The organism is Prosthecobacter vanneervenii (assembly GCF_014203095.1).
In the GTDB taxonomy this organism is placed as follows: domain Bacteria; phylum Verrucomicrobiota; class Verrucomicrobiia; order Verrucomicrobiales; family Verrucomicrobiaceae; genus Prosthecobacter; species Prosthecobacter vanneervenii.
In genome coordinates this window covers 972,993-1,088,335 of the sequence record NZ_JACHIG010000001.1, presented here as the reverse complement: position 1 = coordinate 1,088,335, position 115,343 = coordinate 972,993, and the positions used below count along the sequence as shown (strand labels likewise).

Genomic DNA, 115,343 nt, shown 5'->3' with positions numbered 1-115,343 from the left:
GAGATCCAGCGCATCAAAAACGAGATCAACATGCCCGACAGCATCGAGACCGCCTTTGCCGGCACCGCGCTCGCCTTCCAGAGCGCGCTAAGCAATCAGCTCCTGCTTATCCTAGCCGCCGTGGTCGTCATGTACCTCGTGCTCGGCATTTTGTATGAGAGCTTCATCCACCCGCTCACCATTCTTTCCACGCTGCCCTCCGCCGCCGTGGGTGCGCTGCTGGCGCTCAAGCTCACAGACAGCGAGCTCGGCGTCATGGCCATCATCGGCATCGTGCTGCTCATCGGCATCGTGAAAAAGAACGCCATCATGATGATCGACTTCGCCATTGAGGCCGAGCGCGAGCACAACATGTCCCCCCGCGAGGCCATCTACCAGGCCTGCCTGCTGCGCTTCCGCCCCATCCTCATGACGACGCTGGCTGCGCTGCTCGGTGCACTGCCGCTCATGATCGGCCATGGGGAGGGCTCCGAGCTGCGCCATCCGCTGGGCCTTACCATGGTGGGCGGCCTGCTCTTCAGCCAGCTCCTCACACTTTTCACCACGCCGGTCATCTATCTCATCTTTGACCGCTTTGCTCCCTCCGCCCATCGCAGACAGGCGGCGGAGCAGACGGCCGTCGCCAGCCCCGCCATCGCATGAGTTTTACAGACACCTTCATCCACCGGCCCGTGGCGACGACGCTCGCCACGCTGGCGGTCGCATTGGCGGGTGCCCTGGCCTACACCAGTCTGCCGGTGTCTCCGCTGCCGCAGGTGGACATGCCCTCCATCTCCGTCTCCGCTTCGCTGCCCGGTGCCAGTCCGGAGACCATGGCCGCCACCGTGGCCACGCCGCTGGAGCGTGCGTTGGGGCGCATCGCCGGTGTCACGGAGATGACCTCTTCGTCCTCCATGGGCGTCACCAGCATCAGCCTGCAGTTTGACATCAGCAGGGATGTGGACAGCGCCGCACGCGATGTGGAGGCCGCCATCAATGCCTCCCGCAGCCTGCTGCCCACCGGCATGCCGGGAAATCCGACGTACCGCAAGATGAACACGGCGGACTCTCCCATCATGATCATGGCGCTGACCTCGGACGTGGCCACGCCCGGGCAGATGTACGACGTGGCCTCCACCGTCATCGCGCAAAAGATCTCGCAGGTGGACGGCGTGGGAAATGTCAGCATCGGCGGCAGCTCGCTGCCCGCCGTGCGCGCCACCATGAACATGCCCGCTCTCACGCGCGCCAATCTGACCATGGAGGATGTGCGTGCTGCCATCACCAGCGCCAATGTGACACGGCCCAAGGGCATCGTGGAAGACCGCAGCCACCGCTGGCAGGTGGTGGCCAGCGACCAGCTCTCCAAGGCCGAGGAGTACAAAAACGTCATTGTCAGCTACAGCAATGGAGCCGCCGTGCGTCTCGCGGATCTTGGAGAGGTCACTGACGCCGTTCAGGACGCCTTCAATTACGGCAGCACCAATGGCAAGACATCCGTCTCCTTTGTCGTCTTCCGTCAGGCCGGGGCCAACATCATCGAGGTGGTGGACAAGATCAAAGCCCTCATGCCGCGGCTCAAGGCCATGATCCCGGCGGCCATGAATCTGGAGATCACCATGGAGCGCACCATCACCATCAAGGCCTCCATTGATGACGTGCAGCATTCGCTTCTCATTGCCATCGCGCTGGTGGTGCTGGTGGTGTTTGCCTTCCTGCGCCGCGCTCGCGCCACCCTTATTCCCGGCGTGGCCGTGCCCGTCTCCCTGCTGGGCACCTTCGGGGTCATGTACCTCTGCGGCTACAGTTTGGACAATCTCTCCCTCATGGCCCTCACCATCAGCACCGGCTTTGTGGTGGACGACGCCGTGGTGGTGCTGGAAAACATCACTCGCCACATCGAAAACGGCATGCCTGTCATGGAGGCCGCGCGGCGCGGCACGCGGGAGGTTACCTTCACCGTCATCTCCATGAGCATCTCCCTGGTGGCGGTGTTCATTCCCATTCTTCTGATGGGCGGGCTCATGGGGCTGCTCTTCCGCGAGTTTGCCGTGGTGCTCTCCGTGGCCATCGCCGTGTCTCTCGTGGTCTCACTCACCACCACGCCCATGATGTGCGCACGCATGGTCAGGGCGGATCCGCATGATCACAAGCCCGGCTTCTTTGCCCGCTTTTCGGAGGGCATCTTCCTCTGGATTCAGTCCTTCTACGCCTACACGCTGCACATCGCGCTGCGCCACCGCTGGCTCACGCTCTGCTCTCTTCTCGGCATCGTGGGTCTCACCGGCTGGCTCTACGTCACCATCCCCAAGGGCTTCTTTCCCCAGCAGGACAACGGCCTCCTCATCGGCAGCATCAGTGCCGACCAGAACATCTCCTTCCAGGCCATGCGCGACAAGATCATCACGATCTCCAACCTCGTGCAAAACGACCCCGCCGTGGCCAAGCTCAATGCCAGCTGCGGCTCAGACTCCCGCATGGGCGGCCCCAAAAACACCGGCCGCGTGTTCGTAGCGCTCAAGCCCCTGGCCGAGCGTGAGCCGATGGACGCCATTCTTGCCCGCTTCCGTGGCAAGCTCTCCAAAATTCCCGGTGCCATGCTGCTGCTCATGCCCTCGCAGGATCTGCGCATCGGCGGCCGCTCCAGCCGTGCGCTGTATCAGTACACCCTCATGGCCAATGACGTGGCCACCCTCCGCAGTGTGGAGCCCAAGGTGCGTCTGGCGCTGCTGGGACTCAAGGAGCTCACTGATGTGAACAGCGACTTTGAAGACAAGGGCACCGTGACCCGCCTCGTGGTGGACCGCGATGCCTGCGCCCGCATTGGCGTGACCATGCAGTCCGTGGATGCCGCGCTCAACAGCTCCTTTGGCCAGCGCATGGTCTCCACCATCTATGCGCCGCTGAACCAATATCGCGTCATTTTGGAGGCCTCACAAAACGACGACGCAGGCGCACTCGAGCATGTGATGGTGCGCACTACCTCCGGCAAGCTGGTGCCGCTGAATCAGCTCGCCCGCTGGGAGGCCGCGCCCGCACCGCTTTCCATCAGTCATCAGGGGCAGTTCACCGCGCTCACCTTCTCCTTCAATGTGGCTCCCGGCACCTCCTTTGCCCAGGCCACTGAAGCGGTGACGGAAACCGTGGACAAGCTGAACCTGCCAGAAGATGTGCAGCGCATCTTTGCCGGCACGGCGGGCGCTTTCCAGGCCTCGCTGAACAACCAGCCCATCCTCATCCTCACCGCGCTCATCGTCATCTACCTCGTGCTGGGCATTCTCTACGAGAGCTTTCTGCACCCGCTCACCATCCTCTCCACGCTGCCCTCTGCCGGGGTGGGCGCGCTGCTGGCGCTCTATGTCTTTGGCATGGACTTCAATGTCATGGCCATGATCGGCATCTTCCTCCTCATCGGCATCGTGAAAAAGAACGCCATCATGATGATCGACTTCGCGCTGCAGACAGAGCGCGAGCGCGGGCTCGATTCCTTCCAGGCTATCTACGAGGCCTGCCAGCTGCGCCTGCGCCCCATTTTGATGACCACCGCCGCCGCGCTGCTGGGCGCACTGCCGCTGGCCTTTGGCACCGGTGTGGGCTCCGAGCTGCGCCGCCCGCTGGGCATCGCCGTGGTGGGCGGGCTCATCGTCAGCCAAGTGCTCACGCTTTACACCACGCCGGTTGTCTATCTCTTTCTCGACAGCCTGCGGCTGCGCTTCCTGAAAAAACACCACATCTCGCCCGTAACGCATCCTGTCTCTGCTCCCGCTCCCGCTGCACTATGATGACCCGTTTCCTTCTCCCGCTGCTCACGCTGGCAGCCGCTGGCTGCAGTTTCTCACCCAAAAAGCAGGCTCCGGCCATGAAGCTGCCTGCTCATTTCAAGGAGAGCAAAGAGTGGAAGGTGGCGGTGCCCGCAGACCATCTGCCGCGTGGCAGCTGGTGGTCCATCTTCCATGACCGGGACCTCGACGCCATCATGCAGAGCCTGGAGGTGTCCAACCAGTCCCTCCAGTCCGCTGTGGCCAAGGCGCAGCAGACCTCCGCATTGCTCACCGCCGCCAAGTTTGCCTTCCTGCCCACGGCCTCCACCAGCGCCGACTACACGGTGAACATGAGTGGTGCCCTCGGTGGTGGCGGCAGTGCAAACTCCATCAATGCGGCCAGGGCAGGATCTGGGGTGAAGAAGATCCAGTCCATCAGCGGCCAGGCCAGCTGGGAGATCGACATCTGGGGCCGTCTGCGCCACAGCGCCAAGGCCACCAAGGCCGACTCCGAAGCCGCCAGGGCCGATGTGGAAACCATGCGCCTCACCCTGCAGGCGCAGGCCGCGCAGAGCTACTTCACGCTGCGTGCCGCAGATGCCCAAAAAAACCTCCTGGAGCGCCAGGTGGCCAGCTATGCCAAGTCTCTGGAGCTGACCCAAAACCGCAAGGCCCAGGGCGTTGCCTCCGAGGCAGACGTGGCCCTCGCCGCCACCCAGCTCGCCACCGCACGCGCTGCACTCATCGATGTGGGCGTCAATCGCGCCACTATGGAGCATGCCATTGCCGTGCTTACGGGGCGCACTCCGGCGGACTTTGGGCTGAAGCCCGCCACGCTGTCCACCCACATCCCCGGCCTGCCCTCCAATGCGCCCTCCACGCTGCTGCAGCGCAGGCCGGACATCGCTGCGGCGGAGCGCCGTGTGGCTGCCGCCAATGAGCGCATCGGTGCTGCCATCGCCGCCTTCTTTCCCACCATCTCCTTCAGTGCCTCCTCCGGCTGGCGCGCTTTGACCAATCTCCTCGCGCAGGGAAACAACTACTGGTCCTTTGGACCCGACGCCACCTTCAACCTGCTCGACAGCGGCCAGCGCATCGCCGCCAAGGCCCAGGCGGACGCCACCTGGCGTCAGACCGTGGCTGACTACCGCCAGGCCGTGCTCACCGCCATGCAGGAGACCGAGGACGCGCTCTCCACCCTGCGCATCCTCGCCGCTGAATCCCAGGCACAGGACGAAGCCGTGCGCGCTGCCCGCGAGAGCGAGCGCATCGCCGTCAACCAGTATCAGGCTGGCACGCTGAGCTACATCAATGTCACCACAGCCCAGGCCTCCGCGCTGAATGCCGAAGTCAGCGCCATCAACATCCGCTCCCGCCGCCTTTTGGCCACCGTGGCCCTCGTGAAGGCACTCGGCGGCGGCTGGTGAGCCACTCCGTATCGTCTCAACTCTCCCCTCGTATGCGGGGGTGGGAGCAAAATTACGGTTTCCAAGCCGGAAAATGGCGTCAACTTTCCGCTCCGGCCTAATTTCCTGCCGTGCCCGCTCGTTCCAACCCTGAACTTACGCATGCCCGACCCCCACGTACAGGATGAAGCCGCCGTGTTGGTCAGACGTGCCCTGGATCAGCATGAAAGCACGCTCATCGCTTACACGGCCAGCATTCTTGGTGGAGACACCGAGCGTGCACGCGATGTCGTGCAGGACGCCATGCTGCGCCTCTACCTCACCGAGCCCGACCGTGTGCGGGAAAACCTCAAATCCTGGCTCTTCACCGTCTGCCGCAACCGTGCCTTTGACATCCTCCGCAAGGAGCAGCGTCTCGACATCGGCAACGATGAACTTATCGAAGCCGCCACCGACCACGAGCCCGACCCCTCGCAGCACGCTGGCACGCATGAGCTCTACGAGCGCATCTGGCAGTGCGTGGACCGCCTACGCCCCAATCAGCGCGAGGTCGTCCGCCTCAAGTTTCTCCACGACTGCTCCTACCAGGAGATCGCTGGCATCACCGGCCTCAGTGTCGGCAATGTCGGCTTCATCATGCACCATGCCATCAAAAAACTTCGCGAGCTGATGAACAACGACGTAAGCGAAGAATACACCCCTACGAGATCATGAACCCTCTTCAGGACAATCCCCACTTCACCGCCTATGCGCTCGGAGAGCTCAGCGGCGAGGAGGCGCGCGCCATGCATGAGATGCTGGCCACCACCCCCGCCGCCGCCCATGAGCTGGAGCAGATCGAGGCCGTGACAGACGCCCTCCGCCATGGCGCTCCGATCCCCCTGGCACGCCTCACCCACGAGCAGCGCCACGCCGTGCTGCACCCCTCCAATCTCCCACGCCGCATTCAGCCCATGATGCCGCGCCCGCTGCGCAAGCCCGCTCCGCAGCTCTTCTGGCCCGTCATGGGCACGCTGGCCAAGATCGCCGCCGTGCTCGCCCTGACCGGAGCCGCCTTCTTTGCAGGCTGGTCCTTTGCCCCCGACATGCGTAGCGCCGCAGAGCAGGGGGACAAAGACGAGCCTGCTCGCAAGCCAGACTCCAGCGCCCCGCAGCTGGCAGCCACCGCTGCCTCTGCTGAAAAGCTCTCCCCCAAGAGTTTGCCCTCACCAGCACCAGCTCCTGTCGTAGCGGTTGCGCCCGCGCCTGTGGTCAATCCACAGCCGGTGGAAAAGAAGGAGGTGCAGGTTGTTGCCGTGCCTCCTGCTCCTGCCCCGGCGGCAGTTCCCGCCCCTGTGGTCGCCGTGGCCAAGGCTGATCCCGCCCCGGTGGCTGTCCCCGCACCTGCGGCCAAGGTTGCAGTTCCTTCAGGTTCCCCTACCCAGGGCTTTGCCATGGCCTCCGGACATGGCAGCTTTGTCAGCACCACCAAGCAGGCGGCCGACCAGTTCAGCCTTCGCCCCGCCCAACTACGCCCGCCGCCTCCAGCCAAACCCAAAGGCGAGATCTTTGCCTCCCCCGCTCCTCAGGCTGCGAACACCAACAAACCTGAGGCCAAAGCCGAGCGCCCCTCCCTCTACATCCACTCTTGGAAAGCCGAGGTGGCCTCCTGCCCGTGGAACCCCGCGCATCGTCTCATGCGCGTCGTCATTCAGCTCCCGGCAGATCAGTCCGCCGTGCTCTCCTCTGACGCCGCCTTCCCCGTGCAGGTCAGCTTTGACCAGGCCAACGTCAAACAGTACCGCATGCTCTGCGAGCGCCACCTCGCCGCCCCCGAGCGCCGCAGCGCCGGCAGCCATGTGCTCTGGTATGAATTCCAGCCCAACGGCACCGGAGACAACGCCCGCCAGGTTGCCACTGTGACTCTGCCAAACTCCCACTTCACCTCCCAGACTGTCGGCCCCTTTGACAGCAGCAAGCTTCAGGTCATCGACCGCGGTTACTCCCTGCTCAATGCGCGCGAGGACTTCGTCTTTGAGACCTCCGTTGTCGGTTTCGGCCTCCTTCTGCGTGGGGCAGACCACCTCGGCAGCCTGAATCATGACCTCGTGCTCAACCTGGCCAAACAGGCCAAGGGCACCGACACCTCCGGAGAGCGCACCCGCTTCATCCACCTCGTCCAGGACGCCCGCCGCGCCGCAGGTCTGTAAGTCTGCGCGCTGGGGCAGGGGGGCTTGTTGTGTCCAGCAAGCCTTGTACTACCTAGAGCGGTTTTCAGCATCATCCGCATGCGAACGAAACGTGTGATGCGTCCATACCACCAAATGCTCGAATGCAGTAGCTGCTGGTGCTTGGCACATTCCGGATGGCGCTCACACACTCTGCATGATCCGTCCGCTGAACCGCGTGTTGTGCGGTGCATACAGCTTGTGCCCCAGTGCCAGATAGCGCTCCCGCAGCTCCTCGCGGTGCTCCTGCATCACCTCCTGCCACGGGCTGCGCCGCACGGCAAAAGCGGGCTCCGTCGCCAGATTGGCCAGGTCCTGGTCACGCCCCAGCAGATGTCCCAGGCGCTGTGTGCGCCGGATGCGCCGGGCCGCCCCGCGCAGGTGGGAGAGCGCCAGCGTTTGGAAATACAGGTCCTTCACCCGGTGCCGCCAGCGGTGCAGCGTGCGGGAGTTCGTCGTTTCGCACGACTCCTTCATCAGCCGCCGCCCCTTGCGGTAGCAGCGCGCATGCTCCTCTAAAATCTGCTCCTCCGTCAGCGTCTCGATGCAGGTGCTGTCGATCAGACGACCCATCGCATAAAGCTGGTGCAGCAGCCCTGCGGCGGCAGGTGCCTTGGCCGTAGCTCCCGTGATCTGCGGGCGGTGGCGCGGTGCCAGGTGAAAGCGGCGCGCCAGTTTGTCCAGCAGCCTGCAGCGTACCACCTGCTCCCGGTTTCCGGCGCAGGCGTTTTTCACCGTACGCAGGTGCTGCCGCATGGCCTGCATCGTCTGCTCTTCCATGCCTGCCTGCGCCAGCCGCAGCAGCGCCAGCATCTTCTTCATGCGCACGCGCAGCTGGTGGGTGGCGCTCTCTTCGTGCGCGGCCATCCTCCGCACATCATCTTGTGCGCGATCGCACAGCTGATGCAGCAGACGCTTCAACCTCCGGCCCGTCAGGCCCGCAGAGTGGCGGCTTGGCTTCATGGACAGCCATTCAGCCGTGAGTCCTCCGAAACGGCAAGAAAGAGTTTTTCACATTCGTCAATTCTTCCTGGTAACAACCCCTCCTAAATGAATCTTTTGCTCGATTGACTCCAATCTTTGGGGCTGCTGGAAATGTCGTCACATTCGGCCGTGGGCGCTTTTTTCAGCCTGTTGGGCCGGGTAGGCGAAAACTTTCGTTGATTCATGTGTCTCCGATGCCAGCGTGCGGCCGTAACCTTTCTCTCCACCCCACCCTATCCACATCATGGCCAGCGAAGCAGTCGTCACCCTCACCGAAGCAAATTTTGAAGCCGAAATCTCCTCCTCCACCGTTCCGGTGATCGTGGACTTCTGGGCTGAATGGTGCGGGCCCTGCCGCATGCTGGGACCCATCCTCGACGACCTCGCCAAAGAGCAGGCCGGCAAGGTCAAGATCGGCAAGGTGAATGTGGATGAAGCGCCCAATCTCTCCGCACAGTTCAGCGTGCGCTCCATCCCAATGCTCGTCTTCTTCAAAGGCGGCAAGGCTGTGGAAAGCGTCGTCGGCGTGCAGTCCAAAGACGCCCTGACCAAGCGCCTCGCCGCACTCGCGTAAGCGAAGCTGGTTCCCATCTTCCCGCTCTGCATCCCAGGGTATTCGTAAAACACCGCAGGCCAGTCCCTGCGGTGTTTTTTTTTCGCAGAGCAGGCACACGCGCTTGTTCTTCCTTTCCCCAATCTTGGGAACCATTTGCCCCACTCAGGCGCGTATCCATACTGCCCCTTCCGGAGCGCGGGCCGCCGAGCCCGCAGCATTCCGCCGCCACCCCTCGTTCTGCCTTTCCACATGCTCACCTTCAACCGTTCGCAGACACACGTGTCCCTCGGCAGTTCCTGCCGCTTTCTGCTGCTGCTCCTACTGGCATTTTTCATCTTTAAGCCTTCAGCTTTCTCCCAGACCGGCCTCAAGATTCAACTCGTCTCCGAGACCACCGCCATCGTTCCTGGTCAGCCCTTCACCGTCGGCCTCTGGCTGCAGCATCAGCACGGCTGGCACACCTACTGGCGCTTTCCTGGCATCGTCGGCGTGGCCACGCAGATGAAGTGGAATCTGCCACGTGGCTGGAAGGCCGGGCCGCTTGTCTATCCCGAGCCCGAGCGCACCCTCATGTTTCAGATCAAGGCGCAGGGATTCGAGCGCGATGTCATGCTGCGCACCCAGATCACCCCTCCCGCCGATCTCAAGCCGGGGCAGACGCTCACCCTCGGCGGCACCGCCTCCTGGATGTGCTGTGGCAATACCTGCCACCCCGCATCCTTGGATCTCAGTCTGAGTCTCCCCGTGGCCGCCGCCGCCGGGCTGGATAAACAATGGCACCCGCTTTTCGAAGCCGAACGCGACCGAGCCGAGCAGCCCAGCGCCGCCTGGACCTCCACCGTCACCGAAAAGGGCGACCAGATCACCCTCATCCTCCGACCCGCCACCTCCGAGGCCCGCATCTGCAAGAACCAGCGCGAAGCCGACAAGATCATCGCCTTTACCGAAGATGGCTGGTTCGACAGCGACAAGCCCCAGACTCTCCTCCTCCACTCCGACGGCACCCTCACCATCACTCTGATCAAAGCGGATACCTACATCAGCGGTTCCACCCCGCCGAAAACCCTCCGCGCCATCCTCCGCAACGACGAAGGGTGGCTGCAGGGTGGAAAACTACGATGCCTGCAGATCGAGCCGAAGATTGTGCGGGAGTGACGGCCCTTAAGGGCTTCCAGTGATCGCGCGGTCGATAAATTTCGGCGGTGCGTCTTCGTGCGCACGCTGAGCGTTGATAGATTCGGCCTGATGCCGAGAGCTTTTCGACATCGCACCGCACCCGAAAAACACATGATTTTCCTGCGAAAACACCTTCCCGAGAGCGGTTCTATTCATTAAACTGTTCTCCACCCCTACCACCTCACGCGCGCACCCATGGTCAAGGATCTTTCCACCCTCACCGCATTCATCGACGGCGATGCTTACAGCTTCAATGAAGGCGATACGCTGCTCGATTTCATTGACCGTCATCGCGGGCGCGGCCATGTGCCCACGCTGTGTGATGCGCCGCAGCTCGATCCCTATGGCGCCTGCCGCGTGTGCTCGGTGGAAGTCGCTTTGCAGGCCGATGGGCCACGCCGCGTGGTGGCGTCCTGCCACACGCCGCTGACGGCGGGCATGCATGTCTTCACCGAATCGCAGAAGGTGCGGAAGCTGCGCAAGAACATCGTCGAGCTCGTGCTCACTGACCATCCGCTGGACTGCCTGACCTGCGAGGTGAGCGGCAACTGCGAACTGCAGACCGTGGCGGCCAAGGTGGGCATCCGCAAGGTGCGCTATCCTGCCGGTGCCAACCATCTGGACCGCAAGAAGGACCTCTCCCACGCCTACATGACGTCAGAGCTCTCCAAGTGCATCAACTGCGCCCGCTGCGTGCGTGCCTGCGATGAGATCCAGGGCCAGCACGTGCTCTCCATGCATGGCCGCGGCTTCAATGCCAAGATCATCAAGGGGCTGGACCAGTCCTTCGCCGACTCCGAGTGCGTCTCCTGCGGCGCCTGCTCCCAGGCCTGTCCCACCTCAGCCATCAGCGATGTGTTTTTCTCCAAGTCCATCGAAGCGACGAAGAAGACCCGCACCATCTGCACCTACTGCGGCGTGGGCTGCAATCTCAACGTGGCGACGAAGGGTGATCAGGTGCTCAGCATCCAGGCCCCGGTGGACGCCGAGGTGAACCACGCGCACACCTGCCTCAAGGGGCGCTTTGCCTTCAAGTTCTACAATCACAAAGACCGCCTGCGCACCCCGCTGATCAAGCAGCCGGACGGCCAGTTCAAGGAAGCCACCTGGCAAGAGGCTTACGACCACATCTTTACCAACCTGACCCGTATCAAGGCGGACCACGGCGGCCAGTCGGTGGCGGGCATCTCCTCCGCACGCTGCACCAATGAGGAAAACTACCTCATGCAGAAGTTCATCCGCAACGTGATGGGCACCAACAACATCGACTGCTGCGCCCGCGTCTGCCACTCGCCCACCGCCTGGGGCATGCAGAAGAGCTTTGGCACCGGTGCCGCCACCAATTCGTATGAGGACATCGAGCACACTCGCTGCATCCTCGTCATCGGGGCGAATCCCACGGAAGGCCATCCTGTGACCGGCGCACGCCTGAAGCAGCACATCATGAAGGGCACGCCGCTCATCGTGATCGATCCGCGCAAGATCGAGCTGGTGCCCTATGCCAAGCACCACCTGCAGCTCCGCCCTGGCACCAACGTGGCGCTGCTCAACATGTTTGCCCGCTGCATCCTTGATGCTGGTCTGGTGAAGACCGACTTCATCAAAAAGCGCTGCGAAAACTGGGAGGAGTTTGAAGCCGGACTGCGTGCGCTGGATCTTGCCGAGCTGGAAAAGATCACTGGCGTCAGCATCGACCTCGTTCGTGCCGCCGCCATCGAGTACGCCTCTGCTGAGGCCGCCATGAGCTTCCACGGCCTGGGCGTCACCGAGCACCAGCAGGGCGCCAAGACCGTCATGCTTATCTCCAATCTGGCGATGATGACCGGCAACATCGGCCGCCCCGGCGTGGGCGTGAACCCGCTGCGCGGCCAGAACAACGTGCAGGGTGCCGCAGACATGGGCTGCCAGCCGCATCAAGGCGCAGGCTATTACGAAATGGCCGATCCCCAGGTGCAGCAGCGCTACGCCGACTTCTACGGCGTGCCCACACCCACCGAGCCCGGCTGGAAGATCCCGCAGATGTTTGATGCCGCTATCGAGGGCAAGCTGAAGGCCCTCTGGCTCATGGGAGAAGACGTGGTGCAGACCGACCCCGACGCCCACCACGTACGCCATGCCATGGAAAGCCTGGAGTTCCTCGTGGTGCAGGAGATCTTCATGACGGAGACCGCCAAGTACGCGGACGTCATTCTTCCCGCCTCCTCCTTCCTGGAAAAGAGCGGCACATTCACCAATGCCGAGCGTCGCGTGCAGCGTGTGAACGCTACGGTGAAGCCGCTGCCCGGCACCAAGCCCGACGGCCAGATCCTCTGCGAGGTGTTGCAGCGTTTTGGCGTGGCCCAGCCAGACTATACGCCAGATGGCGTGCTGGCGGAGGTGGCGCAGATCGTTCCCTTCTTCAAAGGCATCACCTGGGAAAATCTGGGAGAGAACGGCCTGCAATGGCCTGTAAAGGAAGGCGGCGTGGATACGCAGATCATGCACCAGGAGCAGTTCACCCGAGGCAAGGGGCACTTCCATTTCTTCTCCTGGAAGGAATCCACCGAGCTGGAAACCCACCGCGGCGAGTTCCCCTTTATCCTCACCACCGGACGCATCCTGGAACATTACAACTGCGGCACCATGACACGCCGCACCGGCAACAGCGAGATCGTGGGGCAGGACTACCTTTCCCTCAATCCCGCCGACGCCCAGCGAAAAGGCATCCGCAGCGGCGACATCGTGCGCCTCTTCAGCGCCCGTGGCGAGGTGGAACTGGAGGCCCGTGTGACGGATGAGGTCAAGCCCGGCATCCTCTACACCACCTTCCATTTCCCCGACGCCATGGTGAACAACGTCACCGGCCAGGGCTGTGATGGCGATACGATGTGCCCCGAGTACAAAGTCGTGGCCGCCGATGTGGAACTCGTGCGCGCCGGCAAACCGAAGAAGAAGCGCATGATGGAGATGGTGTAATCCATGACATGATCGTATGCGCCGAGGCCTCACAGCATCACTGATCAGTGTGCTCTGCTGCGCCTCGCTGCATGCCGAGTCATTGGTCATTCCCGTAGCTGGGCAGGGCTGGCAGGTCACCTTTGACGGTCCCGTGCCCGCGATGGAGAACCTGATGCCGAATGAGCACGGTCTGGAATACCGTTGCAGCGACGGGCGTTTCAGTCTTGTGGTCGTGGTGGAGCCTCCTGCTGCATCAGGTGGAGACAGCGTGGCCTGCCGCGATGATGTCTGGGCTCAGGCCAGGCAGAATGCACAGATCCAGCAGGCCAGCGTGCAGCAATGGAGCGCACCAGGATGCGAATGTGTCGAATACCTGACCGCCGACGCCGGTAAAGACGACAAGTCTGTACAGGCAAATCTCATCTGCTGCCTCGCCTATCGTGGCAAGTGGATCCATCTGCAGGCATCAGTCACGGCGGCGAAAGACGAAGACCGCTCAATGCTCAAGCATCTGGCTCAGTCGCTGTCCTGCGGCCCATTCACTGAGTGGAAAGGTGGGAGGCGCCAGTTCATCTTCGGTGACCTGGGGCGGCTGCAAATCGAGATTCCTTCGGGCTGGTGGGTGGGCAACATGAGCACCGCCAAAGGACTCGGACTGCCAGAGCAATGGACTGTTTCTCTTTTCTCCGCCAGCGATCCCAACAAAAGCTGGATGATGACGTTTTTTCACAGCACCGCACGTTACACCACGATGGAAGACATCCGGCGTACGGCTGAAAATGCGCAGCAGAAAGCAGTCATCCGGTCGGTGGAGGGAGCAATGAATCTGCAGGAGATCAAGCTGGCCAAAGGCGTCGGCTGTCAGGCGTCCTATACTGACGCCTTCATGGTCGGAAAGCCCGTCGAGGTGGGGCTGCCCAGGGTGTCTGCGTCCGCTTTTGTGGCGCCTCTGCCAGATATTCTGGGAACCATTTCCATCATGGCAGACGATGTGAAAGACCCCTACTTCCAGGCGGCGATCAAGGCTCTGGATACCCTTGAATGGGAGCCTGCAAAAGCGGAGTAATGATGCCTATCCACGTCGTGGAATGCACCTACCACAGTTCCGGCTAAGGACGCTGTCTCACTTGGACTTGCGAAACGCCACGATGCCTTGGGCTATGCCTTCGGCGATCTTGGCGCGAAATTCGCCCGTAAGCATGTGGGAGCGCTCGGTGGAGTTGCTGACAAAACCGCACTCCACCAGCACGGCGGGGTTTTTCGTGGTGGCGCGGATAACATGGAAATTGGCGCTCTTGACACCACGATTGGTCATGGCGGTGCGCTGCACCAGATAGGCTTGGATGTATGCTGCCAGCATGTAGCTGGAGGAAAAATGGTAGTAGGTCTCCACTCCGGAGCCGCTGCCGCCGCGGTTGTAGTTGTAGTGGATGCTCACAAAAATGGCATTCCCACGGCTGTTTCCCAGCGCGGAGCGGTCTTGCAGCGGAATGAAGACATCCCGGCTGCGGGACATGATGACTTTCAGCCCCTCTTTGCGCAGCAGTTGCTCCACCCGGCGTGCGGTGTCCAGTGCCAGGTGCTTTTCATACACGTAGCCGATTGCTGCGCCACGGTCATGGGCCCCGTGTCCTGGGTCCAGGATCACCGTGTCAAAAGCGCTCGCTTTGCCCGCCAGCATCAGAACCATCAGGGCGGCCCAGAGGGAGCCGATGAGCGTGCGGTTCAGTGCATGGCGAGGGGTGGGGAAAGTCGGCATGTGCAGGTGGTTTTCGGGAGAGGGTGGCAAACGGCAGGCGGCCTGCAATTTTCGCCACATGACAGTAATCCAAGATGCCGGGGAAGGGGTCAAGTGGTTTGCCTTCAAACCGGCCTTTGGAAGTGCAAAAAAAGCCGCCGGATGAGATACATCCGGCGGCGTGGAAGGTACAATGATGCCTTAGGCTAGAGCAAAATTACTGGCCAAGAGGGGAGGGGGGAAGACCTCCTGGGGCAGCAGGTGCGCCAGGCAGGCCAGGGGCACCAGGTGCGGGGGGCAGGCCACCAGGCAGGCCGCCAGGAGCACCGCCAGGTGCGCCAAAGGCGGGAGGGGGCATTCCAGGAACGCCGCCCAAGGCTCCGCCAGGGCCGCCGGCAGTGCCGCCGCTCTGCATGCCATTGTTGCTGTAGATGATGCCAAGCACACGCTGAGGGATGTTCTGTGCAGCCTGGGTGAAGGAGTCCATGCCGCCTGGCAGGATCTTCGGACCCACCATGCCGCGCTTGCCGCTGAGCTTTTCAACCGAGACGCTGCCGTCGTTGCGGCCGATGATGATGGCACCACCGGTCCAGGTGCGGCCGGGCTTCACCTGGCCTGCCAGGTCGGCGTTCCACTGCGGAGGCCAGCCCTGGGTTGCGGGATTTTCAAACACGATGGGCATGTTGCCCACGCTGGTGTCAGTCTGGCCTGCGGTCATGGCCCAGTGGTTTTCGCCGGGCATGAGGGCATTGCCGTAGTTTGGCGGCTGGCCGATCACGTTGTCTGGAGTGTAGCCGGCAGGGCAGCCGAAGATGCGCTCGTCGGTGACGATCTGCTCCTGGATCATGTAGCGGAAGGCGTCATTGGCGGTCTGGGCCTGGCTGCCAGTCAGCGGGTTGGGGACTGAATCAGGGTACTGGCTGTTATTGTCCTTGGAGAACTGCTTCAGCGAGAGGATGATCTGCTTGGCGTTGTTCACGCCTTTCATCTGGTTGCCTTGGGTCTGCACCATGGTGAAGGCGGGCACGGCCAAGCTCGCGAGAATCGCGATGATCGTGATCACCACCAACAACTCGATGAGAGTGAAGGCTTGGTTTCTTTTTGTTTTCATTGGAGGCGTATGTTTTGCGGGTTGGTTATGATGTTATGTGGCTCCGGAATAAACCGGTATCCATCTGATTAGACCCAACCAGCCTCTGAAATGCGAGAAAAAAATGACACCTTTCTCGGTAGGGCGGGAGACGACTGAAGTTCGGCGCCGGCGCTGCTGGAGTTCTGAAGATCAAAGCATAAAAAAGCCGCCGGGCGGCATGCACCCGGCGGCTTGGAGTTTAGCTACAGTCTCAAGCCAGGATCACAGTCCCGAAGGAGGCAGCGCTCCGGGTGCGGTCGGGGCCACAGGCACTTGGGATCCGGGCAGCCCTTCAGTCGCGGGTGGTGGCAGGGTGTCCGGCTGGCTGTTGGGCGGCAGGCCTGCGCCGCTGTACACCACCGGCAGGATGCGCTGCGGGATGCCCTCGGAGGCCTGGGTGAAGAGGTTCACCCCGCCTGCCATCATTTTGGGGCCCACCATGCCCTTGGCGTCCGACAGCGTCTCCACAGACACGCTGCCGTCATTGCGACCGATGATGATCTTGCCGCCGGGCCAGGTGCGGCCGGGAGCTATCTGACCTGCCATGTTCGCATTCCACTGGGGAGGCCAGCCGGGGGATGCGGGGTTTTCAAACACGAGGGGCATGCTGCCCACCGCGGTGTCCGTCTGGCCAGCCGTCAAGGCCCAGTGGTTCTCTCCTGGCGTAAGCGCCTGGCGGAAGTCTGGGGCCGCACCCAGGCTGTTGTCCGGGGTGTAGCCGGCGGGGCAGCCAAAGATGCGCTCGTCCGACACGATCCTTTCCTGGATCATGAGGCGGAAGGCGTCGTTGGCGTTTTGCGCCAGGCTGCCTGTCACGGGATTGACCACCGTGTCGGGGTACTGGCTGCTGTGTTCTTTGGAGAACAGCTTCATCGAGGTGATGATCTGTCTGGCGTTGTTGACGCCGCGGGTCTGATTGGCCGTCGTCTGGATCGCTGTGTAGGTGGGCACGGCCAATCCCGCGAGAATCGCGATGATCGTGATCACCACCAACAACTCGATCAGAGTGAAGGCGTGGTTTAGTTTCGTTTTCATTTTATGCTTATCTTATCGTTTGGTTATTATGTTATCTGAACAGCGGAATAATCCGCTATTCAGCCTTATTAGACCCAAACGAGGGCTAAAATACGAGACTAGAATTGAGCCGTCCCCGGTGTGGTGGCAGACGTATGGCAGACCTAGGTGAAACCTAGCCTATCGCCAGCAGCGTCACCTTCAGCTCCAGGCACAGCCTGAAGACTTCCTCCCGCCCCAGCAGCAGGGTCATGCCTGCCTCCACCGCGATCACATCCACCCCGGCACCGGCTGCGGTGCGGATCGTCTCCGGGCCCACCACGGGCACGTCAAAGCGCATATCCTGGTTGGGCTTGGAAACCTTCACCATCGTGGCACCGCCGCGGCCTAGCGCACCGCCGCGTTTGACCGCTTCGTTCGTTCCCTCAAAGGCCTCCACCGCCAGCACCGTGCCGTTCTTGACCACCACCGTCTGGCCGATGTCCAGCCGGCTGCTTTCCTTGGCGATCTTGAATCCAAACTCCGCATCCTCCACCCGGCGCTTTTTGATCTGCGGCCCCGCCACATGCCCGGGCTTGGGCATCAGGTCTTCAAGAAATGTCGTGGCCGGCAGCAGGGTGATGCCATCTTTCGCCAGCTCATTGGCAATGCCGCCAAACAGCGTCTCCGCATTCCGCTCCTTCAGCCGCGCCATCATGATCAGCGTTCGCAGGTCAGGGCGCAGGTCGAAGAGGTTTTTGGGCGCTATCTGGCCCACCATCACCGTCTGCGTCACGCCCTGCTTTTTGAAAAAGGAGATCATCTTGCCCAGCTGGCCCACACGGAACCACTCGATGGCGTCCACCATCCCTGCCAGCTCCGGCTTTGTCTCATTCGTAAACGCCGCCGCCACCAGCTTTCGCACTCCAGCCTTCCGCGCCGCCGCCACAAAGGTTTCCGGGTAAATGCCGTTGCCGGCGATGAGGGCGATGTTGTCGAGATTTGGCGCGGTCATTCGGTCAGAGTTCTGATCTTGCACGCAGCAGCGCCGAAGTGCAATCCCCTGGCTCCTCGAACTGGTGTCCGAAGTTTTGCTATTTATCTCCTCACATGCCGCCGAAATAATCACTGGCACCCTGGGCGGGCGTGCGGCATGCATGCCCGCGCTTCGGGTGTTTGAAATCTTTGCCCGCCGCCTATGCTCGCATGGAGCCTCTTCCAGAAATCTCGAAAAATCAGCTTTCCGGCGGCGCACGGCTCAAGGCGTTGATCCATGGCTTCCTTTTGCATGTTCAGGTGCTGGGCCTTGTTCGTGGACTGGTGGTCTGGCTGCGTGTTCATGTGCTCGGCCAGTCTTTTGAGATCTCCGTCCAGGCACCCGGGGTGCAGACTCCGGTGATGCTGCGTGCTGGAGAAACTGACATGCAAGTCTTCAAGAAAATATTCCTGGACCACGAATACCGTCTGCCCTTCCAGGCGAGTCCCATGGCCATCATGGACCTGGGGGCCAATACTGGACTGGCCTCGCTGTATTTTCGTGCCCAGTTTCCAGAGGCACTGATCGTTGCTGTGGAGCCCGAAGAGGGGAATTTTGCCATGATGCAGCGTCACCTAGGCGGGCTGCCGGGCGTGATGATGGTGCGCGCTGCCGTATGGAGTCATGATGGAGAGATATTCCTCGCAGATCCGGGTATCGGCTCCTGGGGCATGCGAGTGGAGGATCAGCTGCAGAATGTGTCCGGACCATGCAGCGGCTGCCTGGTGCCTGCTGTCTCCATGCCGACGCTGTTGCGCCATTTTCCCGGAGGTCGGGTGGACCTGCTCAAAGTGGATGTGGAAGGCGCCGAAAAAGAAATTTTTGAATCCAGCGCCGCATGGATCCATGACATCGACGCCATCGTCATCGAACTGCATGACCGCTATAAGCCCGGCTGCAGCCGCGCCTTCTTCACCGCTGTTCCCAGCTTGCCGTGCGAGAGATTGATCGGAGAAAACTTCTTTGTCTGGCGGCCAGCGAGCAGTCAGGTCACATCTTAAACTTCCCGCTCTGCCCCATAAAGGCACGCGGGTTGTCCCAGGCCACGCGCTGGATCATCTCGGGGCTCCAGCCACGCTGGCGCATGGCCTGCATGGTCTTGGGCACGGCCAGGGGATCGCTCACGCCCCAGTCACAGGCGCTGTTCATCCAGATGCGTTCCGCCTGCCGATGTTCCAGCATGTCGATGGCGCGGTGCGGGGTGCATTTGCTCTCGGGGTAGAGGGTGATGCCTGCCCAGAACCCATGGTCGAGCACATGGTCGATGGTGTGCTCCTCCACGTGGTCGATGATCACGCGTTCCGGCTTGATCTCGGGGAAGTTTTTCAGCGCATCCACGATGAGGCGCGTGCCTTTCAACTTGTCTTCCAGGTGCGGGGTATGGATGAGGACGAGCTGATCGTAATCCTGCGCCACCTGCACATGCTGCTCAAAAATACGCAGCTCATTGCGGCTGTTTTTGTTCAGCCCGATCTCGCCGATGCCCAGTACGCCGGGCTTGTCGATAAACTGCGGGATCAGCGCGATCACATCCTCCGCCAGCTTCAGGTCCTCGGCCTCCTTGGGATTGATGCACAGCCAGCAGTAGTGCTGGATGCCAAACTTGGCCGCACGCTTGGGCTCATATTCCGTGATCTGGCGGAAGTAATCATAAAAGCCCTCTGCGCTGGCGCGGTCAAAGCCTGCCCAGAAAGCGGGCTCGCAGATGGCCTGGCAGCCGGCCAGCGCCATGCGCTCGTAGTCATCCGTGGTGCGGCTGACCATGTGGCCGTGGGGCTCGATGTACATGAGGGGAAGTTTACGGTGGTTGACGGTTGTTTACGATTGTTGACAGTGGTTGGCGATCAGGTGGTTTCGAGGTCTGGAAGGATTGGAAAAACAACCGTCAACCATCGTCAACCACTGCAAACTACCGTCAACTCTTATACGCTCCGATGGCCCCCTGCATCGCCGCTTTTTCCACGGGCTCGGAGCTGGGGTCGCTGAAGCTCAGGAGCACATCGCGGGCGCGCTGCGGTTTGTCTTGGGAGAGCAGGGAGATTGCGTTTTTCAGCGCCTGCACACGGAAGTCGCCCTCTTGCCCGGCGCGCTGCACGCGGTCGAGAAAGGCGGCGAGGTCGATGAGCTTGGAGCGCGAATCCATGAAGCCCAGATCGACCAGATTGACTTGGGTTGGGGGAGTCCAATCAGGCATGGCAGTGACAGTTTAGGCACGACCGGCTTTCCCGCAACCGCTGGATCATCGGAGTGCCCGCATCACTTGTAACGGCTCACGCCGCGTGCTTAACTGCATGTCCTCCCATGCCCGACCTCTCCCCAGCCGAACTCTCCCGCTACGCCCGTCATCTGGCCATACCGGAGTTTGGCCTGGAGGGGCAGCGGAAAATGCGTGGCGCGCGTGTGCTCTGCATCGGGGCGGGGGGGCTGGGCTCTCCCATCGCTTTGTATCTGGCGGCGGCTGGTATCGGCGGGCTGGGCTTGGTGGACCCGGATGTTGTGGAGATCACCAATCTGCAGCGCCAGGTGCTCTTTGGGCAGAAGGACCTCGGGCGTAAAAAGCTCGACGCCGCGCGGGACCGTCTGGCGGATGTGAATCCCCACGTGGATGTGCAGGTGCATCCCGAGCTCTTCACCGCCGCCAATGCCATGCGGATCGCCGCGGACTACGACGTCATCATTGACGGTACAGACAATTTTCCCACTCGCTATCTCAGCAATGATGTGGCCGTGTGGCTGCGCAAACCGAACGTGTATGGCAGCATCCTGCGCTTTGACGGTCAGGTGGCCGTTTTTGCCCCGCATCTGGGCGGGCCCTGCTACCGCTGCATGTGCCCGCAGCCTCCGCCTCCTGGCCTGGTGCCCTCCTGCGCAGAGGGCGGCGTGCTCGGTGTGCTGCCCGGCATCATCGGCAGCCTGCAGGCGCTGGAGGCCATCAAGCTTATCACTGGCGTTGGCCAGCCGCTTCTCGGCCGCCTGCTGCATGTGGACACCCTGAGCATGCGTTTCCGCACCCTGACCCTGCGGCGCGACCCCGACTGCCCCGTGTGCGGAGAGCGCCCCAGCATCACCCAGCCCATCGACTACCAGGGCTTCTGCGGCATTTCCTCTGCACCCACTTCCGTCCCTTCCGTTCCATCCATGACCGTCCACGAACTCAAACAGCTCCGCGATGCCGGAGACGACCACTTTCTGCTCGATGTGCGCGAGCCCCATGAGCAGAGCATCTCCCGTATCGCCGGTGCGGTGCTCATCCCTTTGGGCCAGCTCGGCGAGCGCAGCGCCGAGCTGCCGCGAGACAAGCGCATCCTCGTACACTGCAAGAGCGGAGGCCGCAGCGCCCGCGCCGTGAGCCAGCTGCGCGAGCAGGGCTTTGAAAACGTCTGGAACATCTCCGGCGGCATCATCGCCTGGGCGCGTGAGATTGATCCTTCCATGGCAGAATACTAAAGTAACCTAAGCGAATGAAGCCCTCCGAAACTGCCTCGGCCTCCACCACCTGGCTCGACGATTTCCTGCCCCTGCTGCGCTGTCCTGACACCCACCAGCCCCTGCGCCGTGCCACGGCCGAAGAGTGCGCCTCCTGCCAGATGAGCGCTGCGCTGGCCACGCAGGATGGCACCCGCCTTTTCATGATTGATAACGGCATTCCCATCCTGCTGCCGCAGCAGTGAGGTGGGCTGTGTTCTGGCTTGTTCCAAAGCGCGGGGCCTAACAAAGATCGTTCAGATCATTGCGCCATCCCATGCTTGCATGGCCAAGGCATGATGCGTGCCGGTGTCGTGACTCTTGTGGGCAAAGGGGCGCGGGGTCAGGTTTGAGATGCTCAGAAGTACCAGCAGGCCCAGCACGGCGGCCAGGCGAAGCAGCCCAGACGCCAGCGCCAGAAATCTCATGGAGGGAGTCACACGCAGATTGGAATCAAAGCACATCAGACTCCATGTCCATCGCCACATGCCCTGACTGTCCACCACGCGGCGCGGGATTCCCTTTTGCTCTGCCCAAGCAGCATTGTGCCGCCACACGGCCGGCAGCAGCAGCAAATCGAGCAGCAGCGACAGTGTGAAGCAGGAGATGAACAGGAAAAAGAGAGTCGTCTCAGGCATCCGGGCGGGCGATCATAAAGCAGGATTTGAGCGCTCGCAGAAAATAAACTAAAAAAATCGCATCCTGAAATGCTCGTCCAGCCGCCACCTTGGTGAGGTGCTAAGCCTAATGCTGTCTGTCATTGGTACCGTGCGTGGGCTGCACTCGTGCCGTAGCATCTGAAGGTCCAAGGCTGCGCTTTTTAGAACGACGCGCACAAAGAACACCCGCCCCACAACGATCCTCAATGGAAGGGGGCAGCCGCCAACAGATGGCAAAACTCATGCGAGAACAGGCGGTTGAAGTACGATTTGCATCCATGCGTCATCTTTCCGTCTTCCTGCTGTTGCTCTTCCTGCACGCCTTTGCGGTCCATGCTCAGCAGATTGATCTGGAAAAGATCTTTGAGGAGCGCAATCTCGGGCCTGTGGGAGAGCTCTACGCGAGGGGCGACTACGAGCTCGTGGCCCGTATTGGCGAGGCGGCGGTGGAAAAGGGGCTGAAATCCCCCGACTGGCGCATCCTGCGCTACAAGGCCCTGCGGGAACTCGGGCAGCACGAACTGGCTCTCGACGAAATCGGCAAGGCGCTCGTCCTCTTTCCTGGCCACTTTGAGATCCTGATGCTCCGCCATGACCTGGCCCGCATGCTGGGCCGCACCGATTTGGCTCAGGCTGCCCTCACTGCCCTCAATGACGCCGCCAAGGCCAAGCCCGCCAAAGACCGCAGCGCCATGGAGACCGTGGTGCTCGGCCGAGCCGCGCTCGTGCTCGGCGCAGACGCCCAAAAAGTCGCCGCCCAGTACTTCAAGGTGGCGCAGGGAAAGGATGCCAAGCTCGAAGCCGCCTACCTCGCCGAGGGCGATCTGGCCCTGGCCAAGGACGACGAAAAACGCGCCGCCGATGTCTTCCGCGCCGGACTCAAGGCGCACGGAGAGACGGCAGACCTCCGCCTCGGGCTGGCCCGTGCGTTCAAATCCAGCGACCGCGAAAAGGCCGCCGACAGCCTCAAAAAAGCCCTGGAGCTCAATCCCCACCACCATGCCTCCCACCTGCTGCGGGCGGAGCTGCTCATCGGCGGGGAGAAATTCATCGAGGCGGAGGCCGCCATTCAGCAGGTGCTTGATCTCGATGAGCACCACCCCATCGCCTGGTCTCTGCGTGCCGTCGTGGCTTATCTCTTCCAGGCAGACGCCCCCAAGATGGAGGCCGCACGCCAGCAGGCCCTGCAACGATGGGCGCAAAATCCTGAGGTGGACACCACCATCGGCCGTTGCCTCTCCCGCGCCTACCGCTTTGCCGAAGGTGCCTCGCACCTGCGCCGCGCTCTGGAGATGGATGCCAAATACCTGCCCGCCAAAGTGCAGCTCTGCCATACACTGCTTCGCCTCGGCGAGGAGGATGAGGCCTGGAAGCTCGCCGAGGCCATTCGCAAAGAAGACGGCTACAACATCCAGGCGCACAATCTAGGCATGCTGGAAAAGGAGATGGGAAAGTACATCACCAAGACCTTCCCCGACTTCGTTTTGAAAATGCCGCAGCGCGACTGGCCCATCTATGGCGAACGCGCGCTCTCGCTCCTGCGCGATGCCAAGAGCGTGCTCAGCGCCAAATACGGACTCGACCTCCAGCGCCCTGTTTTGGTGGAGTTCTTCGGTGCCCAGCAGGATTTTGCCATCCGCACCTTTGGCGCGCTGGGAGGGCAGGGGATGCTGGGTGTGTGCTTTGGCACCGTCGTCACCATGAACAGCCCCGGCAGTCTGGCCCATGGCCGCAGCAATTGGGAGGCCACGCTTTGGCATGAGTTTTGCCATGTCATCACCCTCACCGTAACCAAGAACCGCATGCCCCGCTGGCTGAGCGAGGGCATCAGCGTCTATGAAGAGCGCCAGCGCGATCCCGCCTGGGGCATGACCATGAATGAGCAACACCGCGCCATGGTGCTCAATGAGGGCAAAGACGCGCAAGAAGACGACCCCACGCTTACGCCCATCTCCCGTCTCAGCAGTGCCTTCATGGCCCCAAAGACCCAGGAGCACCTCATGTTTGCCTACTATGAGTCCAGCCAGGTGGTCGAGTACCTCATGGACAAGCATGGGAAGGAAAAGTTTCAGGGCATCCTGCGGGATCTCGCAGGAGGAAAGCGCATCAATGACGCCCTGGCTGCGCATGTGGGAGACATGGAGGCGCTGGAAAAAGACTTCACTGCCTGGATCACCGCCCGCGCCAAGAGTTACGGTGCCAAAGCCGACTGGGCAGAGCCCAAGCCTGAGGAATTGAATCCCTTTGAGCCTGGCTCCCTGGCCGAGTACCTCAAAAAGCACCCCACCAGCCTGCACGCCCTGCACCATGAGGCCGATACCCTCGTGCAGGCGCAAAAATGGGAGCAGGTGCTCCCGCTGGCAGACAGGCTCATTGAGCTGGTGCCCGAGAGCTATGAAGACGACCACAGCGGCTACGCCCTCAAGGTGCAGGCTCTGCGCCAGCTCAAGCGCACCGATGAGGAGGCCGCTGTGCTGCGCCAGATCGCCGCGCACTCCGCCAGTGCACAGAGCGCCTACCTGCGCCTCATCGAGCTGGACATGGCCGCTAAACGCTGGCCGGAGCTGAAGGCCAACGCCCGCCGCGCCAACGCGCTCAACCCCTTTCTCACCACCCCGCAGCGCGCTCTGGCCGAGGCCTGCGCCGCCACAGGGGAGAGCGCCGAGGCCATCGCCGCCAGCGAGCGGCTCCTACTGCTGGACCCTGCCGGAGCCGCGCAGACACACTACCGGCTGGCCTCCCTGCTCAGGCCTACAGACGCCCCACGTGCCCGCCGCCATCTTCTCGACTCTCTCGCCCTGGCTCCACGCAACCGCGAAGGGTTCGCCATGCTTCAGGCTTGGAAAGAAGATTAAGAATTGAGTTCAGGTTGTTATGCGAAGACGTGGTTGCTGCTGTCATTGCAGATGGGGCAGGCTGCTCTTTAGCGCCCTTTTCCCTTGGCGCTGAGCCTCTTGGGCGTTCCAAAATTAGCCATTGCATCCTGCGCAGACATACCACACGCTGCCACACTATGAAAATCAATACCAGCATCACCATCGATCCCCGCATTGCCAAGCTGGCCAAGAAGTACGCCGCCCTCGACGGTCGCAGCTTTGCCAACTACGTGGAGCGCGCCGTGGCCAAGCAAGTCGAAGCCGACCAGGCCCGCGAAGACAAGAAAGCTCCACGCAAGAAGTAACTCGGTCACGTGATGACATGGCCTCCAGGTCATGTCCAGTGGAAGTCAGCAGATGCTGACGCGCGGTGCCACGATGCTCCGTGCCTCGTGCGGTGTTGTTTTGAGACTGAGGAGAAAAAAGCGCAGTCTATGTGAGTGCTAGCAGGGCTGCTCAAGATTGACGACGAAGAATGGCGCTGCAGGCTGTATTGTAGCCGCAGCCGGCAGCCGGCCCAGCTTGCTATTTGGCTGTGTGAATACCTCGCTCAGCTCGCACATCCATCGTGCAGCGGGTGTCACGCGGCATGTCCCCTCAGCCATCGGACTTCTATCCAGCCCCTGATAAGGCTGGTGGAGCTAAGGGGATTCGAACCCCTGACCTTCTCATTGCGAACGAGACGCTCTACCAACTGAGCTATAGCCCCAAAGTGTTATAATTCAATGAATTGTGATAACTTTTGGCAATCGTCAAATTTCCCTTGGATGCTACAGCGTGTGAGAAGATGGGAGAAACGCCCATGCGCAGAAGCAATCGTTTGAGAAAGTTGGTGAGAGCCTTTACCGATATTTATCAGACGACTTAAATTATGCTGTAATGCAGCATTCCAGCAAGCTGATTCGTCGCTGCCGGGAAACCTCCCACACAGTCCATGCCACAGCGCAGAATGGCTGTGCTCAATCGCGCACTGAGCCTGGTGCAAGGGCGAATGGAAGGGGCCATCTTTCAGGATTACCAAGATGAGATGGCATTTTATTTCGTTGTCTTCATTCCCAGGACTTGTTTGGCCCAATTGGCGTGAAAATCAGCCGGGGCGCTTTGCAGGAGTAATTGGCGCAGTTTCAGCACATGCTCTCCAAGCAGGATTCCGCCGGGTTTGCTCTCATCGAGAGTGTTCAGGCACAGGGTTTCCAGCAGGTCCGCAAACCAGGGGGGGGCTTTGCCACGAGGGTGATTGACCTGCCACAAGGCTCCGTCATTGATGGAATACCCCAGGAAGACGTGGGTGCCGTCGGGGGTCATGATGGCTCGCCAGTTTTCGCTGTCCATGCCCAGGCCACCTGAGACAGGCTCCGGGTAGTGAATGCTCACAGGGATGGCGTTTTCGGTGTCCCAGAAGCGGAACCCTTCGTGATCACGAACTAGAAAAGTGGCGCCGTCTGCGGTGAAGCGCACGGTTTCACAGGTGTAGCCTTGCTGAAGCTGCGGACTCAGGGGCTGTCCAGTACGGGCATTCCACAGCCGTGCGGTACCATCGCGGCAGGCCGTCACGACACGCCGTCCGTCCGGGCTGAATTCGAGATGAGAGAGCCAGGCAAAGTGGGGCATGGGCGTGCCTGTCATCTGCCCGGTGCTCACGTCCCAGACACGGGCGGTGCTGTCATAGGAAGCGGTGGTAATAAAACGGCTGTCCGGACTCCAGTCTCCAGCGATGATGGTGTGGGTATGGCCGGTGAAGGTCTGCAGTTTGCGCCCAGTAGCCAGCTCCCACACGTGAGCGATGCCGTCGGTGGATCCTGACATGAAACGCCCGGATTTGTCCGGGGCAAAGCGCAGCACCTTGACCTCTCCGGGATGGGCCAGCGTCAGCACCAAGGCACCTGTGGAGGTGTCATACACGCGGATGTGTCCGTCATTGTGGCCGGCTATCAAGCGCGCGCCATCTGGAGAGATGGCGGAGGGCCTGATCATGCCCGGCTGCTGGTTCGGCTGCCAGAGTGCATGGCCGGTTTCGAGATCCCAGCCATACACGGCACCATTGGCGGTGACTCCATAGCACTTTTTGTGGTCGGGTGAAAAGTGTATTCCATAGACGTCGCCCATGAGGGGCTTGTCCAGAATGACCCGGCCAGTGGCGAGTTCATAGACATAGGCACGGTTTTCTGGATTCAGCCCAAGGCAGCCCAGTCGTCCATCCGGGCTGATCCTGCCACTGTTGAAATCGCGCTGTCCCGGGACGTGATGCCTTTTGGGCGGTAGCTGGGAGTTGCCTTTCCAGACTGTGATCGATTCGTCAAACTGACCTTCGAGACGATGGTGCACGAGTACGCTGCTTCCATCCAGAGATGGCTGAACATGAGTTTGCTTTCTCGGCAAGCCGAAGGAAATCGAGGTCATGAATGAGGCCCCGGTCCGTGCGTCCCACACATGAATGGCGTCATCATTGCCATAGCTCACCGTGCAGGAGCCGTCAGGGCTGGCCTGGAGGCTGCTGATGGCATAATGGTGGCTCATCAAAGGGGAGACTGTCAGGCCTGACTCCACATCATAAACGGTCAGGTGATTGGCGTTTCCGGCCACGGTGAGCCGGCTGCCTGCGCGGTCCAGGCTGAGGAATTTGGACTTGGCGAGCTGGCTCTCGACGGTTTGCACCAGCTTGCCGCTGGCGACATCCCAGATCTTTGCAAGGAAGCCGCCATCGAGAAATGCCACCCTGGCCCCGCCGGCTGCGAGGACGCCGCTGCGGAAGGAGATGCCAGCATGCAGATGCAGCACGGCCTGCCTGCTCGATGTGTCCCACACGGCAGCCTGTCTGGTATTCCATACCAGAAGACGAGATCCGTCTGCAGAGAGGCTGGCGCCTTTGATGCCATCTGGCAGGGCGATGCTCCAGGGGGGCTGCACAATGGCGGCGATGGTCCATGTTTCGATCCCCTCAGCACTCCGGGCGATGAGATGCGACTGATCCGTGGAGACTCCCATTTCGAGGATGGGCGTGGTGTATTTCCGGCGGAGTCTCAGCGGCTGGCCTCGCGAGCTGTGAAGAGCCAGGGCACCGTCCTCCGTGGCGATGAAAATTCCATTCAGGACGGCGGTCATGCCGATGGCTGTGACCGTGCTGTCAAGTGTCCATTCTGCTGTCTGTCTGCCAGTGGCCACATCCCAAAGGCGTACAGCGCGGTCTTCTCCGGCTGTCAGGATTGACAGGCCATCAAGAGACATGCAGGCCGGGGTGATGAGCTTCACGGCAGGGCGGATGACGGGACCCTGCAAGACGGGGAAGTCATGCTGATCGACGATGGACATGGCATACATCACTGCCTGCCAGTGCTCAGGGTTGGCTCGAATCAAGGAGGCCAGATAGGCCAGGGCACGGGCGTGCTCCCCTCGGTCCACCCATTCGTCGATGTCCTGCCAGTGCATGCGTTCGAGGGCGGCGGCCTGCGCCTTGTTGGCGCGGGTGGCTGCGCGCCACTGCCAGAGGATGCCGGTGCTTCCTGCAATGATGGAGACACTGCAGAGTGCCGCCAGCAGGGCGAGTGCAGGCTTGCGCTGGGCCCAGCGCCACACCCGCTCTGCCCGCCGCAGCGGCACGGCCGTCACGGGCTCTCCCTTCACAAAACGCTCCAAGTCTTCCGCCAGTGCCTGCGCTGTGGCATAGCGGTCCGCTGGTTTTTTGGCCAGGCATTTCACACAAACCGTACGCAAATCCAGAGGCACTGCCGTGAGGTTTTTCGGCGAGTTTTCATGAATCTGCCGCGCGATGTCGAGCACCGACTTGCCGGTGAAGGGCGGATGCCCTGAGAGCAACTCATATAAGATGGCACCCAGACCATAGACGTCCGTCGCGGTCGTGATTTTGTCCACCTGCCCCCCGACTTGTTCCGGAGCCATGTAGCAGGGGCTGCCCAGCAGCATGCCGGTGCTGGTGGCCTTGCCTCCGGTGTCGTCCAGCAGCTTGGCCAGGCCGAAATCCGTGACTTGCGGCTCGCCTGACGGATCCCACAGGATGTTCGAAGGCTTCAGATCCCGGTGGAGGATGCCGCGCTCATGCGCGTGGGCCACGGCACGGGCCACCTTGGCCATGGCCGCCGCGATCTCATGGAACTTTTCGCGATGAGGCTCCGCCCACTCGGCAATCGTCTGCCCTCCGGGCACATACCGCATGGTGAAGTAGTTCTGCATCTCATGCTCGCCGATCTCATACACGGGCACGATGTTGGGGTGGTGAAGATTGGCAGCAGCGCGTGCTTCCACCCGGAACATCCGCAGGGCCTCCTCGCCTGCGAGTTCGCCTGCGATGATCATCTTGAGCGCAACCTCCCGCTCCAGGCTGATCTGGCGTGCGCGAAAGACCACGCCCATGCCACCGCGGGCGATCTCCGCCAGGAGCTCATAATCTCCAAAGCGCCGCCCCTGCAGCGCATCCAGCAGCACGCTTTCATCGCAGGCCGTGGCCAGCCGCATCAGGCACTGGGAGCAGGGGGCACTCGGCCTCACACGTGCACCGCAAACCGCGCAGCAGGAAGCGGCGGCTTCAGGAGGTGGGGCAGGGGGCTGTTCAGGCATGAGGCACGTCGGCGTCTGGAAGGCGGAAAGCCTCTGGATAAAACATAACCTGAAAAATGACAAGGATTACGGCTCCAGAGAAGAGCGGCTTTAATCTCCAGAGGCAGGCTCGTTGAAGTGTTGTCGCAGTTCCTCCAACACGTGTGCCACCACCTGAGGCCATTGTCTTGAGGCATCCTGCCGGAACAGCCGCATCTTTGAGGGGTACCAGTACGAATGAGATCCCTCGGCCAGCCAGCGCATGTCTGGCACGAAAGGCAGCATCACCCAGACGGGCTTTCCCAATGCACCCGCCAGATGCGCCACCGAGGTGTCCACACTGATGACAAGATCCATCTCCGCAGTCAGCGCCGCAGTGTCCGCAAAGTCTTTCAGCTCTGTTTCCCACGTCTTGATGCGGCCTGCTGAAAGCGCTGCACGGTCCGCGTCGCGGATCACCTTTTGCAGGCAGTGGAACTCCGCGTCCAGAGTCAGCAGTGGTTCCAGCAGTGTTGCTGCCATGCTGCGCTGTGCATCATTCGAATGCTCCGGACTGCCAGACCATACCAGCCCGATCCGTTGGCGTCGTGAATGCCCCAGCAATCCAGCCCAGCGTGCACGGTGTGCGGGCGGGATCTGCAAATAGGGAAGGCTGGCCGGGACCTCATGCAGAGGTGTCGCCATGGCCGCAGGCAGGCTCATCATGGGGCAGTAGCAGTCAAAGGCAGGCAGTGGTTGGCCGTTGGCGATGATTTCCAGCGCAGAAAAGCTTTCACGCAGCAGTGTCACCAGCCCGGGCTGCACCTCCAGGATCACACGCGCGCCGCGCTCCGCCAGCAGCGGCGCGTAGCGGCAGAAATGCAGCGTGTCCCCAAATCCGCCGTCCGGGTTGATGAGCACCGTTTTGCCTGCGATGCCCTCCGCCCCCAGCCAGATGCGTGTGTCAAAATCGCGCGCCGCTTGGGAATAACGCATGGATCGCCACCGCCACTCAAACAACGGCCAGCCTTGCATATAGTCGCCGCTCAGGATCAGCAGCTCTGCTTTGTTCCATTGAGCATCTGCATGCTCCGGCTGCAGGGCGATGGCGCGGTCGCAGCTTTCAATGGCATCGTCGATGCATTTCAGCTCACGCAGGGAGATGCTGCGGTTGTACCAAGCCTCCGCATAGTCTGGCCTCAGTGCGACAGCCCGGTCATAGCTCGCCACGGCATCCTCCATCAGGCGCATGTCATGCAGCGCATTGCCACGGAAGTTCAGCGCCGCTGCATCCTGCGGCTGGAGCAGAAGCACCTGGTCCTGGCACTTGAGCGCTTCGGCAAAGCGCCCCATGCCACGCAGCACCACGCCCCGATTTTTAAGAGCGTTGGCATACTCCGGCTTGATCGCGACGGCTTGTGCAAAACTCTCCGCCGCATCCACCAGCCTGCCCATGTCCCGCAGGGCGATGCCGCGGTTGTTCCATGCCTCGGCATAGGCGGGTCGAAGGGAGATGGCGCGGTCAAAGGCAGCCACTGCTTCTTCCAGCCGCTGCAGGCAGCGCAGGGTGTTGCCACGGTTGCTGTGCGCCTCTGCATGATCCGGACAGGCGCGGACTGAGCGGTCCAGAAAATCCAGTGCCAGCGAGAGACGGCCCGACTGCAGGTGCAGCGTACCCAGCCAGTGCAGAGCAGCGGCATCGTCTGCATCCAGGCTTAAAATTTCTTCATAGAGAGGCCATGCTTCCTCCAGCCGCCCTGCGCGGTGGAGTGCCAGCGCTTGTTCAATGCAGGGGCGGCTCATTTCCAAAGGTTCCGCACCAGAAAGCGCCAGCACCAGCCGGTGAGCAGGAGCAGCCAGCCGAGGGCGGAGGGCAGATGCAGGAATGCTCCCTGCACCAGCAAAAAGGCGCCGCATTCCAGCCATGCCTGCACGGCGGCCCGACCAGTGGCACGCAGTGCCACTGCCACCTGAAAGGCCAGTGCGGTGCTCAAGAACACAGCGATGACCTTCCGCCAAAGATCAGAGTCCGCAGGCCACAGCCACCACGTGCCCGCCCCCAGCACCAGGGCGAGGGCGGCCGGCATGAGAAACGCCTGACGGGAATTGGGCATGTAGAAACCAGGGGGCGATGGTCAGGCAGCGCAGCCAGTGAACGAGAGTGCGGCTGGGGCCTTAGAAGCCCACATTCCGGGACGCCACCTTCAATTGTTCAGGGGAAGTCCCAGGCGTGCCAAGGAGCTTGATCAAATTCCGCACATGATTTGTTTCAATGCCGGGCTGGTTGAACACGCTGAAATTCAGCAGATCCCGCATGCTTGGCCGCTGGTCTTTGTCGGGATGCAGCATGGCATTGAGAACCCGGTCCATCACAGTCACCCCCAGGCCCACACGGCGCGGGGAGTCATTTGGATCATTCACTTTCTCCATCTTGTTGGTGACGGTATTGAGCACATCGATCTCTTCGGGCATTCTTTCCATGCCCAGGGTCGTTACCGTGCGTGTGGGATTCTGGCCGAAGTCGTTTAGTGCGTCGAAGGCTTTGTCCCAGCCGTCGCCGGTAAGGTCTTCAATGAATTTTCTGCCGGTAAACATTTCGTAGGCAGCCGTGCCCAGGGCGAAGACATCCGCCTTCGTATCAATCTGGATAGAATACTCCGCGTCTTCCTTGCGGCTCTGCGCGTTCAGCTTGGACTGTTCATTTTCCGCATAGTTATTTTTCATGTCGAGAATTGCATTGCTCCTCATGGATTGGACTTCCTGTCCCTTCATCAGCTCAGGGGCCTTGTTGTACTCGGCGTCGATCTTGAGGTTCGTCACCGAGGTGCTGAGCCCGTTTTCCATGAGTCCGAAGTCTCCCATTCGCGCTTTGCCATCCCCCTCAATGAAGAAGTTCTGCATTTTCAGATCCAGATGGATGGTGCCGAGATTTTCCTGGAGCTGCTTCAACCCTTCCACCATGTCCTTCAGCAGTGTGATGCGTACCGCATTGGCCGCCTCATGGGAAATAAGCCCGCTCTTCTCCGCGTCGTTGAGCTTGCTCATCATTCCGCCCACATCTCCATGCGGGGCAAGATTCATGGCCAGGAGGATGCCGCCCCCGGGCGTCTGGACCACGCCGCGGAAAGCGGTCACGGAGTTGTTGTCACCCAGGCTGGCATGCATGCGCGACTCTTTCACCTGCTGCTGGAAGCCCTTGAGCCTCGTGCTTGCATTGCCGGAGTGCTCGTAGAGCGAGCGCTTGACCACGATGCGCTCTGGATTCGGCAGATCCGTCACCTCTTGATAAATGGAAACCGCCCCGTGTCCCCCCTCATCCAGCCCGCTTACCAGGCGGTAGTTCACGCCATTGAGGGTGATCTCCTCGCCGCTCTCGCTGCACCTGTCCGGAAGGAATTGATGCATCTCCGCATATGCGGCCGTGAGAACTGTCTTGCATTGGTCCATTGAGGTGTCGAAGTGGCGGAAGTATTGTGAAAATCTTGGGAAGCGCAGCCCGATTTCTTTCATGACCGGACCCATGATGGAGTTGCGGTCAGAGGTGTAGAAGGAGGTCAGGAAATCCCGTTTCTCTCCAGCCGTCATGTTGGCCATATGCTGCCCGAGTTGTCTTCCAATCAGCTGGCCCAGCAGCTTGCCGGCCTCGACCTGCGCATTTTCGTCGTTGCCGCCGTTAACCATCATGGCTTCGCAGATTTGGTCCTCAATCTTGTTGTATTCCTGAGACTTCAGGGAGAAGCCGGGCACATCTTTCAGGCTCATATCGGCAAAGGTCTTCCGCGGCTGCGGCTCGGGCACGTCCTGCCGGACGTCGTGGTTGTCAAGATCTCCAGAGGAGACGTTGTCGAACTCCATTTTGGCCCAGTCCAGGCTGTTGACCTCGTGGGTCATCCCGGCGGTTTGGTTCAAATTTTCAATCACCTCGTTCAGAGTGCTCCCCTTGCTGCCCAGGTTTCCGGTGTAGGGACGGAGTTCGGGGGGGTTAGGAAGAAGTGGAGCGTTGGGCATTTCTCCCAGAGGAATTTCTTCCTTGGGGGGCTGCTCGACCACCTCGAGCTTCTGGCGCACCTCGTCCAGAAAGTGTCCCTTCGTCTTGACTGGCACCGTGTACGGCTTTGCTTCAGAGGGGTTGGGGCGGATCGGCGCGTCCGGGATATCCGGGGGCGGCTGCATCGGCGGGAGGTCTTTGGGACGAATGAGGTTTGTTTCGTAGCGCACGAAAGCTTTCAGAAGCTTGAGGTCAACGGCCTTGGTCCTTTCGCGTCCTCCATTGAGCACTTCGGTCTTTTCCTGCAGATTGCTAAGTCTGGAGTCGATTTTTTGGAGCAGTTCATTGCGGCGCTCGAGATTGCCCGGTGTGGGATTCTGAGACAGCGTGTGGTACTCGCCTGTGAGCCGGATGAGTGAGCGGTGGGTGCCTCCCACTTCGGAGGAGGCTGTCTGATTGGAATTGCGCATCCGGTAAAGCAACCGCCGCGCACCGTCTTTTAGGGTGGACATCGTGCTCACCTTTCCCAGGATCGCCTTGATGCCCTCGCGGCTGATCACGTTTTGGACCGTGATGCCGCGGGAGGCGATCTTCTTGGAGGAAAGAGCCTTCAGGACCTTGGTCTGCTGAAAACGTGCCACCCCTTCTGAATTGGATTTGTACTTTCGCAGCCCCTGGCCTTTGGTCTCAGGATTGTCGGTCAGCGGGGGAGGTGGCTGGTTGTGGGTTTGCTGATTGGTGAAGCTTTTGAGGCGGTCAAGTGTTGTGAGCATGGCGTCAGGATTGGAAGGATGGGCAAATCAGGCGCGAATGTAGCTTTCCTGGGGGGCTTCTGCAGACAGCACAGACTCTTCCTCAGTGTTCTCCACTTCACGGCCGCTCAATTTCAGGTGCCAGTGCTCCGCCCAGTTGATGAACTCTCCGACCATGTCGATGAATTCTTCCGGCTCCAAGCCGGAACAGCGGAACGAGCGGCACAGCAGGATAGACGAGGAGCTTTCATCCAGGCCGAAGGAGCAGCCTTCGCCGATTTCCTGGCCGAAGAGCTGGGCCGAGAGCAGCGACGCATAGAAATTTTCCCGCTCCATGGCAGGCACCGGGGCAATCTCGGCGTACAGGTGCAGGCGTTGCTCCAGCTTTGATTCCTCGATGTTGATAAGCATGCCGTCATCGATGATGAACTGGCAGACCCCCTGCGCGTTCAGTGTGAGTTCGGGAGCCTGTAGTTCGGCGGCCAGCGCGGCGATGAGTTCTTCGGATGACATGGAGAGGTGGGAGTGGGTGTTAATAGAAAAAAAGAAAGCGGTCGGTGCTTCATACTCCGCAACCGAGGGCCAGGGCATTACAGGCCGCGGCACAAATGCGGATTTTCAGTGAAAAGCAGCCGGGGGTGTAATGCCGGGTCCTCACTTCGCGGATGTTTGAAGCAGCTTCCTATGAACGTCCCTGATGCCATCAAAGAACTCGGTCTGCTGCTCGGTCATCCAAACCTCGCCCTCGGCGAAGATGGAACCTGCCGGCTCTCTTTTGACAAGCACCTCGATGTTGACTTCGAACTGCTGCCCGACGGCAGCACTCTGCACCTGAGCTCTGCAGTTTCGCTGCTGGAACTGGAGACGGAGGAGTCACTGGCCGAACTGCTCCGGGCAAATCTGCTTGGAACCCACACTGGCGGCGCGTTCTTCTCCCTCAGTCCCGAAGGAGAGGTTCTCTTTGAGCGCAGGCTTTGGATGGATGCTTTGGACCTCACCGGCTTTACCCAGGAAGTGGAGGCATTCGTGAATTACCTGGATGGCTGGGAGGATCGCATCTCAAGTGGCGCTCTAGACGCCGCCACGAGAGCCTGATTTTAATCTGTCCCAATCTCGCTTCACCGCTCTTTTCCATGCTTTATCGCACGCCCCGTGACTTGGTTGTCGAACTCATTTCCCTGCTGGGGCTCACAAACGTGGAATTGAGCGAGGATGGCTCCTGTGGCCTCCTTTTTGACAATGAAACCAATGTGACATTGGAGCCTGATCCTCAGCGCGCCACCGTGCTGCACCTTCACGCCGTGGTCGGAAGCGTGCCTGCTGAACGCCGGGCGCGTTTCTACATCCACTTGCTGCGGGGAAACTACCTTGGCCGCGCTACGGGCCATGCCTCGCTGGCCCTGGATGCCGCCGGCGTTGCTGTCCTGCTGCAGCTCTCTCTCAACACGGAGCAGATCAATGTCACCACCCTCGGTGAGCATCTCACCACCTTTGCAAAAACAGCGGCCCTCTGGCGTCAGCGCCTCGGTCGCTCTGAAGCCTCCGCTTCGGATGAAGAGTTCCTCTCAGAAGCCTCTCTTGCCACCATGATCCGCGTTTAGCCCGGCAACCACTCCTTCATTTTACACGCTCACCCAGGTCAACCATGAGTCTTCAAGGTATTCAAGGCAGGCTGGCAGTTGCCGGCCAGACATTGCAAAACATTGGCCGCGATCTCGCCTCCCACCTTCACGACATGCTGGTCAGCGCAGGGCAGGCGCTCAAACAGCTCGGTGGCATCATCGCCCAGCCTTTTTTGGCTTTTGGCAGGGCCCTCAGCACCCGCGATGTGGAGGTGCAGACCCCGCCCGAACGCCGCAACAGCAACACGGCGCCCAATGTGCAAAGCCGCGAAAGCGAGATCGAAAGCCTGCTGCAGGGCATGGAGGAGATTGATACCGAATTCGATTCACTCGATCTCAATGAATTCGATGTGCCTCCCCAGCCGCGGGACACGCTCGATTTTGATTTTGACCAGCAGGTTTCGGGTGGCGGCAGACAGAAGATCGAATTTGATGACATCTCCCAGACGCCGCAGAACGGGGTGCTTCACTACGGCGAGGAAAACATCTCCCAGACACCCCAGAACGGCGTGCTTTTCTACGGGGTGGAAGATATCGCCCAGACGCCGCAGAGCGGAGTGCTGTCCGCTGGCGTGCATGACCTTGGGCAGGTGCCGCAGCATGGCTTCCTGGAAGGTACGGTTTCATTACCCAGGCCGCAGCAGGGAAAAATGGATCCATTCAATTATCGTTTGGAACAGCTCAAAGGGAAGGGCATGACCTCTGGCCAGGAGGCAGTAACAGGCTCCGGCTTGGTTCCCGAACACGTGGAAAAATTCAAATCCGTTGCCAAGGAAACCAATGCCATCCTCATGTTCCGGCCCGTCAATCAGATGAGCACCGGACTCCTTCAGGAAGGCACAGCGGCGAAGGGACTCAACGTCCACGGCAAGTCCTCAGACTGGGGGCCCATGGCCGGCTACATCGCCAAAGATCAGAATCTCAGCAAAAAGCACAACAGCCTGGAAGACGTCAACAAAGGCATCAAAGACAACCAGCACTCGCTCGAGCATGACAGTGAACGCGTGGGGGTATCCCAGCTCAGCCTCAGCCCCAATCGTCTGGAGTATCTTCTGGACAAGCAGCTCATGCGCCCGTGCGACGAGCACGGAAATCTTCTCCAGTCGCCACCAGGGCAGGGGCCCATGTACTTCCTCAACCGCGCCGCAGGTCCCAACGAGATATCTGAGCCCAACGCAAACTACATGTTCAAGCTGGAACCCTCTGACCAGGGCTTCACGGTCTCCTACAAAAGCCTCGAGGGCAGAACGCCTCTCGCTGGCGACCCCGTGAAGGACTGGACCCCCTTGGAGGTCATGGGGGGTAAATCCGGCAAGGACAGCGCCCCCATTCCCCTGACCGCAGACTACGACATGTTTGCCATGCTCCCAAAAGTTGGAGACGGCACCCTCATCGGAAAAGAACTCGCTTCCGAGATGAAGTCAGACACCCCTCCCATGTCATCCCGCATGAAGGAACTCACAGACCAGCTCGGCAGCGCCAGGGAGCGCTTGACTCAAGCCAGGGAATCAGGCGACCAGGATCAGATCAAATCCATCCGCAGAGAAATGGTCGGCCTGGGCTTGAAAATAGCTGTGCAGAAGCGCAGCGAAGCTCAGAACAGCTTTGTCGGCATCGTCAACGAAGCCCGCACCAAGCTCCTCGGTCAGGAGCAGCGCCGCGAGCTTGATCCAGAGCTGGGGCGCCTCACCCAGTGGCAGCGTGACATACGCAGCAAGCTCAACGACTCCGTCAAAGGCGAAGGCGGCTACACCGGTGGCGACCTCATCAAGCACGGCACCGAAATGGACAACACCCAGTTCTCCGAAAAAGACGACAAGGTCTTCGTCATCATGCCCAACGGCGAGACCTTCATGACCCAGAGCTGGGAGCAAACCCAGGCTTTTATGTGGGCCGCCAAGCAGGACGACTTCCTCACCTACACCAACCGCTCCTATCTCAAAGAAGGCGAACGGTCCACCCAGACCACCTTCTATCCCGGCCAGAAACAGCAGGGGGAAAACGCAATCAAGTTCAACGGCAAGCCCCTCAGCTTCGACATGCGCAGCGCTGCCATCAAGCTTGGCCTTGAAGACCCAGGTTGATCTCGGCCCATCATTCCGGCTTTGCTGCCATGCTCCCCAGTGGCAGCTCCAGCCCCTCCAGTTCTCCCACCACCCATTCCACATCCGTGCCATCCAGGGTGTCCGTGCCTCCCAGATAGCTGTGGTAAAATCTTGTCATTCGCTCTTTGTCCAGGCTGTCTTTCGGGCGGTCTTCTGAGGCTTCCACCCGGCCGCGGATGCGGGTGACGCCGCTGCCGCTGTTCTTGACCAGGCTGACGAAGCGCACAAAGTCGGCAAACGGGCTGCCCAGCCCGCGGCGGGACTGCTCACGCTCAAACATGATCACGATGAGCGTGTCCGGTTTGTCCTGCGGCACCACGTAGGCGATGGAGGAGCGGCGCAGCCGGATCTGCCAGCCCATGGGCGGGTAGCCAAAGATGCCGCCAGGCTGGTAAACTTCTGCCTCAATGCCCTGCGTTGCCAGCCATTCGGTGAAAGGGTCTTTAAACTGCCGCGCCATGTGGTGGTGAGTTTTTCACCCGAGTGACTTGCTTCGCAAGTTTCTTGTAATCCGGAGCCGCCTTTCGCGGATGCAAAGGGTGCGCTCTCTCGTGATTGCCGGAGGGGCGCTTTTTGCACGCTCATGGAAATCATCAAAATCGATCAAGTCAGCATCGCCGCGCGCGCCGGTGCTCTGGATGCAGACCTTGCGTATTCCGCCTCCTTCACGGCGCATCGTGATCTCGTCAGCCAGACTGCGGCCAGCGGATTGCAGGGGCTGCAGACACTGCTGAACGATACGGGCTACTACGGTGCTGCCATCACAAGGCTGCAGGAGGTGTCTTCTGATATTGAGCTGGCAAACATTGAGGCTGCGAAAGATCCCTTTCAGGCGGCTTCCAGCAGCCTGCGGAACCAGCATCAGGATGCAGCGGTGAACGGGCTGAGAAACCAGGCTTGGCCATACTATGGCACTGCCGGAAACGTCAAGTATAACGCGCAGAACGCCGTGTATGGCACCACGGCCGGCAGCGCTGAGCGTGGCTACGCCGACCGTGTGCTTCAGACAGCCGCGGAGCTGGAGCTAGGCACGGCGTATTTGATCAATCAAGCGGACCCCGGCATGTCCCGCTATCACACCTCCAACGCGCTCAACAATGCCTATGGAGTGCGGGGTGAGGCTCAGAGTTTGTGGAACTCCCTCAATGCACAGAGCCCAAAACCGACTGCGCGGCTGAATGCGCTGCAAGCCGTGATCAATTCGGCAAATGACGTGATCAATCACGCCACCAACGTCCTGAATTTTCTCAACACTGCGCCCATCGCCATCATTCGCACCAAGGAGCCGCAGGTGCATGATCTCGGTGGCGGCTACTCTCTGGCCACCTGGGGGGATTCCGGCTACACCACGCTCACAGATGCCAGCGGGGCGGGCATTTTGATCCGGCCGGACGGCACCACGGACACGCTCAATGGAGGAAGCCAAGGCTGGAAATTCAACAACACCTCCACCTTCGTGCTGCCCAATCTCACGAAGGTCACCTTCACGCCCGGCTCCCCCGCCAGCATTCTTTTGGATCGTGGCATCCACACCTTCACGATCACCGGCATACAGGGCGGCTCCTATCCAAGCGTCAGCTCTTACACCGAGCTCAATGGCCGCGATGTGGATCTCACCAGCAACGACGGTCACATCATCCAGCTCGATGGCAATGCCAATACCTGGAGCAACAATGGCAACCGCTTGGGAGACAACCCTTACCAGCGTGAGGTCATCGCGCAAAATGCGATCACCAACAAGCTCAAGCTGGATCCGACCGATGTGTCGATTTCCAGCGATCTGACGACATTCCTCGGCCAGATCGGCATCAAGCCCACCGACTACGACGGTGACGGCAAGCTCAACAATGTGGAGCTGAGCGAAGTGGCTGCGTACATTACCAGCTATCTGGAGCAGATGCAGGCGGCCTATGAGACTGCCATGCAAAATGTGGTGAAGGCCAATCAGGCGCTGGAGGAGCTCAATGAAATGCTCGACACCCTGCGCCGTGAAGCCAGCAATCGCAGCGACGCCCGCAGCTCGGAAAACGCCGAAACCAGTGCAGCTTTGAAGAACATTGAGAGGCGGCTGGTGGCCGCCTTGCAACTCCTCCAAGGCACGGGTGAAACCCCGCCCTCGCCTTTGCCGGGCGGCATCGAAGCCAGCGCGGAGCGGGTGCTGAGTCAGCTGACTGAAGTCACGCAGCAGGGGGGCTTGAAGAACGTGACACCTTCGGTGGTCACCCCTCCTGGCACCGGCACAACGAGTGACGTCTCAAGTCAGACCGGCACTAAGTCGTCCACTCAAACAGATGGCTTGGGAGACAGCCTGCGCCGCGCCAGCCGTTTGCTCTCCGGCCTTCTCGGCGGTGGCAATTTGAACATTCTGGATCTGCCGCCACAGACACAGACGCAGGGCAGCACACCCGAGTCATCGTCGGTCATAGGTGACGTAACATCAACCACGGGTCAGACTTCGGACTTCATTCCTGGCCTTGATCAACTCGCCACGGCGCTGGCTTCGTTGGCCGTGCAACTGGATCCTGGATCAAGTGTCAATCTTTCAGTCCCCGAATTGTCTGCTGGGATGCAGGTTTTTCTGACCGTGCTCGCTGACGCAGGAGTGCTGGATTTGCAGGCGCTTCAATCTCAAGCCGGGCAGGAGGATCTGCTGAAATCGCTTTCATCACTTCTGGGCTTAAGTGCTTCTTCCGAAACAAGTCCATCCCAGAGCATCCCGCCATCGACAACTGGCATGGTTGCTTTTCTGGGGGCTTTGTCAGAACTCGGCTCCGCCCTCAAAACACTGCCATCGCAGACGGAGGGTGGCACGGCATCACTCCCGGATTTGACGGCTGTGGCCAGGCAGCTTCGTGCCATTCTTTCAGGAACAGAGACGAACTCCGGCGGCAACATCACCAGCCAGCCCACAGGTGAGCTCGCACAGCTCTCACGTGTGGCGGAGCAGCTCCGGCTGGTACTCGCAGGGGCGGCCGCGCTCGGTTCGGCGGGCGGATCACAAAGCACAAGCACGCAGGGGAGCACATCACCTAGCCCTGCGGAGCTGCGTCTGGGACTGCAAAGCTTGCTACTGGCGCTGCTTTCACTGGAAAGCATGAACCCCGGTGCTCCGCGTGAGCAGAAAGTCCTGCCTTCTGGCTCCGGTGGAATCAGTTTCCAAGTCAACACTCAGAGCATCAGCACAATCTCAGGTAACTTTTTCACTGACCCTGAACTGATGAAGCAGCTGCAGGCCAATTTGAACAAGGCCATTCAAGTGCAAAACGACCAGCTCAGCCGTGCCTCCACGCTGTTCACCCAGTCGCAGAAAATCGTGCAGACCTTTGTCAATCTCATCAAGCAGGATGACCTCGTGCGGGATGTGGTGAAAAGCGATGATCTCTCCGATGAGCAGCAGGCCCTCTTTGATAATCGCATGACCGAGCTGCGCAAAGACTGGGGTGTCGAATGGGGTGGCGATGACAATCGCTCTCCCACCAGCCAGAGCCAGCTCGTCTCCAAAGCCATGCAGTCGGGCATGATGGTGTGAGCGTTTTCTTCCCGCTTCGTGACTCATGAATGAATCCTCACCAGCACTTGGCGAAATCGCAGCCGTAGATGCGCAGATAGCGCGCATCGATGCTCTGCTTGCTGAAGGCAGGGAGGCCGTGGCCCGTCTCGACCGGTTTTACGCTGAGCACGGCATCCAGCCTGGCATCGGCGCACAGCAGTTGCAGAGCGAAGATGTCCCCGAGCGCCACCGCATCATTTTTGCCCGCCTTCTCGCAGAGCTTCAAAGGCTCGAGCATCGCGTCGAAGAGCTCGATCCCTCCAGCAAAATCCCCGCACCAGTTCCGGTTATCACCCGCGCCGTAGGTAATCGCTACCGAATTTAAAAAAACACCTCTCAGATCATGGCCGACATCAATTTCAAAACCCAGGAACTCGCCAATCTGTATGCCTACGGCAACACCCCGAACCGTGCCGGCGACCTGTCCTACTTCCGCACAAACACGGATGACGCCACCGTCAGCGCCATCCAGTCGCTGGACATGCGCATCGCCAATTTCCAAAACGTCATCACAGACGGCGCAAAGCAAGGCAGCGAAGACTTTCCCTATGACAAGGACTACCTCAAGCGTGAGTTCATGGAGGAAGTTTTCTCCATCCTGATCAAGCGCAGCAATTATCGCGCTTCAAACGCTGTCTACACTTCTCTCTTCTCGTCAGGCCCCGTCACTTACTCCGCAGATGGGCAGGATCTTCTCCTCAATGGCACCCGCACCCTCCTGGCCAATGGGCAGACCTGGGACGGAAACAACTTCAGCAACATGACCTATGACGAGATGAAGGCCGCGCTGAAGACCGGCCCCAATGAAGGCGGCACCGCCGTCTTTGACGCCTACTCCGCTTGGATTGACGCCGTCTTTGCAGAAGGCAACAAGCTCAAGAACAATCCTACAGATGTGGTCAATATCGTCAGCTCCATCCCGGAGCGCACTCTGCCCACCTCCAGCGACCCCAGCATCATCTACGACCGTGTCGTCACCGTAAAAACCGGCACAAAGGACTCCCTGGGAAATCCCGTTTACAACTACTTCCTTGTCGCCAAAGGCGCGGTCATTTCAGATGTCGGCAAGGTGATCGTCCCGGGCACCCTCAATGGCCAGCAGGTGGATGCCACAGTCGCCGCCATCCCGTCATCTTCAGCCACCTCCTACTACATTCAGGTGGACAAAAATCTCGACCCCGTCACCCCCAACGGTGCTGGCGTCCAGACCACGGCCAAGAACCTCTCTCCCATCATGTACCTCTACTACTACATGGAGGCCCGCGTCCGCGTTCTCCGGGGGCAGTTAAACATGAAGGAGGCCGTCACATCGGAAATTCGTGACGACCTCGCCAAGGCCAACTCCGCCTATGCGGATCTTGAAACCCAGGCCGGCAAGACCCGCGCTCAGTCTCCAGACGGTAAGACCACCAATCCCGACCTCAGTTATGAGACCACCAACATGGACTTTTTTGAAGCCACAAACGCCAAAAAGGGGCAGGTCATCTATGACAACACCGGAAACGACGACCTTCACAATTACTCAAACTGGGGTGCCAGCCGCAGCGCGCTGAAGTCCTATATCGACCAGAAGTCCACCCAGTCCCAGGACGCCATGCTGGATTACCAGACCACGCTGAACCGCTTCAATCAGGCCTATGAAGTGATGAGCAAGATCCAGGAAAAAATGGACGGCCTCATCAAGGGCCAGCTCCGCAACGTGGGCTGATGCACCGCCACGACTTGAGTATTTGAATTTACCCAGACCATGACCTCCCCCGACTCAGACACTGCCAAAGCCGCCGCTGGCGGACTGCCTTTTGACTCACCCGAAGAATGGAAAAATTTCTTCGAAAAATTTGGTGCCAACGGCCGCACCTACCAGGACTTCACCAACCTCTCCCCGCAGAGCATGGAAGTCATCTATATGATCGGCTACAATCAGTACAATGCCGGCAAGTATGGCGAGGCGGAGCGCATCTTCCAGTTGCTGGCAGTGCTGAACCACTTTGAACGCCGGTACTGGACGGGACTGGCCGCCAGCCGCGAACTGCAGAAAAAGTATGACGAGGCCATCAAAGCCTATGGCTACCTGGCGATGCTGGATCTTGAGGATCCATATCCACCGCTGCTCATGGCCAAGTGCTTTCTTGCAGCCGGAAAGGTGGCGGATGCCGAGGGTGCCCTGCATGCCTGCGTCTTCGTCTCGCGCAAAAAACCTCAGCACGCCGAGATCGTGCAGCAGGCGGAGGATCTGCTCGAACTTCTCAGCAAAAACAAAACAGAGAAAGCCGGCGCATGAACATCAACAACAATCCCTCCACGATCGCAGGCTTTGATCCTGGCTCTTTGCAGACCACTTTGAGCGAGGTCAAAAAGACCGCCACAGAGTCCATCACCAAGGCCCTCACGCTGCTCACCACCGTGGATGCCACTGGCGTGCTACCGCCCAAGGACGGAGTGCTGCAGCTCGCCCCGCCAAAAATGAACCTCAGTGCAGCAGACCTGACGCTGCGCATTGGACTGTTGCAGGATGCGCTTAACGAATTGATGCAGTCAGTGTCAAAAAACGAAATTCAGGGACGCCTCAACGATCTGAACCGGGACAACCGTGAACAGCTCGACAAAATGAAGGACCAGATGGAGCATCTGGAGAAGGAGGCGGCAAAGAAGCGCGAGGCGGACAAGAAGGTGAACATCTTCCAGGCCATCGCGAATTTCTTCAAAGCCATCTTCGACGTCATTTCCGCAGTGTTCACGGCTATTGCCGCCATCGGATATGCTCTCACGGGCAACGTGGTGGCGGCTGCAGGTTTGTTTGCCGCCACCGCTGCGCTTCTGGCCTCAAGTGTGATCAACATGGTGATGGCAGTTGACTCTGTCATGAAGGCCGCAGGTGGTGGCGGCTTCCTCAGTGAGAAAGCCATCGCCGGCATGAACAAAGCCACGGAGATTCTCGGTTATGTCGCCATGGGGGCGGCCATGGTCGGAGGTCTTGGGGCTGTCGTGGAAGCAGTCCAGACCGGCTCCAAGCTGGCCACGACTCAGCTTGCCAATCTAGGCATGAAGGAAAGCGCAAAGGAGGTGCTGATGAATGCCACCAAGGAGGCTTTCACAGAGCTCGCCTCCAAAGTGCCCACCAAGGCCATGCAGGAAGCGGCTGAGGAGACGGCGAAGAAACTGATGTATGAAGCGGTGAAAAACTGCCTCAAAACATCGACCACGGCGGAGATGAAAGAGATCGCCAAAAAGGTGATCCAGGAGGCTGTCAAAGAGTCCATCAAGTCGTCCATGCAGCTCATGATGCAGATGCTCGGTCGGCAGGCTGTCACCAGCGGCATTATCCAGGGCTCGGCCCAGATCACCCAGGGCGTGGCGGGCGTCCTGGTGGCGGACATTCGCGAGGATGCCGCTGCAGAACGCCGCAAGGCTGATGAAGCCGAGGCGCAGGCCAAGGCGATCCAGGCGATGATCGAGATGCTGCGTAAAACCATCGAGCAGCTTCAGGACGATCTGCAGAAAATGCTCGAGTCCGCCATGGAGACGATCTCCGCCATCTTCAATGCCGCCGATGAGACTGCCAGCTCCATGAAGGATCTGATGCACTTCCAGTCCGCATGAACAAACACACCTCCATTTTAACATGAACGTTTCATTCAGCATCACAGCTCCCACGATCAGTCCGCCACAGGTTGACACGAACAACCAGACTCAGCAGACCACCACGCAGACGGACAAGTCTCTGACCATCAGCATCACCAGTGGCAACGCCGGCGGCGGTACGGTGTCACCCACGGCCATTACCCTGAGCTTCCCTCTCATCGGTCCCGAGGACATCGCGCTCAATGAAGTCATGCAGGAGCTCCAAAATTTGGACCTGGGCGCGCTCAAGACCACGAACCTCACGGCGGCCGTGCTGCTGCTCAATCAGCAGGCACGAGATCTCGGAGCTGCTCTCACACGTGGCGGGCCTGACTACGTGAAACAGAACGCCCCGGCGCTGACCGAGACATTCACGAAGATGGAAGAGCAGGCAAAGAAGGCGGAGACGCAGCTCTTTGACATGCTCAACGGCAGTACCTACCCGGACTTCAAGCAGTTCCTTGGCAAGATGCTCATCGCTGCACAGGAGTTGCGGGAGCTTGCCTCCAAGGCCAAGCACAGCCTCGTCATGGCTGAGTATGGCAACGTTCTCGACCAGGCAAAGCAGATGGAGATCGCCGCAAAGAAAAACTACGAGTCCACCATGAAGGAGATCGATGCGTCGCGCACGGAGGCCATCGGCAAGATCATCTCCGGAGCGCTCACCATCGCCACCACGGCAGCGGGAGGCATTTTGGGCGGCAGAGACAAGGGCGTTGGCGTTTTGGGCGGTGCTCAGCTCGGCAGCGGCATTGGCGGTGCTTTTGGCCAGATCATTGATGGCAGCACAGGACTGGCAGCGGGAAAAACCCGCGAAGACGCTGCTGCGCTGAAGCTGGAGGCCGACATGGCCGGCGCGGTTCAGAAAAAATTCGAAGCCACGCAGAAGCTCCTGCAGGAGTCTGAGAGCATCACCGACGAGCTGATGAACATCAGCAAGACTTTGTCGGACATGGTGCTGAAGCTATATCAGGACTTCCTGTCAAACCAGAGCCAGATCGTCCAGCGTTCGAACATCTGAGAAATGTCCTGCATCAATTCGTTGGAGGCGTGTAATGGAGGCCCCTGCGTCCGGTTAAGCACAGGGGACATGACAGACTGCCGCCTCCCATTTCATTCCCTCCTGCATTGCAGGCAGGAGGTGCTGTCATGAGCGGGGTGAGCAATGACGTTCGGGCTTTGGTCAGCTCCTTCTCCAGCAAGGAAGGGCTGGCTGATACCTTGGCCGAAGCCCAGCGCCAGGAGGGCAATTTCAAAGGCCAGACCGTGGTCGTTCAAGACGCCAGCACCGCGCTGGCGGATGCCGCCGAGGAAATGACCTTTGCCGCATCTGAAAAGGTGGAGAAAAAACTCTCCGAACGCAAGGCTGGCAGCAAGGAGGCGATGAAAATCAATGCCGCCCAGCTCGCGGAAAAATACGTCAACATGATGGGGGAGTCGCAGCCTCCTCACAAGCTGCATGAGTTTCTTGATGCCCTGAAGAAGAAAGGGGAAAATGCCACCGAGGAAGACGTGCGCGATCTGGTGAAGCGCGAGTTCAGCGATGTCTCTGAGCAGTATGCCGCCCTCGCCTTTGCCGAAGAGGCGCTGCAAAATGAAGGCGGAAACGAGAAGCTGCTGGGAACCGTTTCCTCCGTCAAAGAGACGCTGCTCAAGGAAGCCGGGCCCGCCATCCGCGCCGGGCTCAACATCGCCGTGGATGTGCTCAAATTTGCCAGCCAGGGGCTGGAGCAGCTCGACAAACTTCGGGAGCTGTACCGCTACGCAGTTCTGGGGCGTGAGACCGTGTCTGAAATGTATCAGGCCATCATGCATCGCTATGGCGAGAGCCGCTTCCCCCAGGCGCTCGACTTCCTGATCCAGGCCGCTGGCAATGATCTCGATGCTCACGGGCTCGGCCCGTCCATGGACCCGGCGCATCTCGAAACCGCTGTCAACAACATCAACTACGTGCAGCAGATGGGAAACCTCTACCGCGTACTGGCGGACCTTGTCGAAAAGGTCCGCCCCAGCCCCGCACAACCTTTTACGAATGGCTGATGTCTACACTGCTCATGATCTCATGCGGGAGCTGCTGGAGATGACCACCCAGCGCTGGGTCGACCCTGACCGCTTCATTCAAATCACCAACAAAATCGGCGTCAAAAATTCTGAAATGCGCATCTACTTCCTCACGCAACTGCGCGAAAAAGTGCGGCAGATCCCGCTCAAGCTCTATCCTTCGCCGGACATCCGCGAGAAGCTGCTGGACGCTCTTCAGCAGGCCATGGACACCGAGATCTCACGAGAGGAGGCCGTGGCATGACGCTGCACGATGACATCATCGAGCAGTTCGGCCGCTCCCTTGGCATGCAGGGGCTTCGCTTGCGCGATGACGGATCTCTGCGGCTGGACATGCAGCAGCTTGGCAGCCTGGCCTTCGAGCTGGTGGGGGCTTACCGGGAAGAAGTGGCAGTCAGCCTCACGCGCCAGGTGGAAACCACCGCTGACAACGCTGCGGAGCGCATTCTGGAGCTGTGCCACTACCGCGCACCGGCTCCGTTTCCTGCGCGTGCCGGACTCACCCGCGCCGGGCATCTGATTTTCGCCGTCCGCATGGACACCTCTGAGTTCACGCTGCCAGGCCTGCATCAGGCGCTGGATCTTCTCATCACTCTTCACGATCAAAGCACCAGCTTTGTGCGTTCAGCCCGCCTGTCATGACCCAGCTCCTTCCAGAGTCATTTCGCACGCGGGTGGGGCTTTCCTCCATTGAGATCGCTGACGAGCCTACCACGCCGCAACTGCCGGAGGATTCTCGCCTGCAGCCGATCGATGCGGCGGTGGAGCGGCAGCTTGAGGCCATGCTTCAGGCTGAGACATTTGAAAAGGTGGTGCTGGATGCTCTGCGCCCGTGTGTGCAGGACCAGTCCATCCTGCATCCCAGCATCTATCATTCGCTGCGCGAAGAGGTGCTGGCCAGCCTGCAGGAAACACTCGGCCAGGAGTCCGACCCCGAGGCCACCAGAGCGCTGCGTGACGCCATGGACCTGCTCCATCACCTCGGTGCCGCGCATGAACTGGGGGAACAATACCGCTACGCACTGCTCAAGGGCTGACATCTCGATGCAAGAAACCCATATGACAGTATCCACTCCGACAGCAGCGCCGCAGCGTGCGCCCCTAGTGCTTACGCCGCGCCAGCGCAACTGGCTGCTGCTGGTTTCCTATCTGCACCTGGAGCAGCACAAGGCTGACAAAGCATGCACATTGCTCCGTCTGGCCTTCCAGTCCTTTCCTGAAGACGCCGAGGTGCAGCGCTGCCTGGCCCTGGCGGAGCTGCAGGGCGGCTCTCCGGTGGCGGCCGCCCGCGCCGCCACCCGTGCTTTCAAGCAGGCATCCGGTGCCCTTCGCATCCCGGTGGGGCTCGTCTTCGCCAAGGCCCTGTGGGAGCAGGGCAAACATGAGGCCGCACGAGACTTTCTGGCTTCGCTGCTCACGGACACACAAAGCTGAACCCTATGGCATTTGCTATTTCATCCGTTCAAAACGCCCTGACTAAAGGCTCCAGGTACTACGACATCCTCATGGCGGTCGTGGTGGTCATGATCCTCTCGCTGATGATCCTGCCGGTGCCGCCTGCAGTGCTGGACCTGCTGCTGGCGGTGAACCTGGCCATCTCGATGCTGCTGCTCATGCTTTCCATGTATGTGCCGCACATCCTGGAGTTCTCCACGTTTCCCTCACTGCTGCTGGTCACCACGCTCTTCCGCCTCTCGCTGAACATCACCACCACGCGCCTCATCCTGCTGCACGCTCATGCGGGGGATATTGTTTTCACGTTCGGAAACTTCGTGGTCGGCGGGAACTTCGTCGTGGGTGTGGTGATCTTCCTCATCATCACCATTGTGCAGTTCGTGGTCATCACCAAGGGGGCCGAGCGTGTCGCGGAGGTGGCGGCGCGCTTCACGCTGGATGCCATGCCCGGCAAGCAGATGAGCATTGATGCCGATCTGCGTGCAGGAAACATCACGCAGGAGGAGGCCAAGAAACGCCGCAGCGCCATCGAAAAGGAAAGCCAGCTCCATGGCTCCATGGACGGGGCCATGAAGTTCGTGAAAGGGGACGCCATCGCGGGCCTCATCATCACCGCCATCAACATCACCGCTGGCATCGCCATCGGCACGTTGCAAAAAGGCTGGGAGATCGGCAAGGCGGTCACCACCTACTCCATCCTCACCATCGGGGATGGTCTTGTCTCGCAGATTCCAGCTCTGCTCATCTCCATCACCGCAGGCATGATCGTGACCCGTGTGGGCAATGAGGAGGAGGGGGGCGCTCTCGGCGGCGATGTGGGCAGGCAGCTCCTCTCGCAGCCCAAGGCGCTCATGATCGCCGCCGGCTTCATGTTCGGCTTTGCGCTCATCCCTGGCTTTCCCAAGATCCCCTTCATGCTGCTGGGCTTGGTGGCCGGTCTCATCGGCTTTGCCAATTTCAGGACACAGAACACCCCCGTCGCAGTGCAGCATGACAAGCACAACCTGCCAGCCGCGGCCGCCAGCGGCGCCAAGCCCGCCATCAAGCAGCGTCGTGATGATGGCGATGAGTTTTCCGTCACCGTGCCTCTCCTCATGGATGTGTCCGCCGCCAGCCAGGATGTGGTGGATGCCAATGCCATGAACGAGGAACTCATCCGTGTGCGCAAAGCGCTCTATCATGACCTCGGCGTGCCGTTTCCCGGTATCCATCTGCGCTTCAATGAATCTCTCCCCGCAGGGTGCTATAAAATTCTCCTGCATGAAGTGCCCATCGCCGAGGGCATGTTCAGAAGCGACTGCGTGCTGGCGCGTGAAAAGCCGGACTCCCTGCGGATGCTGAACATCCCTTTCACCGAGGACAAGCCCTTCCTGCGTGGCCTGCTGCCACTGTGGGTGCCCACGGAACGCATCACGGATTTGGAAAAAGCCAAGGTGCCTTTCCTCGCGCCTACGCAGGTGCTGACTTATCACTTGAGCGTCATCTTAAAACGCTACGCCGGCGACTTCATCGGCCTGCAGGAAACCAAATATCTGCTGGAGCAGATGGAGTCGCAGTTCCCCGAAGTGGTGCGCGAAGTCCAGCGCGTGCTTCCCGTGCAGAAGATCACCGAGGTCTTTCAGCGTCTGGTGCAGGAGGAGGTCTCCATCCGAAATCTTCGCACCATCCTGCAGTCTCTCATCGAGTGGGGGCAGAAGGAGAAAGAAGCCGTGCTGCTCACCGAGTACGTGCGTTCGGGTTTGAAGCGTTACATCAGCTACAAGTTCAGCCGTGGCCAGAACATCCTGGCTGTCTATTTGCTGGAGCCCGGTCTGGAGGAGAAGGTGCGCAAGGCCGTGCGCCAGACTTCCGCGGGTGCGTATCTGGCGCTGGAGCCCGCCACCGTTAAAGCTCTGCTCACCTCCGTGCGCAAGGAGGTCGGCAACATCATCGAAAGCAATCAGCGCCCCGTCCTGCTGACCTCCCTCGATGTCCGCCGCTACACCCGCAAGCTCATCGAGCAGGAGTTTTATGAGCTGCCAGTCCTCAGCCATCAGGAGCTGACGGAGGAGATCACCATCCAGCCACTCGGCCGCATCGCCGCATGACCCGCTATTTGACGACTACCACTGCCTACCACCCGATTTCATGACATCCCCGCTGAATGAACTGATTTCCGTGCTGTGCGATGAAGCAGGCGCCCCAGTCCCTGAGGCAGATGCCCGGGGTGTCCATGTGATCCGCATTGAAAACCATGACCTGCGTGTCCAGCCTCTCAGTCATGGCAGGTTCGTCCTCATCGGCCTCATCGGCAAGGCGGGGGACATCGCAGCACGCCGTGAAGAATCCCGCCAGACCTTGCTTTCCTCCTGCCTGGGGCTTCAGGCGGTTCGCTTTGGCAAACTCGGAACTCCTGAGGTTCTCACGCTCGAACCTGAAAGTGATGAACTGGTGCTGTGGCGTTCTTTTGAAGAACACCAGGTCGCCATCTCTACCTTTTTGCAGGCTGCCGAATCCCTGATCAATGAGACCGAGTTTTGGAAAAACTGGCTCGCCACCGTCTAAGTCCATGAGCCACGCCCGATACATCTTTTTTATTTTCCTCACCGCGCAGTTGCTGGGGCTTTCCGCCCTCCACGCCCAGGATTACGATCGTGTGCCCTGGCGTTCAAAGCGCATCACCCTCACCGCCCATCAGCGCCCGGTTCGCGATGTGCTCAAGGAGTTCGCCACTCTGCAAAGCCTTCCCGTTTCGATCAGCGACTCCGTCAAAGGCGTCATCAGCGGCACCTTCATGGAAGTGGACACGGCCCGGCTGCTCGACCAGATCTGCGAAGCCCATGGCCTGGTCTGGTTCTATGATGGTGTGCGCATGATCATTGAAACCGGCGACGAGGTTTTCTCCCGTCCGCTTTCTCTGCCTTATGTGACGGCCTTTGCCTTGAATGAGGTGCTTTTCAGCGTCGGCTACGCCAGCGGTCCGAAGGGCAGGGAGGTGCAGATCAAAAACGGCCACCGCGAAGGGGTCATCCTCCTCATTGGCGGGGCGCAGTTCATCCAGGCCACCGAGGCGCTCGCACGTGATCTCGATACTCAGGAGAGCCGGCGCATCAATGACCAGATCACCGTCCGCACCTTCCGTCTTAACTACGCCTCCGCCAGCGACGTCACGGTCAACAATGGCGGCACCACACGCATCATTCCCGGTGTGGTCCGCAATCTGCAAAACCTCATGGCAAACCAGGTGCCGGGCAGCCAGCTCTCTGCCGGGGTGGAGGAGGCGGAAAGCCGCCGCACGCATCCCAGTCTGCGTGGCACGGGACTGGCCGCTGTGGGCAATCCCAATGCAGGCGCTCCGCTGCCGTCTTTCAATCCCTACGACCCCTATGGCACCCAGCAGAAGGCCACGCCCGTTCCAGGATTTGGCGGTGCAGGTGGCGCAGTGGGCCAGCCCGCAGCCACGAATGATCCGCGTGCGCCCATGATCGTGGCCGATGTGCGCCTCAATGCTGTTCTCGTGCGGGATGTGGCGGCCCGCATGCCGCTCTATGAAGAGCTGATCCGCATGATTGATGTCCCCACCAAGGCCATCGAAATCAGCGCCGCCATTGTGGACATCGGTTCTGACAATCTGCGCAATGTCGGCGTGGAGATCTTGGGTCTTGGCAAAAAGGGCAATGACAACACGCGCTTCGGCTTTGATGCAGACCGCGGTCTCTTTGATGGCACAAACACCCAAGGGCAGACCCCGAGCTTCTTGGACGGCTCCAATCTCGCACGCGGCGCCGGGTTGAACGCCACGGCCCTCATCAGCGCCGGCGGCTTTGAAATGTTGAGCCGTCTGCGTGCGGTGGAGGAGGTGGGTGCTGCGCAAATCGTTTCCAGCCCTTCTGTTTTGACCATGGAAAACGTCCAGGCTGTAATCCGCACTGACGAAAAGGTTTATGTGAAGGTAGCAGGAAATCTACAAGTGGACCTATTCGACGTTACAGCAGGAGTTCAGTTGCGCGTGACCCCCACTCTCGTGAAGGAGAGAGGGAACACGGACTTCAGGCTCGTGATTGATATCACCGACGGCAGCTTCTCCGACCAGCGCGTGGGTGAGATTCCCACCACTCGTGAGAGCGCCATCAACACCCAGGCGCTCGTGCCAGAAAACAAGACACTGCTGCTCGGAGGCTACTCCGTGGAGCGTCGCAACCGCAGCAGCCGCCAGGTCCCTCTGCTGGCCAAGGTGCCGCTGCTTGGAAAGATTTTTTCCAACAATGCACGCACTCACGAGCGCACGCAGCGCTTCTTCTTCATCACGCCCCGCATTGTGGATTTGATGAAAGAAGCCACAGATCCTGCGGCTTTCGTTGGCACGGCTGGCAATGACCTCGCGCTTCCGAGCTACCTCAACAGCGACCAGATTTCACGCGAGAAGGTCGATGATCTCGCACGCCGCCTCGCCGCCGGTAATCAGGCTGGTGGAGATCAGTCTGGCCTCACGCAGCCACGTGCGCCTCAGACCTCCGGTGCAGCCCGAACAGACAATGAAAAAGGCTGGATACCCCGTGCTTTGCCTCTGCGTGAAGAACCTTCCGTTCTGCTTCCCCCTGCATCCAATCCTTCCCGCCCATGAGTGATGCCCGTCAACAATGGCTTCTGAAAGTGATCGCCGGCCCGCATCAGGGCGCGGAGATCGGCCTGTATGCCGGCAAGACTCTGGTTGGCAGCGATGACGAATGCGATGTCGTGCTTCATGACGTGCTCGTCGCACCGCAGCATCTGGAGATCGATCTTGCATCCTCCGGCATCACCGCCGCACCGCTTGGCGGGCGTGTCTTTGTGGACGGCAAACGCATTCGAGATGCACGCCAGGTCGTTCCATCCTTTGCTTTCCTTTCCATCGGCGGCTCGCACCTCGTCATTGGTCCTGCTGAGGGCAAATGGCCCCTGATGTCCTCTGCCGACGTGCCGGAGCTGGAGAAAGATACGGAGCCTGTGCCTGCCCCGTCCGACAAAGAACCAGCGCCTGCAGAGGCCCAGGCTGCAGACGCCTCACCTGCGCAGCCCGCTGCCGTTGCAGCCCAGAACTTGGAGAAGTCCGCTCATGCGCCCTCGCGCATCGGGCCGCTCCTCGGCATCGCCTGCGGCCTGCTGCTGTTACTTGGCTGGGGCGTTGTTTACAGTGGGTATTTCTCTGCTCGCGGTGAGAATTCCGAAGAGCTGCCCAAGCCGGACAAACCCATAGCGCGTGCTAGAGCGGTCGTGGAGGAGCTTGGCCTGGCAGGCAGCATCAAGTTGGAGGAAAATGCAGGACGGCTCACCGCATTCGGATACGTGGACACTGAAAACAAGCAGCGTGAGCTGCAGGCGGTGTTTCGTGCCACGGTACCCGGCATTCGCACCAAGATATTCAGCTTGGAAAAGATCGCCGCCAGCGCACGCTCCCTTCTCGACAACCAGCATCTCGCCCTCACCGTCACCAGCCTCAGTGAGGGCAAGATCAAAGTCACCGGCAAGCTCGCTTCTGCGAATGACTGGGTGGGCATGAAGCAGACGCTGCTCTCCGAAGTGCCTGGCATCAGCGAGATCGAGGACAGTGTGGAGATCGAAGCACCACGCCCACGGATCACAGCGCCGGTCCAGGTGGCAGCCTCTGTGCCGCTTCCCGGCGCCCTCGCAAAACCAGGCGCTGCCCCAGCTCAGACAGCGGCAGCGCCCCCGCCACTTCCGGTCAGCATTCCGGAGCCTGATCCGGAGACTGGGTATCTCATCACCACTGACACCATCGACACACCGGAATCCACCATCGTGACTATTCGTTCCAGTGATGACGGGCTCGGCTACATCCGCCTTAATACCGGCGGTGTTTACTTTATCGGCGCCCGTCTGCCCTACGGCGGCACCGTGGCCAAAATCGAGACCGACAAGGTCAGCATCATCGAAAAGGGCCAGATCCGCAGCCTGCGGCAGGGAGACGTGGTCATGAAGAGCAAACCCATCACCTCCACCAAATCATGAGCACAGATCCCCTGGCCGACAGCGCCTTGAAGGCCCGCCTCGACACAGCCGATTTTCAGGAGGCGCTGGCCGCCGACACGGATGGTTCTTTCTACCAGGATGCCGTATCCTACCTCGGCGCCTGGCGCCAGCGGATCCGCCAGTATCAGGATGCCGGCGTCTCCACCGGGGAGTTTGCCTCACTCACGCAGCTTTCCGCCAGCATCGACAGCGCAGAGCGTGTCATCGAATTTTTTGTGAAGCTGCAGAAGCTGCCGCCCATGCCGTAGCACAAAACCAAACCCAAAAGCACAACTCAAAACACACACCTCACTATGGCTATTCCCTCCTTCAGCCCCGCCTTGTTTTCCGACTCCGAGGTCTGGACCAAGATCAAAACCATGGCCACCACGCTCAACACGGAGACCACCCAGGTCGTCACGGACGCCAGCACCACCGACTTCTCCGACCCCGGCTCCGTCGTCCTGCTGCAGATGCGCGTCAATCAGGTGACCAACGCCGCCACGGCTGTCTCCAATCTCGTGAAAGCGATCCAGGAGCCTTCCAAGAACGCTGTGTCAAACCTCCGCTAATCCAGTTCCCGCCACCCGCCTAAAATCATGGTTCAGATCGACTCAGAACTGGTGCGTCTGCTCATGCGAGTGGGTTACACCGCCGCGTGGAACGGCCTCCACCAGGAGGCGCTCTCCATCTTTGAAGGCGTGGGTGCCGTGCGCTCGGAAAACGAAGTGCCGGTGATCGGCGCCTCCGTGGTGGCCATGCTGGCAGGCCACTACGACGTCGCGGTGACGACCCTGCGCGAAGGAGCGCTCACTCTCAATCCCGACAGCGCATTGGCGCGCGCCCACCTCGGTGTGGCGCTGCGCCTGCGCGGGGATGAGGACGCCGGCCAGACGCTGCTGCAGGAGGTGGCTGCGCAAACGACCGATCCAGACGCCGCCACCATGGCGCGCAACGTTGCCAAACTCAGCCCAGATCAGCTCAAACCCAATCTCAGCCTGCTATGACCACAGCCGTCATCGCTGCCGCCGCTCCAGCGCCCGCAGCTTTCAGCCAACCACTGCCTGTCACCCCCCCTGCCTCATCCATGGCAGATGTGGACCGCCTGCGCGCACTCGTCGCCGGAGTGCAGCCCGTCAGCGGCACCAGCACGCCGCCCGTGAATCAGGCCGCTCAGGCAGAGCAGGGCGGCTTCCGCACCTTGGGTGACTCCATTCTTGAAGGCGTGTCCAAGTTCAATCTCGGCTACAACGATTCGCTCAACGGCATCACCACCAAGATCGAGGAAATCTCCCGCGCAGATCCTCTCCAGCTTGGCAACGACTTCGGCCAGATCATGTCCCTGCAGATCGAGATCGCCCGCTGGACCATGTCTGTCATGGGCGTGGACAATGCCTCCAAGGCTGGCACCAACACCATCAAGGAGCTTAGCAAAGGCGGCTGATGCAGCCTCATGCGATCTCGTCTTTTCCCAACATTCCAACTGCGACTTTTTTCCCTGTGATAGCACGCCTGTCCTTATTTATACGCCCCTTGCTGGTGCTCACCCTTTTCGTGCTGACATCTTGCAGCAAGGTTCCCTTGTTCAGCGAGCTCAAAGAGGAGGAGTCCAATGAGATCATGGCCTATCTCCTGGATCAGAAGATCGACTGCAGCAAGGTGCCCGGGAAAGAAGGGTTGTGGATTCTCGAAGTACCGCAGGAAGATTTCGCACTGGCCATGTCTTCACTTCAGGCCATCGGGCTGCCCCGGCAGAAACTCATGAAAATGGGGGACGTCTTTCAGAAGAGCGGCCTTGTCAGCTCGCCAACGGAGGAGCGCATCCGCTTCATCGATGCGCTCAGCCAGGAGCTCTCAGACACGCTCATGAAGGTGGATGGGGTCGTGGCCGCCAAGGTCCACATCGCCCTGCCAAACAACGATCCGCTGAGCGAGAAAACACTGCTGCCATCTGCGGCTGTCTTCATCAAATTTCGTCCCGGCTATGATGTGGAAAGCTCCACTCCCGACTTGAAAAACCTCGTCACCAAATCCGTCGAGGGGCTCACCTTTGAAAATGTGGAGCTCGTCATGAGTCCCGCGGAGGCCATGCCGCCAAAGCCCAAGGCGGAGTCTTCCAGCTTTCTCGCCCAGTGGCAGCAGAAAATGTCCGCCGGCGCCTTTGCAGCTATTTGTGCAGGTGCGGGCTTTGGGCTCGCCGTGCTCGTCCTCGTGCTCCTGCGCAAAAAGATCATCGCCTAACCCATACGCATAGATGAAACCCCACAGCGGATGGTACGTACAGCAGGCCAAGGCCAACCCGGATCTCTTCCGGGTGGTCTATGACTTCAACTGCCGTCCCCAGTTCTGGTTGCATAGCGCGGTCACGGCAGAACTGCCTCATGCCGTCGTGGTGCGGGCGCTTGCCGGGGCTGCGCATGGTGGCAGGCACCTTGCCGCCTGGCTGTCCAAAACCCTGGGGCTGGGGGCACAAGAGGCGGTGTGGGATTTTCAGGAGCCGCGCAGACGTCTCGCTCTGCTCAGCCCGGAGTCTTTGTTGAAACTGGCACGCTTTGCCGGTGCGGCGCTGTGCTGGCCACGGCTTTCCTCCGTCATCGGACGCACCGAGATCCAGGAGATCAAGGCCGCCCTCGGCGAAGACGCCTACTCCTTCGCACTCCGCCGTGCCCGGCTTCTGGTTGCTCAAAAAGACGCGCTCGTCCCTCAGTCTGGTGAGCCTCTCATGCCTCAGGTGATCGAGGCGGGTTGGAGCCTCGTCGCCACGGCGGCCAGCGATGACGCGGACTCCGTGCAGCAGCGTCTCATGCTCAAGCTGCCGCCCTCAGTCGCCAAAAAAACCGTCCGCCCCGTGGATCCGGATCTGCGCGCACGCGCCTGGAGTCTCATCCGCAAAATCAGCCCCGCAGTCTTTACCGAAGGAGAGTCCAAATGCTTTGCCTAGAGAACAGCGGCGTCACCGTCGCCCCATCCGCCAAGGTGATCAAACGTGATGAGCATGCGTTCATCCTGGAAGGGCAGCGCATTCTTGAGGCTGCGCGGCATGAGGCCGGGCTCATCCGCCAGAAAGCCGAGGCCGAGGCAGCGCAAAAACGGCAGGAGGGCTTTCAGCAGGGCGTGGAGGAGGGCAAGGCGCAGATAGCCGAGCACATCGTGCAGTGCATGGGCCAGAGCGCCGCCTACTTCTCCAAGGTGGAGGATGTCATGGTGGACCTCGTCATGCGCGCGGTGAGGCACGTCATCGGCGAGATGAACCAGCGGGATGTGGCCGAGCGCATCGTGCGCCGCGCATTGGAGAGCACACGGAATGAGAGCCAGGTCACCGTGCGCGTGGCCCCTGCCCAGGCAGATTGGCTGAAAGGCCGCCTCGATGCCATCATGCAGGCCTTCCCCAAGGTGCAGTTTCTGCACATTGAATCTGACACCCGCATGCCGGAAAACAGCTGCATCCTGGAGACTGAAATCGGTGTCGTGGATGCCTCGCTGGAGACACAGCTCAAGGCCATCGAAAAGGCTCTCATCCGGTCCATGAAATAAACAGCATGAGCCCCGCCACCTTCGATTTTGACTCCCTCACTGCACGCCTGAATCGCGGCATGGACTCCGTGCCGCCGCTCAGTCTTCGCGGGCGTGTCATGCAGGTGACGGGCACGATTCTGAAGGCCTACGCGCCGGGCGCAAAAATCGGCGAGCTCTGCCGTCTCAAGAACCCCTGGGAGGAGGAAGGCATTCTCGGCGAGGTCGTCGGCTTCTCCAAAAACCTGGCGCTCATCACTCCTCTGGGGGAGATGCTTGGCCTCTCCTCCACCACCGAGGTCATTCCCACCGGGGAGATTCACAAGGTGCCGGTGGGAAAAGAAATGCTCGGGCGCGTGCTGGATGGTCTCGGCAATCCCTCGGATGGCAAAGGCCCTTTCAAGATCGACGACTACTACGCCGTCACCGCAGATCCTCCGAATGCGATGACGCGTCAGCTTATTTCAAAGCCCATCAGTCTCGGCGTGCGCGCTCTTGATGGTCTGCTTACGTGCGGGGAGGGGCAGCGCATGGGCATCTTTGCGGCTGCCGGTGGTGGCAAGAGCACGCTGCTCAGCCAGATCATCCGCAACACCACTGCAGACATAGTGGTGCTGGCCCTCATCGGTGAGCGTGGGCGTGAGGTTCGCGAATTCCTGGAGCGTGATCTCGGCGAGGAGGGCGTGAAGCGCGCCGTCACCGTCATCGCCACTTCGGACCGTCCTTCCATGGAGCGTCTGAAGTGCGCCTATGTGGCCACCGCCATCGCCGAGTATTTCCGTGATCAGGGCAAGAAGGTGCTCCTGCTCATGGACAGCGTCACACGCTTTGCACGTGCTTTGCGTGAGATCGGGCTGGCCGCTGGTGAGCCGCCCACACGCCGTGGCTTTCCGCCTTCCGTCTTCGCCACGCTGCCGCGCATGATGGAGCGCGCTGGTTGCTCGGACACCGGCAGCATCACCGCGCTCTACACTGTGCTCGTGGAGGGAGATGACATGACCGAGCCCGTCGCGGATGAGACGCGCTCCATTCTTGACGGCCACATCGTACTCAGCCGCAAGCTCGGCGCCGCCAATCACTATCCAGCCATCGACGTGCTGGCCAGTGTCAGCCGTCTTTTCACCGCCATCAACACACCGGACCACATGAAGGCGGCGGGGAAAATACGCAACCTCATGTCCAAATACCAGGAGGTGGAGCTGCTCGTGCGCATTGGCGAATACAAGAAAGGCAGTGATGCCGCCGCCGACGAGGCCATCTCCAAGATCGACGCCATCAACGGCTTCCTTCGTCAGGGGCTCAGGGAGCAGAACACCTTTGCCGAAACCACTCAGGCCATGCTGCAACTCACCAAATAAAACTGCATGGAACGCTACCCTCTCCAGGACATGGTCTTCGTGCGGACCCACCGCGAAGACAAGGCCAGCAAGGCCCTCACCATCGCACGCCGTGCGGTGGCGGAGGCGGAGCGATTCCTCGCGCAAAAGCAACGGGAGCTGGAAGAATACGCCGCGTGGAGAGCCGTGGAGGAGGAGCGTCTCATTCAGTCCATCCTGAAACGCCCCGTCAAGCTGGGGGACATCACCGACATCCGCTTTGAAATCACCGGTATGCGTGACCGTGAGCTCGACTGCGTGGACCAGGTGCGCAAGGCGGAAGGGGAGCTGGATCGCGTTAAAGCCGAGATGGAGCAGGCGAAGCTGGCCTATCGCAAAGCCACCCAGGAACTCGAAAAGCTCGTCGAGCACCGCACCGCGTGGCAGGAGGAGCAAAACTTCGAGATCGAGCGTCTGGCTGATCTCGAGCTGGAAGATTTCATCGGCCCGAAAAATCAAGATTTGGAACTGCAACCGGAGGACTCCTATTATGAACTCAATTGAAACCGCCGCACCGCTCATCGTCGGCACGCTCGACAGTGACGGCAATGACCTCAGCAGCCTGCCGGGCTCGGATCCAGCCGCTCTAGAAATGCTGCGCGCCATGATCGGCGGCATTGCCCCCCAGCAGACAGGGCTCGTATCCATGGCTGGCGGAGCTTCCGAGGCGAAGACTCTTTCCACCAAGATTCAGACCTTGCTCTCCAAGGCACTGGCAGACGAGTCGCTGTCTGAATCCCTGGCCTCCATCATGACGGCTTTGCAGGGCAGACTTTCTGCCAGCACAGCACCGGTGGAAGCGGCGGCGGCTCTGCTTGCAGCTGATCAGTCCTCCATCTCCATACCCGGTGCTGGCACGCTTCCGAAATCTGTCTTCTCTCCTGAAACGGCGGCGTTCCCACCTGCCGAGGCCGCTTTCTCTCCTGACTCGCTGGCCATGATGAAGCAGCTCCTCGGCAGCATGCAGGATCCGGCATCTTCCACCGTCACAGACCCCGCTTTGCAGGAACTCCAGCAGGCGCTCGGCGCTGCGCTGAATCCACCTGTGGATGAAGTGACGGAGCCTTTCAAGATCGATCCCGCAGACACACCGCCGCCGCCTCCTGACACCTCCAGCCTGGGGCACAGCATCCTGCACTCGCTGGGCGCACACTCCTCGGCTGCAGCCGCGCCGGTGTCTCATGCACCGTCTGCCGAACGCGTGGAGCAGGTCAGCGCACTGATCACAGAAATGGCAGATCGTGTTCTCGTGACAGATCCTCTGCACGGTCAGACGCAGGAGGTCCGCATCACTCTGGCGGACGATCTGATGCCCGGCACCGACCTCCGCGTCTGGCGGGAAGACGGCGGGCAGCTGCGTGTGGAGTTTGACACCGTGTCTCCCTACTGGGCACGTGTTTTGAACGAAGCATCTCCTTTGCTGGCGCAGCGTCTCAATGAGCGCCTCGGCCAGCCTGAGCAGCCTGCACAGGTCACAGTGCAGCATCACGGTGGGCAGCCCGAGGACGGGCGTTCCCGCAATCGCCAGTCTCCCTGGGAGTTCGCCCAGCAGGCACTCAATTCCTAACCATTCCTTCCCGCCTCCCGAGTGAGTCAGCCCCCACCATCAGCACGTCCGCTGCCCGCCAGGCCTGAATTTGTCAGGCTGGCCAACCGCATCGCTGGAAGGCGCCGCACATTGAGTTTTGACTGGAACGGCCAGCGCGCTCACTTCGGCTTTTCCAATGCCACCAGCCACCCTCGCGGCAGCTGGAGTCTTGGTATCGTCATGGGCGGGCATCCGCTCACGGTGGAGATCAGCCGCCTGCCTGACCTCACCTGGATCGATCCCACACTCGCCGGGGTGGATGTGCAGGCACTCCCGCCCGAGCTGGCCTGCGGCCTCGTGGAGGCCAGCTTTGGAGAGATCTTCACCGCACTTTGCAAGCTGGGCATCGATGTGAAGATCACCTCGGTGGAGCCCTTTACCTTCCGTGATGCTTCGGAGGAAATCATCGGCTGGCAGGTGGATCGCGGCGGTCAGACCGGCTGGATTCACGGCCATGTGTCGGGCAATGAGGCTGCGCTGGGCCACCTGGCCGGGCTCATCAGCAAAGCTCCGGTGCAGGAGGGGGCTGGCACGCAGGAGATCCCCGTGCCGGTGCATCTCGTGGCTGGCGCGCTCACACTGCCTCTCGCGGACTGGCGTGCCCTGCAGGCTCATGACGTGCTGCTGGCCGGAGGACTGCGCGATTTCAGGCTCACCCGCACCTGCACCCTTCAGGCAGCCGGCCGCAGTCTGGCCATGGGCACGCTCAAAGACAAAAGCTTCACACTTCAAAACCTCATCCCCACACCTGCCTCGACCATGGGAGACCCCGCCAAGCCTGCATCCGTCAATGACATCGACATCGAGCTGACCTTCGTCGCTGGTCACACCACCCTCACCGTCGCTGAGCTGCGCGGTCTGGCGCCGGGCTTCACCTTTGAGCTGCCGGTCCTGGCCGGGGAGGGGCTCACCATCTGCGCTAATGGCAGGCCTGTGGGCAAAGGCGAACTGATCGAAGTGGGCGACCACCTCGGCGTGCGCATCACCGAGTTTTCCGCATCATGACCTCGTTCCAGATTCCAGATCCGCTCACGCTCATCGTGCTCACGGCGGTGCTCGCGCTCGCGCCGTTTTTTGCCATCATGGCCACTTCGTATGTAAAGCTCGTCGTGGTGCTCAGCCTCGTGCGCAATGCCCTCGGCATCCAGCAGATCCCGCCAAACATGGTGCTCAACGGCATCGCCGTCATTCTCACCATCTACATCATGGCCCCCGTGGGGCAGAGCACGTTTGCGGCGGTGGAAAAGGAGGACTTCAAGGAGTTCACCCCGGCCAGGCTCCGGCTCGTGCTGGAGAAGGGGAGCACCCCCATCCGCGACTTCCTGAACCGGCACACCTCCGCGCATGAGAAAAAATTCTTCCTCGACACCGCACGCCGCGTCTGGGGAAACGACGCCCGCGTGGAGATCAGCAACGACAGCTTCTTCGTGCTCATCCCAGCCTTCACCGTCAGCGAGCTCACCGCCGCCTTTCAGATCGGCTTCCTGCTCTATCTCCCGTTCATCGCCATCGACCTCATCGTCTCCAACATCCTGCTGGCCATGGGCATGATGATGGTCTCCCCCATGACGATCTCTCTCCCCTTCAAGCTTCTGCTCTTCGTCCTCGTGGATGGCTGGGCGCGGCTGATCCATGGCCTGGTGATGACCTACGTGCTCAAGAGCGGCGGATGATCCGATGAGAACTGCCACAATCGCATGAATCAAAATCTGCTCATCGAATTCACCAATCAGGCGCTCATCCTCGTGCTCCTGCTTTCCATGCCGCCCATCATCGTGGCCACGGTGGTCGGCGTGCTGGTGAGCCTGGTGCAGGCTCTGACGCAGGTGCAGGAGCAGACGCTGGGCTTTGCCATCAAGCTGGTCGTCGTGGCCGTGGTCCTGCTGGTCACCGCCGGCTGGACAGGGGCTGAGATGTACAAATACACCGTCCACATCTTTGAAACTTTCCCCACGCTGCAGCGATGATCACGGACCTCGATGTGCGCACGGTATTTCTGGTCATCGTGTTCACGCTGCCACGCATGATGTCGGCGCTGCTCATCTCGCCCTTTTTTGGCGACCAGTTCATCCAGGGCATGGCGCGGCAGGTGGTCATCATGTCCCTCAGCCTCATGGCCATCCCCATCACCCTGAAGGCCGGCATCCATCTGCCTGACACCGCCGCCTGGCCGGTGCATGCGATGATCGTACTGGTGAAGGAGATCTGCATCGGTCTGCTGATCGGCTACGGCACGGGGCTCGTGTTCTGGATTGCCGAGGGCACGGGCTTTTTTATCGACAACCAGCGCGGCAGCTCCATGGCTGAAATGTTTGACCCCATGTCCGGCGGCAGCAGCTCCCTCTTTGGCGTGCTGTTTACCAAGGTGCTCGGCGTGCTCTTCTTTCTGGGCGGCGGCTTTGCGGCCTTTCTCACCATCATGTACGACAGCTATGTCTCGTGGCCCGTCTTCTCGTTCTTCCCGGAGTTTCAGCCGACCTTTGCCATCGCCTGCCTGAACATGCTGGACACCCTGATGGGTCTCATCGTCACGTATTCCGCGCCCATCATCATCGCCATGTTCATCGCAGAATTTGGCCTGGGCCTGATGAACCGCTTCAGCCCGCAGCTGAATGTCTTCTTCCTCGCCATGCCTGTGAAAAGCGGCATCGCCTCGCTGCTCATCATCTTTTACCTCGTTTTTCTCATGGGTTTCTTCAAAACCCAGATCATGACGCCGGATAAGTGGCATGTGTTCTTCCACGGACTCTTCAAATAGATGAGCGAAAAGACCGAGGACCCAACACCGAAGAAGCTGCGGGACGCCCGGCAGAAAGGGCAGGTGGCCAAGAGCCAGGACGTCACCACCGCGGCGCTCACCGTGGCCTCCTTTGTCCTCATCTCCGCCCTCTGGCCCTGGTATGTGGAGCAGCTCAAGGCCCTCATGCTGCTGCCCACCGCCTTTACAGGCCAGCCTTTTGAAGACGTGGTCGATCAGGTCATGAAGGCCATCGCCATGAAGATCCTGCTGCTCTCAGCCCCCATGCTCGCCATCGTCGTGGTCATCGGCATCGGCTCAAACCTGGCGCAGGTGGGCTTCATGCTGGTCTTTGAGCCCGTCAAGCCGGAGCTCAAAAAGCTCAACCCGCTGGACAAGCTCAAGCAGATGTTCTCGGTCAAAAACCTCGTCGAGTTCCTGAAATCCGCCGCCAAGGTCATCATCATCGCCGTGCTGATCTACATCGTCACCAAGAACAGCCTCGACCCGCTCACCCGCGTGCCCTATGCAGGCGAGACAGGCGTGCTGCTGGCGCTCAAGCCCATGCTCAGCACCCTGGCCATCAATGTCACGCTGGTGTACATCGCCCTGGCTGCGGTGGATTACTTCTTCCAAAAGTTCCAGCACATCAAGCAGCTCAAGATGAGCAAGGACGAGGTGAAGCGCGAGTACAAGGAAAGCGAGGGCAATCCTGAGATCAAAGGCAAGCGCAAGCAACTGCACCAGGAGATGGTCATGAACGACACCATGGAGCGCACCCGCGGCGCCAGCGTCCTCGTCACCAATCCCACACACCTGGCCATCGCCATCTACTACAAGGAGGAGGACAATCAGATGCCCAGGGTTCTCGCCAAAGGGGAGGACTATGTGGCCAAGCGCATGATCGAGGTGGCCCGGCAGGAGGGCATCCCTGTCATGCAGCACATCCCGCTTGCGCGCGCCATTTACGAAAAAGTGGACATCGACCGCTTCATCCCCGCAGACCTCATCGAGCCCATGGCCGAGGTGCTCCGCTGGCTCAAGGAATTCCACGACCAGCAGCACTGAGCCGAGCTCACGCCGCCACGGCTTCCAGCAGCACGCGGATCTCGTGCTCGATGTCCGCCGGATCTTCCACCGTTTCCGCAATCTGCTGCCGCAGCAGTTCTCCGTAGCGCTTGCGCATGCGGAAGACCGCCACCGCCACCGTCCCCGAGCTCATGCCTATGGAGGCACCCAGCTCCTGGTAGGAGTTGGGGTTTGAGCTGCCAATCAGGAAAGGCTGCAGCGCCGTGAAGAGCGGCAGCTTTCCGACTTTCTCGTACTCAGCCTTCAGCGCCTGAAGCGCACGCTGCAGCAGGTTTTCCGCCCAGCTTCTCTCAAAGTGCTTCTCCGGCGTTTCCGGGTGGGCGATCTCGCGCTCATAGCGGTTTTCGCTCTCCCCGGCGTCCAGCGGCACAAAGTTCACCCTGCCGCCGCGCTTTTCCGCGTTCTGCTTCCGCACTTCGTTGCTCACGAAATGGCGCAGCGCACCCAGCAGGAAGGAGCGGAAGCGCCCCCGCTGCGGGTCCGCGTGCGACAGCACATTGTTTTTCAGCACGTGCTCAAAAAAGCCCTGGGTCAGATCTTGCGCATCTTCCGGCGAGTAGCCCATGCGCCGGACAAAGCCGTAGATCGGGTGCCAGCATGACCGGCAGATCTCCGCCAAGTCCTTTTCCGCACGCACGTCATGCATTTCCGCCGCACGTATCACCATGCTCCAGCGCGTCACCCCGAAAGCCTCTTTCGGCTTGGTGCTCGGGGGCTCTTCCGTTTGGCTGGGTGGTTGGGAAAGCTCAGACATTCTAGTTTTTTAGAGATCGTTTCCGTCTTTACTGAATTTTGCATGCGGGTGCAACCATCACAATCAAATCCTAGTGCTTCCTGGCGTTGATGGTTGTGTGTAAATCGTTGAAAAACAGAGCTTAAAAGCTAGGCTGAATGCCTCTTTTTAGTCCATGAAACGATTGTGCTTCTGCGCTCGTTTCCCTGCCGGGATGTGGCTGAAACAGTGGAATTTACAAAGATATAAGCTGAACCGTGATTCAGTCTCCTCTGGCTGGGTTAAATCCTGCCCCGATGGGCGCGCACGGTTCGAGTGCGACCATTGGTATCAGCAAAGTCGTTTGTCGGAGCGACGCACGCATCTGCGCTTAGCACGCTCCTGCGAACCTTCAAAGCTGCCCACTTTTTTGCCCTGGCCTGATATGACTAGATGGCCTCGGGCAGAGTGGGGTAGCAGGAACCGAGGGCGGAAAGCTCATCGAAATTGGCTTCACACACTGCCAGACACCGCAGGATCAGGCCCAAACCTTAATGCGAACTAGTCGCGGCAACGCGTGGAGAGTTCTGCGGTCACCATCTGTGGTGAATCGTCTCACGTGTAAAGATTCGCAGCTTCCGTGTTGGCACACGCTGAACGTGATGCGCGTGCCAAGACAACGGCGCCAAAGATCATTTTAGCCTGAAACTGCACGATTAGCGTCTGATTTGCGCGATTTGGGGACTGCGCGGTTCGCGGCTTGGTCCGCGCAGTGCTGACATGAGACTTTATGCGTTCTCAAAGTTTCTCATCGCAGTCATGAAGCGGGGAAAAGCTGCTTCAGGCCTCTTTTCAGTGAGCAGCCTCACCACGGAAACCGTGGTGAGGGGAAAGCATAACCACCAGCGCAGGGTGAGTCCAAACACACGCGCGAGACCGCACGGCATCGCACGCGGCTGACCTTTTTTTAGTTTTAAAATATGAGACCTGCCACGCCCAAAAAAACGACAACCCTCACGCGCATCACTGGTTTATGTTTATGCCTGCTCATGCCGCTGGTCACACTGCCTGTTCCACTCAGTGCCGCCACATTCGTGTGGGATCCTGTGCAGGATCAGAGCGGTAGTGGAGGAGCAGGATCGTGGGACACACTCTCTTCCAATTGGCTCGGCAGCGGCGCGGATGCCGCATGGGTGAATGACGGCACGAGCACCGCCGAGTTTGCAGGTGCGGGAGGTGGCATCACCCTCGGCACCGGCCTCAGCGCTGCCGGCCTGGTTTTTGATGTGCCTGGGTACAGCCTCGGCAGCAGCACCCCGGGGCAGGTGCTCACGCTTACCACCTCCGGCATCTCTGTGGGGGCGGGGAGCGGTTCCATAAGCGTGGGAAACTCCAACCTCAGCCTGCTCGTCACGGCGGACATGACCTTTGCCAACAGCTCTCCTGGTCTGCTCACACTCGGCGGTCGTGTCACCAAAAGCACAGCGGGTTTTCTCACTTTGGGCTCAGGCTCCACAGGCGGCATCACTCTCGCTGCAGGCATGGCCGGAGCGGGCGGGCTCAAGATCAACAGCAGCGGATCAGGCATCGTCACGCTCTCCGGCACCAGCAGCTACAGCGGAGCCACGCAGGTGCTGGCGGGCACTCTGAAAATGGGCGGTGCCTACGCATTCAGCACCAGCTCCAGTCTCTCGCTGGCAAGCACCACCGGCGCGGTCTTCGATCTCAATGGTTTTAATCAGTCTGTCGCCAGCCTTTCTGGCGGCGGCACGCTGGGCGGCAATGTGCTGCTGAGCGGCAGCTCTGTGCTCACCCTCGGCGGGGCATACACCGGCCAGCCCGGCGGCTACTCACAGGCCACCAACGTCTCCGGCTACGGCATGTGGAACTCCTTTGGCGGCCAGATCTCCGGAAGCGGCTCGCTGACTCTCAGCGGCGGCAGTGTGCTCTACCTCACCAACAGCAGCAACAATTACACCGGCTTTACCAACATCCTGGGCGGCACGCTTGTCATCACAGACGTGGCGCAGCTCGGCGCCTCCACCACCACGGTGAACGTTGGTGGCATAGCGGGTGGGCAGGGTGGCGGAGCACTGGTGGTGCAGGGCGGTGCCAGCGGCATCACCTTTACGCGCAACCTCGGTCTCAGCGGCTATGGCATCAGCGGTGCCAGCAACAGCGCCGGCTACTCACTCGTCAACATCGGCAACAATACCTACACCGGCATCCTCACCTCCGCTCAGAACAACGAGACACGTGTCGGTTCCATAGCGGGCACCATGACCTTTGCCAGCACGGCCACCCTCAACTCCACAGGTACTCAGTATCTTATGGCAAACGGCTATGGCAACTTCCTCATCAACGGCTTCATGACAGGCGGCTCAGTGGGCAACGTGTCCTTCTACCGTTGGAGCGGCGGCGGCCTGCTCGGCCAGGTGACGCTAGGAAACCCGTACAATAACTACCTCGGTCAGGTGAAGGTGACGGGTGCCTTCATGCGAGTCACATCCCCGGGCAGCCTTGGTGTGGGAGTGGACAACGGCTCACTGCAGTCCTATGCCGGCGCCTATGAGTTCCGCGTGGATCCCGGCAACACAGACTTCTCCAAGAAGACCATCGCCTACAACTCCACAGGCTCCTCCATCACCGCAGCTCGTTCCGTCGGCGGCGTGGGGATCAATCAGACGCTCGTCATCGGTGGCGCGGTGGTCAATGGCGTGGTTTCCCCTGGCTGGAATGAGAGCCAGGCCAGCGCCAATGTCAGCTACAGCACTACCTTCAATGGCAACGACGGTTATGGCGTGACTATTGGTGCGGGCAACATCATCACCTATGGCTACACTGCGCAGACCTCCAGCAGCGCCGCTGTGGGCAACAACCACAGCTACGCCAGCAGTCTCAACGGCCTGCTCACGCTCAACAGCAGCTTCAACTCGGTGGACCTCAGTGCTACGCGGACCTACACCATTACGGCCAATGGCGAAGTGCTGCTCACTGGGAACCTTCTCAGCTCCGCCGGAACGGTGGACCACCTGTGGGTGAAGTCGGGTGCGGGATCGTTGGGCATCCAGGGCACCGCCTCCACCAACTTGGGCAGCTTCACCATCACCAACGGCAGCGTCATCGCCAGTGCGCTCAGCGCCTTCAATGTGAACACCACCACTGCCACCGGCAGCGGCGGCCTCATCCTGGGCACGACTAGCACGAATTCCATTCTCAACTACGTGGGCTCTGCCGCCGCAGGCGTGGGAGAGACCTCCAATAAAGCGGTGGTGCTAGGCGGCACCACGGGTGGTGGCGTCATCTTTGCCAATCAACAGCAGAATTCTGCAAACACCTCCGCCACTGGGCTCGTGCTCACAAGCAGCATCGCCGCTACCGGCGCAGGCGCCAAGACGCTCTACCTCGAAGGCTACAATAACACCACAGGCACGGCTGTGGTGAACCAGATCACCGGTTTGATCACGGACAACCTCACTCTGGCGGCCAACAGGACCTCGCTGCTCAAAGGTGGCAGCGGCACCTGGCTGTACGCGCCCACAGCTTCGTCGTATGTGTCTGCCAGCGTCGCTGCCGGAAACACGCTCAGCACCAGTTCCTCCACAGCCAGCGGCACCGTGCTGAACTTTGCAAGCACCAGCGGCCTCGCGGTGGGGCAGCTGGTTTATGGCACCAACATCGCCGCAGGATCTTATATCAGCGCGCTTACCGGCACCACCGTCACGCTCAGCACGCCAGTTTCTGGTGCTGTGGCCAGCTCCGCCTCCATCGTGTTTGGCGGGGAGGCCTCCTCGGTGGCCACCATTCCTACTGTCGCCACCACCACGGCCACCGCTTCTGGGGCAAGCGCCATCACGCTCGCCAGCACAGCGGGACTGACTGTGGGAATGGTCGTCACCGGTAGCAGTTTGATCCCTGCTGGCACCATCATCACCGCCATCAACAGCGCTACCAACACCATCACCCTCAGCGCCGCCACATATACCACCTCTACTACCACCATTGCCTCTGGCACAGCGCTCACATTCAATGGGGCGTCCAATACCAATGTGGTCACTCTCACCAGCACCAGCGGTCTGGTGGTGGGCCAGAGCGTGGCTGGAGCCAATGTGCCGGCTGGCACCGTTATTACTGCTATTTACGGCAATAACGTGGTGTTTAACAACAGCATCGGCGCCCTCACTCCCATCGCCGCAGGGACCACGCTCTACTTTGGCAGCCTGGGAGCCACCGGTGTGGCGCAGGCTTTCTCTGGGGGCGTCACTGTCGCGGGCGGCACGCTGCAGGTGCAGCCCACCGCTGCCACTGGCGCGGGCTCCGCACCGCTCACCAGCGCCAATGCACTCACTTTCTCCACGGATGTGCTCACCGGAAACGGCTACGCTGGCGGCACCTTTCAGATGCTGGGTTCCGCCAGCGTGGGTGCAGTCAGCATGACAGTGGGGCAGATCACTCTCAGCAACGGGCAGGCCAACATCAGCACCCTGGCCAATGGCGGCACGCCCACGCTCATCTTTGGCAACTCCACGCCCATCAACACCACACGCGGAGCTGGCACCGTGCTCAATTTCAGTCCTGGCGCAGGCACCACCATCCAGTTCACCACCAGTCCCACATTGCTCAATGGCATCATCGGCCTCGGCACGGCCACGCGTGGCATTGCCTACTATACCAATCCAGCCAGCGGCGCGGTGGACTTTGCCACCGTCACCGGCACTGGGCCGTATGTGGTGGCGCCGTATGCCTCCTACACCAGCGGCCTGCCCGCATCTGGTGCCACCGCCACCGCTGCCTACTGGCAGAATGGCGGCAGCGTCGCCACCACAGCCGGGCAGACCGTCAGCGCTCTGAAGGTCAGCGGCAGCGCCTCCATCACACTCGGCGGCACACTCACGCTGGGGACTTCCGCCACCACGGGCGCGGTGTTGTTCGACAACTCCAGCGGCTCCGCCACCATTGGCTCCACCGCCGCCGCCAACACCCTCGGCGCAGCTGCTACTGAAGTCATCGTTTACACCGGCGGCAGCAGCACCAGCAACACCCTGACCATCAGCGCGCCCATCAGCAGCGCCGCCGGCTCGCTGACCAAGGCAGGACCCGGCACCCTCATCATCTCTGGGGCCAACACCTTCACGGGAAATGTGACCATTGACATGGGCACCCTGCAGCTCTCTGGCGCTGCGGCCACGCTCGGCATCATCACCACCGCGGGAAACGTTACCGCTGTGCGCCAGGGTTCCACGCTCGACCTCAATGGTGCGGGCGCGGGCGGGCTTACCACCATCGGCCTGCTCACCGGTGCGGGCACTGTGACCAATAGCGGCGGCGGCACCGCTGCGGCGGCCACGCTCAGCATTGGCAGCAGCACCTCCACCGGCACCTCCACTTTCTCCGGCCTGCTGCAGGACGGCTCGGGCGTGCTCAATGTGACCAAAAACGGCACAGGTACGGAATTTTTTAATCCGCTCAATGCAGCTGTATCCAGCGCCAGCGCCAATGGCCAGACTCTTGGCACCATCGGTTACAACACGTACAGCGGTGTCACTTCCATCGTTTCGGGCACGCTCGGCGTTACGCTGATGGCAAACTACGGCAGCGTCAGCGGCATCGGCACAGGCAGCGCACAGGGAAATGCCGCCAGTCTCGTGCTCGGCGGCTCTGGCACTACAGGCACGCTGCAATACATCGCTCAAAACAACAGCTCTTTCCTCACCATGGTGCAGTCCCCCTCGGTGCAGACAAACCGCCTCTTCACCCTCGCGGGCGGCGGCACGATCGACTCCTCCGGCGGCTTTGGCAATGCGGCCGTGGGCTCCGGCGCCTCTAATAACGCCGCTGTGTGGTTTACCAACACCGCGCCCGTCGCATTCTCAGGAACCGGTGCCCGCACACTCACGCTTACCGGCACCTCCGCTGGTGACAATGAGATCGACCTCCAGCTCATCAATAACACCGTGGACGGTGGTCTGCTCAGCGTAACCAAGACCGGCACCGGCACCTGGATCCTGGGAAATGTGAACAACACCTATGGCGGCGCCACCACCATCTCAGCAGGCGTGCTGCGTGCGCAAGATGCGGGCTCCACCACCAGCAGCGCCACCACCACCTCGGCCGTTGTTGGTTCCACGGTGATCGATCTCGCCAGCACCAACGGCCTTGTAGTAGGGCAGGCGGTCACGGGCGCGGGCATCGCCCCAGGCACCACCATTGCCAGCATCCTCGGCCCCTTGCAGATCCGCCTCAGCAGCAGCAGCACGGTGGCCCGTGGCACGGTGCTCAGTTTTGGAAACATCAGCAGCCTCTCCGCCAACAGCAATCTCGTGCTGGCTGGTGGTGTACTGGAGAGTTCGGGCACCTTTTCCCGCGTGCTTGGCACCGGGGCAGGGCAGGTGCAGTGGACCAGCAGCGGAGGGTTTGCCGCCTCCGGATCTTCCCTCGTGGTGGCCATCAAGGATCCCGTAAACACTGCCAACCTCGCTACCCTCACCTTTGGCAGTGGCGGCTTTACCAGCGGCACTTTCATGCTGGGCTCCTCTACCGCACTCTCCGACACCACCGTGCTCAATCCCATCGACCTCAATGGCGGAGCACGCGCCATCACCGTCACAGACAGCTCCATCACAGCGGCTGACATCTACACTCTTGCCGGTGCGATCAGCGGCGCGGCGGGCAGTTCCCTCACATACACCGTGCCTGGCGGCACGATGCTCCTGATCAACGGTGCCAACACCTACTCTGGCAACACCACACTTACAGGTGCTGGTGCCCTTGCCGTGCAGTCCATCGGTTCCGGCGGCGCTAGCAGCTCCTTTGGCGACTCCACCGGGCAGCTCACGCTTGGCAACGGCGCCACCGCCGGCGGCTACCTTCTCTACACCGGCACGGGAGAAACCGTCACCCGCACGATCAATCTCAACACCACCACCGGTACCGGCAGCACCAACACCATCGATGCCAGCGGCAGCGGCGCCCTCGTGCTCACCAAGATCGTCACCCAGGGCGTTGGTGCCAAGACTTTGACGCTCACCGGTGAAAGCCGCGACGCCAACACCGTCTCCGCCGTGCTGGCAGACAACGGCGGCGCGCTCACCGTTTCCAAGGGAAATGCAGGCGTGTGGATTCTCACCGGGGCCAACACCTTCACCGGTGGTGTGTCCATCTCGGACGGATTCCTCGGTCTGCCTGCCGGGGTGGACACAATCTCCGCCAGCAGCGCCAACCCGCTTGGCATGAGCTCCGGCACTCTGCTCACCATCGGTGGCACGGGCGGCATATTCTCCCTTAATCCAAACGGCACCACCATCAACGCCACCGTGGCGTTGAGCAACTCCTCCGGTCTCACCGCCACTGTAAACGGCAACTACTCCGTCACCTTCAACGGCACCACCAACTGGAGCTTTGGCGCAGCCTCAACTCTCACCAATAACCTCATGCCGGGAGCCGTTCTGACGTTTGGCGGCCCCATCGCCTACACAGGCTCCTCATCCAATACTCTCGCTCTGGGAGGTACGGGCAGCACCACCTTCAATACTGCGCTGCCCGCCGCTTTCACCAGCGCCCTTACCATCAACACTCTCGGCACCGTCACCTTTAATGCCACCAGCCTGAACACTGGCGGTGTCACTCTTACTCAGGGAAATGTCATCGCCAATGCCAGGAACGCCTTTGGTGCGACATCAGGCACGCTGACTCTTGGCGGCGGCGTGCTCAGCGCGTCCACCAGCGCGCTCACGGGAACGAATGCCATAGCCAATCCGGTCACCATCAGCACCTCCGCCAGCATCATTTCCGGATCCAAATCCATTGAAATCTCCGGGGTAACTGGCATGTCTGCCAGCAGGCTGCTTACCAACAACATCGACAGCAGTTCCGGCGCCTCGCTTACTTTTTCCGGCGGCGTCAGCAACACCGCCGCATCCACCTTCACCCTTGCGGGTACTGGCAATACTCTCATCAGTGGCGTGTACGCGGCAGGCACCGGGGCCAATGCGCTGACCTACTCCGGCACGGGCACGCTCACGCTCACCGCCGCCAACACCTATACCGGAGCCACCACGATGAATGCGGGCACCACCGTCATCAGTGGCACGGCGGGCTCCCTCACCGCCACTTCTGCCATCACCGTCAATCCCACCGCCACGCTCACGCTGGACAACAGCACCAACTCCCTGGCCAACCGCCTTGCCAACAAGCCGCTCACGCTCGCAGGCGGCACGTTCAACTTTATCGGTGGCAGCGCAGGTGCCACAGAAGGCACTGCCGGCGGCGCTGGCACTTTCACCCTCGGTTCCAGCGGCCAGTCCACGCTCGGATTCACCAGCAACGGCGGCACCACCAAGCTCAACTTTGCCTCTCTCTCTGCAAACGCCGGAAGCACCATGGATGTGCAGAGCAATGTCTCTCTCGGCACCAGCACCAGTCAGGTCAGCTTTGGCAGCCTGCTGAGCACCAGCGCCGCCACCGTCACCGGTACCACTCTCAGCTTTGCTTCCACCGCTGGCGTGGCCACTGGCATGGCCGTCACCGGCCCGGGCATTCTGAATGGCACGACGGTCTCCAGTTTCACCAGCACGACTCTGACTCTCAGCCAGGCAGTTGCCGCCAGTGGTGTGACCAGCTCCGCAGCCATCACCGTTGGCGTGCCCTCGTTTGGCTCCACCTCAGTTGTGGCCAATGCGCTGCTGCCTCGTATCACCATCGGCGGCACCGCGTGGGCAGCGCTCGGCAGCAACGGCCTCACCACTTTCTCCAACTACAACAGCTCGGCGGACGTCACGCTGACAAGCCTGCTCGCCAACCCCACCATCGCGATGCAGGTCACTGGCACCACGACCAATGCGCTGTGGAGTGCGGGCGCAGCGCCGGGCGGTCGCATCATCAGCGCCCTCTCCATCAGCGGCAGCGGCATCACTCTCGGCGGGGCGACGGGTTCTGATCTTTCCCTCACGCTGGCCAGCGGCGGCATCTTGGTCAATGGGGGGGCAAACACGCTCAATGCCACGCGCATTGTGCTTGCGCCGCTCGCGGGCATCATCACCACCACCGCGCCGTCCGCCACAGGCACGGAGGGCATCCTGCAGATCGCCGCAGGCTCCACCCTCAATTTCGGCGGCACGCTGGTCGGCACGCTGCTGAACAATCAAAACAGCGCGGGCACGCTGTTTTACTCCAACACCACCGCACCTGTGGCCAGCGTGGCTACAGGTGGCCTGACCAAGGGGCTCTCTGGAAACCTCAACATCACCGCACGTCAGTTCTATACCGGAGCCACTGTGCTCAATGGTGGCACCACCACGCTCTCTGCTGGAAACAACACCCTCTTTGATAACGGCGGCGCGCTGACAGTGAACTACGGTGCTACGCTCGACCTCAATGGAACCGTGCAGTATGTGGGCAATCTGACTAGCAATGGCGGCTCGGTGCCCGGCGCTGGCGGCACCATCACCAGTACCGGCGGCGCATCGCTGCTGGTCAGTCTCGGCACCACCGGCGTGTGGGCTGGCAGCATCGCAGGAGACAGTAGCAATCCCATCACCTTTGTGCGCGCCAGCGGCGCCACCACCAACGTCCTGTCCGCCAACACCTACTTTGGCTCCACCTACATTCTTGGCGGTGCCATCACCCTGATGGACAATGGCGCGCTGACCAATACCTCCGCCATCACCGTGAGCTATGGCAACCTCAACCTCAACAACAACACCGACCTCTTCACCAATAACAATGATCGCATCAATGATGCCGCGCCCATCACGCTGAACTCTGGCACCGTGTCCCTCAGCGGCCGGGCCAACACCTACACCACTGAGTCTCTCGGCGCGCTCACCGCCGCCTCCGGTCTTAGCACCATCAACGCTGCTGCTGGCGGCACGGGAACCTACTCCAATGCCGACCTCAACTTTGCCAGCATCTCGCACGCACCTGATGCGTTGATCAACTTCACCGGCAGCGTGCTCGGCAGTGAAGGGGGCAATCCACGAATCCTTGTCACCGATGCCTCTACGCTAGGTTACAGCACCGCCACCGGCGTCATCGGCGCGTGGGCGATCGCCAATGGCGACACTTGGGCAGGTTACAATCCCACGCTCGGCATCGGCTCCGTCGGCACGGTGGGCTACCAGGGCTATGCAGGCGGCTATATGTCCGGCGGCACCGTCACTACCTCCACGGCGGTGGCAGGAGTGAACGTGACGAATACCTACTCCGGCGGCACACTCAATGGATTCGGTGCGGGGAATGTCACCAACGTGCTCAACGGCATCACCGGCATCAACCAGGTGCTCGTGCTCCCCTCCGGCGGAGCCACCACCGACTACCTGCGCCTGGCAGGCACCTCGGAAAACGACATCGCCTTCACCAGCGCGGGAGATGTGCTCAACATCGCCATGGGAGGCCTCATGCATGGAAACACCACCACTGGCTCCTCCATCATCGGCACCACCGCTGTGCGTGGTATTCTCACCGCCGGTGGCAGCGCCACCAGCGGCACGACGCAGCTCATGATTTACAACACCGGCAACACCGCTACCGCCACCGGTGTGGCTTCGACGGGGACGGTGCTCAATAGCAACGTGGTCTCCGTCACTACCACCACAGGCCTCTTCCCCGGCATGGCCGTCAGCGGCACGGGCATCCCGGCGGGCGCGTATGTCACACAGGTGCTCAGCACTACGCAATTCACCATCAACTACAATGCAACTACCACCACAGGGGGGCAGGCGCTCACGTTCACGGCGGACATGGTCATTAATTCGGTCATCGCTGACAACGGCCTCGGCAATCTCACGCGCCTCAACAAGTCCGGCACCGGAGTCCTCACACTGACTGCTGCCAACACCTACACCGGCGGCACCGTTATTAATGGCGGAACCGTCAATCTCTCTGCCGCCATCCCGGGCACCCTTGTGCTGCCTGCTGGTGGTATCACCCTCATTGGCTCGACCACGGGCGTGAATCCCACCACGCTCAACGTCGGTGTCAGTGGCATCGGTGGAAACGCCACCGGCATCGGCGGGCAGATTGATCCCAGCAATACGATCACCGTCGTAGGCAGGTCTACTGTCAACCTAGCAGGCACGCAGACGCTTAACAGCCTCGTGTTTAACAACAACGGCGGTGAAGGCTCTCCCACCGTCACTACTGCGGCGACCACGCCTGCCAGCGTGCTGAATCTCACCAGCTCAACTCCCATCACCGCCAGTTCGATCAATCCAGCCAACGTCTCCACCATCAGCGTGGCCTCACTCGGACTCTCCACCGGCACCAATACGATTCTGGTTAATCCGCTTCAGATCGCAGGCAGCAGCTTCACGCAGCTCACGGCTTCTTTGAACATCAGCTCGCCTATTGTTGGCATCGGCACCACGGGCACGGGCGTGGGCCTTAGCAAGACCGGGAATGGCCTGTTGCAGCTCAGTGGGTCGAGCACCTTTGACGGTGGGGTTAGCCTCGCAGCGGGCGGCATCGCCATTGCTGCCAGCAGCACAGCCACAGCAGGCGGCACGGTGCTCAGCGGCCCGCTCGGTACCGGGACCTTCGCCATCGGCGGCGGCACATATCTGACCTCCACGGCCGCCACCAACGTCATCGCCAATGCCCTCGCCCTCGGCGGCAATGACCTCAGCTACAAAGGGCCCAACGGTCTCACGCTCAGTGGTGCGCTTACGCTGAAAACCGGCAGCACCACGGTGAATGTGGATGTGCCTGGAGCCTTTCTCACGCTGGGAGGCATCATCTCTGGCACGGACGGCTCTTCGGGCCTGATCAAGACCGGCCTCGGCACGCTCGCACTCACAAACAACAACACCTTTGCCGGATCCGTGACAGTGAATGGCGGTGTGCTCGTGCTCGGCGGAGCTACGGGCGGAGTGGCACAGCCGCTGCTCAATGGCGGCAGCATCACGTTGGGCAGTGCGGGCACGCTCGCTTTGGAAAACAATGGTCTCGGCAACGGTGGCCTCATCACCTACCAGGGCCTATCCATCACCATCGACCCTGCGGCTAATTACGCGAACCTCTTTGTGGGAAATGCCGCCAGCGTGGGCGTTGCCGTCTCTGGAAATGGCACCGCCAACGCCATCAAGATCCCGCAGCTCACCATGACCGGAACGCAGGTGCTGAATCTGGGCGCATCCAATGCTTACTCTCTCATTATTCAAAACCTTACCGACACCACCGGTAAGGCACAGATCAATGTGCCAGCGGGCATGACTGCCTACATCTACTCCTACACCGCAGGGCAGAAGCCGGTGAATATCGGCCTGGGCGCGCTCTACTTCCCGGACGCCACCACCATCGGCGCCACGACCACGCTGGCCTCTAATCCAATCGAACTCTCCACCTACAACGGCAGCAACTACTACCCGCTGCTGGTGCAGCCGGCGGTGGCCTCATCGCTGCCAGCGGGCTACATCGCAGGCGGGCTCAATGCCAGTTTCAGCAGCCTTGCTGCGGCGCAGGGTGTCACTAGTGTGAACGTGGCTGGCATCGGGGCCAGCGGCACGGGCACCGTCTCCCTGATCAACGATGCAGGCATGAACAACCGCGCCGCCTCCACCTCTGCCAGCTATACGAATGGCATCACTACATTGCAGGGGCTGATCCAGATCACCAATGACGGCGTGTACACCTTCCGCAGCGCCACCGATGATGCAGGTGTGCTCTATATTGACGGGCAGGTGCTCATCAATGACCAAGGCCCACACCCAGGTCTCACTGAAGGAACCGGCACCGGGCAGATCAACCTCACAGCCGGATATCACACCATCTCCTACACCGCTTACAATGCCACCAACTCCGGCTCCTACCGCCTGCTCTATGCCGGCCCGGACACAGCTGGCAACGGAACGCCCAGCACCGTCGCGGGAGCGGTGGGCGGCGGCTTCCAGGCCATCCCCTCCAGCAAGCTCTTTCTCACCAGCGGTGCACCCACTGCGGCCAACGGCTACAACTATGCCGCCATCATCAACAACAACTACACGCTCGCTGCGGGCGCATCTGCCACTATCGACACTCTGGGCACGCCGCTGGGAGTGGTGATCGCGCCATCCACCGGCACAGCGATGGCTATAGGGGCAGGGGCGGTGCTCAACATTGTGGACGGCACCACCGGCATCTACGGTGCAGGCTGGGTCGGTGTTGGCGGTACGACAACGATCGGCAATGGGGCCATCATCGCCACCACCACCACGGCCACGCAGGCGGCGGGCGTGCTCGACCTTATCGGTGCGGTGACACAAACCGGCGGCGGCACGGCCAATGCCCTTTACAAAGCGGGCACCGGCATGCTCATCCTTGCAGGCAACAACACCAGCAGCTTCACCGGCGACCTTGTGATCCAGGGAGGCTATCTTCAGCTGGGAAATGCTGGAGCTCTCAGCAGCGGCAGCACAGCTTCTCTTGGCGGCACACTTGTGCGAAATGTGAACTCCAGCACCACCAGCCTGCCGACTCTGACTGCAGGGGCCAACACGCTCGTGCTCGCGGGTGCGGACACCAGCGGCACGCTTTCGCTGCTGGCGGGCATGGCAGTGAGCGGCACGGGCATCCCGGCGGGCACATATATCACAGCCATCAGCGGGACGACGCTTACGCTGTCGCAGGCCGCGACCTCCACAGCAGCGGGAACCTATTATTTTAATGCCTCCGGTGCAGTGGACCTCAATGGACAGACGAATGTGGCAGGAAACATCACTATCAATGGCCTCGGCGCGCTCATTCCCTCCGCCTCCGCTACACCCACCGCCATCCTTGCCGCAGGTTCCAGCGGTGCGCTGTGGAACAGCACTTCCACAGCCGCCAGCCTCAGTGGCACGCTTACGCTTGGCTCCAGCTCCAGCGTGGGTGGTTACGGAAATCTTACGCTCAACTCCATCATCGGCGGGAGCGGCATCACACTGACCAAGCAGGGCACCAACACGCTGCTGCTCAATGCCGGCAACGGCACGCAGGTCTTCAACACCTCTGTAGCCCTCGGCACGCTCAAGCTTGGTAATGCCGGCGCGTTCGGCGCTGCGGCTAATGCCGTCACCATCGCCAGCGGTTCGGTGCTGGACCTTAATGGCATCTCCGTGACCAACACCAACCCGCTCAGCATCTCCGGAACAGGCTACGGCGGCAGTGGTGCCATCACCGGCACGGGCACCACCAGCTCCCTCGGGGCTCTAATTAATACCGCCACCTCCGGTGCAGGATACGCGGGCACCGTCACCCTCGGTGCAGCGTCCAGCATTGGCACCAGCTACATCAATGCCACCAGCGGCTACGGCAGCACCAGCTTTGGAGACATCACGCTCTCCGGCCAGGTCAATGGTGCCTTTTTACTGACCAAGGTGGGCTCCAACACGCTGAACCTCACTGGAGTGACCACGGCTTCCACGCTCACCGGACTCACTGTTGCGCTGGGCAAGGTGGCCATCTCCGGAGGCTCCACCATCGTGCTGGGATCAGCAACAACCGCACTAAACGTGAACGCCGGTCCGGTCTCCGGCATCAATCCAACCAACACACTCCAGCTCGACTACACCGGCCTTGGAGCCACTTCGGTAAACCGCCTTGGCGCGCACGCCATCACGCTCAATGGCGGCACGCTGCTGCTTTCCGCCACTACCGGAAGCATCACTGCGCAAAACGAAGCCCTCGGGGCCAACAATATCACCATCAACGGCGCTTTTAGTGTGATCACCCTGGATGTGAACGGCACCTCCACCCTGGAACTCAGCAGCTCCAGCACGGGAACCATCACTCGCACGGCCAATACTGGCACCCTGCTCATCCGTGGCCTGGGGCTTGGCAATGCGGCGGCGCTCACCGTCGGCAAGACCAATGTCTTGCTCGGCACTGCGCCCACCGTCATTGGTCAGTCGGCGGCCGCAGGAAACAAAAACGCAGGCATCATTCCGTGGATCGTGGTGGACGACACCGGCAGTTCCGGTTCCGGCACCAGCTTTGCCATCACTGGCACAAACGGACTTCGTGCGATGGCGGCGGCTGACATGGACACCACGTTCACCGCCAACAACAACATCCTGCTCAACACCACCACCCCGCTCACTGCAGGCACGGCCACCAGCACCTACACCACCACGCTGGTCAATTCGCTGACCTTCAGCACAGCAGCGAATCCCACGCTCACGATCACCTCTGGACGAAACGTCACCCTCGATAGCGGCGGCATTCTGGCCACCGTCAATGCCACTATCGGCAGCGTTGGTGGCGGCTTCATCAATGCGGCCAACGGCACCACCAGCCGGGAGATGTTCATCTATACCGCAGGCAGCGGCACCACGCTGACCATTAATGCCGCCGTGGGCGGTGTGGTGGTGCCTTCCACCGGTGGCCTGACCAAAAGCGGCGAAGGCACCGTAGTGCTCGGCGCTGCGCAAAACAGCTACACTGGACAGACGCGCATCAATCTAGGCACGCTCAAGCTCGCGCCCGCCAGTACCACGACGAATGCGCTCTTTTACCTTGCCACTACCGCGCCCACCATCGCCACGCTCACCTCCACGCTGAATGCCAGCGTGCTCACCGTGAATGCAGGCGGCGCCTTGGATCTCAATGGCAACACGCAGACCACTGGCGCGCTCAGCAGCATCGGCATCCTGCCAGGCACAGGCGGTATCATCACCAACAGCTCCACCACCACCTCCACGCTCACCGTGGCCAATGGCGCCACCGCCACCGACTGGGCCGGTCAGATCACCGGAGACGCCTCGCACATCATCAATCTCGTCAAGACCGGTAACACCGCGCTGACGCTGCACGACAACAACACCTACGCCGGAACCACGACGGTGCAGGGGAATCTGCTCTCCCTCGTAGATCAGGGCCGCCTCTCCGGCACCAGCGCCATCTACGTGCGCAATGCCGTGCTGCAGTGGAATGACACCGGAATCCAGGCCATGAGCAACCGCCTCCCCTCCAGTGTGCCGATCACGCTCGACGGCGGCGCCTTCCAATGGACCAGCCGCAGCGGCACCAATGGCACGGCCTCCATCGGCACGCTCGCACTCGCGGGCTCCAGCAGCGAGATCCGTCTGGATGTGGGCTCCGTGGCCGGCGCAGGTGCGGGTATCGGCAGCGCCACGCTCACCATCGGCAGCATCCTCTCCCGCAGCACCGGGGCCACGCTCGTCTTTTACGCTGGCACCGGCACCATGGGGGATAATCCTCAGATCCTCTTCACCACCGCGCCGACGCTCACCAATGGCATCATCGGCGGCTGGGCCACCACCATCGGTCTTGACTCCTCGGTGGCCAGCACCACAGCCAATGCTGAGTTTGCCACCTATGATCCCGTCACTGGTATTCGCGGCCTCACTCCTGCGATGATGACCACCAGCTTTGCCGCCTCCACCAGCAGCAGCAACATCCGCTTTGGAGACACCGCCATCACCATCCCGCTGGGTGGCGCGGTGGTGAACTCCCTCACCTGGAACGGCATCAGCACCACTCGTGCACTCTCCTTCACCTCCGGCACGGACACGCTCACGCTTGGCAGCGGCGGCTTCCTCGTCGGTACAAACAACGCCGCCACCAGCATCGGCAGCACCAGCGTGCGCGGGCAGATCACTGCAGGCACGGGCCAGTCCGAGCTCTTCCTCAACGTGGGCGCAAGCACGCTCACGGTAAACTCCGCCATCACGGACAACGGCGTGTCTGGCGGTCTCAATCTCGTGCTCACCGGCCTCAGCCAGGCCACCAACACTCCGACCATCACGCTGGCAAGTGCGAACTCCTATCTCGGAACCACCTACGTGGATGCCATGGTGGTCAATCTGGCCAACCTTTCAGGATCCGGCAACGCCATCACCGGCAATCTCGTCATCAGCGGCGGCAACAACAACGCCACCGACTCCATGGCCATTGCCAATGCGCAGGTGGTCAATCTCGCATCCCAGCAGATCGCTGACAGCGCTGCTGTGACCGTGCGCGGCGGTGCGCAGTGGACGCTTAATGGCTTCAATGAAACCATCGCCAATCTGGTCTTTAACAGCCAGGGCGGCAGCAATGGCGGCAACGGCCCCCTGGTGCAGACCGGTGCAGGAACCCTCACGCTGACCGGCGGCATCACCTCCACCAATCTGGACGATGTGCGCATGGTGCCCGCCATCGTGGGCCTCCTCAGCCTGCCCTCCAGCGCCACCATCACTGTCGATCCTGTAGCCAATTCCTCCGTGAATGGCAACGGGCAGGTGGGCCTCTCGATCAACAGTAACATCGTCTCCAGCGGCGCGATCACCAAGGCAGGCTCCGGCGTGCTGCAACTTGGCGGTGTGAGTTATGTCACCAACAGCATCGGCTTCTCCAATGGCAGCAGCGGTACTCTCGTGCTCGGCCCCTCCTCAAACTATGCAGGCAGCACCATCAACCTCGGATTCAGCGGCAACGTGCTCGACATGCGCGGCCAAACGAATCTGCAGGTGGGCACCATCACCGGCGTGGTGGGTTCCATCATCAAAAACTTCAACGTCACCACTGCGGGCACGCTCGTCACCGGAGACGGCACCGGCGGCACGTTTGCGGGTACCTTTATCAGCGACTATTTCAATTCCGGCACGGCGGGTGGTGTGCTCAATGTGACCAAGATCGGCAGCGGCAACTGGGCGTTGACTGGAGACAGCAGCGCCGGCGTGACCGGTACGCTGACGGTCAACGCAGGCACCGTGACCTACAGCGGCGCGAGCGGTAAAAGCGGATTCTCCACTGTGGCACTGTCGCAGGGCGGCACCCTCACGCTGGACAACAGCGGCGTGCTCGCCAATGCCGTTGGCAGCCGCCTCGGTGGTGCCACCTCAGTCTCCGGCACAGGACGCACGCTCAGCTTCCAGGGGGGCACGCTCAACTACCTCGGCAGTAATCTCGCCACCCTCACCGAAGCTCTCGGCACCGTGACTCTTCTGGCCGGCCAGAGCACGCTCAACCTCACGCCGAGCACGGGCGCGTTTGGCACCACCATCACGATTGCTACGCTGACCGCGCAGAGCGCCACCAACACAGGCACGCTCGCCATCACCACCAGCGGCATCCTCGGCGGTGCGGCGGCCGGTGCCGGGCGTGTGAACATCACAGCCACCACGGGCAATCTCACCAACGGCATCCGTCCCGACATCATCGCCACGGACAGCACCGGCACCGGGCTGGTCACATCAGACGCCAATGGCCTGCGCATCCTCACAGCAGCGGACGGTTTCACTCCCACGGGCACCTACCTCGGTACTGCCACGCCTTCAGCCATCACCGCCTCTGGCCTCACCGCGTCCAATGGCACGGCTACCTCCAATGTCTTCACGGCGGCAAACCTGAACCTGTATGCCTCCAGCACGATCAACTCCCTTCTCCTGAACAGCGGCGGCGGCGTGACATCCACAGGTGGCGGCGCATCGGTGAACTACGCCACCGGAGCCGCCAGCGGCACCACGCTCTTCAATGCGGCCGGCACGCTCAACACGCTCACGATCACCAGCGGCGCAGTGCTGGCCAGGACGGGCAATGCGGGCTTCACCGGCGGTGCGCTCACGCAGGGCAGCGCCGCGCTTATCTTCCACACCTTGGACACGCTCAATGTGAACTCCTACCTTATTGGCACAGGTGTGCTGGTCAAGGCGGACAGCGGTACGCTGAATCTGCAAAAAGCCAGCTACCTGACCGGGGCTACCTTTGTGAACGGAGGAGAGCTCGACCTCAGCGCTGGTGCCAACACTCTCCTTGTCATCCCCACAGCCACGGTGGCCACGCTGGCCGCTCTGAACCTCAACGGCGGCACAGTGGATCTCAAAGGCAGCAGCCAGGCGGTGGCCGCATTGACTCAGACCAATGGCAACATCCTGCCCGGCGCTGCCGGCACGCTCACCAACACCGGAGCCACCACCACCTTTTTCACCAATCCCGGAGCCACCACCACCTTCCTAGGTGCCATCGCGGGGAACATCACCCTCGATAAATCCGGCACCAGCACGTTCGTGCTGACGAATACGGATGCTCGCAATGCGGGCATGCTCACCTCCATTCGCGGTGGCACGCTCACGCTCAAGGACAGCGGTGCGATCACCAGCGGCGGCGCGATCAGCCTTTACTTCTCCAGCCTTACATTGGACAACAGCGGCCTCTCAGCGCTCTCATCCCGCACTGGTGCTTCTGCCGTCAACATGCTTGGCGGCACGCTCACCTTTGCTGCCAAACAGGGCGCAGATGCTCTCAACATCGCAGGCAGTGTGAACCTTCTCTCCGGAGCCAGCACCATCACCAGCAATCTCTTTGGCAGCAGCACGGTGGGCAGCGGGCCGTCAGTGCTCACGCTGGCCAGCCTGGTGCAGAGCGGCACGGCTACGGTGAACTTTACCGTGGGCGCCGGCACCTTGGGGGCTCCTGTCTCCGGTGTGAATGGCCTCGCCCCTGGCAGTTCGGGGAACAATCCGCAGATCCTCATCACCTCTGCGCCCACGCTGGTCAATGGCATCATCGGCGGCTGGGCTGTGGTTGGCGGTGCAGATTTCGCCACCTATCGTGCCACGGTTGATCCTGTGACGGGGGCGCAGGGCGTGGCTGCTCTGGGCCTCTCTGTGAACAGTACCAATCCCTATGGTGCGTATTCCGCCAATGCGCTGACCGCAGGCACCGCCACGGACAATATCACTGTGGGGGCCAGCGTGGGCGCGGTGACTTCCCGTACCATCAACTCCCTCCGTCTCTCTGCTGCGGCCACTGTCACACAAAACTCCCTCGGAGACATGCTGGACATCGCCACCGGCGGCCTGCTGACCAACGGCGCTGCCAGCGTGATTGCGGGTGGCCGCCTTACCGCGGGTCTTCCCACCAACTCCACATCCACGCTGTACAATTACGCCAACGCCACAGTCACGATCAACAGTGCCATCACCAATTACAGCAACAGCAATCTTCTCTCCCTGGTCAAGACCGGCTCCAGCACCACCACGCTGAACGTGCTGCCCACTGTGTGGACCACCAGCACCACCACCTCATCCAACAGCATCACCGTTCCGAGCACAGCCGGGTTGGCTGTGGGCCAGACGGTCAGCGCAGGTGTAGGACAGGCGGCGGGCTCGGTCATCATCGGCATTGCGGATGCCACACATTACCTCATCAGCGCCAATGTGGTCACCGGCAGCAGCACTGCCGCAGGGACACAGCTCAGCCTGCCCACCTCGCAGGTGTTCACCATCTCCAATTCAAACTTCACCAGCAACACCATCACCGTTCCCTCGGGCAGCGTCATCTATCCTGGCATGAGCGTCAGTCTTGCCGCTGCGGCTGCCGGTGGCGGCGCTCTCACCGCCACCACCGTGGCCAGCGTCTCCGGAAACACGGTCACGCTGAATGGAAGCTTCACGACACTGCCGACCGCAGCGGCCACCGTGCTGTTTGGGGGCATCTCTGCGTCAACCCCCACAAGCACCCTCGCCAGCACGACCGCAGGCAGCAGTGTCGTGACGCTTTCCTCCACCTCCGGTCTCTACATCGGCGAGGTCGTCTCCGGCAATGCCAACATCCCTGGTGGAGCCACTATCACCGCGATCAACAGCCCCACTTCCATAACCATCTCAGCGCCCGCCACGGCCACAGCCAGCGGCACGGCCACCACCATCACCACCACGGCCACCGCGCCTGCCGCACAATTTGTGGCCGCCAGCACCACTGCAGGCAGCAATGTCATTACCCTTCTCGGTACGCCCACCCTCTTTGCCGGGCAGTTTGTGGTGGGGAATGGTATTCCACAGGGGGCGGTCGTCACCGGCATCAGCCAGGGCACGGGTGTCACGGTGGTGACCCTCTCCCAGAGCGCCACCGCCACTGGTGCTGCCAATGAATACTTTGCGCTGCAGCCGCTGGGTATGACCATCAGCGGGGCCACGCTGGCTTCCAGCACCACCGTCACCGTGCCCAGCACTGCTGGCCTGGTGCCGGGGCAGACGGTGAATGGCGCGGGCATCACGCCGGGCACAATCGTCAGCAGCATCACGGACGCCACGCGCTTTGTTATCTCGCTTCCGGCGCTGCTCACCGCCACCTCGCAGCCCATCACCGTGGGAGCTGCTCTCTATGCTGCCAGCGGCAGCATCACCGGCGTGCAGGCCAGCACCACAGCGGGCTCCGCCCTCATCACCGTTTCCAGCACTGCCGGACTTTATGTGGGCATGCCGGTCACTGGAAATTCTAACATCCCTGCGGGCTCTTTCATCACCGCCATCAACAGCGCCACCACTTTCACAATTACCAGCGGTACGGGAGTCACTGCGGGAACGAATGTGGCCACCACCATCGGTGCACCGGCGCTCGGCGGCTATTCCAACACCTACTCCGGCCCCACAGTGGTGAATCAGGGCACGCTCACCCTCAGCGGCACGCTGGGCGGTATTCAGGTGCCGGGGGACCTAGTGCTCAACAACGCCGGCGTGACGGAGAGCGGCAATGGCGGCCAGATCTCCTCCTCCAGCAACGTCACCTTCAATGGCAATGCAGGCGTGCTCACGCTCGTAAACACGAACAACACTTTTGCCAGCCTCACCTTCAATGGCAGCGGCGGCGCGCAGGCTACCAACATCACCGGCGGCACCTTCATTCTCAGTGGCACGACCAATGCCATCAGCGCTGTGAATGACAACCTGGCTGCCACGCCCACCATCGGCAGCATCTGGGAGCTCGCAGGCCAGAACCGCACCATCACCACCTCCGGCCTCTCGCCCATTGATCTCAGCATCACTGGAGTCATTCAGAATGTGATTGGCGGCACAGGCAGCGCAGCGGGTTTGATCAAGGCGGGCTCAGGTTCCCTCGTGCTGAGCGGCGCCAATACCTTCACCGGTGGCATGCAGCTCAATGCGGGCACGCTCATTCTCGCTGCCAACAGCTCCGTCACCACTGCAGGCGTGCCGCTCATCCAGGGAAATACCGGCCCGCTCGGCATCGGCATGCTCACCATCGCTGATGGCACCACGCTGCAGTCCGGCACCGCCGTTCAGACCGTGAGCAACTACGTGACCGTGAATGGAAACTTCACCTTTGGCGGCCCGGCCACGGTCAACGGAGTCACGCTCAACGGTCTCATCAATCTCGGCTCCTCCACACGCACCATCACCGTCACCAGCCCGCAAAACACCTCCACGCTCGGCGGCGCGGTCACAGGCACAGCCGGACTCACCAAGGCGGGTAATGGCATCTTGAAACTCAGCAGCAGTGGCAGCAGCTATGGCGGCGGCACCACCGTCAGTGGCGGCCTGCTGCTTATGGGCGCGGCCAATGCGCTGCCTGTGGCCGGGGCAGTCACCACGGGCGCAGGCGGCACGCTCGATCTCGTGGGCAATGCCACCACCATCGGCTCTCTGGCTGGCTCCGGTCTTGTCACCTCCTCCACCACAGCTGTCCTCACGCTGGGGAATGGAGCGAGCGGCAATTATCAGTTCGACGGTGTCTTTGCTCAGGGCACCTCGCTCGGCCTTGTCAAACTCGGCACTGGAACGATGACCCTCACCAATGTGAGCACCGCCACCGGCACGCTGACGCTGAATCAAGGCGGCATCAAGCTCACCGGTGCCACTGGCTTGATCACCTTTGCCACAGACACGCTCAACTCCACCAGCACGCTCACGCTGGACAACACCACCGCTGCGCTCAACAACCGCCTTGGCGGCAAGGCCGTTGCCATCCAGGGCGGCAGCGTCATCCTCAATGGCAGCAACGTTGCCTCCACCAATGTAAGCGAGACAATCTCCACGCTTACCGTTGCCAATGGTGGCGGCGTCATCACGCTTGCCGCAGGCACCGGTGGCAGCACACTTCTTACTGCCACGGCGCTGACCGTGCAGGCCATCAACAGCGGCGGCAGTCTGCTCATCCAGGGCGCGTCTAATGCAAGCGGTGCAGGCTTTGCCAATATCACCACCGGCAGCCTCTTTGGCAGCACGGCGGGAGTTCCCGTCGCAGGAGTGACGCAGGGCGGCGGAGCCAATGGCGCGAACAACATGAGCATTCGCTCCGACATCATCGTGGACACCGGCACAGGCACCGGCATGGGCTTCATCGTCAAAGACAGTGTCACCGGATTCCTCCGCCCGCTGGGCACCGGCACGGGCGGAACCACGGAAATCGTGAGCACACTGGCCAGCGGGCTGGCAATCAACTATGGCAGCTTCAGCAGTACGCAAACTTACAGTGCCGCGACTTCCATCAACAGCCTCACGCTCAGCACCGCCTTCGCCATCAATGTAACTGGTGGTGGCCAAGCCATCCAGAGCGGAGTGGCGCAGAAGTACACCAACACCGGCGCGCTCGCCGCACTCACCATCAACACAGGCGGCATTCTTGATATCTATGCAGGGACAAACACCCTCAATGCAGGCTCCATCACCAGCACCGGCAATGCACAGTTTCAGATTCACGTTACCGGCTCGGCCGTGCTCAATCTAAACGCCTTTCTCCTCGGCAACACCAGTGGTCTGGTCAAGGCGGACGGCGGCATGCTCATCCTCAACAACGCCGCCTACTACGCTGGTCCCACCACCATCAACGGCGGTACGCTCAAGCTGAACAGCGGCGCGGCCAATACTCTCCTCGTCACCCCGACAATCGGCACGGCCACGCTTTACAATCTCATCGTAAACGGTGGCACGCTCGATCTCAATGGCAGCAATCAGATGGTCGGCGCGCTCAGCAGCACGAATACGGTAGGCGGCACCGGCGGCTCCATCCTTAGCGCCACCTCGGCCAACCTGATGATCTCCAGTTCCAGCAGCACCACCTTTGCCGGAGTGATCGGCGGCACGGGTGGCAATGCCATAAGTCTCTACAAGGCGGGCACTGGCACGCTCACGCTCACCAGCGCCAATACCTACACTGGCAGCACCAACGTGCAGGGCGGCACGCTCATTCTGCAGGACAGTGGCAGCATCGCCAGCAGCACCATCAATGTCAGCGGAGCGACACTTTCGCTGGTTAACAATGGACTCTCTTCCAGCAGCACTCGAGTCTCCAGCACGGCCGCCGTGGTGCTCAACTCCGGCACGCTAAGCTTTACCGGTTCCAATCAGGCCAGCGCCACGCAAACCGTGGGCAGCGGCACGGGCGTGTCGCTTGCACAGGGCATGAGCACCGTCACTGTCGTGCCGCCTGCTGCCTCCACTTACAACACCGCCGCGCTGACGCTCGACAACGTGACCCGCACTGCTGGCACAGGCGCTGCCGTGATCTTTAACGGCACCGCGCTGGGCCAGACGCTGCCTGGCAGTGCGCAGATTTTTGTGAACACGCTCAATGGCAGCACGCTGCCCGCGGGCCTCCTCGGTGGCTGGGCCACCGCAGGAGCCACGGCGGCCACTGCCAATGACTGGGCGGTGAATGCCGCCGCGCAGACACTCACCGGCACAGTCTCCACCACTTTCAATAGTGCCACGGTCACACTGACCTCAGGCACTACTGCGAATATGATCGTGGGCCAGCAGATCAGCGGCACGGCCATCCCGGCGGGCAGCTACATCACCGCCATCGCCAGCGCCACCAGCTTCACCATTTCTCAGACAGCCTCCGCCACTAGCACCGCAGGCAATGCCACACTGGCTGCGGCGGGTATCTCGGCGCTGAATGCAGCGGCCTATGCGGTTCTCAGCGGCACAGGTACACAGACCGCTCTTTCCTCGGCTGGAAATTACCAGTTCAGCGGCGCAGGCACCACCATCACCCTTGCCGCAGGTGGCAACACCGTGAATACTCTCCAGCTTACCGGCGCTGCCGCTGGCCATCAGACTCTCGACCTTGCTGCTGGTACGCTGACCATCACCTCCGGTGGCCTTATGCGCACTAGCACCGGGGCGGCTGGCACGACCCAGCTTCAGAACGGTGCGCTCACCGCAGGCTCGGGTGGCGGCACGGTGGCCGAGCTGGACGTGTATGTAAACAACACCGGTGCCATGACCTTTGCTTCAGGCACGAGCGGTCTCAGCATCAGCGACAACGGCACCTACTCTGCAGGCGTGAGCGGCAGCCAGGTCGCGCTGGTGAAAAACGGCGGCGGCGGACTCACCATTACCAGCACCAGCAACAACACTTACACAGGCGGCACAGTGGTCAATGCGGGAACGCTCACGCTCAATAACGCCAGCGCCAACGGCACCAGCACCGTGGTCATTCCCGCAGGTGCGGGCACCAATGGCAGCGGTACCTCCAGCGGCTACAGCCTGGTTATCAACAATGGCGGCACCGTTACAGAGTCTGCCCTCGGCCAGATTGCGCAGACCGCTTCCGTCCTGCTCAATGGAACCGCTAATCTGACCATGGCAGGTACGAGCAACACGCTCTCCAGCATCACTTTCAATGACAACGGCGGCACGAGCAATCCCACCGTAGCCACTGCTACGCTGCTTAACCTGAGCGCTGCCAATGCCATCTCCGTCACAAATGACAACCTCGCTTCCACGCCCACCATCAGCGGCACGGCGCTGGTGTTGACCAATGCTGCGCCTGTCATCACCGTCAACGGCCTCTCACCGGAAGGGCTGATCATCTCTGCCCCGCTCAATACCACGGGCGGCGGCACCATCAAAAAGAGCGGCGCAGGCTCACTCATCTTCACTGGCTCCACGGCCAATGCTCTGACAGGCGGGCTCAATATCAGCCAGGGAACTGTCATCTTTGACAACTCCGCCGCCACCACCCCTTACGGCTCGGGCACCATCACCCTCGGCTCCGGTACCACCATCCTGGCTGGCTCATCCGCACGCATCATCAGCAATGCCACCAGCGTGAGTGGCGACTTCACCTTTGGCGGCACAGGCGTCACGGCCAATGCCAACAACCTCACTCTCAGCGGAGCCATGACGCTGGCCGCCGGTGCACATACCATTACCGTCACGAGTCCTCTTGTGACTGACACGATCAGCGGCGCGATCTCCGGTGGCACCAATCTGACGAAGGCAGGCGCTGGCGTGCTCATCCTGAGCAGCACCTCAAACACTTATGGCGGCACCACCAGCGTCTCCGGCGGCGTCCTGCAGCTAGGCGGCTCGGGAGTCATTCCAGACAGCTCCGGTCTCACCGTGGCTGCCGGTGCGGTGTTTGATGCCAATGGCAAGACCGAGACTCTTGGCTCCCTGTCGGGAGACACCGCCACCAGCGGCGGCATGATCACCAACTCGCAGTCCGGCACCTCCGCCACGCTCACCATCGGCGCGGACAATGCCAGCACCACCTACGCCGGCATCCTCACAGACACCAAGGCGGGCGTCGTTGGCACAGGTAATCTGCTTCTGACCAAGACCGGCACCGGTCAGCAGACACTCACCGGCGTCAATACCTACGCCGGAGCCACCACCGTCAGCGGTGGCAATCTCCAGGTGGGCGTTGCCGGCGTGGGCAGCACGGCCCTCTCTGCCACCACTGTTGCCGGCACCGGCAGCGCAGGTGGCACGGTCTCCGGCGTGGTGGGCGGCAGCAGCAGCGTTATCACCGCCACGCAGCTCAGCGCGCCCACGCTCTCCGGTACTGGCACCGTCGGTGCGGTCACTGTGGGCAGCAGTTCGACCATCGTAGGCTTGATCATGCCGGGAGATTCCGGCGGCACAGTCCCTGGCAAGCTCACGCTCAATGGCGCGCTCACGGTCAATTCTGGATCTCAGATCCAGTTTGGCATCACTTCCAGCAGCACCAATGCCGGCATCCTTGATTTCAGCTGGAATGCCGCAGGCTCGGCCTCCAGCTACCTCGCGCTGCACGCCACTGCAGGCTTAGGCGGCACGCCGGACGCCATCTATACGCAGTGGAACACCGTCAGCGGCACCTACAGCTCCCTCAGCCTCGCTGGCAAGACACTCAGCCTCGGCGCCAGCGTGGGGGGCACACCCACCGTGCTGGTCGAGACAACCGGTGGCGCAACCATGGGTATGGGCGATATCTTCAAGCTGATCGACTGGTCCTCCGTCTCCACCGGCACGGCGGGCACCATCGGCACACCGGGAGGCAGCAGTGCTTTCAGCTCCGCCTCCGATCTGGTCCTGCCCACTCTCGGCAGCGGCCTCTTCTGGGACACCTCTGCATTCTCCTCTTACGGTGTTGTCGTCATCGTCCCCGAGCCCGCCCGCATGGTACTCTTCCTCTTCGGTTTCTTCGCTCTCCTTCTGCGCCGCCGCCGGAGGCTGGTCTGAGGAAGTGTCGGCAAAAGGGCAGGGGGCATTCTGCGCAGTGTCCTTGACGGCTCCGTCATTAGGCCCTTCTTGATGCCACTCTCATGCGCATCCATACCCTCGATCTCCGCTTTATCGGCCTTCCTGGTCTCATCGCCTCCTTCCTGGTGGAAAGCGGCGGCGAGTATGCGCTGATCGAGACTGGGCCGGGCTCCACACTGGAGACGCTGCGTGCCGCTGTTCGCCACGCAGGGGTGGATGAAGCCGCGATCAAGAAGGTTTTTGTGACGCATATCCACCTCGACCATGCTGGGGCTGCGGGTTGGTTTGCGCAGCAAGGGGCGGTGATTTACTGCCACCCGAATGCGGCGCGGCATCTCATCGACCCCTCCAAGCTCATTGAAAGCGCACGCATGGTCTATGGCGCGCAGATGGATGCGCTTTGGGGCGATATGCTGCCTGCGCCTGCGGACAAGGTCATCGCCCTGAAGGACAACGAACGGGTGACGCTCGGTCAGGTCGAAGTCATCGCGTGGGACACCCCCGGACATGCGAGGCATCATCACGCCTTCGTCATTGGCGATGTCTGCTTTGCCGGAGATGTGGCGGGCATGCGCCTGGAAGGCAGCCGCTATCTCTCTGTCACAGCCGCTCCTCCGCAGTTTGACCCCGTGGCCTATGTGCAGTCCATCGATCGTCTGGCGGCTGCGGGTTTCAAGACGCTCTACCTGACTCACTTTGGGGCAGTGGAGGACGTGGCCTGGCATCTGGCCACCTACCGCCAGCGTGTCACCGAGGTGTATGAGCGTGTGGCCGCAGGCTGCAAAGAGGGCATCAGCGTGGAAGAAAACCGCCAGCGTTATGCCGCTGCGGAGCACCAGATCGCGATCGCCGCCGGTGTCAGCGAGGAGCTCTGGCTCAAAGGAGAAGACGCCAATGTTACCTCCATGTGCGCCGATGGGGTGCGGCTTTACTGCGAGAAGGGGCGCTAACTTACCTCCTGGGGGCTATGGCCAGTATAGGCACAAAAAGCAGGGATAGATCAAAGCGTCGGCGGACTGTTTTTTCCACCAGCCTCTGACTGCACTGACAGCTCGGTCAGCGGGCATTTGATCAAAAAAACCTCCGGTGCCGTTATTATGGCCTGGCCCGCACGCATTGAGCACTTTCTGGCTTCAGCTAAGAATTGATTCAGAAGTGTTAAAATTTCAAAAAAATTACTTATCAGCTCTTCCTTATTGATGTAAGTTTAAAAAATCGCGTCTGCTACCTCACCTCAACATCTCCCATCATTATGAGCATCCCTGCCTACGAAGTGGAAAATGGTCGTGAACTCAAGGCTCCTGCCTCACAGAGTGTGTCAGCAGTGCGTGTGGCTGAGCTGGCAGCAGCAGCCACAGATGCACAGGCCGCCTACGAGCGCTGGCGTGCAGAGTTGAGCAATGTGCAGCAGCACCATCAGGTGCGTCTTCAGGAGCTTCGCCAGATCACCCGCCTGCATGAGCAGAAGACCTCTGAGGTAAACCGCCTTCTGAGCCTGGAGGCCAGCCTGAACGAGCAGCTGGGCAAGCTGAACAGCCACCGCGAGCTGATGCTCGGCCGGCTGCAGGAGATCAACAGCCGCTATCTGCAGGACCAGGGCCGCTTGGAGCAAACGCAGCAGCAGCTCAGTGAATGGCAGAACCAGAAGCAGAACGTGGAGGCCCAGGTGGAGGCTGCGGCCAGACAGCTCACAGGACTTAAAGCGGAGGCCTCGGTGCTGGACGAGCGCAGCTCGGAGCTTTCCGACCTGCTGCAGAAGGCCATTGATGAAGTCACGCGCCAGCAGGAGCGTATTGTCGAGGCTCGGGGCATGGTGGTCCGCCATGAAACGCGTCAGCAGGAGCTGGCAGTAAACATCGCCCGCATGGAGGTCACCGCCCAGCAGGCCGAGGCTGCGCTGAAGCTCAAGCAGGAGCGCCTGGCTCATCTCGAAGAGGCCGGCAGCCGGGCCACCAGCCAGGTGGTGGATCTCACCGCACGCTGCCAGTCGCTGGAAAAAGACTTTGCCCAGCTCACCGCGCAGTGCCGCGATGGCGATGCCTCGCTGAATCTTACCCGTGCCGCCATCGTGGAAGAGCGCTCACGTTTGCAGGATGCCCGTCAGGCCCTGGAGCAGGCAGTGCGGCAGCGCAGCGTTCTTGAAGAGGAGATCGCCACCCTGGCTGCCCAGCGTACCGCCGCCGCAGCCCGCTTGGGAGAGCTGCAGGCAGAGGCTGTGCAGCAGGAGCAGGAGCTCGTCTCCTTGCGCGAGCAACGTGCCGAGAGCGAGGCCGAGTTTGACGATCTGCGCGCCTCCGAGCGCCAGGCAGCCGAGGCGCTGGCCACCCGCCGTGCGGAGCTGGCACGTGCCGAGGAAAAGCTGGGCATCGCATTGAATGAATGCCAGGAGGCCGCCTCGCAGCAGGCAGATCTGGGGCGCTCAGTCTCCGAACTGATCGCTCAGGAGTCCGCCACCACCACTCAGGTCCGCCGCCTCACCCAGGAGCTGGCAGAGCTGGGCGCGCGCCGTCAGCAGATGCAGAACCAGATCGCCGAGGCGGAGGCCTCTCTGGCCGCTCTCCATGAGCAGCAGCGCAGTCTGGGAGCTGAGATCGCCGCGCTCGTGGCCACGCGTCAGGCCACCACGGAATCTCTCAATGCCTGCCGCGCCGAGCTGGCCTCTACAGAGGAGCGCCTGCAAACCACTCAAAATGACTGTCAGGCCACCGAAGCCCGCCTGGCCGCGCTGGCCAAGAGCGTGCAGGAACGTGAGGAGAAGGAATCTCTTCTCGGCGATCGCATTCACACGCTGGAGCATCAGTCCCGCCATCTTGACACGCAGACGCAGGAGCAGTCCACCAAGCTCGAAGGTCTGCGCCAGGAGCGCATCAGCGCGGAGATCGAGCTCCAGCGCCTGGGCCAGCAGCATGAAGAGGTCGGCATCCGTCTGGAGACGCGCCAGTCTGAGATCGACACAGCTTCCACACGTCTGCAGCAGACGCAGGAGGAGTGCCGCCAGTCCGAAGAGCGCCGCACCTCGCTCACGCATGAGGTGGACGCTCTCGTGCTGCGTCAGCAGAATCAGGAAAACCTGCTCAAGGAGATCGAGGCCCAGATAGCACGCCGCGAGCAGGAGCGCGAAGCTGCCACCGCCGCCACCCGGCAGGCCCAGCTGGAGCACGAGACCACCGCCGCCTCTGTGGCCGCCGTGCGCAAGGAGCTCTCCGAGCAGCAGTCCAATGTGACCGCCGCTACCTCCAAACTCTCCGAGCTGCAGGCCACCACGCATTCCACCGAAGACACCCTCGCCAGCATCCGCGCCTCTCTGGCGGCAGAAGAGCACAAGCTGGCCGAGACCCGTGGCGCGTTTGAAAGCCTGTCCAAGGAACTCACGCTCGCTCACGATATCAAGATCACTCAGGAGGTGCTGGCCGCACGTCAGGCGAAGGTGGCCGCCACTGAGCAGCAGCTGGCCGAACTCACCCGCCAGGTGGAGGAGGCCACTCAGCGCCGCGCTCAGCTGGAAACCTCAGTAAATGAAGCCACTCGGCAGATCGCCGAGGCCACCACACGGTGCGATGCTGTCAATCATCAGGAAACCGAGGCCCGCCAGCGTGTGGAGCAGCTCAGCGCCCAGGAGAAGGATCTGCGCGAAGAGATCGCCACGCTCACCACCTCCGCCCAACAGGAGCGCACCTTGTACGATGAGCTGCGCTCCATTTCCAAAGAAGCCCGCCAGGTGCACGAAAGCGAGAGCTCCGCGCTGTCCGCGCAGCTCAAGGACTCCCGTCAGCAAATCAGTAATTGGGAAAGTCATCTCTCCGCGCTGCTCGACTGGAAGGAGCGCATGGATCACAGCCTTTCTCGTGCTCAGGAGTCGGGAGACGACACCCCCGAGGCTCGCAGCGCACGCAACGAGGTGCACATGGCTCTCAGTGCCATTCGCCATATCATGGATCGCATCCAGACCTCCAAGACTGAAGTGGCCGCTGCCGCCTCGGCGCCTGCTGCCAGCCCAGCACCTGAGGATGCCAAAAACAACACGGGCGTACTGGGAGAGATCAAGGCTGGCAGCCGCCTGAGCCGCCTGCGCGAAGAACTGCAGCGCGAGGAGTCACGCCTGCAGTTCCTGCGTCAAAATTCCCGTGCGCTGGAGATTCGTTCCCGCAGCCGCCCACAAGCCCAGCTCGTTCTGGAAGGCCAGACCGGCTCCGCCCAGGATGGTGCCTCCTACTGGGAGGAGCGAATCAAGCGCGCTGCTGCCGATGAGCAGAGCCTGGTGGAAAAAATCGCTGCGCTCAAAGAGCAAATCTCCGAGCTGCGCGTGTAGTGCGGCCGGGGAGATAGGGCGCTGACATCACTTCTTTGTAAAGGTCCGGCGACGCTCAAACTTGGGACGCACCCGGCCTTGGAGCTGGAGAAAGCGTCCCGCCACCAGCAGTACGATCACGATGGCCGCACGGATCATCCATTGGCGCTCATCGTTCAGGCCTGACTGCGGCTTGAGCTGAAGCGGTGCAGCCAGGGAGACTCCGGGTTGTCCTGCCGGGGCTGCGCCGTTGTCATCGTCGGACATGGGAACAGGCCCCATGCCTGTGGCGGAGATGCCTGCGGCTGAGGCGGGAGTGTTGGAGGCCATCGCCCGTGGGGCGGTTGGCATGGCGTCCTCCGCAGGATCTGTCTTCATGCCAGACTCGTTTCCCTTCGGCTTCTCGGCCTGTTTCAGGAATGGGTCATCCGCATAGCCGGTATCGTAAGTGTACTCAGGCTCCTGCACGCTGAAGGAGACCTCTTCGATCCGTCCGTCCTGCTCATACACACCACGGATCGTCTGCATGGGGCCGGTCTGCTCAAAGATCTCAAAGCCCAGCCAGAAATCCTCCAGCCGGCGGCCCTCGAGCGTTTGCACAAAGGTCACGTCCATGTTGCGCGACGCATACTCCGGCTCGGCCATCGGCGGGGTCTGCTCCGGGTTTGGCCAGACGGGCTCAAAGTGCACGCCTGTGCCCAGCAGCGCCTTCCTGCCATTGATCTGCACATGAATGTGCTGGTTCAGATACGTGGCGATTCGCGGCTGCGCAGCTTTCAGCTCCTCCATGCTGATCTTGCCATCGCCGTCCGTGTCGATCCCCGTGAACCGCGTGAGCGTCAGCAGATTGAACGTCAGCCGGATCTCCAGCTTGTGCGGCGTCGGTCGCACCCGCATCTCACTCTGGTCAGCGGGATGGGCTGAGGCAGAATAAATGCCCGCCGCCAATACGCAGAGGACAGCAGGAAGCGCGCCTCTCAGCCACCAGAGGAATGTGGGGAAATAAGACCTATGAATCACAGAGGACGCATAGGTCAGGTTTCCGCATTCATCAATCATCACTCCAGCGTGATCCACATCGGCGACACCCACACCAGCTCCCCGTTCGTCTGCTCGCCGCGGAAGTAGTAGTAGCTCGTCTTGCCTTTCTCCGGCTTCGGATCGGTCCAGGTCAGATCAATGGTCTTCTCCTTGGCGATCGTCATCGGGATCTCCACGTTGTCCTTGATCAGCGTGACCTTTTCAAACGGCATCGTGCCGATGAGCTTCAGCGAGATCGTGGGCGCGCCCTTCACGCTGAATTCGTCTCCCATCATGCGCTCCTTGCCATCAGCCGCCTTGCAGCGGCTTTCGGCGATGATGTTGTCCGTGGCGCCATACGTGTGGCGCTGGCGCATCGCCTTGATGATGCCCTCGCGGCTGTAATCCTCCGCATAGATCATCGCGTAGCTGATGTGCGTGCTGCCGTGGTCGCTGCTGCTTTGAAAGCTGAACTTGTAGCCTTTGGCAAAGGCATCGCACACCCAGCCGCCGGGCTCCCAGCCGCCGATGGCGTCGTTCTCCGTGGGGCAGCGCGGGCAGCCGGGGTACTCGTAGTTTTGGCGCGCGCCCTGGTAGATCTCCACCATCGGCTCGTACTCGCCGCCCCAGTTCCGCCAGTCGGTGCCCATGCTGCCCACGCTCGTGTGGCTGGCGCAGACGCCGTTGAAGAGCTTCAGGTATTTGTAGAGCATGTTTGTGTCCGGCGCGGGCTCATGCACGCGCACATCGCTCAGCGGCAGGCGGGGCAGGGTGCGCACACCGCGCTGGGCAAAGACCACATTCCTGTGCCCCTCGGGATACACCACGCTGCGCTCGTAGCTGAACATCGGCGTGAAGGCCTTCGGCAGGAAAAAGGCGTCCGTCGTCTTCTGCGTCAGCCACCAGGAGTACTCGCGGCCGTTGCCGTTGTCATGGTCCCCGTTGCCGATCCAGTCCATCGACGCCGCATCGATGGCATAGCGCCACATGTCCTCCAGCGGGCCGTCATTTGCGCCGTCTCCGCTGATCTCCGTGTGGCGGTGAAATTCACCCCGCAGGATGCGCCGCTCCGTGCCGGCGATGCTGCTGCGGAAGCCGCGGATCGCAGCCACTTCAGCGCGCTCCGCCTCCGTGCGCTTGCTCGGCGCGGGATTGTCCTGCGGCGGCTCCGCGCGGGGCTGGAGCACCGCAGGCTTCACCGGGCCGCTGGCGATCAGTCGGCTGAAATACACATCGTTGTCAAAGGGGTCCTTGCTCGCATCCAGCGCGGCATTGCCACCCTTGCCGCCGGGAGTCTTGGCTCGGTTAAACTCCGCCATGCGGTCCATCCGGTGGTCGCTGCTGTGCGCCACAAACAGCATCTTGGGCCCCGCGGCGATGGCGGGCAGGTTGTACATGAGGTTGTCGCTGTGCGGGATGCTGATGGGGCCCACCCACTCGCTGCCGTCCAGATACGCCGCAACGCTGCCCCAGGTGCTGCCCAGCGGGCCACGGAAGCTGTTCAGCCGCGTGCGCGCGATCAGCCAGATGCGCCCCTCCGAGTCGCAGCAGATGCGGCCAAGGTTGTTGTACGTCTGCGGGCCGCTCACCGCCACATGCGCCCCCGGTGCACCGCCGCGCACGGCGGGCTTTTCAAACGCCAGACCATCCGGCACTTCCGGTGAAGCCGGCGGGGCAGGGGTGCTCACGTCCGCGCCACGGCCTTTCCCTTTGCCCTTGCCTTTGCCGCCACGCGCCTGCGGCGTGATGGCTCCCGGCAGCGCCTCGGCGATGCTCCCCTGCGGCTCCATCCACGCCTTGCCATCCCACACGCACACGCCGATCTCACGATTCCGATACAGCCCGATGCCATCGCCGCTGTCATACGCGCCCCAGTCCTTGCCCCAGGTGGCGCCGCTCTTTTCATAGGCCACCCACACACGCCCCTCGTGATCGTGCGTCACCGCCGCACGCGCCTCATACTGCGGCGTATTTGCCACCGGCATCGGCGCTCCCGCAGGCCTGCCGCTGGCATCCAGCACGCACATCCAGATGTCGTAATCGCCCTTCTCATAGGTGTCCCACGCCAGTGCCAGCTGCCCGCTGCCCTCCGCACGTGCATCCGCGCTGAGGGCCGGGTTCCAGCAGTTGCCGCTGTTCTTGGAAACCGTCTGCGCCGCCGCCCAGGCACCGCCTTCATGCGTGCGCGTGCGGATCTCAAACTTCCCCTCATGCGCCGCCATCCAGGCCAGCACCAGCGTGCCCTTCGCCGAGCGCACGATCACCGGATTCAGATCATTCCCCGCCGACTTCGACAGGTTCTCCACCTCCCCGAGCTTCCCCTCGGCCAAGTGACGCGCCAGGATTTCAAAATTGCCCTCCAGGCGCTCGCTCCACACGATCCACGCGCCGCCCTTGCCATCCGCCGCCACGGCAGACTTGTAGATGTCGCGCCCGGGTTCGGTCACAGCGATGCGCTCTTCCTCCCACTGCTTCGCCTTGCGTACATGCAGCCAGAGCTGGTCGCCGGCCGCAGGCTTGTTCAGGAAGGACAGATCCTCCGGCTCAGTGTCCCAGCGCTTCGCCCGCTCATCGCGGTCGATGCCCGGCGTAAAGCTTTGGTAAACGAGGAAGCCATGCCCCTCCGCATCAAACGCCAGGGCAGGGAAGTCATCGTCCGTGCGCTCCTTGGTAAACACGCGCAGATTGAACGCCGTCTGCTGCACCGCCACGCGGCCCTCCATCAGGTCCAGCGCCTCGCCCGGCTTCACATCCGCCAGCTTGAAGCTCACCTTTCCCTGCGCCGTCGTCACCTCCACGCTGCTCTCCGGCGTCACATCGCGCAGCTTCACATACACCCCGTTTTCAAAGATGGGCCCCAGCTGCTTCGCCATCTGGCCGATCTTCTTCGGATTGTTTCCGCGAGCCTTTGCATTCGCGCCTACGGGCGTGCGGCTGCTCGCCTTCCACGAATTCTTTCCCGTCATCGCGTCCTTCTGCTCAAAGCGGTAGCCGTTCACCTCCAGCACTTCCCCCGGCGTCACCGTCACAGAGCCATCCCAAACCGTGGACTCCTTGTCATGGAGCCCGAACTGGATCAGCAGCGCAGAGTCAGCGGCAGAAGCAAGCCCACCGAGCAGGAGAAGAGGAAGCAGAAGATGTTTCATGGCTGGAAACGCCCTAAAACGAGCTCAATCCGCCGTTCTCACACCGAGTTACGAAGAAGTTTAGGCTCTATGAACAATCCGTGATTGACTCAAATCCGCCGGTCGAATTAAAAACATCGGAATTGGCAAATATGTGGGCGGTGGTTGGTAAAAGAACTGCTGCCCTTGCGTATCTCCAACGCCGTGCGCGCTGCGGCAGCCTATCCCATAACACCACATCATAACACCCCGTCAGACATCCATGAAGAAGACTGCTCTCTCCCTGCTCTGCCTCGCCATCAGCCTCAGCACTGCCTCCGCCGACGACCTCATCAAAGGCGCGATGAAGAAAAATTGGAAGCCTGAAGATGCCATCGCCAAGAAGGTGGGCAAAGGCGAAGCTACGGACGCCGAACTCGATTCCCTGATCAAATGCGTGCAGGCCATCTGCGCCGCCACTCCCCCCAAGGGCGACAAGGGTGCCTGGGTGGAAAAGTGCAAAACCCTGGTCGGTGCGCTTCAGAAAGTGAAGGCCAAGGATGCCAGCGGCACCAGCGAATTCAAGAAGGCCAACAACTGCAAGGCCTGCCATGACGTCTTCAAAGGCGCCGCCAAGTAAGTTTAGCACCCCGGCCACAGCATAGGCCGTGACTCCCCAAGGCTCCGCTGTCAAAAGCGGAGCCTTCTTTATTTCTGCTTCTTGCGCGTCCGGGCAGATGCTCCAATATCCGCCAAACCATGCCCACCACGTACCACATCGTCCCCACTGAAGCCCACAACGCACTCGTCCGCGCCGCCTACCAGCACCGCGGCTACACCCAGGCCGAAGCCGATGACGGAGCACGGTTTTGCGAAATGGCCTCCGCGCATGGCATCCGCACCCACAACGCCATCAAGGCCCTCCACCTCGACCACCTCTTTGGAAGCGCCACCGGCGGCTGCAAACCGGGCGCTGAGATCGAAGTCATTAAGAAGCCCTTTGCCGCCAGCGAAGCCTGGGACGGCAAATTGAAGCTCGGCCAGAGCGTCGCCTTCCGCGCCATGGAGCGCTGCATGGAGCTGGCGGACAAATACGGCATCGGCCAGGTCAGCGTGGACAATGCCTTCCACTACCTCTGGGGCGGCGGCTACGTCATGGATGCCGCCAAGAAAGGCTACATCGCCTACACGAACTGCACCTCCACCCTTGGCGAGGTCGTGCCCTTCGGCGGCAAATTCCCCGTGCTGGGCACCAATCCCCACTCCTGGGGCCTCCCCACACAGGACGCCTGTGGCTTCCCCATCGTCATCGACTGGGCCACCTCCACCGTCGCCATGGGCCGCGTCCAGCAGCTCAAGCGCGAAGGCAAGCCCCTGCCTCCCGGCGCAGCCGTGGACAAGGACGGCAAGCCCACCACCGACGCCAATGAAGCCGCCTGGCTCATGCCCTTCGGCGCGCACAAAGGCTACGGCCTCTCCCTCCTCATCGAGGTCATGGGCGGCATGATCGGCGGCGGCCTGCCCACCCTGCGCGGCGGCGGCGCCCACCCCGACATCAAGAGCAAGCCTTTCCCCGCCGGTGAAAAGCGCACGAGCAGCTTCTACTTCCAGGTCATCCACCCCGATGCCATCAGCACCGGCCTCTTCTCCAACGGCCGCAGCTTCAATGAAAACGTGAAGGTGGTCATCGACGACATCCTCGGCCACGGGAATGAAAACTGCATGCTCCCCGGCCAACCCGAGGCGCAGAACGCCGCCCACACCGCCAAAGCCGGCGGCCTCCTCTTCAGCACCGCCGAAGTCGAAGCCCTTAACGAGATCGCCGATGAGGTGGGCTCAGCCCGCTTTGATGTTGCCGCGCTGGGGACGTATGAGGTGCCGTGAGGGATGTGACGAAGCCACGAGTAGCGAATTACAGACAGCAAGTTAAAGTTCATGCTGGAATGAGCGCTAGTCGCTCTCATTCTTAGGCTGCTCGCGTTGATAACACGCGGAACTCACGACTTTTGTTGCGTTGTGTTCAGTGAAATGTTACAGATGTGATAAGAAAAATGTATTGAGTGGCTGTATTTGTGAGTGTTGTATATATTTCTTATGCTCAAGTCCCTGCGTGGTTATCGCTGCGCTGTCCTTTTATTTCTGGCTCAGCTCGTGTCAGCTGAGGCGGCGGTAGTCAACGCCACCTGGAACTCCGCCACGGACACGCCCGTGACTGCCAGCAGTTACACCGCCACAGGGAACACCCTCAATTTCACTCTCAATTTCGCGCCTCGGACTGGTGCCAACCTGACCGTGGTGAACAACACCGGCCTGCCCTTCATCAGCGGCACTTTCAGCAATCTGGTGGAGGGGCAGCTGGTAGAGCTCACTTATGCAGGCCAAGCGTACCATTTTCTGGCCAGCTACTATGGTGGCAGCGGCAATGATCTGGTGCTGCAGTGGGCGGACACACGAGCCTGCGCCTGGGGCGCCAACTCGTACCAACAGCTCGGCACTCAGTCGAGTTCTACGGGAATGGTGCCGCTGGTTATGACGGGCGCGCTCAGTCAGCGGAGCATCCGCATGCTGGCTGCTGGAGCGCGCCACAGCCTGGCGCTCTGCTGGGACGGCACCCTCGCAGCATGGGGGGACAACAGCAGCGGACAGCTGGGGCTGCACTACACCACGAGCAGCACCGCCACCACGCCCGTGGCAGTGAATGTGTCAGATGCCAGCTCTGCTTTGTATGGCAAAACAGTTGTGGCTGTGGCTGCTGGAGACAGTCACAGTCTCGCGCTGTGTTCAGACGGCACGGTGGTGGCCTGGGGTGGCAACGCTGATGGGCAGCTCGGAATTGATCTGGCTACGACGCAGAGCGACATCCCCATTGCTGTGAACTCCTCCAGTGGTGTCTCGGACCTGTCGGGCAGGAGTGTAGTCGCCATTGCGGCTGGGGCCAGTTACAGCCTGGCACTTTGCACGGATGGCACGGTGGTTGGCTGGGGAGACAACAGTGTCGGACAGCTCGGCAACCTCACCTTCGGCTTGTGCCCTATGCCTGTGGCGGTCAGTGCTGCCAGTGGTGTCTCCGCATTGAATGGTAAAAGTGTGATCTCCTTGGCTGCAGGAAGCGGCCACAGCCTTGCTCTGTGCTCCGACGGCACAGTGGTCGCCTGGGGAAGCAACGCCAATGGGCAGCTCGGATTCTCTACCACTGCCTCTGGCTCAAGCCTGCCGGTGGCTGTGAGCACTGCTCAGGGATCTTCCGCGCTTTATGGCAAAACCGTGGTGGCGGTAAGTGCTGGTTATGCGCACAGTCTGGCTTTGTGTTCAGACGGCACTGTGACTGCTTGGGGGGCGAATGATTCTGGACAGCTTGGAGACAACTCCGGCAATCCCAGAAACCCCGCCGGAGTTGCGCAATCCCTGCCAGTTTTGGTCAATACAAGCAGTGGTACTTCCGCACTTTATGGGAAAACCGTAACGAGTGTGACCGCAGGGTTCTATCATAGCTTGGCATGCTGCTCAGACGGTACCCTGGCCGTATGGGGCTCAAACACGCACAATGAAATTGGTTTAAACGTCGGCGCCGGCGTCAAATACCCGGTCAAGGCTGCAGGGGCATCCATTCGGAGTTATGAATTGTGCGCGTCGGTCTTCGCTGGACCGAGTGCTCTGCACAGTCTAGCGCTGGTGGCCACGCCCCCCATCACGATCACCCCCGATGCTCCAATTGTGCCCACCAGCAGTACGGTCTTTTTGGGTGGATATATCTATACAGGCCAGTTTGCCAGCATCGCTTTGAGCACCTCCCTCGACTATGGTCTTACCTCCGCCTATGGCATGCGCATTTCAGGCTTGTCATTCATTCCTGGAGGCACTCACTTTAGCATTTTTCCTAGTGGGTTTACCCCTGGCACCACCTACCATTATCGCATCAACGGAGGTTCATACAGCAGTCCTGACCTCACCTTCACCACCCTGACTCTGCAACAGGAATGGAGGCAGCAAAATTTCAGCACTTCAGCGAACACCGGCAACGCCGCAGACACAGCCGACTATGATGGAGATGGCATCCCCAATCTGCTCGAGTATGCCCTCAATCTCAATCCTAAAACTGTCAGCAGGTTGCCGGTGGGGGCGCTAGTTAATGGCGCTAATTTTGAATACACCTACACCCGCAGCACCTCAGCGGTGAATGCGGGCACTGCATACACGGTGGAGTGGAGCCCTTCTTTGTCCGCAGGATCATGGAGCAGTGCAGGTGTCGCCCAAACAGTGCTCAGCGATGATGGCACCACGCAGCAGGTGAAGGCGGTCATTCCCATGAGCGCGGCCAATTCGATGTTTGTGCATCTGTCTGTGACCGCGCCGCCTTGAAGAGCCACTGAAGCAGGGGCGACTCAATAAATCATCGCATTGTCCGGCGCGGTGGTTTCTTCAACCTTGGTGGTTTCGATGATGGGGACGGTCTGGTTGCCTTCCTTTTTGTAGTTCATCTTGCCCACCACTTTGACCCAGGTCATGTCTTTAAACTCGGGGGCTTTCTTGCCGAAATCGACAGGCACGGAGTAGGGCCGGGCGTCGGCGGCGCAGCACTGCACCAGCATGCGGAAGATGCGCATGCGGTGGCCGTCGGCGTTGTTCACCTTTTCAGGCAGGATCTGCGCCACGGTCTCGACCATCTGGCCAGTCAGGACCTTCTGTACTTCCAGGTCGCCGCCAGTGTAGTAGAGCTCGGGCACTTCGAGGATAAAGTTGCCCTCCTTGCTCTGCGGCACCTGCTTCTTGAGGTCTTCCAGGGTGAAGGTGCCGTAGCTCTTGGAGGCCTGTGCCGGGGCAGGGATGTTCTTGGGCGGTGTCTTGGTTTCTTCGGCAGCGGCAGAGGCTGCAGCGACTCCCGGAGGAGGCGTGCTGGCTGGCTTGGTGGTGGCAGCGGGTGGCAGGTCCGAAGCCTTGGGCGCTGTGGCGGCGATGGTGTCAGTCGCAGGCTGAGCTGCCGTCTTGGATTTGTTCTGCAGGGAGAACTGGTCGGCGCGGGAGGTGTCCTTGTAGTTCGGATCGTACAGGCCCTTGTTTACGATGGCGTTCTGGCTGTAGCGGTCCGGGGTGGAAAGAGCAGCCCAGGAGAGCGGGGCGGCCAGGATCAGCAGCACCACGATGCGGCCCGGCCAGGAGCTCTCTTCCAGAATGCCGTGCGCATGGCCTTCATGTCCGTGATTATGCCCGCAGCAGCCGTGTTCGTTCTTGTGCTCGTGTCCATGGTCATGGCCTCCGCAGCAACCATGCTCGTGTTTGTGTCCGTGATCATGGTCGCAGGCGGCCTGCTTGTGCTCGTGATCATGGCCACCGCAGCAGCCGTCCTTGTGCGCGTGATCGTGGGCATGATCATGGTCGTGGCCGCAGCACTCCTTGTGGTCGTGGTCATGCTCATCATGGGAGTGGCCGTGGTCGTGGCCCTCGCAGCCCACGTCTTCAGCTCCCATGGTCAGCAGATTGAAGAGGCCCAGCACACAGAGGCCGATGCCTGAGATGAGCACCATCGGGCGGAAGATGCCGTCCGGTGGCAGGTAGTTGCTCAGACGACCGCTGATGTAAAAGTACAGCAGCACTCCGCCCCACAGCAGGAGCATGGCGACGCTGAGAAGGTGAACGAGGGTGCGGGTGGCACTCATGGCAGGATTAAGGTTTGGTGTGAAGGAGTTGGATCAGGCCCATCCAAGGGCTGCTGAGAAGGCCGATCAGCACAAACAGCCCCACCAGCAGATATACGACCACTTTCCGCTGGAAGACGCCGGAGTACATGAAGAGGAGCTTGATGTCCATCATCGGGCCGAAGACGAGGAAAGCCAGCTTGGCGGCCATGGAGAAGGCGGTCATCGGCGCGGCGATGAAGGCGTCCGAGGTGCTGCAGAGGGAGAGCACGATGGCCAGTCCCATGAGGGACGGAATGGCCAGCCAGTCATTGCCCGCCACGGTGTTCAGCAGAGACTGGTTGATCTGCGTGTTGAAGGCGGAGGTGATGACTACGCCGATGGCGAAATACATCGCTGTATCGAGGAAGTCGCGCATGGAGCTGCGCATGGCGTGCACCAGCTTGCCATTGAAGCCGGCGGCCGGGGCGTGCGTGTGGCCGTGGTCATGGGCGTCTTCAGCCCCGGCGTTTTCGATCTTGTTGGCAATGCTGTGTCGCAGCACCTGGCCCGGCTTGAAGCGCAGCACCACCAGACCCACGATCACCGCCACCAGGTAGCCCAGCGAGAGGCGCGCGATCGTCATGGTGGCATTTCCCGCTGTGGAGAGGCCCAGGCCCTGGAATTCCTTGAAGGCCGTCATCGTGCTGATCGCCACGATGGGGTTCATGATCGGGGCGGAGAGCATGTAGGTGACAGCGCAGGAGAGCGGCAGCCCCTTCTGCACCAGACGGCGGATCACCGGTACCACCGCACACTCGCACACCGGAAAGACGAGCCCGAGGAAGCCGGCGATCAGGGTGGACAGCAGCTTGCTCTTGGGCAGCACGCGGTCCAGCAGCTTGGCGGGCAGGAAGGCGTCGATGATTCCGGAAAAGACCGTGCCGATGAGGATGTACGGAGCTCCTTCAAAGACAATGCTCAGGAAAGCCATGAGGACGTCCCCCATGCGGCTGGGTGCGGGCAGTTCGGCTAGAAAAATCATGAAGTTGGGATGAACCCTTTTAAACGCTCCGTAAAGGCGGGTTCAAGCGGGAAAGAAGGGCGAAATAGTGGATTCTTGGCTGGGGGATGGCTTCTCGCTGAAGTCAATAGGTCGTCAAAAGATCAAGAAATTCCGTCGAAGCACAATCGTCCTCGATCACTACGCTGCCGTGCCTGCCCTGCGCAAAAAACAAGGTCACTAAACACCGAATGAGATTGTCTCTCAGCATCACTTCTGGTGAAATCGCCCCTATGAACGAAGAGCCGAAAGAGCAGTGGGGGTGCATGCAGTGGGGTATGCTTGTTGCATGTTTGCTATTTTCGGCCTGGGTGGTTCTGCCTGCGTTCACACGAGTTTCATCTCGGGGCGACTCAATGATCGGCATGAACAAGTGCAAGCAGATCATTCTGAGCTTAAAGCAGTACTCGAAAGATCACGACTCTGCCTTTCCAGACCATGGGAAGGTGGCGGTTCACTCATCAAATGAGGTCTTTCGTGAGCTTTTTAAAGAGGGCATTGTGACGGACGAGCGCATCTTCGGTTGCCCCCAGAGCATTTTTAATCCGGACAACGTCATCGGAGATCCACCAGGATTCGAAAAGGCGCTCCAGCCAGGAGAATGCCACTGGATGCTTCTCAAGGGGCAAAGTGACGTGTCACACCCCGAAACGCCGCTTGTGATCGAAAAAAGCCTCAACTCATCATGGCCGCCCCGATGGGAGGTGACAAGTGGCTCTTCTTTATGGATGAGGTCTGAGAGAGTTGCCAAAAAAGGCTGCTCGTGGCCAGGAGGCAGGATTCTCATCGGTCGCGTAGATGGCTCTGTATCGATGGAAAAACTGCGCCCGGACGGCACCATCGACTGGCATGCCTACGGCACACCCGGCCCCGACGGCAAACGCTGGATCGACACCCTGACTCCGGAGCAGCTTTCCAAGCTCTCCTACTGGGACATCGAGGAAAAGTAGCCCCGCACTGTGCCTGCCTTGCGCATCCTTGGGCGGGATTTGCTATGGCCTATGATGGAGGAATGCCTGTGCGTTGATGGGGTAACGCGCACCTCAACTCCAACTCGACTCCATCCATGAAATCGCTTCTTGCCCCTCTGCTGCTGACCCTGGCCATGACCGCCACCGTGTTTGCCGCCTGGCCCATCAATGATGAGTGCCCGGTGGACCACAAGGCCTCCCGCCCAATCTACCGTGTGAAGACCGAAGAGGGCTTTGTCTCTTTCTGCTGCACCGAGTGCATGCAGAAGTTTGCCAAGTCTCCGAATTCCTACCCGGTGAAGAAGAAGGATTCGCCGAAATAACGATGATTCATCCGCCTGACGCTGAGGCTGCGCACTGGTCTGGCATGGACAACAGACCAGTAGCACAGCCTTGAGTAGGCAGGCATGAGCCGTGCATGATACGGCTCATGTCTTCCCCACATCCTTTTGATCTCAAGGGACGCTCAATCTGGGTCTTTGGCGGCGCCGGTTATCTCGGCGCGGCGGTCGTGGCCCAGCTCGCGGAAATGCAGGCCCGCGTGCTCTGCGTGGATTTGCCAGGACGGGCGGAGGAAATGCTGGCTGCCAAAAGCTTGCAGACGCAGGTGGAGGCAGCCTCCTTGGATGCGGCAGACATCGCCGCCGTTGAGGCCTTTGTGGACTCGCGCATCGCCGCCCACGGCGTGCCGCAGGGCCTGGTAGTCATGACTTATGCCTCGACGGCCAAGCGCTTTGACGATCTGACTGCGGCGGACTTTGACATGGCCAATCACGGCAACCTTACCGCCACCTTTACGCTGGCACGTGCTGTGGGGCGGCACATGGCGGAGCAGGGCAGGGGAAGTGTGGTGCTCTTTTCCAGCATGTATGGCAGCGTGTCACCAGACCCCTCGGTGTATGCCGCTCCGATGAATCCCAACCCCGTTGAGTACGGCGTGGGAAAGGCGGGCGTGCAGCAGCTCGCGCGCTACCTCGCCGTCCACTGGGGCCGTCAGGGCATCCGATGCAACAGCATTTCTCCCGGCCCTTTTCCCAATCCCTCCATCCAGGTGCAGCAGCCGGACTTCGTGCAGCGCCTCGCTCAAAAAGTGCCGCTGGGCCGTGTGGGGCAGGCGGAGGAGATCGCCGGTGCCGTGACCTTTCTCCTCAGCGATGCCTCCTCATTCATCACCGGTCAAAATTTGGCCGTGGATGGCGGCTGGACCTCTTGGTGAGATCACAGCGTCTCGCCGCGAATCATCTTCGGCATCAGTCGTATGGCTTTGGGCGGCAGGCCACCGGTCTCTGCCAGCTGGCGAGCAGCCTTGCATACGTTGCGGGCAAACTGGCCGCTGCCAGGGGCGTAGCGCGTCACGCTGGGTACCACATGCTGCATGAAGGTTTCGTCATCCCGGGAGATCACTGCGATGTCCTGCGGGATGCGCTTGCCGCGCTGCATCAGAAACATCATCACCGTCAGCACATGGATGGCGCGCGCCACCACAAAGGCCGTGGGCGGGCGGGCGGAGCGCAGCGCCTTGTCCAGCAGCGCGCAGATGTTGGCGGCGGTGCCGTCATGCAGGATGACCTGTGGTGGCGGCGCATGGCTCGCGGCCAGGGCCTCGCGCAGCCCCTGCTCGCTCTGCAGGTCGCCACCGTAGTCACCGCTGGGCCGCAGGAGGACGATGTGCCGGTGCCCTTTGGCGCACAGCATGCCGCCCGCATGGCGGCAGAGTGCGCGGTAGTCGGTGTCGATGGACGGCAGGCTCACCCCCGGTGCGCACGATCCCACCACCAGGCTGGGCAGCTGATGCCGCACAAACCAGCTCTGCACCGGCTCCAGCGCGCCAAAGATCAGCCACGCTGCTGCGGGAGATCGCGTGGTCAGCGCCTCCAGCGCGCGGGCGGGCTTGGAGGAAAAGCACGCGGTGCTCACATGAATCTCGAAGCTGAAGCCCACGCGGGAGAGCTGGTCACGCAGCTCATCCACCATCACCACCGTGGACTGCGACATCTCCTGCAGCGGGCGCGGGGAGATGAGCGCGATGACGTGCGAGTGAGACGTCTTCGTTTTTCCCGTGGCGGTCTTGATGCGCCGCCGCTGCCGGTCCGCCACCTCCAGCGTGCCTTCCCGCTGCAGCATCTGCAGCGCCGCACGCAGCGTGTGGCGGCTTACCTGCAGGCGTGCGCACAGCTCGCGCTCTCCGGGCAGGTGCCCCTGCCAGTGTCCGGCCAGCATGGACTCCCGCAGGCTCTGCGCCGTCTGCGTCACGAGGGAGACGCGCTGCGGCAGGCGCGGGCTGGATGAAGCGTCGGTTTGCATCTGGTTTGGACAACAGACCAGAAACGCAGCCTTGTGGCAAATCGTTTCAACCGCCTGTTTTCACCTCATGGCCGACACCGCAAAAGCACGCCCCCTGTCTCACAGCGACCTGCTTCAGCTCAAGCGCTGGAACACCCCCACCATCTACAACGGCTGGGAGCAGATCACCCGGCGCGATGCCGGAGCCGACGCCTTCAACATCGAGGAAACCCACGACTTCATGCCGCAGATGGGCCCCATGGTGGGCTACGCCGTCACCCTCGTCATCGAGCCCTCGAATGCAGCCCACCGCACCGCCAATCCAAATGCGGGCGCGGAGTTTCGCCAGTACATCGCCAGCGTGCCCGGGCCCAAGATCATCGTCGTGCAGGATCTCGACAAGCCGCGTGTGCTTGGCTCCACCTGGGGCGAGGTCAGCGCCAACATGTTCCGCGCGCTCGGCTGCGTGGGCACCATCACAGACGGAGCCATCCGCGATCTAGATGAAATGACCAGCGCCGGGTTCAAGGCGCTCGCCCGCCGCCTCTGCGTGGGCCACGCGCACGTCCACCCCGTGCGCTGGGGCTGCGAGGTCGAGGTCTTTGGCCGCACCGTCAAGCCGGACGATCTCATCCATGCCGACAAGCACGGCTTCCTCGTCATTCCTCCCGAGGAGCAGCCTGGCCTGCTGGAGGCCGCGCGCTTCATGGATGAAAACGAATGCACCACGGTCATTCCAGCGGCGCGCAGTTGCGAAGGTCTCAGCACCGCGCAGGCGCTCGCCGGTCTGGAGCAGTCCATCGCCCAGTTCGGCCGCAATCTCAAAGCCCGCTTCTCTCGCCAGGGCGAGTGGTAGCCGCCTGCCTTTTTCATTTCACCAATCACACTTCCATGAAACGCCTCCTCCTCTTCCTGACTGCCGCTCTTCTGGCGCATGCGGACAGCACCATCACGCTCAATCTCGATCCCACCAAGGACAACCCGCGCAATTCGGAAGGCTCCTTCGCCACGCTCGCCTCCGGCCGCATCATCTTCTGCTACTCGCACTTCTACGGCGGCGCTGGAGACGAGAGCCCCGCGCGCATCGTGCGCATTCATTCAGACGACCAGGGCCGCACCTGGAGCCAGCCTGTGACCGTGGTGGAAAACACTGGCGGCGACAACGTGATGAGCGTCTCTCTTCTGCGCCTCGCCAGCGGCAAGCTGGCCATGTTTTACTGCATCAAAAATAGCTGGATCGACTGCCGCCCGCACATGCGCATCTCCACCGATGAAGGCGAGACCTGGAGCCAGCCAAAGCTCGTGCTGCAGGCGCCGGGTTATTTCGTGATGAACAACGACCGCGTCATCCAGACCAGCAAGGGCCGCATCGTCATCCCGCTCGCCTTTCACCGCTCACGCGGCACCGACCCCGAGAGCAGCAAATCCTGGGACGCACGCGCCATCGCCATGTGGATCTATTCCGATGATGAAGGAGCCACCTGGACGGAGTCCTCAAGCTGGTGGGCCATGGCCGTGCGCAGCGGCAGCGGCCTGCAGGAGCCCGGTGTGGTGGAGCTGGCAGACGGCGGCCTCTTCTCCTGGTGCCGCACAGATCAGGGCGCGCAGTACGGCTTCTACTCCACCGATGCGGGCAAGACCTTCTCTCCGCCCGTGCCCACCGAGATGAAATCTCCCAACGGCCCCGCCAGCATCAAGCGTCTGCCAGGAAGCAGCGATCTCCTCGCCATCTACAACGACCACTCCGGCATGTTCCCGTTCCCGCCCAAGAAGCGCAATCCCTACGTCGCCGCCATCTCCACCGACGGCGGCAAGACCTGGCCCAAACGCAAGCTTATCGAGAGCGATCCCGACGGTCTCTACCACTACACCGCCATCCACTTCGTGGGCGATGCCATGCTCATCGGCTACTGCGCTGGCGACAGCAAGGTGGGCGCTCTCAACCGCCTGCGAATTCGCCGCATCACGCTCGACTGGCTCAAGCAGCCCTGATGATCCCATGCGCACGCTCCTTCTTCTCCTCTGCGTTTGCTCACACCTGCTGGCGGAAGCACCGCTGAAAACAGCCGCACTCCTCGCCGCAGGGCAGGATCCTGTGCGCATCGTCTGCATCGGCGACAGCATCACCGGTGTCTATTATCACAGCGGCGGTCGCCGGGCCTATCCCGAGATGCTCCAGATCGCACTGCAGCAGCTCCACCCGCAGGCAAAGCTCAGCGTGCACAATGCGGGCATCAGCGGAGACACCACCACCGGCGGCCTCAAGCGTCTCGACCGCGATGTCCTCTCCCGCAAGCCTCACCTCGTGACGATCATGTTTGGCATGAACGATCTCGTGGGCACGCCGGTGGATGTCTTTAAAAAGAACCTGCGCGAGATGATCGCACGCTGCCGCGCGGCCGGTGCCGAGGTGCTTCTCTGCACGCAGAATTCCGTCGTCGAGACTCCGCAGCGCCCGTGCGCGCGCCTCGCCGAATTCACCCAGGCCATCCGCGATGTGGCCAAGGACGAGGCGCTGCCCGTGGCCGACTGCTTCGCCGCATTCGAGGCCGTGCACGCCGCCGATGCCGCCGAATGGAATCTGCTCCTCAGTGACACGATTCATCCCAACATGGCCGGTCACAAGCTCTTCGCCGAAACGCTCGCGCAGGCCATCACCGGGCAGACGGTTTCACTTCGCAAAATCGGGCCGCCCGCGCCGGTGCTGCCGCATGTCTTTGCCCGCATCAAGGCCGCGCAGCCGGTGCGGGTTCTCGCCATGCCGCCGTATGATGAGATCATCGCGAATGCGCTGAAGGAGCTGACTCCGGGCGTGGAGGTCAGTGTCACCTCCTGGCCCGTCGCAGGCCAGTCACTCGCGCAACTGGAGGCTTCGGCGCGCAAGGTGCGCAGCATGACGCAGGATCTCGTGATCATCGCCGTGCCCGCTGATCTTCCGTTGAAGGATCAGGCGCAGTTTCACCACGATTATTCATGGATCATGAACTGGTCGCTCAGCTTTGGCCCGCAGCAGTGGGATGTGGTGGTGGCTCTGCCCTCGGTCGCAAAGCCCGCGCTCACCCCGGAGGAAAGCCGCCATGAGGCCTTCGCCCGTCGCCTCATCCAGGCCCAGGATCTTTCCATGATCGCACGCCGCTCCGGCGATCATTCTCTGCCGTTCAAAATCCTCTGCGACTGGCTCGCACACCATCAACCCTGATCCCTTTCCTATGAGACGCTCCAAAGTCCTCGCTAAAATCCGCTCCGGCCAGGTGGCCCGCATCTGCTGCACCGGCTCGCCCATCGCCTTCTTCCCGGCCATCGCCGCTCACTTTCACTACGACGGCATCTGGCTGGACGCCGAGCACCGCGTCTGGGACCCGCGCGAAGCCGAGACCATGCTGGGCCGCCACCACGCGGCGGACATCGACTGCGTCTGGCGTGCGCAGACCAAGGAGAAAAACGGCCTTTACCGCCTCCTCGAAGACGGCGCCTCCGGCCTCATGATCCCTCACGTCGGCAGTGCGGACGAGGCGCGCGCCTTGGTCAATGCCATGAAGTTTCCACCGCTGGGAGATCGCGGCTTCTGCGGTGGCGGTCGCGATGCCAGCTACTGGATCGGCAAGCCCGACGATTACACCGACGCCGCCAACCGCGAGACCTTCCTCGTCGCGCAGATCGAAACCCCCGACGCGCTTGCGCAGGTGGATGAAATCGCCGCCGTGCCTGGTGTGGATGTCCTCTTCCTCGGCCCTGGCGACATGTCCCTGCGCCTCGGCTGCACACCTGCTGTGAGCGATCCCGTGATGATGGACGTGCAGAAAAAAATCGCCGCCGCATGCCGCAAGCATGGCAAGACCTGGGGCCGCCCGGTAGGCAGCGCAGCCGATGCCAAAACCATCATCGAGCTGGGCTCCCAGTTTGTCGTGCTCGGCAGCGAGTTCGGCGCGCTGCACGCCCACCTCAGCGACTGCGCCGCGCAGTTTGACAGCGTTCTTAGCGAGATCTCCGGCCACTCCGCCATTCCCGCAGGAAAGACTTACTGATGCCATGAAATGCCATCTTATGCTCCTCGCCCTGGCCGCCCCGCTGCTCTTTGCCGCCGAGCCGCCCAGGCCGCACCACGGCACCAAGCTCCTCGTGGTGAATGACGATGGCTTCAGCGCCTTCCACAGCGGCCGCTACAAGACGGCGGAGGATCTGAAAAACGCCATGCTGGCCTACAAGGACACCCAGGTGGCCGTGATGGAGTGGTGCATCATCG

At 61.2% G+C, this 115,343-nt stretch carries 81 protein-coding genes and 1 tRNA gene (2 of these 82 cut by a window edge); 61 read left to right on the top strand and 21 right to left on the bottom strand.

The annotated features are described in order from the left end of the window. The 5 genes from HNQ65_RS04170 to HNQ65_RS04150 form a co-directional block, all read left to right on the top strand. Positions 1-642, top strand: the end of a protein-coding gene (locus tag HNQ65_RS04170; protein WP_184338208.1) for a multidrug efflux RND transporter permease subunit. It extends 2,463 nt beyond the left edge of the window; only the last 642 of its 3,105 coding nucleotides appear in the window; the start codon falls outside the window, past its left edge; its stop codon occupies positions 640-642. After that, positions 639-3,761, top strand: coding sequence for an efflux RND transporter permease subunit (locus tag HNQ65_RS04165; protein WP_184338207.1), 3,123 nt, complete (start codon positions 639-641; stop codon positions 3,759-3,761). The genes HNQ65_RS04170 and HNQ65_RS04165 overlap by 4 nt, the downstream gene beginning before the upstream one ends. After that, the gene (locus HNQ65_RS04160) at positions 3,758-5,167 is read left to right on the top strand and encodes an efflux transporter outer membrane subunit (RefSeq protein WP_184338206.1); all 1,410 of its coding nucleotides are present in this window, start codon (positions 3,758-3,760) and stop codon (positions 5,165-5,167) included. Before HNQ65_RS04165 ends, HNQ65_RS04160 begins: the two co-directional genes overlap by 4 nt. Positions 5,168-5,308: 141 nt before the next feature. Next, positions 5,309-5,860 (top strand): RNA polymerase sigma factor, encoded by a 552-nt coding sequence (locus HNQ65_RS04155; protein WP_184338205.1) that lies wholly within the window; start codon positions 5,309-5,311, stop codon positions 5,858-5,860. Next, positions 5,857-7,335, top strand: coding sequence for a YfbK domain-containing protein (locus HNQ65_RS04150; RefSeq protein ID WP_184338204.1), 1,479 nt, complete (start codon positions 5,857-5,859; stop codon positions 7,333-7,335). Before HNQ65_RS04155 ends, HNQ65_RS04150 begins: the two co-directional genes overlap by 4 nt. 162 nt (positions 7,336-7,497) lie before the next feature. Here the strand turns inward: HNQ65_RS04150 and HNQ65_RS04145 are convergent, their stop codons facing one another. After that, entirely contained in the window at positions 7,498-8,316 is an 819-nt protein-coding gene (locus HNQ65_RS04145) for a CHAD domain-containing protein (RefSeq protein WP_184338203.1), read from the bottom strand. A gap of 265 nt (positions 8,317-8,581) precedes the next feature. Here HNQ65_RS04145 and trxA point away from each other — a divergent pair, with 265 nt between their 5' ends. The 4 genes from trxA (at position 8,582) to HNQ65_RS04125 (ending at position 14,072) form a co-directional block, all read left to right on the top strand. Continuing rightward, positions 8,582-8,911 carry a thioredoxin gene (trxA, locus tag HNQ65_RS04140; RefSeq protein ID WP_184338202.1) on the top strand — a complete coding sequence of 110 codons (330 nt, stop codon included), beginning with the start codon at positions 8,582-8,584 and terminating at the stop codon, positions 8,909-8,911. 231 nt (positions 8,912-9,142) lie between these two features. Further along, positions 9,143-10,048 carry a protein-disulfide reductase DsbD domain-containing protein gene (locus HNQ65_RS04135; protein WP_184338201.1) on the top strand — a complete coding sequence of 302 codons (906 nt, stop codon included), beginning with the start codon at positions 9,143-9,145 and terminating at the stop codon, positions 10,046-10,048. A 216-nt stretch (positions 10,049-10,264) separates the two neighbouring features. Then, entirely contained in the window at positions 10,265-13,024 is a 2,760-nt protein-coding gene (gene fdhF / locus HNQ65_RS04130) for a formate dehydrogenase subunit alpha (protein WP_184338200.1), read from the top strand. 16 nt (positions 13,025-13,040) lie between these two features. Further along, on the top strand, positions 13,041-14,072 hold the full coding sequence (locus HNQ65_RS04125; RefSeq protein ID WP_184338199.1) for a hypothetical protein: 1,032 nt from the start codon (positions 13,041-13,043) through the stop codon (positions 14,070-14,072). Positions 14,073-14,129: 57 nt separating this feature from the next. On the opposite strand, the gene HNQ65_RS04120 is transcribed toward HNQ65_RS04125, so the two are convergent. The 4 genes from HNQ65_RS04120 to HNQ65_RS04105 all read right to left on the bottom strand — a co-directional run bounded on the left by HNQ65_RS04120 (position 14,130) and on the right by HNQ65_RS04105 (position 17,884). Next, positions 14,130-14,765: an N-acetylmuramoyl-L-alanine amidase family protein gene (locus HNQ65_RS04120; protein WP_184338198.1), complete on the bottom strand. Its 636-nt coding sequence runs from the start codon at positions 14,763-14,765 to the stop codon at positions 14,130-14,132. A gap of 196 nt (positions 14,766-14,961) precedes the next feature. After that, complete coding sequence (locus HNQ65_RS04115; protein WP_184338197.1) at positions 14,962-15,855, bottom strand: type II secretion system protein; 894 nt, start codon at positions 15,853-15,855, stop codon at positions 14,962-14,964. A 243-nt stretch (positions 15,856-16,098) separates the two neighbouring features. Beyond that, positions 16,099-16,911 carry a type II secretion system protein gene (locus HNQ65_RS04110; protein ID WP_184338196.1) on the bottom strand — a complete coding sequence of 271 codons (813 nt, stop codon included), beginning with the start codon at positions 16,909-16,911 and terminating at the stop codon, positions 16,099-16,101. Positions 16,912-17,065: 154 nt separating this feature from the next. Beyond that, positions 17,066-17,884, bottom strand: coding sequence for an LpxI family protein (locus HNQ65_RS04105; RefSeq protein ID WP_184338195.1), 819 nt, complete (start codon positions 17,882-17,884; stop codon positions 17,066-17,068). Positions 17,885-18,075: 191 nt separating this feature from the next. On the opposite strand from HNQ65_RS04105, the gene HNQ65_RS04100 reads away from it, so the two are divergent. Next, a complete protein-coding gene (locus tag HNQ65_RS04100; protein WP_184338194.1) occupies positions 18,076-18,906 on the top strand; it encodes an FkbM family methyltransferase in 831 nt (276 codons plus the stop codon). On the opposite strand, the gene HNQ65_RS04095 is transcribed toward HNQ65_RS04100, so the two are convergent. Then, entirely contained in the window at positions 18,896-19,693 is a 798-nt protein-coding gene (locus HNQ65_RS04095; RefSeq protein ID WP_221306028.1) for a TatD family hydrolase, read from the bottom strand. The genes HNQ65_RS04100 and HNQ65_RS04095 overlap by 11 nt on opposite strands. Before the next feature lie 127 nt (positions 19,694-19,820). Next, a complete protein-coding gene (locus HNQ65_RS04090) occupies positions 19,821-20,099 on the bottom strand; it encodes a hypothetical protein (protein WP_184338193.1) in 279 nt (92 codons plus the stop codon). A 107-nt stretch (positions 20,100-20,206) separates the two neighbouring features. On the opposite strand from HNQ65_RS04090, the gene moeB reads away from it, so the two are divergent. Next, positions 20,207-21,352 (top strand): molybdopterin-synthase adenylyltransferase MoeB, encoded by a 1,146-nt coding sequence (moeB, locus tag HNQ65_RS04085; RefSeq protein WP_184338192.1) that lies wholly within the window; start codon positions 20,207-20,209, stop codon positions 21,350-21,352. Positions 21,353-21,366: 14 nt separating this feature from the next. Next, the gene (locus HNQ65_RS04080; RefSeq protein ID WP_184338191.1) at positions 21,367-21,576 is read left to right on the top strand and encodes a hypothetical protein; all 210 of its coding nucleotides are present in this window, start codon (positions 21,367-21,369) and stop codon (positions 21,574-21,576) included. A 51-nt stretch (positions 21,577-21,627) separates the two neighbouring features. Here the strand turns inward: HNQ65_RS04080 and HNQ65_RS04075 are convergent, their stop codons facing one another. After that, the gene (locus HNQ65_RS04075; protein WP_184338190.1) at positions 21,628-22,008 is read right to left on the bottom strand and encodes a hypothetical protein; all 381 of its coding nucleotides are present in this window, start codon (positions 22,006-22,008) and stop codon (positions 21,628-21,630) included. Between the two features lie 299 nt (positions 22,009-22,307). On the opposite strand from HNQ65_RS04075, the gene HNQ65_RS04070 reads away from it, so the two are divergent. Together HNQ65_RS04070 and HNQ65_RS04065 are read left to right on the top strand one after the other, a co-directional pair. Beyond that, entirely contained in the window at positions 22,308-24,884 is a 2,577-nt protein-coding gene (locus HNQ65_RS04070) for a peptidase MA family metallohydrolase (protein ID WP_184338189.1), read from the top strand. A gap of 158 nt (positions 24,885-25,042) precedes the next feature. Further along, a complete protein-coding gene (locus HNQ65_RS04065) occupies positions 25,043-25,210 on the top strand; it encodes a hypothetical protein (RefSeq protein WP_184338188.1) in 168 nt (55 codons plus the stop codon). A 328-nt stretch (positions 25,211-25,538) separates the two neighbouring features. Here the strand turns inward: HNQ65_RS04065 and HNQ65_RS04060 are convergent. From HNQ65_RS04060 to HNQ65_RS04035, 6 genes are all read right to left on the bottom strand, one after another. Then, positions 25,539-25,614, bottom strand: a tRNA-Ala gene (locus tag HNQ65_RS04060). A 326-nt stretch (positions 25,615-25,940) separates the two neighbouring features. Further along, the gene (locus tag HNQ65_RS04055) at positions 25,941-29,477 is read right to left on the bottom strand and encodes a protein kinase domain-containing protein (protein ID WP_184338187.1); all 3,537 of its coding nucleotides are present in this window, start codon (positions 29,475-29,477) and stop codon (positions 25,941-25,943) included. 90 nt (positions 29,478-29,567) lie between these two features. Beyond that, positions 29,568-31,238: a tetratricopeptide repeat protein gene (locus HNQ65_RS04050; RefSeq protein WP_184338186.1), complete on the bottom strand. Its 1,671-nt coding sequence runs from the start codon at positions 31,236-31,238 to the stop codon at positions 29,568-29,570. Continuing rightward, entirely contained in the window at positions 31,235-31,522 is a 288-nt protein-coding gene (locus HNQ65_RS04045; RefSeq protein ID WP_184338185.1) for a hypothetical protein, read from the bottom strand. The genes HNQ65_RS04050 and HNQ65_RS04045 overlap by 4 nt, the downstream gene beginning before the upstream one ends. 88 nt (positions 31,523-31,610) lie before the next feature. Then, positions 31,611-34,196, bottom strand: coding sequence for a protein kinase domain-containing protein (locus HNQ65_RS04040; protein ID WP_184338184.1), 2,586 nt, complete (start codon positions 34,194-34,196; stop codon positions 31,611-31,613). A gap of 27 nt (positions 34,197-34,223) precedes the next feature. Continuing rightward, on the bottom strand, positions 34,224-34,766 hold the full coding sequence (locus tag HNQ65_RS04035; RefSeq protein ID WP_184338183.1) for a type III secretion system chaperone: 543 nt from the start codon (positions 34,764-34,766) through the stop codon (positions 34,224-34,226). A 93-nt stretch (positions 34,767-34,859) separates the two neighbouring features. Here HNQ65_RS04035 and HNQ65_RS04030 point away from each other — a divergent pair, with 93 nt between their 5' ends. From HNQ65_RS04030 to HNQ65_RS04020, 3 genes are read left to right on the top strand one after another with little or no spacing between them, the layout of a single operon-like run. Then, the gene (locus HNQ65_RS04030) at positions 34,860-35,270 is read left to right on the top strand and encodes a type III secretion system chaperone (protein WP_184338182.1); all 411 of its coding nucleotides are present in this window, start codon (positions 34,860-34,862) and stop codon (positions 35,268-35,270) included. Between the two features lie 38 nt (positions 35,271-35,308). Next, complete coding sequence (locus HNQ65_RS04025) at positions 35,309-35,776, top strand: type III secretion system chaperone (RefSeq protein WP_184338181.1); 468 nt, start codon at positions 35,309-35,311, stop codon at positions 35,774-35,776. A 44-nt stretch (positions 35,777-35,820) separates the two neighbouring features. Beyond that, complete coding sequence (locus HNQ65_RS04020; RefSeq protein WP_184338180.1) at positions 35,821-37,881, top strand: anthrax toxin-like adenylyl cyclase domain-containing protein; 2,061 nt, start codon at positions 35,821-35,823, stop codon at positions 37,879-37,881. 10 nt (positions 37,882-37,891) lie between these two features. Here the strand turns inward: HNQ65_RS04020 and HNQ65_RS04015 are convergent, their stop codons facing one another. Continuing rightward, positions 37,892-38,362, bottom strand: coding sequence for a hypothetical protein (locus tag HNQ65_RS04015; RefSeq protein WP_184338179.1), 471 nt, complete (start codon positions 38,360-38,362; stop codon positions 37,892-37,894). Positions 38,363-38,485: 123 nt separating this feature from the next. Here HNQ65_RS04015 and HNQ65_RS04010 point away from each other — a divergent pair, with 123 nt between their 5' ends. From HNQ65_RS04010 to sctU, 30 genes are all read left to right on the top strand, one after another. Further along, positions 38,486-41,431 (top strand): SNARE domain-containing protein, encoded by a 2,946-nt coding sequence (locus HNQ65_RS04010; protein ID WP_184338178.1) that lies wholly within the window; start codon positions 38,486-38,488, stop codon positions 41,429-41,431. Between the two features lie 25 nt (positions 41,432-41,456). After that, entirely contained in the window at positions 41,457-41,777 is a 321-nt protein-coding gene (locus HNQ65_RS04005; protein ID WP_184338177.1) for a hypothetical protein, read from the top strand. An 18-nt stretch (positions 41,778-41,795) separates the two neighbouring features. After that, positions 41,796-43,160, top strand: coding sequence for a hypothetical protein (locus HNQ65_RS04000; RefSeq protein ID WP_184338176.1), 1,365 nt, complete (start codon positions 41,796-41,798; stop codon positions 43,158-43,160). A 39-nt stretch (positions 43,161-43,199) separates the two neighbouring features. Continuing rightward, complete coding sequence (locus tag HNQ65_RS03995; RefSeq protein ID WP_184338175.1) at positions 43,200-43,733, top strand: SycD/LcrH family type III secretion system chaperone; 534 nt, start codon at positions 43,200-43,202, stop codon at positions 43,731-43,733. Further along, entirely contained in the window at positions 43,730-45,052 is a 1,323-nt protein-coding gene (gene sctE, locus HNQ65_RS03990) for a type III secretion system translocon subunit SctE (protein WP_184338174.1), read from the top strand. The genes HNQ65_RS03995 and sctE overlap by 4 nt, the downstream gene beginning before the upstream one ends. 22 nt (positions 45,053-45,074) lie before the next feature. Then, positions 45,075-46,094, top strand: coding sequence for a hypothetical protein (locus HNQ65_RS03985; protein ID WP_184338173.1), 1,020 nt, complete (start codon positions 45,075-45,077; stop codon positions 46,092-46,094). Between the two features lie 137 nt (positions 46,095-46,231). Further along, positions 46,232-47,113, top strand: a complete 882-nt coding sequence (gene sctW, locus HNQ65_RS03980; RefSeq protein WP_184338172.1) for a type III secretion system gatekeeper subunit SctW — start codon at positions 46,232-46,234, stop codon at positions 47,111-47,113. Beyond that, complete coding sequence (locus tag HNQ65_RS03975; RefSeq protein WP_184338171.1) at positions 47,106-47,378, top strand: TyeA family type III secretion system gatekeeper subunit; 273 nt, start codon at positions 47,106-47,108, stop codon at positions 47,376-47,378. The genes sctW and HNQ65_RS03975 overlap by 8 nt, the downstream gene beginning before the upstream one ends. Then, positions 47,375-47,776, top strand: coding sequence for a type III secretion system chaperone family protein (locus HNQ65_RS03970; RefSeq protein ID WP_184338170.1), 402 nt, complete (start codon positions 47,375-47,377; stop codon positions 47,774-47,776). Before HNQ65_RS03975 ends, HNQ65_RS03970 begins: the two co-directional genes overlap by 4 nt. Then, a complete protein-coding gene (gene sctX / locus HNQ65_RS03965) occupies positions 47,773-48,171 on the top strand; it encodes a type III secretion apparatus assembly protein SctX (protein WP_184338169.1) in 399 nt (132 codons plus the stop codon). Before HNQ65_RS03970 ends, sctX begins: the two co-directional genes overlap by 4 nt. A 22-nt stretch (positions 48,172-48,193) precedes the next feature. Next, the gene (gene sctY, locus HNQ65_RS03960; protein ID WP_184338168.1) at positions 48,194-48,568 is read left to right on the top strand and encodes a type III secretion apparatus assembly chaperone SctY; all 375 of its coding nucleotides are present in this window, start codon (positions 48,194-48,196) and stop codon (positions 48,566-48,568) included. A 5-nt stretch (positions 48,569-48,573) separates the two neighbouring features. Beyond that, complete coding sequence (sctV, locus tag HNQ65_RS03955) at positions 48,574-50,676, top strand: type III secretion system export apparatus subunit SctV (protein WP_184338167.1); 2,103 nt, start codon at positions 48,574-48,576, stop codon at positions 50,674-50,676. Between the two features lie 40 nt (positions 50,677-50,716). After that, positions 50,717-51,133 carry a CesT family type III secretion system chaperone gene (locus HNQ65_RS03950; RefSeq protein WP_184338166.1) on the top strand — a complete coding sequence of 139 codons (417 nt, stop codon included), beginning with the start codon at positions 50,717-50,719 and terminating at the stop codon, positions 51,131-51,133. 4 nt (positions 51,134-51,137) lie between these two features. Next, the gene (sctC, locus tag HNQ65_RS03945) at positions 51,138-53,192 is read left to right on the top strand and encodes a type III secretion system outer membrane ring subunit SctC (RefSeq protein ID WP_184338165.1); all 2,055 of its coding nucleotides are present in this window, start codon (positions 51,138-51,140) and stop codon (positions 53,190-53,192) included. After that, positions 53,189-54,577: an FHA domain-containing protein gene (locus HNQ65_RS03940; protein WP_184338164.1), complete on the top strand. Its 1,389-nt coding sequence runs from the start codon at positions 53,189-53,191 to the stop codon at positions 54,575-54,577. The genes sctC and HNQ65_RS03940 overlap by 4 nt, the downstream gene beginning before the upstream one ends. Next, positions 54,574-54,846 (top strand): hypothetical protein, encoded by a 273-nt coding sequence (locus tag HNQ65_RS03935; protein ID WP_184338163.1) that lies wholly within the window; start codon positions 54,574-54,576, stop codon positions 54,844-54,846. The genes HNQ65_RS03940 and HNQ65_RS03935 overlap by 4 nt, the downstream gene beginning before the upstream one ends. A 45-nt stretch (positions 54,847-54,891) precedes the next feature. After that, on the top strand, positions 54,892-55,149 hold the full coding sequence (locus tag HNQ65_RS03930) for a hypothetical protein (RefSeq protein WP_184338162.1): 258 nt from the start codon (positions 54,892-54,894) through the stop codon (positions 55,147-55,149). A 27-nt stretch (positions 55,150-55,176) separates the two neighbouring features. Next, positions 55,177-55,584: a tetratricopeptide repeat protein gene (locus tag HNQ65_RS03925; protein WP_184338161.1), complete on the top strand. Its 408-nt coding sequence runs from the start codon at positions 55,177-55,179 to the stop codon at positions 55,582-55,584. Next, positions 55,581-56,021: a hypothetical protein gene (locus HNQ65_RS03920; protein ID WP_184338160.1), complete on the top strand. Its 441-nt coding sequence runs from the start codon at positions 55,581-55,583 to the stop codon at positions 56,019-56,021. The genes HNQ65_RS03925 and HNQ65_RS03920 overlap by 4 nt, the downstream gene beginning before the upstream one ends. Before the next feature lie 95 nt (positions 56,022-56,116). Next, entirely contained in the window at positions 56,117-56,818 is a 702-nt protein-coding gene (sctJ, locus tag HNQ65_RS03915) for a type III secretion system inner membrane ring lipoprotein SctJ (RefSeq protein ID WP_343076549.1), read from the top strand. A gap of 13 nt (positions 56,819-56,831) precedes the next feature. Then, entirely contained in the window at positions 56,832-57,518 is a 687-nt protein-coding gene (locus tag HNQ65_RS03910) for a SctK family type III secretion system sorting platform protein (RefSeq protein WP_184338158.1), read from the top strand. Next, positions 57,506-58,111: an HrpE/YscL family type III secretion apparatus protein gene (locus HNQ65_RS03905; RefSeq protein WP_184338157.1), complete on the top strand. Its 606-nt coding sequence runs from the start codon at positions 57,506-57,508 to the stop codon at positions 58,109-58,111. The genes HNQ65_RS03910 and HNQ65_RS03905 overlap by 13 nt, the downstream gene beginning before the upstream one ends. A gap of 5 nt (positions 58,112-58,116) precedes the next feature. After that, on the top strand, positions 58,117-59,448 hold the full coding sequence (gene sctN / locus HNQ65_RS03900; RefSeq protein ID WP_184338156.1) for a type III secretion system ATPase SctN: 1,332 nt from the start codon (positions 58,117-58,119) through the stop codon (positions 59,446-59,448). Between the two features lie 6 nt (positions 59,449-59,454). Further along, complete coding sequence (gene sctO / locus HNQ65_RS03895; RefSeq protein WP_184338155.1) at positions 59,455-59,970, top strand: type III secretion system stalk subunit SctO; 516 nt, start codon at positions 59,455-59,457, stop codon at positions 59,968-59,970. Then, positions 59,957-61,033: a hypothetical protein gene (locus HNQ65_RS03890; protein WP_184338154.1), complete on the top strand. Its 1,077-nt coding sequence runs from the start codon at positions 59,957-59,959 to the stop codon at positions 61,031-61,033. The genes sctO and HNQ65_RS03890 overlap by 14 nt, the downstream gene beginning before the upstream one ends. 21 nt (positions 61,034-61,054) lie before the next feature. After that, positions 61,055-62,059, top strand: coding sequence for a type III secretion system cytoplasmic ring protein SctQ (sctQ, locus tag HNQ65_RS03885; protein ID WP_184338153.1), 1,005 nt, complete (start codon positions 61,055-61,057; stop codon positions 62,057-62,059). Next, the gene (gene sctR / locus HNQ65_RS03880) at positions 62,056-62,727 is read left to right on the top strand and encodes a type III secretion system export apparatus subunit SctR (protein ID WP_184338152.1); all 672 of its coding nucleotides are present in this window, start codon (positions 62,056-62,058) and stop codon (positions 62,725-62,727) included. Before sctQ ends, sctR begins: the two co-directional genes overlap by 4 nt. A gap of 24 nt (positions 62,728-62,751) precedes the next feature. Next, positions 62,752-63,021 (top strand): type III secretion system export apparatus subunit SctS, encoded by a 270-nt coding sequence (sctS, locus tag HNQ65_RS03875; RefSeq protein WP_184338151.1) that lies wholly within the window; start codon positions 62,752-62,754, stop codon positions 63,019-63,021. After that, the gene (gene sctT / locus HNQ65_RS03870; protein WP_184338150.1) at positions 63,018-63,812 is read left to right on the top strand and encodes a type III secretion system export apparatus subunit SctT; all 795 of its coding nucleotides are present in this window, start codon (positions 63,018-63,020) and stop codon (positions 63,810-63,812) included. Before sctS ends, sctT begins: the two co-directional genes overlap by 4 nt. Beyond that, entirely contained in the window at positions 63,813-64,859 is a 1,047-nt protein-coding gene (gene sctU, locus HNQ65_RS03865) for a type III secretion system export apparatus subunit SctU (RefSeq protein WP_184338149.1), read from the top strand. A 7-nt stretch (positions 64,860-64,866) separates the two neighbouring features. Here sctU and HNQ65_RS03860 read toward each other — a convergent pair whose 3' ends face one another. Then, positions 64,867-65,634: an RNA polymerase sigma factor gene (locus tag HNQ65_RS03860; protein ID WP_184338148.1), complete on the bottom strand. Its 768-nt coding sequence runs from the start codon at positions 65,632-65,634 to the stop codon at positions 64,867-64,869. 1,007 nt (positions 65,635-66,641) lie between these two features. Here HNQ65_RS03860 and HNQ65_RS03855 point away from each other — a divergent pair. The 3 genes from HNQ65_RS03855 (at position 66,642) to HNQ65_RS03845 (ending at position 97,068) form a co-directional block, all read left to right on the top strand. After that, positions 66,642-92,738, top strand: a complete 26,097-nt coding sequence (locus HNQ65_RS03855; RefSeq protein WP_184338147.1) for an autotransporter-associated beta strand repeat-containing protein — start codon at positions 66,642-66,644, stop codon at positions 92,736-92,738. Between the two features lie 83 nt (positions 92,739-92,821). Continuing rightward, positions 92,822-93,709 carry an MBL fold metallo-hydrolase gene (locus tag HNQ65_RS03850; protein ID WP_184338146.1) on the top strand — a complete coding sequence of 296 codons (888 nt, stop codon included), beginning with the start codon at positions 92,822-92,824 and terminating at the stop codon, positions 93,707-93,709. 302 nt (positions 93,710-94,011) lie between these two features. Then, positions 94,012-97,068 carry a coiled-coil domain-containing protein gene (locus HNQ65_RS03845; RefSeq protein WP_184338145.1) on the top strand — a complete coding sequence of 1,019 codons (3,057 nt, stop codon included), beginning with the start codon at positions 94,012-94,014 and terminating at the stop codon, positions 97,066-97,068. Between the two features lie 27 nt (positions 97,069-97,095). Here the strand turns inward: HNQ65_RS03845 and HNQ65_RS03840 are convergent, their stop codons facing one another. Beyond that, positions 97,096-97,944: an EF-hand domain-containing protein gene (locus HNQ65_RS03840; RefSeq protein ID WP_184338144.1), complete on the bottom strand. Its 849-nt coding sequence runs from the start codon at positions 97,942-97,944 to the stop codon at positions 97,096-97,098. A gap of 161 nt (positions 97,945-98,105) precedes the next feature. Further along, positions 98,106-101,213, bottom strand: coding sequence for a PHP domain-containing protein (locus tag HNQ65_RS03835; protein WP_184338143.1), 3,108 nt, complete (start codon positions 101,211-101,213; stop codon positions 98,106-98,108). A 241-nt stretch (positions 101,214-101,454) separates the two neighbouring features. On the opposite strand from HNQ65_RS03835, the gene HNQ65_RS03830 reads away from it, so the two are divergent. From HNQ65_RS03830 to HNQ65_RS03820, 3 genes are all read left to right on the top strand, one after another. Continuing rightward, entirely contained in the window at positions 101,455-101,811 is a 357-nt protein-coding gene (locus tag HNQ65_RS03830) for a hypothetical protein (RefSeq protein ID WP_184338142.1), read from the top strand. 119 nt (positions 101,812-101,930) lie between these two features. Then, complete coding sequence (locus HNQ65_RS03825) at positions 101,931-103,055, top strand: Ldh family oxidoreductase (protein WP_184338141.1); 1,125 nt, start codon at positions 101,931-101,933, stop codon at positions 103,053-103,055. 210 nt (positions 103,056-103,265) lie between these two features. After that, positions 103,266-105,530: an RCC1 domain-containing protein gene (locus HNQ65_RS03820; RefSeq protein ID WP_184338140.1), complete on the top strand. Its 2,265-nt coding sequence runs from the start codon at positions 103,266-103,268 to the stop codon at positions 105,528-105,530. Between the two features lie 23 nt (positions 105,531-105,553). On the opposite strand, the gene HNQ65_RS03815 is transcribed toward HNQ65_RS03820, so the two are convergent. Both HNQ65_RS03815 and HNQ65_RS03810 read right to left on the bottom strand, forming a co-directional pair. After that, positions 105,554-106,825, bottom strand: coding sequence for a TIGR03943 family putative permease subunit (locus HNQ65_RS03815; RefSeq protein WP_184338139.1), 1,272 nt, complete (start codon positions 106,823-106,825; stop codon positions 105,554-105,556). 7 nt (positions 106,826-106,832) lie between these two features. Next, a complete protein-coding gene (locus HNQ65_RS03810; RefSeq protein WP_184338138.1) occupies positions 106,833-107,828 on the bottom strand; it encodes a permease in 996 nt (331 codons plus the stop codon). Between the two features lie 251 nt (positions 107,829-108,079). Here HNQ65_RS03810 and HNQ65_RS03805 point away from each other — a divergent pair, with 251 nt between their 5' ends. The 3 genes from HNQ65_RS03805 to HNQ65_RS03795 all read left to right on the top strand — a co-directional run bounded on the left by HNQ65_RS03805 (position 108,080) and on the right by HNQ65_RS03795 (position 110,033). Continuing rightward, positions 108,080-108,796 (top strand): hypothetical protein, encoded by a 717-nt coding sequence (locus HNQ65_RS03805; RefSeq protein ID WP_184338137.1) that lies wholly within the window; start codon positions 108,080-108,082, stop codon positions 108,794-108,796. A gap of 116 nt (positions 108,797-108,912) precedes the next feature. Then, positions 108,913-109,140 carry a hypothetical protein gene (locus HNQ65_RS03800; RefSeq protein ID WP_184338136.1) on the top strand — a complete coding sequence of 76 codons (228 nt, stop codon included), beginning with the start codon at positions 108,913-108,915 and terminating at the stop codon, positions 109,138-109,140. A 107-nt stretch (positions 109,141-109,247) separates the two neighbouring features. After that, complete coding sequence (locus tag HNQ65_RS03795) at positions 109,248-110,033, top strand: SDR family oxidoreductase (RefSeq protein WP_184338135.1); 786 nt, start codon at positions 109,248-109,250, stop codon at positions 110,031-110,033. Positions 110,034-110,035: 2 nt separating this feature from the next. On the opposite strand, the gene HNQ65_RS03790 is transcribed toward HNQ65_RS03795, so the two are convergent. Continuing rightward, positions 110,036-111,121 (bottom strand): GntR family transcriptional regulator, encoded by a 1,086-nt coding sequence (locus HNQ65_RS03790; RefSeq protein WP_184338134.1) that lies wholly within the window; start codon positions 111,119-111,121, stop codon positions 110,036-110,038. A 67-nt stretch (positions 111,122-111,188) separates the two neighbouring features. Between HNQ65_RS03790 and HNQ65_RS03785 the strand changes: the two genes are divergently transcribed. The 5 genes in view from HNQ65_RS03785 to HNQ65_RS03765 are tightly spaced (at most 35 nt apart) and all read left to right on the top strand, a layout consistent with a single transcriptional unit that may run on beyond the window. After that, on the top strand, positions 111,189-111,956 hold the full coding sequence (locus HNQ65_RS03785) for an RraA family protein (protein ID WP_184338133.1): 768 nt from the start codon (positions 111,189-111,191) through the stop codon (positions 111,954-111,956). Positions 111,957-111,991: 35 nt separating this feature from the next. Next, on the top strand, positions 111,992-113,092 hold the full coding sequence (locus HNQ65_RS03780) for a sialidase family protein (RefSeq protein WP_184338132.1): 1,101 nt from the start codon (positions 111,992-111,994) through the stop codon (positions 113,090-113,092). A 7-nt stretch (positions 113,093-113,099) separates the two neighbouring features. Beyond that, positions 113,100-114,299: an SGNH/GDSL hydrolase family protein gene (locus HNQ65_RS03775; protein ID WP_184338131.1), complete on the top strand. Its 1,200-nt coding sequence runs from the start codon at positions 113,100-113,102 to the stop codon at positions 114,297-114,299. A gap of 10 nt (positions 114,300-114,309) precedes the next feature. Beyond that, positions 114,310-115,125: an HpcH/HpaI aldolase family protein gene (locus tag HNQ65_RS03770; protein WP_184338130.1), complete on the top strand. Its 816-nt coding sequence runs from the start codon at positions 114,310-114,312 to the stop codon at positions 115,123-115,125. 4 nt (positions 115,126-115,129) lie between these two features. Then, positions 115,130-115,343, top strand: partial view of a family 10 glycosylhydrolase gene (locus HNQ65_RS03765; RefSeq protein ID WP_184338129.1) — the 5' portion only. Its footprint extends 1,010 nt past the window's final position; the window shows 214 of its 1,224 coding nt (coding positions 1-214); its start codon is at positions 115,130-115,132; its stop codon lies beyond the right edge, outside the window.

Bases quoted from the DNA above. Each gene is read 5' to 3' on its own strand.
- sctO (WP_184338155.1), top strand. From the start codon at position 59,455: ATGGAACGCTACCCTCTCCAGGACATGGTCTTCGTGCGGACCCACCGC.
- sctX (WP_184338169.1), top strand. From the start codon at position 47,773: ATGACCCAGCTCCTTCCAGAGTCATTTCGCACGCGGGTGGGGCTTTCC.
- sctR (WP_184338152.1), top strand. From the start codon at position 62,056: ATGACCTCGTTCCAGATTCCAGATCCGCTCACGCTCATCGTGCTCACG.
- HNQ65_RS03825 (WP_184338141.1), top strand. From the start codon at position 101,931: ATGCCCACCACGTACCACATCGTCCCCACTGAAGCCCACAACGCACTC.
- HNQ65_RS04120 (WP_184338198.1), bottom strand. From the start codon at position 14,765: ATGCCGACTTTCCCCACCCCTCGCCATGCACTGAACCGCACGCTCATC.
- HNQ65_RS04000 (WP_184338176.1), top strand. From the start codon at position 41,796: ATGGCCGACATCAATTTCAAAACCCAGGAACTCGCCAATCTGTATGCC.
- HNQ65_RS03940 (WP_184338164.1), top strand. From the start codon at position 53,189: ATGAGTGATGCCCGTCAACAATGGCTTCTGAAAGTGATCGCCGGCCCG.
- HNQ65_RS03845 (WP_184338145.1), top strand. From the start codon at position 94,012: ATGAGCATCCCTGCCTACGAAGTGGAAAATGGTCGTGAACTCAAGGCT.
- HNQ65_RS04025 (WP_184338181.1), top strand. From the start codon at position 35,309: ATGCTTTATCGCACGCCCCGTGACTTGGTTGTCGAACTCATTTCCCTG.
- sctT (WP_184338150.1), top strand. From the start codon at position 63,018: ATGATCACGGACCTCGATGTGCGCACGGTATTTCTGGTCATCGTGTTC.
- HNQ65_RS04165 (WP_184338207.1), top strand. From the start codon at position 639: ATGAGTTTTACAGACACCTTCATCCACCGGCCCGTGGCGACGACGCTC.
- sctU (WP_184338149.1), top strand. From the start codon at position 63,813: ATGAGCGAAAAGACCGAGGACCCAACACCGAAGAAGCTGCGGGACGCC.
- HNQ65_RS04100 (WP_184338194.1), top strand. From the start codon at position 18,076: ATGGAGCCTCTTCCAGAAATCTCGAAAAATCAGCTTTCCGGCGGCGCA.
- HNQ65_RS03970 (WP_184338170.1), top strand. From the start codon at position 47,375: ATGACGCTGCACGATGACATCATCGAGCAGTTCGGCCGCTCCCTTGGC.
- HNQ65_RS03775 (WP_184338131.1), top strand. From the start codon at position 113,100: ATGCGCACGCTCCTTCTTCTCCTCTGCGTTTGCTCACACCTGCTGGCG.
- sctE (WP_184338174.1), top strand. From the start codon at position 43,730: ATGAACATCAACAACAATCCCTCCACGATCGCAGGCTTTGATCCTGGC.
- HNQ65_RS04135 (WP_184338201.1), top strand. From the start codon at position 9,143: ATGCTCACCTTCAACCGTTCGCAGACACACGTGTCCCTCGGCAGTTCC.
- HNQ65_RS03985 (WP_184338173.1), top strand. From the start codon at position 45,075: ATGAACGTTTCATTCAGCATCACAGCTCCCACGATCAGTCCGCCACAG.
- HNQ65_RS03935 (WP_184338163.1), top strand. From the start codon at position 54,574: ATGAGCACAGATCCCCTGGCCGACAGCGCCTTGAAGGCCCGCCTCGAC.
- HNQ65_RS03780 (WP_184338132.1), top strand. From the start codon at position 111,992: ATGAAACGCCTCCTCCTCTTCCTGACTGCCGCTCTTCTGGCGCATGCG.
- HNQ65_RS04115 (WP_184338197.1), bottom strand. From the start codon at position 15,855: ATGAAAACAAAAAGAAACCAAGCCTTCACTCTCATCGAGTTGTTGGTG.
- HNQ65_RS03860 (WP_184338148.1), bottom strand. From the start codon at position 65,634: ATGTCTGAGCTTTCCCAACCACCCAGCCAAACGGAAGAGCCCCCGAGC.
- HNQ65_RS04110 (WP_184338196.1), bottom strand. From the start codon at position 16,911: ATGAAAACGAAACTAAACCACGCCTTCACTCTGATCGAGTTGTTGGTG.
- HNQ65_RS04095 (WP_221306028.1), bottom strand. From the start codon at position 19,693: ATGTACATCGAGCCCCACGGCCACATGGTCAGCCGCACCACGGATGAC.
- HNQ65_RS03910 (WP_184338158.1), top strand. From the start codon at position 56,832: ATGAAACCCCACAGCGGATGGTACGTACAGCAGGCCAAGGCCAACCCG.
- HNQ65_RS03835 (WP_184338143.1), bottom strand. From the start codon at position 101,213: ATGAAACATCTTCTGCTTCCTCTTCTCCTGCTCGGTGGGCTTGCTTCT.
- HNQ65_RS03905 (WP_184338157.1), top strand. From the start codon at position 57,506: ATGCTTTGCCTAGAGAACAGCGGCGTCACCGTCGCCCCATCCGCCAAG.
- HNQ65_RS03975 (WP_184338171.1), top strand. From the start codon at position 47,106: ATGGCTGATGTCTACACTGCTCATGATCTCATGCGGGAGCTGCTGGAG.
- HNQ65_RS04155 (WP_184338205.1), top strand. From the start codon at position 5,309: ATGCCCGACCCCCACGTACAGGATGAAGCCGCCGTGTTGGTCAGACGT.
- HNQ65_RS03925 (WP_184338161.1), top strand. From the start codon at position 55,177: ATGGTTCAGATCGACTCAGAACTGGTGCGTCTGCTCATGCGAGTGGGT.
- HNQ65_RS04040 (WP_184338184.1), bottom strand. From the start codon at position 34,196: ATGCTCACAACACTTGACCGCCTCAAAAGCTTCACCAATCAGCAAACC.
- HNQ65_RS03950 (WP_184338166.1), top strand. From the start codon at position 50,717: ATGACATCCCCGCTGAATGAACTGATTTCCGTGCTGTGCGATGAAGCA.
- HNQ65_RS04075 (WP_184338190.1), bottom strand. From the start codon at position 22,008: ATGCCTGAGACGACTCTCTTTTTCCTGTTCATCTCCTGCTTCACACTG.
- HNQ65_RS04010 (WP_184338178.1), top strand. From the start codon at position 38,486: ATGGAAATCATCAAAATCGATCAAGTCAGCATCGCCGCGCGCGCCGGT.
- trxA (WP_184338202.1), top strand. From the start codon at position 8,582: ATGGCCAGCGAAGCAGTCGTCACCCTCACCGAAGCAAATTTTGAAGCC.
- HNQ65_RS03800 (WP_184338136.1), top strand. From the start codon at position 108,913: ATGAAATCGCTTCTTGCCCCTCTGCTGCTGACCCTGGCCATGACCGCC.
- HNQ65_RS04105 (WP_184338195.1), bottom strand. From the start codon at position 17,884: ATGACCGCGCCAAATCTCGACAACATCGCCCTCATCGCCGGCAACGGC.
- HNQ65_RS03785 (WP_184338133.1), top strand. From the start codon at position 111,189: ATGGCCGACACCGCAAAAGCACGCCCCCTGTCTCACAGCGACCTGCTT.
- sctN (WP_184338156.1), top strand. From the start codon at position 58,117: ATGAGCCCCGCCACCTTCGATTTTGACTCCCTCACTGCACGCCTGAAT.
- HNQ65_RS03995 (WP_184338175.1), top strand. From the start codon at position 43,200: ATGACCTCCCCCGACTCAGACACTGCCAAAGCCGCCGCTGGCGGACTG.
- HNQ65_RS03820 (WP_184338140.1), top strand. From the start codon at position 103,266: ATGCTCAAGTCCCTGCGTGGTTATCGCTGCGCTGTCCTTTTATTTCTG.
- HNQ65_RS03850 (WP_184338146.1), top strand. From the start codon at position 92,822: ATGCGCATCCATACCCTCGATCTCCGCTTTATCGGCCTTCCTGGTCTC.
- sctS (WP_184338151.1), top strand. From the start codon at position 62,752: ATGAATCAAAATCTGCTCATCGAATTCACCAATCAGGCGCTCATCCTC.
- HNQ65_RS04030 (WP_184338182.1), top strand. From the start codon at position 34,860: ATGAACGTCCCTGATGCCATCAAAGAACTCGGTCTGCTGCTCGGTCAT.
- HNQ65_RS03855 (WP_184338147.1), top strand. From the start codon at position 66,642: ATGCCGCTGGTCACACTGCCTGTTCCACTCAGTGCCGCCACATTCGTG.
- HNQ65_RS03770 (WP_184338130.1), top strand. From the start codon at position 114,310: ATGAGACGCTCCAAAGTCCTCGCTAAAATCCGCTCCGGCCAGGTGGCC.
- HNQ65_RS03830 (WP_184338142.1), top strand. From the start codon at position 101,455: ATGAAGAAGACTGCTCTCTCCCTGCTCTGCCTCGCCATCAGCCTCAGC.
- HNQ65_RS03805 (WP_184338137.1), top strand. From the start codon at position 108,080: ATGAACGAAGAGCCGAAAGAGCAGTGGGGGTGCATGCAGTGGGGTATG.
- HNQ65_RS04015 (WP_184338179.1), bottom strand. From the start codon at position 38,362: ATGGCGCGGCAGTTTAAAGACCCTTTCACCGAATGGCTGGCAACGCAG.
- moeB (WP_184338192.1), top strand. From the start codon at position 20,207: ATGCCCGACCTCTCCCCAGCCGAACTCTCCCGCTACGCCCGTCATCTG.
- HNQ65_RS03810 (WP_184338138.1), bottom strand. From the start codon at position 107,828: ATGATTTTTCTAGCCGAACTGCCCGCACCCAGCCGCATGGGGGACGTC.
- HNQ65_RS04080 (WP_184338191.1), top strand. From the start codon at position 21,367: ATGAAGCCCTCCGAAACTGCCTCGGCCTCCACCACCTGGCTCGACGAT.
- HNQ65_RS03815 (WP_184338139.1), bottom strand. From the start codon at position 106,825: ATGAGTGCCACCCGCACCCTCGTTCACCTTCTCAGCGTCGCCATGCTC.
- HNQ65_RS04150 (WP_184338204.1), top strand. From the start codon at position 5,857: ATGAACCCTCTTCAGGACAATCCCCACTTCACCGCCTATGCGCTCGGA.
- HNQ65_RS04070 (WP_184338189.1), top strand. From the start codon at position 22,308: ATGCGTCATCTTTCCGTCTTCCTGCTGTTGCTCTTCCTGCACGCCTTT.
- HNQ65_RS03890 (WP_184338154.1), top strand. From the start codon at position 59,957: ATGAACTCAATTGAAACCGCCGCACCGCTCATCGTCGGCACGCTCGAC.
- HNQ65_RS04125 (WP_184338199.1), top strand. From the start codon at position 13,041: ATGCGCCGAGGCCTCACAGCATCACTGATCAGTGTGCTCTGCTGCGCC.
- HNQ65_RS04020 (WP_184338180.1), top strand. From the start codon at position 35,821: ATGAGTCTTCAAGGTATTCAAGGCAGGCTGGCAGTTGCCGGCCAGACA.
- HNQ65_RS03920 (WP_184338160.1), top strand. From the start codon at position 55,581: ATGACCACAGCCGTCATCGCTGCCGCCGCTCCAGCGCCCGCAGCTTTC.
- HNQ65_RS04050 (WP_184338186.1), bottom strand. From the start codon at position 31,238: ATGAGCCGCCCCTGCATTGAACAAGCGCTGGCACTCCACCGCGCAGGG.
- HNQ65_RS04035 (WP_184338183.1), bottom strand. From the start codon at position 34,766: ATGCCCTGGCCCTCGGTTGCGGAGTATGAAGCACCGACCGCTTTCTTT.
- sctV (WP_184338167.1), top strand. From the start codon at position 48,574: ATGGCATTTGCTATTTCATCCGTTCAAAACGCCCTGACTAAAGGCTCC.
- HNQ65_RS03790 (WP_184338134.1), bottom strand. From the start codon at position 111,121: ATGCAAACCGACGCTTCATCCAGCCCGCGCCTGCCGCAGCGCGTCTCC.
- HNQ65_RS04090 (WP_184338193.1), bottom strand. From the start codon at position 20,099: ATGCCTGATTGGACTCCCCCAACCCAAGTCAATCTGGTCGATCTGGGC.
- HNQ65_RS04065 (WP_184338188.1), top strand. From the start codon at position 25,043: ATGAAAATCAATACCAGCATCACCATCGATCCCCGCATTGCCAAGCTG.
- HNQ65_RS04045 (WP_184338185.1), bottom strand. From the start codon at position 31,522: ATGCCGGCCGCCCTCGCCCTGGTGCTGGGGGCGGGCACGTGGTGGCTG.
- sctC (WP_184338165.1), top strand. From the start codon at position 51,138: ATGAGCCACGCCCGATACATCTTTTTTATTTTCCTCACCGCGCAGTTG.
- HNQ65_RS04055 (WP_184338187.1), bottom strand. From the start codon at position 29,477: ATGCCTGAACAGCCCCCTGCCCCACCTCCTGAAGCCGCCGCTTCCTGC.
- HNQ65_RS04145 (WP_184338203.1), bottom strand. From the start codon at position 8,316: ATGAAGCCAAGCCGCCACTCTGCGGGCCTGACGGGCCGGAGGTTGAAG.
- fdhF (WP_184338200.1), top strand. From the start codon at position 10,265: ATGGTCAAGGATCTTTCCACCCTCACCGCATTCATCGACGGCGATGCT.
- HNQ65_RS04005 (WP_184338177.1), top strand. From the start codon at position 41,457: ATGAATGAATCCTCACCAGCACTTGGCGAAATCGCAGCCGTAGATGCG.
- sctY (WP_184338168.1), top strand. From the start codon at position 48,194: ATGACAGTATCCACTCCGACAGCAGCGCCGCAGCGTGCGCCCCTAGTG.
- HNQ65_RS04160 (WP_184338206.1), top strand. From the start codon at position 3,758: ATGATGACCCGTTTCCTTCTCCCGCTGCTCACGCTGGCAGCCGCTGGC.
- HNQ65_RS03840 (WP_184338144.1), bottom strand. From the start codon at position 97,944: ATGCGGGTGCGACCGACGCCGCACAAGCTGGAGATCCGGCTGACGTTC.
- HNQ65_RS03930 (WP_184338162.1), top strand. From the start codon at position 54,892: ATGGCTATTCCCTCCTTCAGCCCCGCCTTGTTTTCCGACTCCGAGGTC.
- HNQ65_RS03795 (WP_184338135.1), top strand. From the start codon at position 109,248: ATGTCTTCCCCACATCCTTTTGATCTCAAGGGACGCTCAATCTGGGTC.